This window comes from Exiguobacterium sp. S22-S28, from assembly GCF_043359615.1.
Lineage (GTDB): Bacteria > Bacillota > Bacilli > Exiguobacteriales > Exiguobacteriaceae > Exiguobacterium_A.
In genome coordinates this window covers 112,596-204,976 of record NZ_JBHFFC010000031.1, presented here as the reverse complement: position 1 = coordinate 204,976, position 92,381 = coordinate 112,596, and the positions used below count along the sequence as shown (strand labels likewise).

Genomic DNA, 92,381 nt, shown 5'->3' with positions numbered 1-92,381 from the left:
TTTGTGTAAAATCATCCGCGTTGACGGAAGAAACGTGTTTTCTTCAAGGCAATTCCAACGGGAATCGCGACAAGAATGCCGACGGCGTTTTGGATGAGGTTACCCGGAATTGAACCAACTGGAGCTGTCCAACTGCTGAAAGCAATTCCTTCATGGACAAAGTACACAGCGAGCATAACGGGAACCGATAAAAGCATCCCGAGCAGATTAAATTTGACGTTGTTTCCGTTTCGTCCGCCCGACCATGCAATCCAACCGACGATTAAACCTTGAAGACCGCGTGCGACAAATGTTCCAGGGAACCAAATCATGAAGCCGGTCAGGATATCGTAGAGTCCCATTCCAACTGCGCCGGCAATCATTGCTGTCCGGGGTCCGAAGAGAATCGCAATCAGGAATAACATGGCTGTTCCGAGATGGACAAATCCGCCGTTAGGAGCAATCGGTAATTGGATTTTAACGAGCAGAGTTGTGATTAAAACAAGTGCAATCGACATTGAAGTAATGACGAGTTGCCGGGTACGAGTGCTTGAATACGGTGCTGCTTTTTGCATGTGTCAGACCTTCTTTATGATAGATTTTGAATACTCTCAATCTATCAGATAACTGGTCTAGCTAAAAGTGTCAATTTCGAACAATTTATAGAGGTCAGTTTGAACTTCTCACTCCAATGATGAAAGCACACCGTCAAAAGATGATTTTCCGTGACTTCTACGGGAAAAAGCGCGTTTACGCGCTGTCAGAGGCAGGCGAGACCCGGCTTTAAGACCTGCTGGTCGCAAAAGCCGCGGCTTGCGCCTCGCCCGAGAAAAGCACGGAAAGAAACATCTTTTGTGACACATACCTCTTTTCTAATCAAAAAAACGCCTTGCCGAAGCAAAGCGTTTCGATAATCAGTTACGAATCATGTAATCGAAGGCACCGAGTGCTGCTGTAGCACCTGATCCCATCGAGATGATGATCTGTTTGTAAGCACTGTCCGTACAGTCACCGGCTGCAAAGACACCCGGGATGTTCGTTGCGCCATGACGATCGACAAGGATTTCACCGAACTTGTTGCGTTCGATCGTTTCGCCGAGCCAGTCTGTGTTTGGCACAAGACCAATCTGGACGAAAACACCTTCGAGCTCGACATGGTGTTCAGCACCTGTTTCGCGTTCGACATACGTGATGCCGTTCACTTTATCCGTACCTGTGATTTCCTTCGTCTGGGCGTTGGCAACGACCGTGACGTTCGGAAGACTGGCCAGACGGTCTTGTAAGACCGCGTCTGCCTTCAGTTCCGGTGCAAATTCAAGCACCGTCACGTGTTTGACAAGACCAGCAAGATCGATGGCGGCTTCGACACCGGAATTCCCGCCGCCGATGACAGCGACACGTTTTCCTTCGAAGAGTGGACCGTCACAGTGGGGACAGTAAGCGACCCCTTTGTTCTTGAACTCGAGTTCGCCCGGCACACCGATGTTGCGCCAGCGTGCTCCTGTTGAAAGGATCAAACTCTTCGTTTTCAAGACCGCACCGTTCTCAAGCTCCAGCTCAACAAGGTCTTTTTTCTCAAGACGCGTTGCCCGTTGGAGGTTCATGACATCGATGCCGTACTCTTTGACGTGTTCTTCAAGACTCGCCACGAGTTTCGGACCTTCCGTATACTTCATGCTGATGAAGTTCTCGATGCTCATCGTATCCATGACTTGACCGCCAAACCGTTCAGCGACGATCCCGGTCCGGATGCCTTTACGTGCGGCATAAATTGCAGCACTGGCACCGGCAGGACCTCCACCGACGACAAGAACGTCGTACGGGTCTTTATCGGCGAAGTCTGATGCGTCGACACCTGTGCCGAGTTTCGCAAGAATTTCTTCGAGCGACATCCGACCGTTTCCGAACGCTTCGCCGTTGACGAAGACCGTTGGGACAGCCATGATTTCTTTCGCTTCAACTTCTTCTTTGAACGCACCGCCGTCAATCATCGTGTGGCTGATGTTTGGGTTCAGGACACTCATGACGTTTAAGGCTTGGACGACATCCGGACAGTTGTGGCAACTGAGACTGATGTAAGACTCAAAATGATACGTTTCTTTGATGCCTTTAATCTGATCGATCAGTGATGCATCAACTTTGGGTGCACGACCGCTGACTTGGAGTAACGCCAAGACGAGGGACGTGAACTCGTGACCGAGTGGAATCCCGGCAAACGTGATCCCGCTCTCTTCACCGACACGATTGACGCTGAAGCTTGGTGTCCGAGCCAGTGACGCCTGCTCGATGCTGATTCGTGGTGACATGCTCGCGATTTCTTCGACGAGCTCGCTCATCTCAAGAGAAACGGAGTCTGTCCCGGCGCTGACCGCGAGGACAAGATCTCCTTCCAATAACTCCAGGTATTGAGCGAGTTGTGCTTTAATATCTGCTGCTAAAGCCATCTCAAATCCGCTCCTTAAATTTTTCCGACGAGGTCGAGGCTCGGTGTGAGTGTTGCAGAACCTTCTTCCCATTTCGCTGGGCAAACTTCGCCTGGGTTGTTGCGTACGTATTGTGCTGCTTTGATTTTGTTAACGAGTGTGCTTGCGTCGCGACCGATTCCGCCTGCGTTGATCTCAACCGTTTGGATGACACCGTCTGGATCGATGATGAACGTTCCGCGGTCTGCAAGTCCGTCTTGTTCGTTCAAGACTTCGAAGTTGCGTGAGATGACGTGTGACGGATCACCAATCATGACGTACTCGATTTTACCGATTGTTTCTGAAGTTTCGTGCCAAGCTTTATGTGTAAAGTGCGTATCTGTTGAAACCGAGTAAACTTCAACGTCAAGCGCTTTGAGTGTTGCGTATTGGTTTTGAAGATCTTCGAGCTCAGTCGGGCAAACGAATGTAAAGTCTGCTGGGTAGAAACAAACGACACTCCATTTTCCACGAAGGTTAGCATCTGTAAGATCGACGAACTCTCCGTTATGGAATGCTGATGCACTGAATGGTTTTACTTCACTTCCGATTAAAGACATGATAAAAATCCTCCTGTTGGGTTCTATTTAAGAATCTGTTCTAGTACTAAGAAAAAACTGTATCTATCACACTAGAATAATTCTAATCTAATACTAATTTCATATAACCGCTTTGTTTTGTCAAGAGATAACCTGCAATTTCCTATCCTGATAAACAAAGTGTGAACAAAAAAAGAACTCCCATTTCCTTAAATGAAACAGGAAACAGGAGCTGTATAAGTTATTGCCACTCGGTGTGGAACGTGCCTTCGCGATCGGTCCGGGCATACGTATGTGCCCCGAAGTAATCGCGTTGTGCTTGCAGGATATTGGCATTGGAATCAGCGGTCCGGTAGCTGTCGTAATACGTCAGCGAAGTGCTGAGACATGGAGCAGCGAGTCCTGCCAGAGAACCTTCTGCGACGACTTGGCGCAGTGACGTTTGATAGTCCTGAACCTTCTCGGCGAAGTACGGTGCGAGCATCAAGTTCGCAAGCGATTCGTCCTTCGCGAAAGCCTCACTGATGACGTTCAGGAACTCGGCCCGGATGATGCAGCCGCCGCGGAAAATCAACGCGATTTCTTCGAGGCGTAAGTTCCAGTCATACAATTCGGAAGACGTCCGGTACTGGGTGAAACCTTGCGCATAAGCTGCAATTTTCCCCATGTAGAGGGCTTGGCGTATCCGCTCGATCCAGACGTCTTTGTCGAGTGTTTCGCGAACTTCCGGTCCAGTGAGGACGGTAGCTGCTGCGACACGTTCTTCTTTGACAGCCGAGAGATAACGGGCAAAGAGCGCTTCCGTAATGATTGAAGAAGCAATTCCGTTATCAATCGATTGCATGCTCGTCCATTTGCCGGTACCTTTCTGACCGGCTTGGTCCAAGATGACATCGATCAATGGAAGACCGGTTTCGTCATCTTTTTTCCGAAGAATATCGGCTGTGATTTCAATCAGGTAACTCTTCAGTTCGCCTTCATTCCAAGACGAGAAAACATCAGCGATTTCTTCGACATCGAGTCCAAGACGGAACCGGAGGAAACTGTACGCTTCCGCAATCAATTGCATGTCGGCATATTCGATGCCGTTGTGGACCATTTTGACAAAATGACCGGCCCCTTTTGGTCCGATGTAGACGCAACACGGCTCACCGTTCACTTTGGCGGCAATCTTCGTCAAAATTGGTGCAACTTGTGCGTAGGCTTCTTTTGTTCCGCCCGGCATGATGGCAGGACCGGTCCGGGCACCGACTTCACCGCCGGAGACACCGACGCCGATGTACTCGATGCCGTGTTGTTGCAATTGATCAAAACGACGTTCGGTATCGAGGAAGTGGGAATTCCCGCCGTCCATGATGATGTCGCCCGTCTCGAGATGCGGGACGAGTGATTCGATGACTGAATCGATCGCACTGCCTGCCGTGACCATCACGAAAATCTTCCGCGGGCGTTCAAGGGATTGGACAAAATCCGCGACGTCATAGTAGGGATGGATCGATAATCCCTCGTTATGGGCCATCAGATCATCCGTTAAATCACGTGTGTAGTTGTAGACAGCGACGTTTTCTTGATGGCTCGCCATGTTAAGGGCAATGTTGCGCCCCATGACGCCAAGCCCGATGACTCCGACTGAATGTAGCATATAGACCGACTCCTTTTTTTAGACGACGAGACTGAGCAAGAGAATGAAGCCAAGTCCAAAGACGGAAATAAGCGTCTCAAGCACCGTCCACGTCGCAAATGTTTCTGTCATGGTTAATCCAAAGTATTCTTTAAACATCCAGAATCCGGCATCGTTGACGTGCAAAGCAATTAAGCTTTAACTCTACGAGAATGAGACAATTTAAAACGATGAGTCATAAAATATGTGATTCCCTAAAAACGTTAAATTAAATTTCTTTTTGAATCAAACCCCGTTGATACGTAGCGATGCGCCGGTAATCGGTTTCCAGAACACGCGCCAAGCTGATGAAGATCGGTAATAACTGACGGTATTCGTGCATCGCCTCTTCGTTTGGCACGTGACGGTGTGTATCTCCGATCATGTCTGCGACCACCTCAAATGAATCGACTTCCCCCGTCGCATACAATCCGAGAATACAGGCTCCAAGACAGGAACTTTCAAAACTTTCCGGAATGACGACTTCTGATTCGAAGATATCTGCCATCATCTGACGCCATACTTCAGAACGGGCGAACCCCCCGGTTGCCTGAATCCGTGTGACCGGACCATCCATACATTCGATGAGCGCAAGGAAAACGGTGTACAAGTTGTAGATGACACCTTCCAATGCTGCCCGAATCATGTGTTCTTTTTTATGCGATAACGTCAAGCCGAAGAACGAACCGCTGACATCCGGATTCCAGAGCGGTGCCCGTTCGCCCGACAGATACGGGTGAAATAGTAAGCCGTCCGAACCCGGGCGGACCCGCTCGGCGATTTTCGTCAAGACAGCATACGGATCAATCCCGAGTCGTTTCGCCGTTTCGACTTCCGACGATGCAAGCTCATCCCGGATCCAGCGTAAGACCATCCCTCCGTTATTGACCGGACCACCGATGACCCAATGGTTTTCGGTTAAGGCATAACAGAAGATCCGGCCTTTTTCGTCAGTTTGCGGTCGGTCGATGATCGTCCGGATGGCACCACTCGTTCCAATCGTAATCGCGATTTCTCCTTTGCGGATTGCATTGACGCCGAGGTTTGACAGCACGCCGTCACTGGCTCCGATCAGGAATGGTGTAGAAGGATCCAATCCAATTTGTTTGGCGTATTCCGGTGCGAGGTTCGTAAACGAAGTCGTCGTTGAAACCGGGCGCGACAGTTTGGATGCATCGATGCCGGCGACGTGCAGGGCTTCTGCATCCCAGTCGAGTTCATGGATATTGAACAAGCCGGTCGCTGACGCCAGTGAATGATCGATGGCATACTCACCGAACAGGCGTTGGAAAACAAATTCTTTGATGCCGATGTATTTTTTTGTGTGGGCGGCAATGTCGGGATGTTCTTCGACGAGCCAACAAATCTTGCTGAGCGGCGACATCGGATGAACCGGTGTTCCCGTCCGGTGATAGATCGAATAGCCGTATTGTTCCTTGATCCGGTTCGACCAGACTTCACTCCGGCTGTCCGCCCATGTGATGCAGGCAGTCAGCGGTTGATCGTGTTCGTCCATCGCAATCAAGCTGTGCATCGCGCTGCTGAAGGCAACGAACTTCGGCTGCTGCGTTGGATGTTGTTTCGTCATCAACCGGATGCTTTCGAGGACGGCATGAAAAATCTCTTCCGGATCCTGTTCCGCCGTCGAACGGTTTGGTGTATAGAGCGGATAGCCGATGTTCGTTTGTCCGACGACTTCCCCTGTCGTCGTGAAGAGCACCGCTTTTGTACTGGTCGTGCCGATATCAATCCCTAACATGTATTCAGTCATGTGGCTCGACTCCCTTCGTCATCAGTTGTTGTGACTTCCTTGAACTACCTCCACCTACGCTTCACTTAGAGGCGAAGGATTCCTGAGTGATCCGACCTACCGGTCGAAACCTGATCAGGCTAACCCCGTCGTCCCGACGGTTGAGGAAGCTAAGATATGTTCGGCTTCTTGTTTAAGATTCAGTCCTGCGTTCACATCCCGGTCGTGATGGATCCCGCAACTCGGACATGTCCATTCACGCAAGCTGAGGTGTTTCACGTCTTTGTGTTGATATCCGCAACTCGAGCAGAGTTGGCTCGAAGCGAAGGTCTTGCCGACCTTCACGACGATCTTCCTGTACCAGTCAGCCTTGTATTCCAGCATACGGAAGAACTCCGACCAGCTGACGTCCGAGATGGCTTTACTCAACTTGCGGTTCTTCTGCATGTTCTTCACCTGCAAAGTCTCGATGCCGATAACGTCGTGGTTTTTGACGATCTCAGTCGATACCTTGTGCAGGAAGTCGGTACGCTTGTTGGCAATCTTTTCGTGGATACGGGCAATCTTCCGCTTCTGCTTCTGATAGTTCCTCGCCTCGGAAAGCGTGACTTTCTTGTTCAAAGCAATGCGTTGACGGCGGAAGAGCTTGCGCTGCTCGTGCGCCAGTTTCTTCTCGAGGGTACGGAAGTAACGGTCGTTTTGGTAGACCGTGCCGTCCGACAGGATGGCGAAGTTCTTGAGTCCGACGTCGACGCCGACAGATGAACCGGTCTTCGGCAATTCGTTGATCTCCTGCTCGACGAGCAGGGAAACGAAATATTTGCCTGAAGCGTTACGTCGGATCGTGGCGTTCAAGATCCGGCCTGTAATTTGTCTCGAATGGGCGAAACGAACCCATTTCAGCTTCGGAAGTTTGAGCTTTTTGCATCCAATCGAGACTTCAGGAAGCTGGTTTTTGCCTTGGATGTTGGTTTTGTACGACTGGACGGGATTCCGCTTGGACTTGAAATGAGGGCGTTCGTTCTGCTTCTTGAAGAAGCGGTCAAACGCATCAGCAAGATGTTTGACGCTGATCTGAACAGAGGTGCTATCCACTTCCTTCAACCAGTCGAACTCCTGCTTCAACAAAGGAATTTCTTTGGAACAAGAACCGTAGGACAGTCCTTTTCCAGTGGTCTTGTACATTTCATCCCACTTCGCCAAGAAGTGGTTGAAGATGAAGCGCGAACATCCAATCGTCTTCGCGATCAGGATTTCCTGCTCTTTTGTGGGGTAGATTCTGAATTTGTAGGCCTTGTGCTTCAACACCATTTTTCACCTCCTTCAAAGGGATATACCCGAAAGGCAGGCTAGCGATTCATCTCCCACTTTCACTTCGTTTAGAAGTGGGCGTGTTCTCGCCTAATTTTGATAAATCCTCGACTTCCTGCACATCATCAAAATTCTGATGCAGCGAGGCAATCATTCGTTTGCGGTCACCGGTTTCGATGGCTTCGATGTAGAGGGCGTGGTTCGCGAGGATCCGGTCGAAGTCCTCGATGTCCTCGTCGATACGTTGGCGCATCGACAATAAGATGAAACTTTCCATGACGGGTTTTAGATTTTGCCACATCATACTGACGTAACCATGGTCAATCGAGCGGATGATCGTTTCGTGGAATAAGACGTCTTGATAAGAAAACTCGTCCGCATCCTTATACTTAATGGCGATTTTCATCATTTCGAGCACCTTGCTCAGTTCACGGACCAGATCTTGCCGCTCCATCCGCACGAGACGCTCGAAGACAAACGTTTCGATTAACAGGCGGACATCGTAGATTTCTTGAATGTCTCGCTTCGACAGACCGACGACGACAGCTCCCATCCGCTCCAACCGGATGATTCGTTCTGATGCCAAGACTTTCAAGGCATCCCGGACCGGGGAACGGCTGACGGAAAAGTCGGCGGCCAATTTATTTTCAGACAAGACTGTCCCGCTTTCGATTTTGCCGGAAATGATCCGCATCCTGAGCTCATAGGCGACGCGATCACCGGCAGATGCTTTTGATAACCACTTAATCGGGTATAAAAGATCAGACATAAAAACACCTACTTTGTTTGAATGGTATACTTGTATACAAGTAGTATAAACGACGTAAACCAAAATGCAAGCGCTTTAATTAAATTGTCATCTTTGTCCAATTCGGTCTGATCTGTATGATAGGCTAGACAAAGAACATGTACTAATGGAAGAAGAAATCAGAGAACCGGGGGAATGAAAATGAAAATTTTAGTCGTTGGAGCAGGGGCAGTCGGTGGTTACTTTGGGGGACGTTTGGCGGAAAAAGGGGAAGATGTCACGTTTTTAGTCCGTACACGCCGCATGCAGGAGTTGGAACAATCCGGACTAAAGATCAGCAGTCCGCACGGTGATTTCGAGTTGATCCCACGTTTAGTTGAAGCTGGAACAGATGAGACGTTTGATCTGATTCTGCTTTCGACGAAAGCCTACCATCTGGATCAAGTCATGCAGGATATCGAACCGTTTGTCGCGGAACATACATACATTCTGCCGTTGTTAAATGGAATGGCACATCTGGAACGGTTAACTGAAACATTTGGGGAACATCGCGTGCTCGGTGGACTATGCTTTATCGAGTCGACATTGGATGAACAGGGACGGATTCTTCAAACCAGTCCTTCGCATCATCTGTTGTTTGGTCCATTGACGGGGGAACGGACGCAACGCCTGGAGGAACTCGAACGACACTTGACCGGGACAAAAGCACCAATCAAGTATTCAGAAACCATCATCCGTGACATGTGGAACAAGTATTTGTTCATTACAACATTTTCCGGTGTGACCTCGCTTTTCCGTTCGGCGATCGGTCCGATTCGAGAGCAGGAACAGGGGATGCACCAAATCCGGCAATTAGCTGCTGAAGCCAAGCTGGCGATGGAGCAACAGGGGGCGGTATTTAGTGAAGACATTGAGCAGATTCAAGAAAAACAGATCATGCAGATGAGTGAGACGATGAAATCTTCGCTTCAACGGGATATGGAAAAAGGAAACGATGTAGAGTCCGAGCATCTCTTTGGAATGCTTCTGACGGCATCAGAGACACAGCATTATCCGTTACTGCGGTCTGTCTATACCAACTTACAGATTTATCGCTCGAACAGAATTTGATTTATTTACTAGAAAGCAGTAAAAAAACATCCGGTATATTCTGAATTGTGTTGACAATTCAGAAACAGGTTGGTACTGTTATGAAAAATTACATTCTTATCTAGAGAGGTGGAGGGACTGGCCCTTTGAAGCCTCAGCAACAGGTCGAAAGATACTGTGCTAATTCCTGCGGGTGTTGTACCCGATCGATAAGCTTCTTTTTATTGTCGACCGACGCACCCATATATGTGGGTGCGTTTTTTATTTTACCGAGAGAAAGAGGAGTGTGGAAGAGCAGATGAAAGAGGAGACGTTTCGACGAAAAATGGAATCCCGGCATATCGTCATGCTGTCACTAGGCGGTGTCATCGGGACAGGATTGTTTTTAAGTACGGGTTATACACTCGAGCAGGCCGGTCGGATCGGAACGATTTTATCGTACTTGGTCGGAGCACTGGCAGTCTATCTCGTGATGCTGTGTCTAGGGGAATTAGCGGTACATATGCCGGAAACCGGCGCCTTTCATAGTTATGCGACGAAGTACATCGGATCCGGAACCGGTTATACGGTGGCGTGGCTCTACTGGTTGACGTGGACGGTCGCTCTCGGGTCGGAATTCACGGCAGCCGGCCTGTTGATGCAACGCTGGTTCCCGGACGTTCCGGTTTGGCTGTTCAGTGCCTTATTCGTTGTCATGATTTTAGGCATCAATGTCTTGACGGTTCGGTTATTCGCTGAAGTCGAGTTTTGGTTTTCTGCCGTCAAGGTTCTGACGATTTTAGTATTCATTATCTTAGGGGCAGCGGCGATCGTCGGATTTTTACCGCTCGCGGACGGATCACCGGCGCCGTTGCTCGCTCCTTTGACAGAAGACGGATTGTTTCCGAATGGTGCCTTCGCTATCTTGATGACGATGCTTGCCGTCAACTTCGCTTACTCCGGGACGGAACTGATTGGAATCGCAGCAGGCGAAGCCGTTGATCCGAAGCGAACGGTGCCTCTAGCAATTCGAACGACTGTCTTCCGGCTCGTCTTATTTTTTGTCGGAACAATCATCGTTCTCGCGATTCTGTTACCGAATGATTCAAAAGGTGTCCTCGAAAGTCCGTTTGTTGCCGTGTTTGAGCGAATCGGTCTGCCGTTTGCCGCGGACATCATGAACTTCGTCATTTTGACAGCCATTCTGTCGGCTGCGAATTCCGGATTGTACGCCGCGTCGCGGATGCTCTGGTCCTTATCCGATCAACGGATGATTACACCGTTCTTTTCCAAATTGAATGCGAGTGGTGTACCGACACGTGCTGTATTCTTTAGCATGCTCGGTGGTCTGCTCGCCTTGTTTTCCAGTGTTTACGCACCGGGTTCGGTCTACATTGCCCTGGTCTCGATTTCCGGTCTTGCCGTCGTCGTCGTCTGGATGAGTATCAGCGCGTCACAGTTCATGTTCCGAAGACGGTATCTGCAGGAGGGGAATGATCTCAGCGATTTAGTGTACCGGACGCCGTGGTATCCGCTTGTCCCAATCGTGTCCTTTTTAATGTGTCTTGCCTCTTTGATCGGGATCGCCTTTGATCCGACGCAACGGGTCGCTCTTTATTTTGGTGTCCCTTTTATCGTGGTCTGTTACATCGTGCATCATCTAATGAAAACATCATGGAAACGGAGTGTGGAAGATGTCAAAGAACAACAATCCAGTTGAACAATTGTTAAAGGAAAAGCCCTATCTTTTATTGGATGGAGCACTGGCAACAGAACTTGAGCGCCACGGGAGCAATCTCGATGATCCGCTTTGGTCGGCGCGGGTACTGATCGAAGAACCGGAGCAGATTCATCGTGTGCACGCCGATTATTTTAAAATCGGAGCGGACTGTGCGATCACGTCGAGTTATCAAGCAAGTATCGCCGGCTTCAAGAGCCGGGGAATTAAAGAAGAGGAAGCGATTGAATTGATGCAACAAACCGTTCATCTCGCACAACAAGCACGGCAAGAAACAGGGGAAAAAGCGCGTCACGCACTCATCGCAGGATCGATTGGACCGTACGGCGCTTACCTGTCCGACGGCTCGGAATACGTTGGTCATTACGGAGTGGACGACGCCCGACTCGAAGCCTTCCATCGTCCGCGGCTCGAAGCTTTGATTGCAGCCGGAGCCGATCTGCTGGCGTTTGAGACAATCCCTTCTTTACAGGAAGCAAAAGTACTGTTTCGGCTGTTGGAAGAATTTCCGGAACAATCGGCTTGGCTTGCCTTTTCCTTACGTGACGCATCACATATTAGTGAAGGAACGCCGCTAAGTGAATGTGTCGAGGTACTCGGGAATCATCCACAACTGGCGGCAATTGGCGCCAATTGTTTTCCGGCATCAATTGCAACAGCATTTATTACAGGATTGAAGCAATTGACGGATGTACCGATCATCGTCTATCCAAATTCCGGTGAACATTACGATCCGGTCAGTAAGACCTGGTCCGGTGAAGCCGTCTGTACCGCATTTGAAGACATTGCTCCGGAATGGTATGAAGCGGGTGCCCGATTGATCGGCGGGTGTTGCCGCACGACGCCAGAACAGATTGAACGAATTCAACAGAAGGTGACGATCGGTTAACCGGTAATCCTGTCTGACGACACTTTCAGCGAAAAAAAACAGAGGACGGATGTAACATTCGTCCTCTGAATCGTGCTGTTATTTCATATTTTCAGGAACTTAACGTTCCCGTAGTGCTTGGTTGAACTGTTTCAGCAACCGTCCAAATGATTCAGCATCCGTGTCCGGCCAGTCGGTTAACAGTCGTTCGATGCTCGTTAAACGGGCCGTCCGGTAAATCTCGAGTTCCTGCTGACCGTAATCTGTGATGTTGTAAAAGAAGGCCCGGCCATCTGTCGGGTCTTTTATTTTTTCGACCAGTTTTTTTTGATCGAGGGCAGCCGCTTGCCGACTGACAGTCGATACGTCGAGCTGCAATTCACGTGCGAGCGTCTTGACACCGACTTGACCGGAATCCGACAGTTGGCGCAACAGCAAGTAGGACGCGCGGTCCAAATTCCGGTTATCGGCCGTCGCCGTCGTCAAACGACGAATCAAAATCGCCAGTTCGAGTTCAATCGTTTCCAGGGATTGATTAGACATCTTATCACCTCTTCATATCAGCCTTTATTGCCCTCATCATTACGCACGAGACGACCGCTGTCAATACAAGAGCAGGGTTCTTGACATGGTTATAGTTGTATTATACAATCATAAATGTTATTTAATTGTATCGTGCAACTTATTGTTTTGAACTTATCTCATTACAGCGTCTGATAAAGGAGAATTCCGATGAAAGCTTATCAATCGATGAAAGAAACCGTCATTACTGTCAATGAACAGGATACGATCCGGACGGTAGTTGAACGCTTTATTACGTCCGGCATCAGTGGTGTCCCGGTCGTCAACGACAAGCAGGAAGTCGTCGGCTACATCAGTGACGGAGATATCATGCGGGCCATCGGCAAACATAAAGACATCATCGTCGATACGTTTTTGTATGTTGATGTCATTAAAGGTGATGATGAAAATTACGAAGAGCGGGTCCGCCACATTTTGACGCGTCCTGTCATGGACATGGCACGTCGAAAAGTCGTGACTGCAACGACAGAAACCGAGATGGAAGAAATTGCGGCGACGCTCGGCGCAAAACGGATTAAAAAATTACCGATTCTAAAAGACGACAAGCTCGTCGGAATCATCAGTCGCGGTGATGTCATCCGTCACTCATTTAAACAGTTTATTTAAGAAAGAAGGATTCATATGGCTCTTGCTGAAAAAACAACGACACTTGCGCCTGAAACGGTCTTGGCGGAAAGTAAACACGGTTTACTGCATCAGCCGATTGCGGTTTGGGCGGTATTTTTTGCCAGTATCACGGCATTTATGGGAATGGGACTCGTTAATCCGGTCTTACCGACGATTGCCGAAAATCTCGAAGCATCAAAAAGTGAAGTCACGCTCTTATTTACAAGTTATAACGCCGTCATGGCGTTTGCGATGCTGATTACCGGTGCGATTTCGTCGCGGATCGGTCAAAAAGGGACATTGATGCTCGGGATTGCGGTCATTGCAACCGTTGCTGGTTTTGCGTCACAGGCTGACAGCATCTGGACACTGGTCGCGTTACGCGGCGGCTGGGGACTCGGAAACGCCTTGTTCGTCGCAACAGCACTCGCAGCGATTGTTTCCCTGTCATCCGGCGGAACGGCGAAAGCGATCATCTTATATGAAGCAGCAGTCGGTCTCGGGATTTCAATCGGTCCGTTACTCGGCGGAACGCTCGGTTCAATCACATGGCGTGCGCCTTTCATGGGCGTTGCCACCATCATGGTCATCGCGTTCCTCGTGTTATTATTCCTGATGCCGAAACCGGTCGCAACGGCGACGCCTGCAAAAAAGATTTCGTTGATTGCACCTTTTCAGGCGATGAAACACCGGTCATTATTGACACTTGGAATCGTCGCGGCCTTATATAACGTCGGATTCTTTACCATCATGGCGTATGCACCATTCGTCATGAAACTACCGGCAAAAGGACTGGGCTTCGTCTTCCTTGGCTGGGGAATGTTGCTTGCTCTGACATCCGTTTTAACAGCACCAAAATTAAAACAATGGCTTGGAACAATTAAAGCAATGGTACTGATGTTGCTCTTGTTCGCTGTCCTGTTGTTATTAATGGGGATCTTTACCGAAACACCAGCTGTCGTCATCGTCTGTGTCATTCTTGCCGGGGCGGTTCTCGGGAATAACAACACGTTGATTACGACAGCAGTCATGGATGCAGCACCGGTCGAACGTTCGACGGCATCCGCTGCATACAGTTTCTTACGTTTTCTCGGGGCAGCCATCGCACCATTTATGGCCGGTAAATTGGCTGAAATCTTTAACGCGAATCTGCCGTTTTATGTCGGTAGCGCGTTCGTCTTACTGTCTGTCGTCATTATCGGGGTCAATCTCAAACACATTCGTCACATCGACACAACAGACAGTGGACATTAATTTAAACAGCAAACGTCCCTTCTTTCGCAAAACCAGCGAAGGAAGGGACGTTTTTAAGTGTTCAAGACCGTGGATACGTCGTTTCCAGAAAAGCGACGGAGTGAACAACCAGCTCCCGTAAGACAAGCAGGTCGACATCTGCTAGTTTATTGATATAGATACAGCTTTTTCCGGTCTTGTGTTTGCCGAGACGTGCGAGGAATTGCTCACGCTCCGGACCTGTTGCGAAATAGAGGCTGATGTTCGCTTTGCGGGGCGAGAATCCGACAAGAAATGAGTCGCCTTCATGTCCGGAAGAATACCGATAGTGATAGTGACCGAATCCAATCATCGTGTCACCCCACATAACAGCCGGATAACCCGTCATCTCTTCAAAAATCTGCCGCAATTGTTCACAGTCCGTCCGTTTTGATACTGGCGTGATCGTACTCAAAAAGTCATCGACGCTTTGATTCGTCGGTAACGTCTTTTGCTGATCGCTCATAAGAAAACCCCTTTCGTGAGTGGACGACAGTCATTTCGATTCGTTACAAAACCATTCCCTGTCTAACGGGTATTCATTCAAAAAGAGGTGATTTAGTTGAACCATGTGATTTCTTTTACAGGATATGACAAGACGATTGACTGGCACATCGTCGAAGTGAATCAAGCGTTGGCTACATTACAAATCGACGTTTGGCATCAGGATAAAAGAATTCATCAGATGACGTTATCGTTTGAAGAATATGACCAATTTGCCCTTGAATTTCGGATTGTTCATGAACAGTTTCCGGGAATCGTTTCCTTTGAAAACGCTGGTTTTATATTTGAATTGATATACGACCGGCTTGGCCATGTTCGAATCGAATGGCATCACACTGACAAATCCAAACATACACTACAGTCTGATCAAAGCTATGTTGGGCAAGCCCTTGCCTTGATTGGCGTATACACTTAAAAATCCTCCATTCGTCGTGTAAGAGACGAATGGAGGATTTCTTTAGGTATATGAATGGAGAGCTAAACGCGTGCACAACTCGATTGTTTCTTCATATTCCGATAAAGGAATGGACTCATCGATTTGATGCGCCAGCCGGAAATCGTGGAAAGAAGCAACGGCAATCGGGAAGCTTCGGGCGGCCTGACTGAACATGGCGCCGTCTGTCCCACCAGGAATCGCGACGCGTCGTGTCGGCTGACGGCGAATGGATTCCATCGTTGTTGCGACGACATTCAAGAACGGGTCCTCGGAATCGGTTTCACAGGACGGAATCTCTTTGATGACGGTGACTTTCATCGAAAAACTGTCGTCCTGTTCACGCAGACGTTGATTGATTTCTTCCAGTGCAGCTAAGACCTGCTCTCGTCCGAATCCCGGAATCGTCCGGATGTCCATATAAAATGCAGCTTGGCTCGGAATGACGTTTGGACCTTCGCCGCCCGTAATGGACGTGATGGAAGCGACGACCGGACCGAGCTCCGGATGACTGTGAGTGGTGATCGTAAACCGGTCGGATTTGATTTCTCGAATCACACGATACAGATCATCGATGGCATTTTGACCGAGTTGGGGCGAAGAGCTGTGAGCGCTTTTACCCGTACACGATACTTCCACGCCGACGACTCCTTTTTGCGCATAGCCGAGAAAACCGCTTGTCGGTTCCGTAATCAACAGAGCGTCCAAATCATCAGCATCACCACGTTCTGTTAAATGACGGGCCCCGGTCATCCCGTTTTCTTCGTCGGATGTGATCAACAATTTCAGATGGTTTGGTAAGTCATCCCGTTGATTTAATTCCAGCATCATGCTGACCATCGCCATGACACCGGATTTCATATCGGACGCACCGCGTCCGTAGATGCGTCCTTGCTCGATTTCGCCGCCGAACGGATCCTTTGTCCACTCGCTGAGTTGAACAGGCACGGTATCCAGATGACCCGAGAAGCCAATCGTTTTCGGGTGAACGGCCGAAACGCCGGCTTGGATCGTTGCGACGAGACAAATCCGTTTAGGTGACACCTCGATCCATTCCGTCTCGATTCCGTTCGATGTCAGTAAATCATAGACGTACGCGGCGACGTTCTCTTCCCCGTCGAGTGGATTGGTACTTGGAATTTGTAAACAACGTTGTAAATAAGTAATCGATTCTGTAAGCATAGATTCTCCCCCTTTGTTTTACTTTTCCCGTTCAAAAGTAGTTCAGTGAGGTAAACTAATAGCCAAAACATTTAAGCGCCTCGAATTTCTTAGGCTCAAACCGTTCAAAAATGAACAAAAAAGCACGGCTCCACAAGTAGGAACCGTGCTGAAAACCCCGTCGCTTATTCCGCGTCTGTTTTCCATTTATCATCGATTAACATTTCACCCGGCCACGTATAGGCCATGATGCCGCCGTCAGCCGTGATGTCTTCACCCGTAACGTATGAACTGTCATCTGAAGCGAGGAACAAGGCAACTGTTGCCATCTCACGCGGTTTACCGAGGCGACCGAGTGGTGTGATCCAAGCATTGGCATCACGGAACTGCTTCCCTTGATCTTCTTCTTTTCCGCCGACGAGTGTATCGATGAGCGGCGTTTCGATTGTTCCCGGCGAAAGCGAGTTGACGCGGATGCCTTCCCGGGCATAGTCGATTGCCATCGCGCGTGTGAAGTTGGCGATGCCGCCTTTCGCCGCGTTATATCCGGAACGATTCAAGTCGGCTGCACGTCCTGACATCGATGACGTGTTGATGATCGATCCGCCGTTTTTCAACATCAATGGAATGACAAACTTACTCGTCAAGAAAGTCCCCCGTAAATCGACGGCGATGATTTGGTCAAACAGTTCGATCGGATATTCATGGACTTTCCCGCCTTGCTGATCAATCCCGGCATTGTTGAACAGGACATCAACTGTCCCGTATGTAGACGCTAAATGGTCGGCGAGCTGTTTTACGCTATCGACTTGTGAGACGTCGACATGAACCGCTTCTGCTTTTCCGCCTGCCTGCTCAATCTGTTTGACCGTTGCTTGTGCTTTTTCCAGATCAACATCCGCACAGACGACGGTCGCTCCCTGTTCGGCAAAGACGAGTGCCGTTGCCTGACCGATTCCTGTCGCCGATCCGGTAATGACGGCTACTTTATCCTCAAGTCGTTTCATAAAAAAATCTCCTCCTGAAAAGTAATGTCCGATTTTGTGCTTTACCTTATGAAACATTCCCTCCGCGAATCGAGCTAAACCCATCGAAGTGTCTAACGTTTTGGAGGAACGGGAACATCAAAAAACAGGAAAGCGCAAAACGAAAGGAATGAGAACGCTGACATCAGAGCAACGGGAACATGCAAAAAAATTATTGGCGGAAGCCGTGCAGCACCAAATGGAGTTGGAACGTGGACCGATGCGAAACGAATTGATTGAGGGAACGACACCCGTCTTATGGTTTGGTGACGTCTCGAAGAAAAGCTGGTTGACGGTCGCGACGAATCCGTCAGCCGGACAATTTTTGAATAAGGAAGGAACGATGCGTTTTGATTCGACGGGTCCATTCTTTTTGATTGAATCGGATATGTCTTTAGAGACCTATCTAACGGAGCAAAACGTTGAACAAACGATCGACAAGTTTAATCACTATTTTCAACAACCGGATGTTTATAAGACATGGTTCGGAAAGGAACAGGGTGGAAAACTGGAAGGGTTCTTAAATGGATTTGGGGCGTCCTTTTATGATGACGCTCTTCTTCCGGTCATCCATACGGATTTTTTTCCGTTCCCGACCAGACGCTACATGGGGACGATCGCGATGCGGCAGGATCTCGAACAGACGGACTTTGGACAAACTTTTTTGAAAAAGCTGCTGCCGTTGTTTTCCCTGCATGGCATCATTTTGCTCGGACGTGAGCATACGGACCGTTTCCGGAAACTGGATCCAAGCATCACGTGGCAAGAACCCGTCGCGTTGATCGATTATCCGAATGCCGTCGTCGAATTTGGTTATTCCGCTGCATTCGGGATTCCGGTCATCGGACTTCACTTTAAACCAAGCGAACAGTTCCTTGGTCTCGGCAGTCGTCCTGACGACAAGGGCCGGAGTCACGGAACATACGGTTCGACAAAAGGACTGCGTGATATCGGACGACAGGTGCGGCAAAAACTTGAGGCACTCGATGAATTGGAGGATTGACAGTCGTTTTTGTATCCGTAATAATGGAAATGAATTAGCACTCTGTCTTATAGAGTGCTAAAAAATACATGGGGGTATCGAAAATGGAAACGAAACAATTTAAAGCAGAATCCAAGCGATTGCTCGAAATGATGATTCATTCCATCTACACACACAAGGAAATCTTTTTACGTGAGTTGATTTCGAACGCCAGTGACGCAATGGATAAGATTTACTACAAAGCGTTGACGGACGAGACGATTACGTTCGACAAGGATGCTTACAAGATTACGATTCAGCCGAACCCTGAAACACGTCAACTGATTTTACGCGATACAGGAATCGGAATGACAAAAGAAGAGCTCGAAGAAAACCTCGGAACGATTGCCAAAAGCGGATCGCTCGCCTTTAAGGCAGAAAATGAATCGCAAGACGGTCATGATATCATCGGGCAGTTCGGCGTCGGTTTTTATTCCGCCTTCATGGTCGCCGACACCGTGACGGTCGTCACGAAACCGTTTGGCAGTGACGTCGCCTACAAATGGGAGTCGCACGGGGTCGACGGGTATACGATCGAAGAGGTCGAAAAAGAGACCGTCGGAACAGACATCACACTTCATATCAAAGCCAACGAAGACGAAGAGAACTACGATGAATACCTGGAACCGCACCGTCTGCGGAGTATCGTCAAGAAATACTCGGACTTCATCCGTTATCCGATCGAGATGGAGGAAACGGAACAACGTCCGGTCGACGGATTAGATGAAACAGAGACGGTCACGGTCATGAAAACGGTCAACAGCATGGTTCCGATCTGGCGGAAAAACAAACGGGAGCTGACGGATGAAGACTACCGTAATTTCTATCAAGAAAAACGTTACGGATTTGATGCGCCGATCAAACACATTCACATCAGTGCCGATGGAGCCGTCCGTTATCAATCGATTTTGTTCATTCCAGAACAGCCTTCCTTTGATTATTATTCAAAAGAGTTCGAGAAGGGGCTTGAACTGTATGCGAATGGCGTCTTGATCATGGAAAAGTGCAGTGATCTGTTGCCGGATCATTTCAGCTTCGTCAAAGGGATGGTCGATTCGGAAGACTTGTCGCTCAACATCTCGCGTGAAATGTTGCAGCACGATCGCCAGTTGAAGTTGATCGCCAAAAACATTCAAAGCAAAATCAAGACACAACTTGAAGCGTTGCTTCGGGACGACCGGGAAAAATACGAGACGTTTTATCAAGCCTTTGGCCGTCAATTGAAGTTCGGCATCTACAATGATTACGGCATGCAAAAGGATACGGTCAAAGACCTCGTCCTATTCCATTCGGCAAAAGAGAAAAAACTGGTGACGCTTGCAGAATACGTCGCCGCGATGCCGGAAGAGCAGAAGTACATCTATTATGCGTCAGGGGAGAGTACGGACCGGTTGGATAAATTGCCGCAGTCGGAGCTCGTCAAAGACAAAGGATTCGATATCCTTTACTTCACGGAAGAGATTGATGAGTTTGCGATTCAGATGCTGCTCAATTACGACGGAAAAGAATTCAAGTCTGTCACGAGCAGCGATCTCGGCATCGAACAGACGGATCAAGCCGAAACGACGGAGACACAAGTCGAGATGTTTAACGCGATGCAGGACGTACTTGCGGGACAGGTGAAAGAGGTCAAAGCTTCAACACGCTTGAAGTCACATCCGGTCTGCTTCGCGACGGATGGTGCGGTTTCAATCGAAATGGAGAAAATCCTCAAATCGATGCCGAACAACCAAGATGTCGCAGCCGTGAAAATCCTCGAATTGAACACGTCACACGATGTGTTCCAAGCGATCGAGACGGCCTATGCCGAAGACCGTCCAAAATTCGAACGGTATACTAAACTGATGTATCAACAAGCGTTATTGATCGAAGGATTACCGATTGAAGATCCGGTCGCCTTTGCGAATGAAGTTTGCGCGTTGATGGTCTGATAATTATACGCACTTGATAATCAATACAAGCCGGTCCTGATGAACTCATCGGGACCGGCTTGTTAGTTAAAATAATTGTATGACGTTTCACAGATTTCTACTTATTGTGCACTAAAATAATCCTGTAACTGCTTCTTTAGATAGTCTTTATTTTCTTCGAATTGTTTTTTTCGATGACCATTTGCGCCGGAAGGGTGAGGAAAACCAAATAAAACCGTGTGTTTTTGAATTCTTCCTTGATACAGCAATGTCTCGACCGTCGACTCGACGACCCGCCCAAATGGAACGAGCAGGACGGGTTGCGGCAACTGACTTAACTCGGCAACAAAATGTTCATAGGCATAGTGTTGCAATAACGGATTCCGCTCAATTTTTGGTTGGTGTCCTGTATAATTTTTACCGCGGTAAAAAACAGGATGTCTTAACAGCGAAGTTGTGTGCAACAGTTCTTGATGGGTATGAAACAGAGTCGCAGTGGAGGAAATTCCGAGTAATCGGTTTAGCTCCAGTTCATCCAACATCGTCGTCAGATTTCGTCGCATCGGTCCGGCGAAACTGGCGCTGTATTTGACAATTTTTGAAGTCTCTTCAATACTTGCACCGTTACGAAATGCGTTTCCGGCTTCTTCATAGGCAATCCGCATTTGTTCGAATCCGGGTGTAATACCGAGGAAGACAATTTTTGCGGAACGATTGATGTACTCGCCGATTGGTGAGTAGTATACCGATAAATCTTGATCCTGTTGCAACAGGAAACTGTCCACACATACATCTTGACGGGTCAGCGATCGATCCGCCGGTAAAGCACGGATCGCCTGTTCAAAAATAGACAACGAATTCAGCATGATAGATCCTCTCTCTTTCCGTATTGGACCTATAATAACAAATAATGGTATTACATACAATTCAACCCTAAGTAAATATAGTGTGGGGTCCTGAGCATATAAAAAAACCTTACTTCCATATCGGAAGCAAGGTACTGATCGCGTGTATAAAATCATGAATTCCGTTCTTTAACAGAGGCTACCTCATAAATAAAGATTTCGCTTCCGAGCATCGGTGATTCTTCTTGTTTGTCTTCAGTTTGTGCCGGGCGTTTGTGGGAGGCTTTAAAATCATCGCTGTTTCGCCAAGCTTCGAAATCCGTCATCTCTTCCCAATACATGTTGACGTTCATTTCATCATGTTCTTCAAGCCCCTGAGTCAATAAAACCTCGACCCGAACAAAACCTTTCATCGAGTCAAGTCCGCTTGGACGGGTAAAGCGTGGTGCCATTGCGGCAGCCATTCCTTTTTTGACTTTAATCCGATTCGTTACGACGATCATGTATATTTCCCCCTTACGGAATAAAATGCGTACATTCATAGTATAGTACGATGAAACAAACAATGCTTGAAAGAAGGAATCCTAGATGAATGAAAAAGAGTACGAAGAACGATTGCGAATCGAGACAATTGATATCCAACATCTCTACAACGCCTTTAGTCACTACAACCGCTATGAACCGACTCCTTATGCAGCGCTTGAGGAGCTGTGTGCCGTTTATCCGTTTGATCAGACCGATACGGTAGTGGATTTTGGATGCGGCAAAGGACGACTGAATTTTTATCTGCACGATCGGTTTGATTGCTCCGTCATCGGTGTCGAGATGAACGGTCAATATTATCAGGATGCGCTCACGAATCAGATGGCGTATACGAAAAAAATGAAGAGGCGGCGTGGAAGCATCCGTTTTGAGCAGACCTATGCAGAAGCGTACCCGATTCCCGATGATGTCACGAAATGTTATTTCTTTAATCCGTTTTCTGTGCAAATCTTCATGAAGGTCGTGGACAATATCTTAGCCTCAATCGAACGCCGTCCGAGACCGGTGGATTTAATTCTGTATTATCCGGCAGACGAGTATCGGTATTTTTTAGAGCATCAGACGGTATTCGAGCAAGTCGACGAAGTTCGGTTAAAAGAATTGTTCGACAAAAACCATGACGAACGGTTTGTCATTTATCGGACTGATTTGTCCCAAGAAGTGCCAAAACGGGTATAAGGTACTAACGACGATCTCCAAAAGAAGTGAGGCGATTGGGATGATTCACTTGGACCACGTGACGAAGGAATTTGCCCCGAAACGAGGATTGTTTGACGTCAGTTTTACGGTGGAACCAGGGATGGTGTTTGGTTTCATCGGACCGAACGGTGCCGGGAAATCAACCGCTATCCGGCAATTGATGGGATTGATTCGAGCCGATTCCGGGCGTGCGACAATCGGCGGATTTGATTGTTGGGATCAATCGGAAGAGGTCAAACGTCTGGTCGGTTATTTACCGGGAGAAATCAATCTGCCGGGTGACTTCACCGGAGAACAGGTGTTGCAGTTGATGCAAAAACTGCATCACAGTTCGCCGCAGCGACAGCAGGAGTTGCTCAATCGGTTTCCGTTTGAGACGAAAACCAAGATTCGGAAGATGTCGAAAGGGATGAAACAAAAACTGGCTTTGGTCGGCTGTTTCATGAAGGATGCACCGGTCTACCTGCTCGACGAGCCGACGAGCGGGCTCGATCCGTTGATGCAGGAACATTTTTTAGACTTGATCGACATCGAACGGCAACGCGGAAAAGCGATTTTGATGAGCTCACACCATTTTCCGGAGATGGAAAAATCGTGTGACCGAGCCGCCCTGATCAAAGAAGGACGGATCATCGTGGAAGCGGACATTCATGAGCTGGTCCGTTCGAGTCGGAAACAATATACGATCGAATTTGGACTCGAGGCAGAGGCGGAACAATTTGCGCTGCAGATCGGCAGTCAACGACTTCAGAAGCAGGTCTCGTTTGTCACGGGTCACGAACTGACTTTAAATCAGATCATTCACCTGTTAACAGCGTACGATGTCCGGATGATTCAATCGTCAGCGGATGACTTGGAACATGTCTTCTTACATTATTACGGTGAGGAGGAATCATCATGATGACCATCATTTGGTCGTTGTTGAAACACAACGTAAAACCGATCATGGCGTATGCGATTGGTACCAGTCTGTATTTATTGATGCTTGCGGCACTCTACCCCTCGATGATGAAGACCGGATTGCTCGAAGCGAAACTTCAAGCGTTGCCACCGGAAGTCTTAAAAGCTTTTCAATACGACAAGGTGACCGGTTTTGATAATGTGCTTGATTTACTTGGCGGTAATTATTACGGACTGATCTTTCAAATCATCGCGTCCCTGTTCTTGTTATCGCTTGCCGCCCGTCTGCTGGCACGACCGATTGATAATGGCGAATTGATTTTATACTTGGCTGCGCCGATTACCCGGCATCAATATACGGCGGCCACAATGATCGTGATGATGCTCGCCAGTACATGCATGGTAGTATGCAATACGCTCGTCTTGCTGCTCGCAGACTGGTTTGTTTCCGGGGTGTCGATTGATGTGCTGACCTTGATTCGTTTTCAAGTGAACGCACTTTTGTTACTGTATGCCATTGGTGGATTCACGCTGTTTATTGCCACCTTGTTTGATGATGAACGGCGTGCTTTTTCGATTGCCGGCAGTGTCCTTGTACTGTCGGTCGTCTTGACGATCGGATCCGGTCTGAGTGAAAAAGTGGAATGGATGCGTTACGGCTCGATTTTCAGCTTGTTCAACACCCAACAATTATTAGAAGGAACTGATCAGTTTTTGATTCACCTTCTGATCCTTGCGAGTATCAGTCTGATCTTCCATGTCGGAGCATTTTTGAGTTTTCGGAAACGAAGTTTGTCGATTTGACACAACTGGACCGTAAAATAAGCCAAAGAAGACGCGGAAATTTACAGAAAGTGAACATTTAGGATTTGAACGTTGCGTAAGCGGCTGATTTTTACTAAGATAAAGGAATGTTATAGTTCTGGAAAAAGAAATGAGGTCTCACTAATGAATAAACCATCCATTTATGGATTAACACTTGAGCAGATGACGGAATGGTTATCGCATCAAGGTCACAAACCGTTCCGAGCAAAACAAGTTTGGGATTGGCTCTATCGTAAACGTGTCACTACTTTCGCAGAAATGACGAATGTCAACAAGGATTGCCTTGAGTTGTTAGATCAGAGTTTTGCGATTAATTCGATGACAGAAGCCGTGAAACAAGAATCAGCAGACGGAACAATCAAGTTCCTCTTCAAATTGTATGACGGCAGCTTGATTGAAACTGTTTTAATGCGTCACAAGTACGGACTTTCGGTCTGTGTCACGACGCAAGTCGGTTGTAACATCGGCTGTAGTTTCTGCGCGAGTGGTTTGATCAAGAAGAGCCGCGATCTCTCTGCTGGAGAAATCGTCGAGCAAATCATGAATGTTCAGCATCACCTCGATGCAGTCGGAAAAGAAGAACGTGTCAGCCACGTCGTCGTCATGGGTATCGGTGAGCCGTTTGATAACTTCGACAACATGGTCGATTTCTTGAACGTCATCAAGGATCACAATGGTCTTGCGATCGGTGCGCGTCACATTACAGTTTCGACAAGTGGACTCGCAGATAAAATCTACAAATTCGCAGATCTAAAACTTCAAGTCAACTTGGCGATTTCATTACACGCGCCAAACAACGAACTCCGCACACAAATCATGAAAATCAACCGTGCGATTCCGCTCGAGAAATTGATGCCTGCCATCGATTACTACGTTAAGACGACGAACCGGAAAATCACGATTGAGTACATTCTCTTACGTGGTGTCAACGACCAAAAGGCCCAAGCGATCGAGCTTGCGAAATTGTTCGAAGACAAACGCCATTTGACGTACGTCAACTTGATTCCATACAACCCGGTTGATGAGCACGGTCAATACCAACGGAGTACGTCGGAAGACATTTCCACGTTCTACGATACGTTGAAAAAGAACGGTCTCAACTGTGGTGTGCGTCTTGAGCACGGTACGGATATCGACGCGGCATGTGGTCAGTTACGCAGTAAGCAAATCAAAAAAGATACAGTTTCAGCAAAATAAGCAAGTCGAGCTTCCCGCCAACAGGTGGGAAGCTCTTTTGACGTCCTGTCGAAAGTAGCGCATAATGAGAGGTCACGTCTGATTCACTAATCACGCTTAAAAATAAACTACAAAATAAATGAGGTATTCTTATGTCTAAAAAACCATTTACGGATTTTCAACTCAGTGCACCGATTCTAGAAGCGATTGAACAACTTGGTTACCATACGCCGACGGATGTCCAACAAGCGGTCATTCCGGTCGCCTTGTCAGAAAAAGATATCATCGTCAAGTCCCGCACCGGCAGCGGAAAGACGGCATCTTTCGGGATTCCGCTCTGTGAGCTCGTCGAGTGGGAAGAAAACAAACCGCAAGCCCTGATCTTGACGCCGACACGCGAACTTGCACTGCAAGTCACGGAAGATGTCATGAACATCGGACGGTACAAGCGGATCAAAGCGACAGCCGTCTTCGGAAAACAGCCATTCCGCGGACAAGTCGCGGAACTGAAACAAAAGACGCATATCGTTGTCGGGACACCGGGTCGTGTCCTCGATCACTTGGAGCGGGGCACGTTATCGCTTGAAAAGGTCAAATACCTTGTCCTTGACGAAGCGGACGAGATGCTCAACATGGGCTTTCTTGATCAAGTCGATACGATTCTCAAACAGTTGCCCAAACAACGGACGACGATGTTGTTCTCAGCAACATTCCCGCAAGACATCCATCAGTTAAGTGACCGGTACATGCAGTCACCGAAAGAAGTTGAAATTACGACGAAGGCAACGGAAATCGCCGAAATCGAACACAGTTATATCACAGTAACCGATAAAACGAAGTTCGCGATTCTGAAAGACGTCACGGTCGTCGAAAATCCAGATCGCTGCATGATTTTCTGCCGGACGAAAGAACACGTCGATTTCGTCGCCCAAGGGTTGGCCTCGATGGATTATCCGGTCGAAAAAATTCACGGTGGCATGGAACAGGATGAGCGTCTCGCCGTCATGAAAGCATTCCGGGCAGGCGAGTTCCGCTATCTCGTCGCGACGGATGTTGCAGCACGGGGAATCGATATTGAAAACATTACGCACGTCATCCAGTACGATATGCCGGTCGAAAAAGAGAGTTATGTCCACAGGACGGGTCGGACAGGGCGCGCCGGAGCACTCGGAAAAGCGATCAGCTTAGTAACGGAGTCTGACATGCGTCGTCTGCGTGAAGTCGAACAGTACCGCGGTGAGACGATTGAAAAACGTCAGGCACCGACTGAGCGGGAATTGATTCGGACGGCGGATGCGTTTGAAGAGAAAATCACGACGGCAGACGTGAGGGCATCGAAAACGGAGCAACTTAACGCGGATATCATGAAGCTGTATTTTAATGGCGGGAAGAAAAAGAAACTGCGTGCCGTTGATTTTGTCGGAACGATTGCGAAAATCGAAGGCATGACCGCTCAAGACATCGGGATCATCACGATCCAGGATACGGTCACGTACGTGGAAATCCTGAACGGAAAAGGTCCACTCGTCTTGCGGGCAATGAAGACGACAAAAGTCAAAGGCAAACAGCTGAAAGTGTATGAAGCGTTTAAAAAATAAAGTGCACTGCACGTTCAACCAGCCGTCTCGAGAGAACCTATCTCTTAGGACGGCTGTTTTTGTGTCAGGTGTTGTCCGAGATGGAGTCCGCTCGCAGCGGCTTGCGATAACGAATGCGTCACACCGGAACAATCGCCGATGGCATACAGTCCCGGGATGTCCGTTTCAAAGGTGACAGACGTCGACAGCATCGGAGCATAAAATTTTCCGTCCATGCCGTACAGCAGTGTGTCGTTTGAGAGCGGCGCATCGAGCAGCTGCTCAAGTCGTTCCAGGAATTCCAACAAGACCGTGATGTCCGTGCCTGGGACTTCCTCGATCAAATTCCCCGCTGTCGCTGCAAGTGTCGGGCGTACTTTGTTTTCGGCGAGAGCACCTGACTGCGTCGAACGACCGGCCCGCAAATCCCCGAGTCGTTGCACGACAATCCGGTCCGTCCCTTGATTGATCTGTCCGATGACGGAAGCGGCATAGTGATTCGCTTCTTCGAGTGTCGCAAAGTAGCGCGGTAAAAACAGCGTGAAGTTTAAGTTGGTCGTACCGGAATCCTGTTCCCGGAAGTTTTGCCCGTCCGGCATGATAAGACCTTCCTGATGTTTGCGGATAATCCGTCCTTTCGGATTCATGCAGTATGTAACGGCGGTTCCTGCTGCTGACGCATAGGCCAATTTTGTTTCGAACGTATCCTGTAAAAATGTCCGGAAGGCCGTTTCTTCCATCTCGATCCGGATGCCGAGGTCGAGACGGGTTTTGCTTTGAGCCAGACCTAATGCCCGAAGTTGTTCCTGCATCCATGCAGTACCGGAGCGTCCAGTCGCGAAAACGACGCGTTGACTCGAAAATGTTTCGTGTTCAGTCGTAAGCAGAAATCCGTCCGCTTGCTGTTCGATTGTCGCAACAGACGTCTCAAAACGAAAGATGACGTGTTCGTGAAGTACGGCTTCGAGCCGTCTTAAAATCCGTTCCGATAGTGCGGTCCCTAAATGCCGGACTGTCGTTTCGATTGTTTCAAGACCGACAACTTTTGCCCGATCAGCTAGAACGGGATTGGACGTGGAGTACGACGCGACTTCATCTGCTCCGTAGCGGCAAAGGAGTGCATCGACTTGTTGCATCAGGCGGAGTGTCGTCTCTGCTCCAAGCTTCTCGGCGAGCTCGCCTCCAAATCCGGCTGAATAGTTGTATTTCCCTTCTGATTTACCAAGTCCGCCAAAGCCGAGATAGGATTCCCGTTTCGTCCGTTGCGCAAGTGGTTTTCCGGCATCGATCAACAGGACCGTCTGACCCTGTTCCATCAGTTCATGGGCTAAAAAGATTCCGGCGATGCCGGCACCGATAATCGTGACATCATACATCGTTTGACCAGCTCCTTTTGGTCAGTATACAAAAAAACCGGATTCCTGTTGAGGAATCCGATTGGTTGTTTGTGATTATTTCCAGTCTGTGATGTCGTTGATCGGCAGACGAACCGATGGGTAACCAGCGTCAACTGCTTTTCCGATGGAAAGGAGCATGACAGGAAGGTAACGGTCTTTATCCATACCGAAGGCTTCAGCGATTTGATCTTTTTCGTAGCCGCCGATTGGGTTTGTATCATAACCGTGCGCACGTGCCACAAGCATCAATTGCATTGAGACGAGACCTGAATCGATCAAGATGCTGTCGCGAAGTGTCTCTGTATCTTCCGGGCTGTAGAAGCCTTTGATGGCAGGGACTTGGCGGTCACGGACTTCTTGCGGCATCAAGCCTTTTTCAACAGCCATATCATAGATTGTATCGATGCTGTCGACTGCATTCATATCACCGAAGACAGCGATGACAGCAGATGATGTCTCGACTTGCACTTGGTTGAATTTAGCGAGTGGTGCAAGTGTCGCTTTCCCTTCAGCACTGTCGATGACGAGGAAACGCCAAGGCTGCATGTTGACTGAAGATGGAGCAAGTGTTGCTTCTTCAAGAATTTGTGTCATTTCTTCTTTAGAAATTTTGACGTTCGTGTCGTAGTTACGAATCGAGCGACGTCCTTTAACGATTTCCATAAAGTCTGTAGTTGTTTGAGTTGTCATAGTAATAATCTCCCTTTTTGTTTGTTCTCTGTTTTTGGTTAGTACGGGTACTGCTTATTTCCAGTCTGCGATATCGTTGATCGGCAGACGAACGGATGGACATCCAGTGTCGACGGCTTTCCCGATGGACAGAAGCATGACCGGTACGTAACGGTCTTTCTCCATGCCGAAGGCTTCTGCGATTTGATCTTTTTCGTAGCCACCGATTGGGTTTGTATCATAACCATGCGCACGGGCGACAAGCATCAATTGCATTGAGACGAGACCTGAATCGATCAAAATGCTGTCTTTGAGAGCACTTGCCGGAACGCTTTCGTACATGCCTTGAATCGCAGGTACTTGACGATCGCGGACTTCTTGCGGCATGAGTCCTTGTGCGACTGCTGTATCATAAATATTTTCAAGTTGATCGATTGCATTCATGTCACCGAAGACAGCGATGACAGCAGATGATGTCTCGACTTGAACTTGGTTGAATTTAGCGAGTGGAGCGAGTGTCGCTTTCCCTTCAGCGCTGTCGATGACGAGGAAACGCCATGGTTGCATGTTGACTGAAGAGGGAGCAAGTGTTGCTTCTTCAAGAATTTGTGTCATCTCTTCTTTAGAAATCTTGACGTTTGTGTCGTAGTTACGGATCGAGCGGCGTCCTTTAACGATTTCCATGAAATCAGTTGTAGTTTGTGTAGTCATCTGACATTCTCCTTTTTAATTAACCGTTGTTTTAGGTAAAGTGAGGGCATTCGTTTCAATTCGTTGCATCATTTGAGCCAACTGATGTTGTTCGTCTACCGTAAATCCTTCAAGCAGTTGCTCGAGGAATTCATCTTTTTGCTCACGTAGTCGTGTAATGCGGGTGGCACCTTCTTGCGTCAATGAAACGAGAATGACGCGGTTATCTGTTGCTGAACGGACACGTTCAATCATCCCGTTCGTTTCGAGATGCTTCAAGTGGCGTGTCACGGCAGCATTATCGACGTTGACGCGTTGTTGCAATTCTTTTTGGCTGATTGTCGTATCCACCTCGAGTTGGGCTAATAAGTCCATCCGGGTTTGGCTGAAACCGTCCGTACAAAGATCAAATTTTTGAGCGATTGTCTTATTGACGGAGACGAGCGCATAAATCAATCGTCCTTTTTCAGTACAAGAAATACTCAAGTCATCACATCCTTCCCTTCGTTCGAAAAATCCTTGACGTATCAAAGATTGATATGTAAACGAATATAACGTGTCTGTTTTCATGCTGCAACTAATATGCTTCATCCACAAAAAAAGATACCATTTCGCATGAAAAGGTATCGAGTCAAACGACTTAACTAATTTTCTGTTGTTTCCGAGGAATCGTTCCGGCATCGATCGCAGCAATCATCCGGCGGAAATGACCCAACCAAAACTGCAGGAACGGACCAATCAAGAAAATCGATAAAATCGTTCCGAAGAACACCGGTCCGCCGAGCAGCCAACCGATTCCGCAGGCGGTGATTTCCATGAAGGTCCGCATCATCCGGATCGACGTACCGAATCGTTCCGCCAGTGTCAGTGTGAGGCCGTCCCGTGGTCCGGCACCGTAACCGACGGCGACATAGAGTCCGGCGCCCATTCCGATGATGAAGATCCCGGCAATCAGCCACAGCGTGTTTTGCCAAACGGAAGCAAACGAGGGCAGAAGACCTGAACCAAGGACGAGGTTCATGAACACCCCAACAAAGATCGCATTGACGAGTGTACCGACTTGCGGTGTGATCCGGTCGAGCAAATACTTGACGAACACAAGCAACAATCCGACGAGGAGAATGATCGTCCCGACGGAAAACGGCGTTTTGTTTTGAAGACCCAAATGAAGGACGTCCCATGTCGAGACGCCAAGCTGTGCCGTGATCATTATCGATGAACCGACGGCGAGTAAAAACAGACCAAATAAGAACAATGTCCATTTCAGGACGGAGCGTAACAGCCAGGACGTTTGAATTGTTTGTCTCATTTACGGAAGACACCTCGTTTCAGAGTAAAATTGATTCATTAACTGTACCATGTTTGATGGAGAAAATTGAAGTGAATCCGATATTTTCCATCTTGAGATGGAGGGAATCACTTCTCTTGATGCGTATACTAATGAAAAGGAGGTCACCTCATGCAAAAAATCCGCCATTTCATCCGTTTTACATATCTCGAAGCCATCTGTTGTGTCTTTCCGGTTGCGATTTTCTTAGCGCTTGCGGTATCCCGTTATCTTCCGTCGGAACCGATTGCGCGCTATGATTTGCTTTTAGCATGGTGTCTTTTTGTTCAAATCGTGCTGCTTGTAGTACGGTACGAAACAAAAGAAGAGTTCAAATTGATTTTAATCTTTCATGCGATTGGTTTGGGACTAGAGTTGTTTAAAGTCCAGGTCGGTTCCTGGAGTTATCCGGAAGAAGCATGGAGCAAGGTGTTTGGTGTGCCGCTTTATGCCGGTTTCATGTATGCGAGTGTCGCAAGCTACATCTGCCAGGCCTTTCGCCGGTTTGATCTTCGGATCACCGAATTTCCCCGTCCGCTTCTCGCCTCCTTGATCGGGCTGTTAGTCTACTTAAACTTTTTTACCCATCACTGGTTATTTGATTTCCGTTGGCTGTTAATGGGACTTGTTGCCGTTGTTTTCTTAAGATCCTGGGTCTATTACCGGTTGGATGAGACCGTCTACCGGATGCCGTTGGTTTTGTCATTTGGTCTAATCGCCTGGTTCATCTGGCTCGCTGAAAATATCGTGACGTTTTTTAAGGGATGGGTCTATCCGAATCAAGAAGAAGGCTGGGAACTGGTCGACTTCGGAAAACTGTCGTCTTGGTTTTTGCTTGTGATCATCACAATCTTAATTGTGGCTGTCGAAAAATACCGGTTGGGCGACCCGTCAATCGAAATTAAAACCTAACCCTAAACAAAAAAATACCTGGTTATTTTTAGACCAACCTACACGAAATCCCCTTGCTATAGTTGAAAAAAAGCAAAGGGGTTGTTTGAGATGATGCAACAAATCATGGAACGGGCGAAAGAATTGGTCGCCGGTAAATTACAGATCGTTGAAACGGCGGAAGATTGGGAGTTGCTGCTCGAGGAAATCCGGGGAATCGATGAGTGGGTCCAACTGTCGCGCTATTATACACCACGCGTACATCCGCAAGAGATGATTCAACAGACGAAAGAAGAGCAACCGATGTCACCCGGTCCGCTGACGGAAATGCCAAAATCGGACGAACCGATTGTCGAACAACGGTATGCGTACACATTTGTCCGGGAATTAAAAGGCGGATCGTTGCAGGAATGGCCGAACAGCCATATCTCGGAAAAGGAAATCCGTCAATGGAATCTCGAGCACGGCATGGAAGTCCGCGTCCAGATTATTCATCAAGACCAACGGCGGACGTCACTGGAAGTGCTCGCCGTCGTCGCAACCGATCAAATGAAGACGCTGGAGCAACGAATCGTCTTTGAAAAATGTATCGTCAAAAATCATGGCATTATCGAGTCGACGGTCAACGGTCCGTTGAAGGATGAAACGGGAAAACCGTTTTACTACGCAACTCCGGTCGAAGATATGCGATTCTTTCAATTGAAGGAAGGACAACTCGTCGACTTGGTGATGTGGAAAGGTCATCCGGAAACACTGACGATTGCCTGGAAGTATGCCTTCCAATATGAAGAACCGATCGTTCAACCGTTCGATCCGTCAACAGAATCGAAACCAACAGACGCGACGGCAGAAATGGACGTGACATCCGTATCAAAAAAATCGACCGGACGATATGCCAAGCAGATGAAGCGAAAACCGACTGTGAAAAAGGTCCGGCAACCACGCCGGATTCGTGAAAAGAAACAACAACCGATGACACCGCTCGTCACGACGTCGCTGCCGGGACAACCCATCGATTACGTCGACAAGGAGCCGCTTGAGTTTGCAGCGTTTAAAGGAATGCGGCTCGTCATCGTCGGAAACGAACAGCAGGCACCGGTCTACCGGACATTTTTTGCTGAGACCGGAATCGAGCTGATTCATTTAGCGGGAGATGCCCAGTCGGCGAAGAAAATTGCCAGCCTCGCGCAAAAGACGGATGCCATCGTCGTAATTACGAGTCGTGTTTCCCATGCGGCGTCAGCCCATGTCATCGCACAAGCCAAAAAACATGCCATCCCATTTGCGATGGAACGCCTCGATGGTCGTCGTTCGCTCTATACGGCCTGCCAACGTCAGCTCGAAAAAGCACGCCTGCACAAGTTAAAAACAGGAAAATCTTAAAAATAACTGAAACTCCTTGCCGCATAAACCGTAAATAGGAGTAGCACTTATTTTAAGGAGGATCTTTATGATTAAAGAATTAAAACTATCGGCACGTGAGTCACTTAACGGTCGCTGGGTCTTAATGGCACTCATGTTTTTACTGTTTCTCATCATTCAAGGGATTCCCACTACGTTTTCTTCTGCTCCGAACGAAGACTTTCAGTTCATCGATGTGATTGGATTTGTGTTGAACATCCTGTTCCTGCCGCTTGCCATCGGTTGGGCATGGCTTGCGCTGTCTGTCGCCCGTAAAGAAGAGGCAAAAATCGTCGATTTATTCGAGCCGTATAAGTTTTTCTTGAAAGCAGTCGGTCTGTCGCTTGTTCAAGGTATTCTTCTTGGATTGTGGTTCTTACTGTTGATCGTTCCAGGGATCATCAAGTCATTTTCGTATATGCTGACCTATTACATTTTACGTGACGAACCGTCGATCGGTATTTTAGATGCGATTACGCGATCACGCCAAATGATGGATGGTCACAAGATGGAAGCCTTTATGCTTGTCCTCTCCTTCATTGGTTGGTTCCTGCTTGGTTTGATTACGATCGGAATTGCCTTCCTCTGGGTTGGACCTTACTTCAGCGTCACCCTCGCCAAGTTTTATGACCGCATCCGCGGTGAAGAAGCACCTGTCGAAGAGTCGACGTTTGTTGCCCCATATTAAGAAAATGAGGATGAGAGCCCAGCTCTCGTCCTTTTTTGATACTGTTTTTAATTCCGATTGGAAAACAAGGTTTAGTGGTTGCTTTACTCTACTAAAAAGTGTACGATAATTCCAATAATTCTTATCAAGAGAAGTCGAGGGAATGGCCCGAAGACACTTCAGCAACCCCGCATCATGCGCGGAAGGTGCTACTTCCTAAAGGGATCAACCCCTTTACAGATAAGAGCAGACATGATGAATCCGTCGCTCTTTTCGATTTTCGAGAAGAGCGATTTTTTTAATAAGGGGGACATAGCAAATGGAGTATGGATTTTGGTTACCGATTTTTGGAGGGTGGTTACGAAACGTCGAGGACGAACAGATGCCGGCGACGTTCGATTATGCCAAACAGGTGGCGCAAATAGCAGAACAAATCGGGTTTTCGACGACGCTGATTGCAGAATTAAACTTAAATGACATCAAAGGGCTGGAAGCGCCAAGTCTTGAAGCCTGGACGACAGCAGCGGCGATTGCTGCGACGACAGAACGGCTGGAAATCATGACAGCTGTCCGTCCGGGGTTCCATAATCCGGCGACGACGGCGAAGATGGCAGCAAACATCGACCAACTCAGCAACGGACGTTTTACGCTGAACGTTGTCTCTGCCTGGTGGGAAGAAGAAGCGCGGCAATACAACGGGATCTTCACGGCGCATGACGAACGGTATGCGCGGACGGAAGAGTTTGTCACGATCATGAAAGGATTATGGGCAGACGCCTCACCGTACAGCTTCGACGGGAACTACTATACGCTTGAGAAGACACAACTGCATCCGAAGCCGGTTCAACGACCGGGCATCAAGTTGTACGCAGGCGGGGAAAGTGAAGCCGGCAAACAAACCATCGTCAATCATTGTGATGCCTATGTCATGCACGGCGGAACGGTAGAAGAAGTATCCGTCAAGATTGAGGATATGAAGGCGCGTCGACAAGCGACCGGACAACCGCCGCTTGAAAGTTTTGGACTGGCTGCGTATATCATCTGCCGCGATACGGAAGAAGAGGCCGTTCAAGAGTGGCAACGGATCACGGACGTCAAGGAAGACGGTGCCGGGTACGTCGGGTACGACGATTTCGTCAGCAAATCGCAACTCGAACAGCAGGTAAAACGGAACGATTATTCAGTCTCCAACCGCGGACTCCGTCCTGATTTGATCGGCACACCGGAACAGATTGCCGAACGGATTCTTGCGTTTGAGCAGGTGGGTGTCTCCTTATTATTACTTCAATTCTCACCACAACTTGAAGAGATGGAACGCTTCGCGCGCGACGTCATGCCGCTTGTCGAAGAAAAACGAAAGGTAGGTCAAACCAAATGACAAAAATTCATATCTTACACGAAAACCAAGAATGGACGGACCATTTAATTAAACGACTCGAGGAACTGGAGTTGCCGTATGAACAGTGGCATCTCGATGAAGGACAGGTCCCGCTTGATGAAATCCCGCCAGAAGGCGTCTTCTACAGCCGGATGAGTGCGTCTTCGCATACGCGCGGGCACCGCTACGCGCCGGAACTGACGGAAGGGGTGCTCGCATGGCTCGAGGAACACGACCGGACGGTCTTCAACGGAACACGTGCGTTGCGACTGGAAGTCAGTAAAATCAATCAATATACGGCTCTTCGAAAAGCCGGTATCCGTGTTCCGAAAACGACGGCTGCCGTCGGACGTGATCAGATTGTTGAAGCGGCGAAAAACATCGGGGTGTCGTCGTTCATCACGAAACACAACCGTGCCGGAAAAGGACTTGGTGTCCAGTTGTTCCATTCGATTGAAGCACTTGAAACGTATCTCGATGGTCCGACCTTTGATGAGCCGGTCGACGGCATCACCCTGATTCAAGAGTATATCCAAGCGCCTGAACCGTATATCACGCGTTGTGAATTCGTCGGCGGAAAATTCGTTTACGCCGTACAAGTTGATACATCAGAAGGCTTTGAACTGTGCCCGGCGGATGCGTGTGTGATCGATGACTTGTTCTGCCCGGTCGGGGAAGAAGCACCACAAACTCCGATGAAGTTTAAAGTCGTTGATGGATTCGATGATCCAATCATCCAGCAATACGAAGCCTTCCTGCAAGCGAATCAGATTGCTGTCGCCGGGATTGAATTCATCAAGGATGCGGACGGGACGATCTATACGTATGATGTCAACACGAATACGAACTACAACTCGGATGCGGAAGCGGCGGCCGGTAAGTTCGGAATGCTGGAGCTCGCGAAGTTCCTTGGGAATGCGTTGGAGCGTCAAACGGTAAAATAAATTATGATTGCCGATTAAAATAAGCCAAATACCCTGTCTGTGTGTAGTCTGAAGTTAGAACTGCACACATCAGGGTATTTTTTAGTAAAGGGAGGTGTTCCGATGGTGACATGGCACGAAGAAAAAGTCCTCGACGTTCCAATCGAGCAGGCTTGGCATTTATTTGACCACGATCGGTTGCAACGGTTAATTCCGGGTGTCGTCCAGCACGAAGTGATTGAACGCAAACCGGGTGTCGTCGGTTCGACGTATCGGCAAACGTACATGCAGGGGAACCGGTTAGAAACGTACATCGTGACAGATCTTGCGTATACAAGCGAACCGGACTTTAAGCAAAACGCGATTGGCTTTACGCTTGCGAAAATCTTTCAGCTCGAGATGACGTTTACACTGAAACGGCTCGACGAAACGAGCTGTCAGCTGATTTATACCGGCAAAAACGAAGGTGCCAACTTTGTCGGACGGAGCCTGTTGTCACTCGGAGGCGAACGGGAGACGGAAAAAATCGTGCAAGGGTTACTCCGTCGTGTGGAAGAAGAGGCGAGTCAACTGCGTGCGTGATTTAAAAGCGGTGTGAAAGCAATCATGTGCCTACAGAGTATGAGTCCTGAAAACAGAAATAGAGAGGTGGACTTCAAAGTCCACCTCTCTATTTCGTCTGAAGCTGATTTTTTGAATCGGCCTCTTGTGTTGTCTCAACGATGAGAATATGATTTTTGACCTGCCGGCAGATTGGACAGGTAACCGACACCGCCTGTTTTTTGGATACCGATGCCTTCTTGCATCGCTTGCTCCAATTTTTTTGAATCGACGGCTGTGATTTGTTTACCGTCCAATCCTTCACCCGGATGCTGATAGTTACTGAGCAAGTAACTGTAACCACCGACGTGATCGAGCGATCGGAGTCCTGTCGCTTCAGCACCGACCGGGACGGAAAGAATCCGTGAGAGTGTTTTCGTCTTCAGGTTATAGGCCCAGACGAAATTGTTAGTGTGGAGCGAGCTGTCTTCACCGATGAACAGTGTTTTTGATGTGGCCGAGTATGCGAGATTATCCGGATTGGCGACGAGGTTCGGATTTGCTGTATTGCCGTACGCATCCGGTGTTGCTAAATCTTCACCGATGACGAGTGCCTGCATGTTAGTCGGGACATAACGACTGTCGATACCTTTGGCACGACCGAGATCGATTTCAAAAGTGGCACCGGATTCCCGTTTTTCAAGCTGGATGTCGTCTTGGACGGCACCTTCTTGTTTTTCTGTACTGCCGGAGACATAAGACAGGGCGATGTACGCTTTCTTATCCTCTTCATTGACCGTGATGCCTTCCATCTTGTTGAACTCAGACGTGGCACCGAGCATCGCACCATAACGGCGGGATTCGAGGAAGGCCGCTTCCTTCTCTTTGCCTGATTTAAGCTTCAGATACTCGACCTTTTTGCTGGCAGCTGTCTTAACCGCTTTAAATCCAGGCGTGGGTGCCTCAGCTGTCTCAAAGATGTCACTAAACTTCGTTCCTTTGTCGATTATACGTTTGACCTCTTTGTCGGATGCATGCCCGAGCTTGATCCATTCAAGATCCCCGGCTCCACCGTCCGTTGCTTGGGTCTGTTTGAATTTTGCGGCATAGAGCGTCCCTTTTGAGAAGTCCTTCTTTTTATCCGCGACATACATGAACATCATCGTATTGTTCCCGTCATCACCAAAGATGGCTGTCTTCTGATCCGGGAGGATTTGCATCATTTCGTGTGAGAAGCGTCCGGTACTGTAATGTTTGACGACCGATGACTTCCCTTTACGGTCCACCGAGATTTCCGGTGTGAAGCCGTAGAAATAAGGATTGGCTTTTGTTTTCGTTCCGAAGTAACGTTCGGCGAACGCGTTGACTTCTTTGGAGGCAGAGGAAGTCGGATCCGACTCAAAAGCACGGGCGTCCGGTTCGTATTCTTCCGAACCGAGGTGTGTGCCCCATGGTGTCGTTGAGCCGTTGCATGGTGTCCACAGACCGTTGACGTTCTTGAAGTCGATTTTACTTGCCTTCTTGACGGCGAGTTTTCCTGTTTTTTTATCTTGAACAACTTCTGTCAAAGTCATCGAGGCAGGAAGTCCCTTGACCTCATTCCCGGCGTTATCAATCGAATCATATTCGAAGTGTGAGACCATGTACTTTTTGCCATGGACTTCGAGCAGACTGTTGGAGTCGGGTGCGTCAGAGACGAATGCTTCCGGTTTATCCGGTACACTCCGATCGATGATTGGATCGCCGTTGACGTCAATCGGTGTTCCGGCAGCGATCATATCGCCTTTATTCTCGACAATCTTATCTTGTGATAAGAACAATTGGTTGTAGTCGAGCGGTTTGATTTCCGTCTTGCCGTTTTGATAAGTCACTTTAACTTTGGCTTCCGTATATGTTTTGACCATTTGATTAATGGTGTTTGGTGCATCCATCGATAGAAATTCAACTTTTTTGATGTCACGCGTTGCGTGCGCATCAGCAGATGTCGGAATCAGACTAGACGACAGAACAGCTGCAGATAAACCGACGATCAGTGTACGTTTCATGATGATTTCCCCCAAGTTGTTTGTTATCTTGCTACTTTCTCATTTAATCAGTTGATTATGAAGAGGATGTAAACATAACAGGACAGTTTCATTTCACTTGGTTAATCTTTTATTTACAAAAGAAGAGAAGGCGTGTTTTTCAAAGCTGCCAAGACTTTGGAGACTTGTACGTCGTCCTTCCTTTCAGTAAGAGGATGCCAGTCAATTTCGGACAGCACTTGTTGATTGATTGGTCGTTCGGGATCGTACCCGATTAAAGGAATTGTTGTATCAACGCGTTCGACGAGAAAGCAGACTTCCTTTCCGGATGAGTCGATTTTCGTATACAACGGTCGAATGACACGGACTTTGAGATTGGCTTCTTCTCTGACTTCCCGAACGACGGATTGTTCGAAGGTTTCATTCGCCTCGAGACCCCCTCCGGGTAACGTCCAGAAACTTCGATCGTTTGTCTCTAGACGAACCATCAGAATCCGACCGTTCTCGATTAAGGCTGCACAGGCGCGGTGACGCAAAGGTTTTCCTCCTCTGATGGGCATGATATCTTCAGTCTACAAAAAAGAGACCTCATCCGCTAGGACAGGTCTCTTGTTCACTGATTAGTTCGTTGCATATAACGTTGATAATTGTTCTTGGACAGAGTCATTGTTGAGGTATTCATCATACGTCGTTTCTTTGTCGACGATACCGTTTGGCGTCAATTCGATGATCCGGTTTGCGATTGTTTCAACAAACTGATGGTCATGCGAGCTGAAGAGCATTGCCCCTTTATAAGCGATCAAGCCATCGTTGAGGGCTGTGATCGATTCAAGATCCAAGTGATTCGTCGGGTCGTCGAGAACAAGAACGTTTGAGCCGCTGAGCATCGCTTTTGATAACATACAACGGACTTTCTCTCCCCCAGATAAAACAGACGCTTTTTTCATGACTTCTTCACCTGAGAAGAGCATGCGACCGAGGAAACCACGGAGGAACGTGTCGCTTTCATCGGCTGGTGAATACTGACGTAACCAGTCGAGGATTGTTTTATCCGATCCTTCGAAGAATGCCGAGTTATCTTTTGGCAAGTACGATTGTGACGTCGTGACGCCCCATTTGAAAGTCCCACTGTCCGCTTCGATTTCACCCATGAGGATTTTAAAGAGTGTTGTGATGGCAATGTCATTTTGGCTGATAAAGACGACTTTATCCGTTTTGTTTAATGAGAAACGAACATTATCCAGTACTTTGACGCCATCGATTGTCTTCGAGATGCCATCAACAATCAACAGGTCGTTTCCGATTTCACGTTCCGGTGTGAAGCCGACGAACGGATAACGGCGTGAAGACGGACGGATGTCGTCGAGTGTGATCTTATCCAACAACTTCTTCCGTGATGTCGCTTGTTTCGCTTTTGAGGCGTTCGAGCTGAAACGGGCGATAAAGGCTTGAAGTTCTTTGATTTTTTCTTCTTTTTTCTTGTTTTGGTCGCCTGCCATACGTGAAGCGAGCTGACTTGACTCATACCAGAAATCATAGTTTCCGATGTAGAGTTGGATTTTTCCGTAGTCGAGATCGGCCATGTGCGTACACACGTTGTTGAGGAAGTGACGGTCGTGGGAAATGACGATGACCGTATTCTCAAATCCGATTAAGAACTCTTCGAGCCATTTGACGGCTTTCAAGTCAAGACCATTGGTCGGCTCATCGAGTAACAGGATATCCGGCTTACCGAACAAAGCTTGTGCAAGCAAGACTTTGACTTTCTCGCCACCAGTCAACTCAGCCATTGTTTTCGTATGCAGGTTTTCTTTGATTCCGAGACCTTGTAAAAGCATTGCCGCTTCCGACTCTGCTTCCCACCCGTTCATTTCAGCGAATTCACCTTCGAGTTCAGCAGCACGCATGCCGTCTTCATCCGAGAAGTTTTCTTTCATATAAATAGCATCTTTTTCTTTCATGACTTCATACAGACGTTTATGTCCCATCATGACAGTTTCAATGACTTGGAACTCTTCATATTCGTAGTGATTCTGGCGCAGGACACCAAGGCGTTCGCCCGGTGTGATGATGACGTCTCCTTGCTGCGCTTCGATATCGCCGGCAAGAATTTTAAGGAACGTTGATTTACCGGCACCGTTTGCACCGATGAGACCGTAGCAGTTGCCTGGTGTGAACTTGATGTTGACGTCTTCGAATAATTTGCGGTCCGCAAAGCGGAGACCGACGTTTTGTACTGTAATCATATAGAGATGAACCCTCGTTTCTAGTGTGTGATGTGCTGTTACGAGTGTACCACAAAATGATACGCTTCGTTTCAAGGACAAAGTTCTTTACATCTTAGACCGGATTGCGAAAATTAGCAACCATGCTTTTAATCAAAATGAAACATTTTCCAGTCTGAAGCGTAAGATGAAGTAAGGAGTTCACAAAGGAGGAGGACGGCATGGCAGCACTTTTCACATTATTATTTTTTGCACTCATCGTTTTGCTGGCCATTGAACTGTACAAGTACATCCAAGACAAAATTGATAAAGGGGATTCTAAATGAGAGAAATTAAACCGAAAAAACGTATACGACCATCGATGATCATCGCGGGGGTGCTCGTCGTCGCTCTGCTTGCAATGACGCCATTCATCGTCGAACAAATCGAACCAGGTCAAGTCGGTGTCGTGTATAAACCATCGAGTGGTGTTCAAGATGAGACGTTGTCACAAGGCTGGCATATCGTGTCACCGATCACGCGCGTAACCGAATATCCGATTCGGACACAAACGAAGTCACTTGATAATATGACACTGGCGACAAAAGACGGGAAAAACATCGTCGTCGACTTCACGTACAGTTTTTCTGTTTCGCCTGATCGAGTAACAGAAGTCTTTAATAAATTTGGTCCGATTGAAATTGATGAGATTGCTGCGGGTTATTTAAAGCAACGTCTCTATGATGCCTCGCGTGAGCAAATTTCAAAAGTCACGGTCCTTGAGCTGTTCGGAGAACAGTCCGGAAATGTCTCGACAAGCATTCAGACACAGTTCGCGGAAGATGTGAAAAAGATCGGGTTCATCATCGAAGATGTCGCACTCGGTGCGCCGAAACCAGATGCGAAGACGCAGGAAGCCATCGATGCGCGGGTCAAAGCCTCACAGGAACTTGATAAAAAGAAGACCGATCTTGCGATTGCAAAGGCAGAAGCAGAACGGTTGCGGGTAGAAGCGAAGGGGGCAGCTGATGCTCGACTCATTGAAGCGCAAGGGCTCGCCAAGGCTCAAAAAGAATTACAAAAAACATTAACAGAAGAAATGATTCAGTACGAAGCCGTCAAGAAATGGGACGGAAAATCACCGCTCGTCAGTGGTTCAGGGAGCATGGTCCAATTGCCGATTCAGGATCAACCAACAACAGAAGAAAAATAAGCGAACGATGCGCCTTTCGACAGAAAGGCGTATTTTTCTTGCTACAAATTTAAAAACAAACTGTAATTCTGAAAAAGTAAAATAAAGTGAAAAACAAGCAATAGACACTTAAAATCATATTTCAAGAAAAAAATCTATAAAGTACATTTTTCAAATACCCATTAATTGGTTTATTTGCCTGTTCAAAAGGAAATTAACGATAATATAACTAGGTCTAACGAAATAGGTCAAATGGGAGGGGAAGAGATGCATGCATAAAAATTGTTCTCCGAATCTCATTGTAATCATAATTTTTCTTTGTTCCCTGTTCTTACCGGTCGACTCAAGCCGGGCGGTCACGAATCAGACGGAAGTGGAAGAACCGTTAACGATTGAAATTTGTAAAAAATTATTAGAAGAACTGGAGAGAGAGGCTGAATCGCCGGATGATTCTATACGTTTAGAAAAAAAGAAAACATGTGAAATACTGCTTGAACAAACAAATACGCAGGATCAAGAAGAAGAAGCGACAGTTCCAGACACGGAATCAACGGAAGAAACGAATGAAGAAGTAGTAACCACACTACCTGATCGAGAGAAGGACGAGCCTGTACAGCCTTCCACACCTGAGAGCAACTCCCCGACGACCCCAGAACCATCCACATCCGATAGCGAGACGACTCCTGAATTATCCACACCCGAGAATGAAAGCCCGATGACCCCAGAACCACCCACACCTGAGAGCGATATTCCATCATCCAAGGAAGATATTCCAAAGAATTCTGACTCGGATGAGCCTGATTTACCTGAACCTCCTGCTTCTGAGAATGAAGAATTTCCGATTGCTGAACCTTCGTCGTCAGAAAATCAATTGAACGAAGAGAAGAATCAACTTCCCTCAAAAGACACGGAATCGTCGCTGGAAGAACTACCAGTCCCGGAAGCACCTAAAAAAGAGAAACCAACACAGCAACCAGTTGTTTCGCCTCGTCTTGCTGGTGTCGCTTTACTAGGAAACTCGAGTTTAAGTGCTACGTACAATGCAACGACGAAGACGATTGAACTCATTAACACTGTTTCGAGTCTCTTGAATATCAATCTATCCAGTGGCTATATTATCTTTCGACTACCACCTGAGGTGATGCAAAGCATCGAGACGAATTCTCTTCAACTCCAGTATCGATATAGCGGATTACTAGGAATCGGAACAAGAACGATTGATGTTGTAGCCGTGATTGATCGGACAAACAATCAAATCTACGCCGATGTTACTTCCTTACTAAAGCTGTCTGTATTAAGTAGTGATCGTTTCACGTTATCGTTTAAAGTCGGAAAATTACCGGTTGGTCTTGATAAAACATATACCTTCAAGAGTGCCTTGGTCGATGGTTTGATTGATTTAAATGTATTAAGTAGTAACACGGCAACAGCGACACTTGGCATAGGGCCAACGTTTAGCATGATCGTGCCACCGACGCTTGATTTTGGCAGTCGCGAGTTGACGGGACGGGAAACCATCATCTCTCGACTCGCACCGATGACAATTTCAATTGCACACGAAAACGCAAACGGATATAACTGGCGATTACAAGCCAGTCTAACGCGCCCGATGACCAGTATGGAAGGGGATATTCTTAAAGATGTTTTGTATTTCAAGACATCCACTCAAAAACAGCTATTGCAAGCAACAGAGATTGAAGTCGCAACCGGACAGATGACAGCGAACCAAAATCAATCACCACTCGTCTATGCCAAAGAGGAAGGAATCATTCTCGATCTGACAGGAAAACAGGCTACACCTTCAACGTACAGTGCAGATATTCAGTGGAGTTTGATTAATGCGCCTTAAAAAGAGGGGGAAACTGAGATGAGAAAAAAATTGGCTGTGACATCGGTATTGATGAGTGTTGCTTTGCTGCTTGGAACAACTTCCGTATTTGCGGCTACGACGTCGACTGGAAACTCGCAGGCGACGATTACCTTTACTACCGATAAAGCTCCTGTCATCGTTGACCCGGATGACCCGACAAAGCCGTATGATCCGATCAAAGACGGAGCAATTACCCCAACCAATCAAACGGGTCCTCTCACTCTAGACTATGCACCAAATTTCAATTTCGGTTCTCATGAAGCGCTTGCGACCAATTCAGCAGTGTATCAAGCGCTGAATAAAAAACCATTCCTGCAAGTGACCGATCGACGCGCGTTGCGTTCCAAGTGGGATATGAAAGTGAAACTTGGTAAATTCATAAACTCAGAAACCTCAAATGAATCATTGAGCGGAGCGAAGCTGTCAATTAGTTCGGGAATCGTTAAATCTGCGATTGGCTTGACGGATGGTTCAGCTCCAACGACACAAAACGTTCAGTTAACAGCAGGTGCAGCAAGTGGAACGACGATTTTATCCTCAGCTGCCGGGACGTTTTCGACATGGGTAGTTTACTGGCCGGGAGATTTAGTTGGACAAGCACCGAATACCTATATCTCGTTGGATGTCCCGATCAATACACAAGTTAAAGGAACGCATACGGCTACCCTCGAATGGACCATTTCTGATGTCGTGAATTGATATGGAATAAGGGGTGAAAGTGATGAAGAAGTGGGGACTTAGTGGTCTTTTTGTCGTATTGTATCTTGTATTCGGTATAGGAAGTCCATCTTTCGTCAAAGCAGATGCGCCTGTCAATTTTTCGATTGAAGCGATACCAAACGAATTTCAAGTCGACTCGGGTGTCACGTACTTTGATTTACGGATGGCGGCCAATCAAAAAACGGATGTCCGGGTTCGGATCTACAATCATGGTTCGGACGATCAAACGTTTTTAACATCCATTCGCAACGCGACGACGAATGGGAATGGATTAATCGTCTATGAGCAGAAAAAACCGCTTGCGCTTGCTCCTGTTTCCTTAACAGAAATGATTCGACCAGCTACGAAATCGATCTTCATCAAAGGCGGCGAATCGAAGGTTGTTTCTTTGCCCCTGCAAATTCCAAATGAACTGACCGGAACCGTTCTTGCAGGAATCCGAGTCGAAAAAAAATTCGACGAAAACGAAACAAAAGAAGATACAATCGGGATTCAAAACCGACATGCCTATATCATCGGATTGAAGGTCCGTTCCGAGATTAAAGACGTCTCTCCTGAATTGACGTATGAAGGAATTCAAACCAAATCCTACCTGACACGCCCGAACATTTTGGTGAAGCTTGCGAACCAAGCCGCAACGATTACGAAACCGATGAAATTTGAAGCGGTCATTTCGAAAAATAAAAAGGTTATCGTTCGAAAAGAAATGGACGTTCGCTTTGCACCATCGACCTACATGACGGTGCCGATTGAGACGATGGGGATTTTAAAAGCCGGCACGTACCAAGTGGTGATTCGCGTCGAGGGGAAAGAACGGACGTGGATATGGAACGATGAATTTACGGTGACGGAAAAACAAGTAAAACAAATGGAAGAGGAGATTCCAAAAATCGAAAAGAATTCAAACTCCTTGATTGGAGAATGGTCAAAAGAATTAATGATTGCCTCGACCTTGATTATTTTTCTCCTGCTCGGATACATCTATCGTTTAAAGAAGCAACAGCATTCTTGATGAAAAAAGCAGATTCTCGAGGCGAGAATCTGCTTTTCTTGAGCAATCTTATTTAGACGACTGAGCGAATCGTTCGGCAATCGCAACCACAACTTCTGTTGCTTTGACCATATTGTCGACGGAAATGAATTCAAACTTTCCGTGGTAGTTTTCGCCGCCCGTAAAGATGTTTGGTGTCGGAAGTCCCATGTAAGAGAGCTGAGAGCCGTCCGTCCCGCCACGAATCGGTTTGATGATTGGTGTGATACCACGTGACTCCATCGCCGCATGGGCGATATCAACGATTTCCATGTGTGGCTCGATTTTTTCACGCATGTTGTAGTATTGATCGTTCAGTTTGATTTCAACGCTTCCTGCGCCATATTTCTTGTTCCATTCTTCGACCAAAGCCGTCAGGAAGTGTTTCCGGGCTTCGAATTTTGCGCGGTCAAAATCACGGATGATGTACTGGACCGTCGTTTTTTCGACCGATCCTTCAAACGAGATTAGATGATAGAACCCTTCGAAACCATCCGTAAATTCAGGAGCTTCGTCACCCGGTAACCGGTTTTGGAAAGCCATCGCGTGTTTTTGTGAATTGACCATCTTGTCTTTCGCCGTCCCTGGATGGACGTTCGTGCCATGGAAAACGATTTCTGCCGCAGCGGCGTTAAAGCTTTCATATTCGAGTTCGCCGAGTGGACCACCGTCGACTGTATAAGCAAACTTTGCATCAAAGGCCGCGACATCAAAATGGTGGGGACCACGACCGATTTCTTCATCCGGTGTAAACGCGACCCGGATCCGACCATGTTTGATTTCCGGATGGATGATAAGGTGGTGCATCGCTGTCATGATCTCGGCGATGCCAGCTTTATTATCTGCTCCAAGCAAAGTCGTCCCGTCTGTCGTCATCAGTGTATGTCCGACATAGTTTTTCAGCGCCGGAAAATCCTTTGGTGACAGGATGACAGGGAGCGTCGCGTTGAGAACCAAGTCTTCGCCATCATACTCTTCGACGATTTGCGGATTAACGTTTGTTCCCGTAAAGTCAGTCGCCGTATCGAGATGGGCTAAAAATCCAATCGTTGGAACGTCGGTATCCGTGTTTGAAGGGAGAGTCGCCATGACATATCCATTGGCATCAACGGTCACGTCACTCATCCCAATTTCCTTCAGTTCGTCCACGAGAAGTCGAGCAAGCGTCCATTGTCCTTCGGTTGTCGGGACGGTTGTACTGGCGTAGTTCGACTGGGTATCGATTTTTGCATATGTAGTCAAACGACGAATCAAATCATGTTTCACGAAAAAAACGTCCTTTCTGAGTTAAGGTAACTTCATCATATCACGAAGCGAGAATGTTAGAGTATTCTGAATCATGGTGAACTACTCACCACTTATTTGCTTCGCAAATTGAAGTGGGAGCTTCTTGGGAAGATCGTACTTTTACGAGCTACGGTTATTGACCAAGCTCATCGGGTGGTTCCCACCCTGAAGGGTTTTCAGTCTGCTAACAGCAACAAGTTGATACTCGCATTAATATCTCTGTCATGATGAGCGCCGCAAGTACACGTCCAGTCGCGTACATCGATCGTTTTCTTCTCGCCTTTTACTCCACAAGAAGAACAGATTTGAGTAGAGGCGTACCATTGATCCGCTTTGATAAGTGTTCGCCCATAGAATGTGCATTTGTATCCTAACTGTCGGACGAACTCATACCAACTGACATCTCCAATCGATTTGGCGATTTTATGGTTCTTCATCATGTTCTTCAACTTGAGCGTCTCGACGACGATGACTTGGTTATCGTCAACCATCCGTTTCGACAGCTTATGAAGAAAATCTTGACGTTGATTTGCAATCTTTTCATGCTTCTTAGCAAGGATCATCCTCGCCTTCTCTCGGTTCTTACTCCCGATTTTCTTGCGGGACAAGGCGCGTTGCGCCTTCTTGATCTTCTCTTCGGACTTTCGAAGAAAACGAGGATTGTCAACTTTCTCAGAAACCCACTCATCATTTGTCATGATGGCGAAGTGCTCCAAACCAAGGTCGATTCCTACTTTATTCTTGGCTGGAACCCATTGCTCTTCGGCTTGATCGACAAGGATAGAGATGAAGAATTTCCGGGTCTTCGTCATCGAGACCGTCGCGGACTTGATCACACCATCAAACGGACGATGTTGTTTCAACTTCACGAAACCGATCTTAGGAAGTTTCACCTTACGATCTTCGATGCGGATGCTTCCCTTCAGATTGTTGGTCGTGTAAGAGGCTCGGTCGTTATGCTTTGATTTGAATTTCGGAAATCCGACAGACTGATCCCGAAAAAAGTTTTGGTACGCCCTGTTCAAGTCCATCTGAGCGTTCGCAAGAGAAAGACTGTCGACTTCTTTGAGGAAAGGGAATTCAGGCTTGTACTTCGCTGGGGTTGGGAGCTTTTGCTTTGCGCCAGAGTTGAGCTTCGAGTCTTCATACAGTCGAATCCGCTCTTCGAGCATCTTATTGTAGACGAAACGGACACAACCGAACGTCTTCATGAAATATTCTTGTTGGGGTTTCGTCGGATAGAGTCGAAACTTATACGCCTTCAGCAAAGTGATCACTCCTTCCCTTGTTTTTCGATATAGTGTCTGATGACGTCGCTTGTCGCACCTCCGGTCGTCACTAGACAATAACTTCGAGACCAAAACATTTCTTTCCATAGTTGTTTCTTGACATGCGGAAAGTCTCGTTTGATCAGTCGGCTGCTTGCGCTCTTGTAAGCGTTCAGAAACTTTGACATCTCCGTGTTCGGGTGTGCTTTGAACAGCACATGGAGATGATCGCCGTCATGATTCCACTCATTCAGCGTGATATGATACGACGCGCCGATTCGTTCGAAGGTCTGTCTCGCGAACTCCGAGATGGCGTCATCGATCACTTTTCGTCTGTATTTCACGACGAGGACAAGATGATAATTCAGAAGAAAGACTGAATGTTTATTTGTATCCATTTTCATTGATATATCAGTCCTTTTGATGAGTTATACTGATTGTATCAAATAATTGTATTCTTACCAAGACGAGCGATTCATCTCCCACCTACGCTGGGCTTCGCCCCGGTACGCTTAGAGGTGGGAGATGAATCGCTAAATTTAGTTAAACTGATGATGAAAAAAAAGGGGGATTTAAAATGAAAGCATTTGTCGTCGAACAATACGGGAAGGACGCTGCGCTAACAGAAAAAGACGTCACACTCGATCAAACAGGGAACTACGATTTAAAGATCAAAGTCGAAGGGACGAGCTTAAATCCACTGGACACAAAGATGTTTTTTGGTCATGTGGCAGCAGCTCCGTCAACTGGAATTCTCCAGGGAGATGTTACGGGGACAATCATTGAAATTGGGGAGAGTGTGACGTCTTTTTCTGTCGGCGATCACGTCATTGCCTTTGGCGGTGGACTGGGAAACCGATCTGGAGCACTGGCGGAGCAAATGCTGGTTCCGGAACAGATGGCGGTCCACAGACCGAAAAATCTTGATGTTGCGACTGCAGGGTGTTTGCCGGTCATCAGTCTGACAGCGATGGAAGTATTGAAGGAACGGGCAGCCGTTCAGCCGGGCATGCGATTGTATGTAGCTGGTGGCACAGGTGGTGTCGGACATCTTGTCGGACAACTCGCCAAACACTATGGGTGTGACGTGACGGCAAGTGCGGCAAATGATGAAAAAGCAACGTGGCTGGACGAGCATGGGATTCGTCCACACCGTTACCGGGAAGAATCAGCCGAACAACTTTTAAAACGTCTTGGTCATGACGGATTTGATGTCATCATCGATACGGTCGGAGGAGATCATTTGCAAGAGTCCTTCATCCTCGCAAAAGAACGTGGCAAAATCATCTCTATCGCAACGCGGACGACACAGGATTTGACGCCGATGCACAGTAAGGCATTGACGCTCGAAGCTGTGTTTGTTGCCCTTCCATTACTGAAAGGGAAAGAGGAAGAGATGTTACGTCAAAAAAAGCATTTGGCAGAAGTCGTGCAACTCGTAGCGGATGGAGTCATTGATCTCGTGATCGAAGAGCACGTGTCACGTGAGATTGATGCTTTAAATGCTGCGTATCACCTCTTTGATCAACGGTCACATTTTGGAAAAGTGAGTATCACTACGTGAGTGTTTATTTTTCCTAAGAGTAATGATTCGCTATTCATTATACTTTTCCTTTTAATCCCAAAAAAATTCTGCTGATGGTTTTTTCATCAGCAGAATCGTTGGATTATTGATTATTTACGGCGAACTAAAACCGATTTTAATGTGACTTCTTTCAAAGAAGGGTGTTCTGGAAAATCAGGTAACGGTGTACTTTCCCAAATGATGTCGTACGTTTGGCGAAGTTTTTTGAAGGCTTGATCGACCATCTTCATAAACCGGACTTGATCAAACAGCGGACAATCCGTCGTCACGAGCAACAATCCGCCACGATGCGTCATATGAATCGTCTGTTGAATCAATGCCGTCAAATCGACTTCGGCCCGGAAATGACGTGCCTGTGTTTTGACGAGCGCCGGTGGATGAACGATGACAAAGTCAAACCGTGTTTTTTTGTCTGCTTGATCGATGTAATCAAAGGCATCCTGCACAAGGATCGTTTGTGTCGCCGGATCCAGTTGATGCAGCTCGAGTTGTTCGATTGTCTTATTACGGCTCCGGGTCGAGAAATCGACACTCGTTGTTTCAGTTGCACCGCCGAGCAATGCCGATGCTGTCAACGTACCGGTATCCGAAAAGAGATTCAGGACACGTCGGTCTGTGGCATGTTCTTTGACGATCGAACGGAGTTCGCGTTGTTGGATATCGAGTCCGGTGCGCATGCCGGCATCCAGATGGTACAACAACGGTAGACCGTTTTCTTGCAGGACTTCCGGGAAGTCACCACGTTCACCGGCTAAGAAATCATCCCCTTTAACAGGTTGACCATCTATTTGGAAAGCCCGTTTTTCGTAAATACTCTTAAAATGAATGAGTGACTCGAGAGCCGAGACGATATCCTGCTTAAAGGAATAGATGCCTTCGTTCTCAAACGTGATTAAGTAATGATGATCAAAACAATCGATCGTCAGTCCACCGATGCCGTCGCCGGAACCGTTGAAGACCCGGAACGTATCAATCAAATCATTTTCAAAAAAATCATTTCGACGATCGAGGGCAACCTCGATTTTTTCTTTGAAAAAAGTTTCGTCGATGTCTTGCAGTTCATCGGTTGAAAGTAACCAGCCAAGACCTTTTTCCTGCTTGCCAAAGTAACCGGTCGCAAGGTATTCTTTATCTTCTGTTGTCAGCCGGAGCAAGGCACCGGCTTCTTTTAGATGATTGCTCTTTTGAAACAGTTCTTTGTACAGAAGCGGTTGTCCGTTTGTAATTTGTTCGATGGCCGTCGTTTTAACGACGACCGGATAAATTTCACGTGGCACATAAGTTCCTCATTTCTAGTTGTGGATAAGTAGTAAAAGTATAGCATATGGAAAGTTATCCACATGTGGATAATTTGAATAAAAAAAGATTGACCCAAATAGCTGCTAGTGTGTGGATAACTTTTGTAAAAAAAGAATCGCTTCTTTTCCATGCGCTTTCCTCAGGCGAGACATAAGCCAGAATTCTCGATTCCATGGAATCGAGAATCGGGTCTTATTTGTCTCTGACAGCGCAGATTCCTGCGCTTTTTCCTGTAGGAGTCGCATGAAAGAAGTGATCCTTTTTTACGAGTCGTAGTTTAGGATAGACATAAATGATTGATTAAAGAGAGGATGAACAGCATGTCAAAAAAGACGATTTCCGTTGTAGGTGCAGTAGTGACTAATTCAAAAAACGAAATTCTGTGTGCTCTTCGAAGCCCTGTCATGTCATTACCGAACCTTTGGGAGTTTCCGGGTGGGAAAATTGAACCGGGTGAACGTCCTGAAGAGTCTCTTTACCGCGAAATTCAGGAAGAATTAAATTGTACGATTCAAGTAGGCGATCACATTGAAACGACACGGTACGAATATGAAAAAGTGATTGTTGAGTTATCGACTTTTCAATCAACGATTGTATCGGGTGCACCGGAAGCACTGGAACATGCCGAATTACGCTGGGTACCCGTCAAACAGTTAAATTCTTTGAACTGGGCGCCGGCTGATGTACCAGCTGTTGAAAAAATCATGAAAGCTTTTTCCACGAAATAAATTCTTCGCTAGTTAAAGGTTCTTTTAAAATCCATTCAACATTAATCGGTTTAGATCCGTGACTGTGTTTATGAATCAGTTCACCGAAGTACGTAAACGGTAAGGACCGGCCTTGTTCTTTTTCAGCCTTGCGTATAAACAGATGAATCTTGATTCCGCGTTCTTCGTGGTGGCGGTACAGCTCCCCTGCTTTTCCGTGAGCTGTAGCAATACTTTGGGATTGCCAATGGAAATGATCTTTATCAATAAAGTAGTCTTGATAATTCAACTGATCTTCAATCGATTCATTTTTGTGTAAATTAACGAATAATACATAATCATTTCCGGCCTGAGCGACACCTTCACGCCATGAACCTTCCTGGCTTGGAGATTGTAATAATCGCTGGATGACAGACCGACTGTATGTCATTCTCGAAATCAGCGATTGACGGCTAGTCAACCAGTGTTCACCTCCGGAAAGTTGCTCAAATGAGTGGAGACCAGCTTGAATCAGCTCCTGCAAATAGTCGACTAACTCTGGTGACAAGGCTAAAATCCGGGTCATCTCTTCCGATAATGTATATTCACCAGCGGCAGATTCCACGAGCAAAATAATCCGATCATGTTTTAAAGAAGTAGACCAGCGATTGAATAAATGCTGAATCAAAGGCAAACGATGTGTTAAGGCTTCCGGTAAAACGGCAAAGCGGCTTACTGTCGCTCGAATGACATCATCAGCGGAAATGGTTTGCTGGTTGAACAGCAATTGAACCATCAACAAGCTGAATGGTTCACGGATCGGGAACCAACTTTCGAGATGTTGAAGCACACGTCGTGTATCCGGATTAAGCAACAAAGCGACTTCTTCATCGGTTGCTACTTTTTCCAGTTGTTTTAATCGCAGGACACTTTTCCACTGTTGAATAATGGTTTCAATGGCGGGAGCATCCGGATGCGTGACCAAATCATTTAATGACGGTGTGTCGCCGATCATGGTCATAAGACGCTGGTAACTTTCACGCAACTGTTTACTGGCCGAGAACTCAATTTTTTTCATTTGTTCAATGATAAATGTTTCTGTCACACGATCTAAAATCGCTAAAGATCCTTCAGGCAAAATCGGAAAATGATTTTGAACAGCATTCGCTACATGATACCGGTCGATCGAATGGAAAGATTGCTGACCGGATAACACAAGCGGTGCGACAAAAGCTCGTTGACTGTTACCGATGAAATCTAAAATCGTGACGTATTCTTTGGATTCATGTTTCCGCAAGCCGCGACCGAGTTGCTGAATAAAGATGGTTGGAGATTCTGTTGGACGTAAAAACAGCATGACATTAATTTTGGGAATATCGACACCTTCATTAAAGAGATCGACTGTAAAGATAAACGATAACGGATCCCGATCATCTTCCAGCCGTTGAATGGCTTGTTCCCGTTCTAATTCCGTTTGTTTACTTGTGATGGCCAATGACTCGATTTGGTGCCGGTTAAACTCGGCAGCCATGTATTCCGCATGATCAATATTGACACAAAAGCCGAGACCGACCTGATTTTTACCGCTGTGACCAAATTTGGTCATCATCTCGAGAATATATTCCGTCCGAGAAGAACGTTCGAGTGCTTCCACTAAATCTTTTTCAATGTATAATCCATTTTTTTGCGGAATGGCTTCGTAATCAATGGCTTCATCATCTTGAATACCAAAGTAATGGAACGGCGTTAATAAGTCTTGGGCCAGAGCATCATATAATCGAATTTCGTACGCAACGTTGTGGTCGACCAACTTAAAGATGTTTAATCCATCCATTCGTTCCGGCGTTGCCGTAATCCCGAGTAAAAATTGTGGTGTGAAATAGTTGAGAATTTTTTGATAAGACTCGGACGCTGCATGGTGGAACTCATCAATAATGATGTAATCAAAGGTATTGGGATCAAATTGTTCCAAATGGGTTTCTTTTGAAAAGGTTTGAATGGTCGCAAACGTAAATTGTTTATCGAGATCTTTTTGATTCGCCTGATAGCGACCAAACGTAGCATGAGTATCCGTAAAGATTTTCTTAAATGTTTCTTCAGCTTGAGACAAAAGTTTTCCGCGATGGGCGACAAACAGAACACGTTTAGCTACAAACTGTTTGACGTCGAAAGCAGCCAAATATGTTTTTCCTGTTCCGGTCGCTGCAATGACCATGGCTTTTGTTTGGTGCTTTAATCGCAAGCGGTGTAATTGTTCCAAAGCCGGAAGCTGCATTTCATTTGGCTGAATCACTTCGTATTCAACAGACGGTTCTGCAACGCGATCATTCACAACAAACTGTCTGATCTTCGGAGAATCTAGATGGTGTTGCTCATATTGATCTAAAATAGCAGAGGTGCAGGGAATTGCTTCGTCACTGTTCCAGAGATTATTAAATAGTATTTGTGCCTGAGAAACTAAAGAGGTGAGAGGAGAATGGGGAATTCGCACATTCCATTCTAATCCATTTGTTAAAGCAGACTTTGATAAATTGGACGAACCGATGATCGCACTGTGTAAATCAGTTTCCCGTGTAAATAAATATGCTTTTGGATGGAACGCTTGATTTTTTTTGATTGGTTCATAAATTTTAATCTCGATATTTTTAAACTGCATCAGGGTGCGTAATGCCTTGGCTTCTGTAATGTTCATATAAAATGAAGTCAAAATACGAATCGGCTTATGGATACGTTCTGCTTCTTGAAGCGAAGGGACCAGAGCTTGAATTCCAGAATGGCGGGTAAAACTAACCATCCAGTCTGCAGATTGAGCTGTCGATAATTCATCAATCAAGTGATGCAACAGTTTTTCTTGATTTTCTTGACCCGGTGCAATTAAGTCCCAAGCTCTCAGTGATCGTTCATATTGTACAGGCAGAGCCGCAGACGAAGTTAATTCCCGGTGTAGGGGAGCGGCTAAAAGCGGTTCCTTTAATGCAGAGAGCCAATGATTTGTTGTTTCAATCATTTCTCCTGTCAGTTGATTTTGTTGAAACTCCACAATGGATTTATAGAAGAGTTCATTTAAATGTGTGAGTAATTCGGCTGTGTAATCGGCTGGCTGAACCGGTGAACTCTTTCCGGATGGTGAAGCTGCGGTATTTTGACTGCGTAACTTTTCTTGAAACAATGACATCTGATGACCTCCAATAAATTCCAAACTAAGTTCAGTATACGAAGGAACGGAAAATCGTGCAGCAAGAATCGAATTAAACTACAAAAAACTTCATTTCCAATTAGGAAATGAAGTCAAAGGTATCATACTGCGTAAACATGGAAGATTAACCTGCCAACTCCACGACCGCTTCTAACGAAACGTTCACATTACCAGCCAGTGCCCGGGTAATCATACACGAGCCTTCCGCTTTTTCGGCAAGACGGCGTGCTTTTGTCAGGTTCGCTTTTGTTGTGTCCTCCGGAAGAATCAATGTCGGTCGATGAATGATGGCGTCATAGGTGAAGACTCCGTTCGTGACGTCGACGATTCCTTCCGATTCCATCGTCAGGGACACTTTCGGAATGTTGTTGCGTTCGAGCATCGCGGCCAGCGTAATGATGTAACACGTTGCTGCCGCCCCCAGCAACATTTCATCCGGATTGGTTCCGACACCGGGACCGTCCATCGCGTCCGGAATCGAAATCTTCGTTTTTAACTCGCCGGTCTCGATCTGTCCGACGTCATTCCGATTGCCGGGCCAGTCTGCTGTAAGGTGAAAATGGTGTTTCATATGAATCGCCTCCTGTTTCTTTATCATACGAGCCTGCCCAAAGATTTTCGCTTAATTTGCTCAAACAAAACCACGCCAAGTCAAAATGGCGTGGTTTTTATTGGGTCAGCTAAAGATGTGATCGATTTGACGAATTTCCTCTTCCGTCAATTCCACATCGAGTGTCCGGATTGTATCTGTGACTTGCTCAGCCCGTTTCGCACCTGGAATGATGGCATCAATGCCGTCTTGTGCCAAATACCAGGCGAGGACGATATGGGCCACTTCGGCATCTTTCGCTTCCGCAATCGGGCGTAATAAGTCGACTTTCGCCAAGTTGTCTTTGAATACATCCTCTTGGAACAACGGATCATTTTTCCGAAGGTCATCAAATTTCGTTTCGGCATCGTATTTTCCGGCAAGCAGACCGGCTGCGAGCGGGAAGTACGGGACAAACGAAATGCCGTGTTCCCGGATGTACGGAAGAATCTCTTTTTCAGCGTCACGCTTAAAGAGATTGTACTCTCCTTGATAGACGTCGATATGACCATCTTTGTTCGCTTCTTTTAATTGTTCGAGTGAGAAGTTCGAGACGCCGATCGCCCGGATTTTCCCTTCGGCTTTCAACTCGGCAAGTGCGGCGACCGCTTCGTCTTTTGGCGTCTGCTCGTCCGGGAAATGAATATAATAGAGATCGATATAGTCTGTTCGCAGACGTTTTAAGCTGTCCTCGACCGATTGTTTTAAAAATTCAGGTGAGTTGTTCATGACGACATCCCCATCGACCAGTTGATGCGCCCCTTTTGTCGCGAGAATGACCTCTTCACGCTCCACCGTTTCACTCCAGACTTCTCCGACCAGTTCTTCTGAACGTTCCGGTCCGTAAATGTAGGCGGTATCCAAAAAGTTGATTCCGTTCATCAAGGCGACGCGGACCAGATCCCGACCTGCCTGTTCGTCGAGGTTCGGGTAGAGGTTATGTCCTCCAACCGCATTGGTCCCAAGACCGATTGGGTTGACCGTTAAATTAGATTTTCCGAGTTTGACTGATTTGTTCATCATTGACTCCTCCTTAGACGATATCGAGTGGTTCTTTTTTTGTAGGTGCCGGGAACGCTTCGTCGAGTGCAGCCAATTCTTCTTCGGTTAAATCGACCAAAGCGGCTTTCCCGTTTTCCTCCACATGCTGCGCTTGTCCGGCTTTTGGAATCGCGATGACGTCACCGCTTCGGATGGCCCAGGCAAGCAGGATTTGTGCCGGTTTGACGCCGTGTTCTTCGGCGAGGCGTTCGACAGTCGGATGGTCCAGCAACTGATCCCGTAAACTGCCGCCTTCAGCAAGCGGACAATACGCCATCACCGGTATCCCGTGTTGTTTGAGAAGCGGCATCAGCTCGTACTCAATCCCGCGTGAACCGAGATGGTACAGCACTTGATTGACGGCGCATTGATCGCCTTGATCGAGCGCGAGAAGTTCTTTCATATCTTTGACATCAAAGTTCGAGACGCCCCAACGGCGAATTTTCCCTTCGGCTTTCAACTGTTCCAGTCCATCGATTGTTTCCTGTAGCGGAATACTGCCGCGCCAGTGCAACAAATAAAGATCGAGATAGTCGGTGCCGAGATTTTCGAGTGTCCGCTCGCAGGCGGTGCGTAACTTTTCACCACCGGCATTATGCGGGTAGACTTTCGAGACGAGAAACACTTCGTCGCGTCGCTCTTTGAGCACCTCACGAATCAGCTGTTCGGATGCACCTTCCCCGTACATTTCCGCGGTATCGATCAGTTCCATCCCGCTGTCGAGGCCGACCTGCAACGCTTCGATTTCAGCTTGACGCTTCGTTTGATCTTCACCCATGCGCCATGTTCCTTGACCGAGTGCGCGTACGTGAGTCTGATCTGGAAGCGTGACAGTTTGTTGCTTCAGTGCCGCAAGTATGACGGTCCGTTCTGTCTCATTCATCTTTCTTCCTCCTTTAAAAAACACAATAGTAGGGTTTACCACGGATGTGCCAGAAAAAAACGTCTGCTTTCCAGTGGACGGAAAGCAGACGTGACTACCAGTGTTCAAATAATGGTCCTTGTTTTCCGTAAACGGGATCCGTTTGCGGACGTTCGACTTGGGCAATTCGTTTTAGGTTTGCCGGGCGTTCGCACGGATCACCCGTTAAGGTGTCGTAATCCTGACCGTTTGGATACGCTCCGATGACTTTAAATTGTCGGCTGGTATGCAGTGCCTTATGTCCGGTACCGGCAGGAAGAACGACGACATCACCGGCCGTCAAAGTAAAGGTTTTTCCGAGCGGTCCACCAAGTTGGATGCTGGCATGTCCTTCAAGGATACCGATGACTTCGTGGGCGACGCTGTGATAATGATGGAAATCAAAAATACCGTCGACCCAGCTGTTTTGCCAATTGTGCGAATGAAAGGTATCTTCGATGGAAGACGGATCGTCAAAGACATGACGATAAATCAGAACGGGTAAATCTGGGTTGTTTGGAATCTCGCCATCATCCTCGAAATAGAAAATCTCGACCGTCATTTGAATGGACTCCTCTCTGATGTCAAAATGATACATTTTTTTACCCGAAATATAACTTCTTTAATCGTATAAGCATCTTAATGGAGAATCGAAAGGGAAGGTGCTACGATACTTGAGTTAATGAAATTTTAGAGGAGGCTTTCCAATGATCGCCATTGAAGCAAAATTAGAAGTACAAGCTGCAAAACGCCAAGAATTTTTAGAAGCTACTAAAACATTGATCGAAGGATCACGCATGGAAGCAGGCAATATCAGTTATGATCTCTTTCAAAGCATCGAAGACGAAAATGTCTTCATGATGATCGAAAAATGGGAAGATCAAGCAGCGATCGAGTCGCACAATACAAGTGCTCATTTCGGTCAGTTCGTGGCATTTGCTCAAACAGCGCTTGCGAAACCGTTAGATGTTCAATCGTTCAACGCATAATCAGAGAACGTCGTAAAACCTGACAATCGTCAGGTTTTTTTGTGGTTTCTAAAAAGAAAAACCAGTAAATAATATATTACAAAAAGATTAAATGACAAAATAGTCTGTTATTTTTTCCATAAATAGGGCATTATCTCTTAAGAGAGTTAAAATATTAATAGTAGATCAGGAGGCAAACGAATGAACGAACAGAAACCACAGACAGATGCTTCTGCCCGGTCTTTCTTCAAGATGCCTCATACGTATGCTATCATCATGGGAATTTTATTGATTGCAGTCATCTTGACGTATACATTACCGGCCGGACAGTTCGATCGGGAAAAACAGGACGGACAAACCGTCGTCATTGACGGTACGTATCGTGCGGTCGAGTCGGCTCCAGTCAACTTGTTTGGTTTGTTTGAAGCGATCCCGAAAGGAATGGAGGCAGGCGCTGCCATTATCTTCTACATCTTTTTAGTCGGCGGTGTATTCGGGATCATCCGACAAACCGGGGCAATCGAGTCTGGCATCAATCAATTGATTAACCGATTTGGTCAAAAAGGACATATTATGATTCCGATGACGATGTTCGTTTTCTCGGTTGCCGGTGCAACGATCGGAATGGCAGAAGAAACGATCATCTTCGTACCGATTGGCATCATGCTGGCACGGGCACTTGGATATGATGCCATGACGGGTGCCGCTATCGTCAGTCTCGGAGCAGCAGTTGGCTTTGCCGGCGGGATGTTGAATCCCTTTACGGTAGGAGTCGCACAATCGATTGCGGAAGTGCCATTGTTCAGTGGACTCGGTTACCGAACTGCAGTCTATCTTGTCTTTTTGGTCGTCACAATTTTTTATGTTATGAATTATGCACAGAAAGTCAAAAAAAATCCGGAGCAGAGTCTTGTTCACGATCTGGAGAAGCATCGAAAACAAGAAACGACGGCAACCTTCTCGCGTTTCTCGAAAAAGCATTTGTTTGTACTGGTCGTATTGATTGGCGGTATCACACTGAACGTCATCGGCATCTTCGAATGGGGTTGGTATTTGACGGAGCTGACGGCATCATTCCTGATCATTGGTCTCCTTGCCGGTATTGTGACAATGGGCGTCAATCGAACGTTTGAGAGTTTGATTGATGGAGCGAAGGCAGTCACATTCGGTGCCTTGATTGTTGGGTTCGCACGGGCAATTGTCGTCATCTTGGAAGACGGCCGAGTCATCGATACCGTAATTTATGGCTTGTCGAATGCCGTCGGACAGTTACCGACATCACTTGCCGTGATCGGTATGTATATTGTCCAACTGATTACGAACTTCTTTATTCCATCCGGAAGCGGACAGGCTGCGACGACGATGCCGATCATGGCACCACTCGCCGACTTGCTTGGGATTGAGCGTCAAGTCGCGGTCCTGGCCTTTCAATACGGAGATGGATTGACGAATATGATTTTTCCGACAAGTGCGCACTTAATGGCATTCTTGGCGATTGCCGGCATTCCATACGAAAAATGGTTACGGTTCGTTTGGAAACTGTTTGCGATTTGGATTGTTCTTGCGTGCGGCGCATTGCTTCTCGCGGTGGTACTTGGAATTCAATAATCATCAAAAACCTTTCGTTCCAAGTGAGCGAAAGGTTTTTGACATGCAGGAAACGGGAATGCTTACGACGAACGAATACATATGACAATCGAGGGGGATTTTTGACAGATGACCTATTCAATCGTTGGGTATTGTGAAAAAGAACAAGCTTGGGGTGTAGCGGTTCAATCTAAATTTTTGGCAGTCGGCAGTGCAGTTCCATTTGCGAAAGCCGGTGTTGGTGCCATCGCGACACAATCATTTGCGAATACAGCTTATGGACCAGACGGACTGCGGATGATTACGGAAGGCAAGTCAGCGGATGAAGTGTTAAAACGCCTGACGGAAGCAGACGAAGGTCGGGCGGATCGTCAAGTCGGAATCGTGGATGCCTCTGGTAAAAGTGCGACATTCACAGGAGAAGGTTGCAATGATTGGGCAGGCGGGATTGCCGGTAAACACTTTGCAGCACAGGGAAATATTCTGGTCGACGGGAACACAGTCAAAGAAATGGCTCGCGTGTTTGAGACGACTGAAGGTCCACTAGCAGAGCGTTTACTGCGCGCACTGGCTGCCGGTCAAGCAGCAGGCGGCGATTCACGGGGGATGCAGTCCGCGGCACTGTTGGTCGTTAAAGAAGGCGGAGGGTACGGTGGCTTTAATGATCGGTACATTGATTTGCGTGTTGATGATCACACGAGTCCGATTCAAGAACTGGAACGGATCTATCAGTTGCACACACTTTATTTACAACCAAGTAAGCCGGAAGAAATCAAGCCGATTGATGATGCACTCGAATCGGAATTGATGGATAAGTTACTCGAACTCGGATACCGCGGTTCGTTTGCAGAAGCCTTCCGAACCTATCTGCATACTGAAAATTTTGAAATGCGGGAACAAACGGATCGTTCGATTGATACCCGGGTCTTGGCGTATCTTCGGGCACAATAATATAAATAAGGCTGACTCGACATGCGTCGAATCAGCCTTATTTTGTGTTCGGAATCATCCGGAAACCAGTTATGTCGAATGCGTGCGGACCGGTACTTTATAGCCGGTCGCGATAAACCGTTCGAGTTCAGGTTCGGACTTGGCATTCAGACCGACCGTCCCATCGCCTTTGATGGCGACATTTGCCAACCGGATGTGTTCGATGCTTGGACCAATCGTAATGCCGTGTTTGGCAGAGTCCTCGATCCGGACGTCGATCAATCGGACATCCTCGGCCCGGTTGTCGCCCCCGAATATTTGAATATCCGTTTTGGCGCGTCGGAAACCACTCATCTTGACTTGGCTCAACGTCACGTTACGTGCTTTGTATTGAATCCCGATCACCGGCTGTTCTTGGTAATCATAATAGGGATCACCGAGCACTGTGAAGTCATGAATGACGACGTTCCGATAGGCGGAGACGATCAGGGCACGCGGCTTCGAATTTTGATACAGCGGCGTATACTGCGGTGTCTGGGCAATCAGACGTGCCGCGACGACATTGTAGGCGGTTTGCGATGTCGGATCGGTTGCTTGATGATGTCCGATATGCCGGAAGTTAAACGAACGGTGATCATCAACGGATAAGTGACCGACGATTTTAACGGTCGATGCGGCGGAAGACGTTGCGTGCGCTTTGATTTCAAGTCCGCCGAAACAACGTGTCGTCGCATTGTTGAACAACCAGACATCACGGGAACCGTCATCGATTTCAATCCCGTTTGAATTCGAAAAACCTGAAGCATGCGCCCGTCCGCTCGGATCACGCATAAAACAGTTTGAGATGAACAGATGATCGCTGTGATGGGTCGTGATGCCGTCGTCCCCAAAACCGGATCCCGTCAGTCCGTCGAACCAGATGAACGAACTGCTGAGGTTGGCGCGTGCACCGTCCCCGTTGTAGTTGTAATAGGGGGTTGAGATATCAAAGCAGTGCAGACCCGGATTGACGGCGTCGACGTCAAACACCCAACCGTACGTCACATGGGCATAGGTCAAACAACTGGAATGATTGCCCCACGTACTGCTCTTTTTCGCTTCCCCGATCCGTTCGATGTTCCAATCCAGTGTCATCCGTTCGACGAGCAGATGATGGTTACCGAGTAAGTAGTTTTGATTCGTGATCAACCGACGTCCTTTGGGAGCCGCATCGTGGAGCTTAATGATCGTCTGTCCTTTGCCGTCTCCAGTCAAAATCGTATAACTCGGCAGACGGATGCCGCGGACGAGATACGTGCCGGCCGGGACATGGACTTGGCGGTGTCCGTCAGCGAGTGCTTCCTTAAAGGCGAGTGTATCGTCCGTCACACCGTCCCCGACCGCTCCGTAAGCCCGGACATCAACCTTTTCAACCTGGCTGATCAATTGTTCAAATTCATACGTCAGCCGACCGAACCAACTTGGTCGGATTTCGTCCTGTTCACTGACAAAAGCCTTCGTCAACGGCAGAATATGTTTATCCCGATCCGTCAAAAAGAGCGGCGAAATCAAAGACCGGAGATAACGGCTCGGATGAGGTGTTCGACGCGGTGCAACGAACGGACTGTCTTTCATCAGTTGCTCCGCCCGAAGAACGGCCTCCCCGTTCGACTTCGTTTCGGTATATTCCGCAATCAATTGACCATTTTGATACGGATCATGTGTTTCATCTAATCTCAGCATCTGGAAACCCCTCTCTAAAAATCACTCTTTTCCTTTTCCCGTCCCCTTCCGGATTCAAGCCCCTTTCTGACAAAAACAAAAAATTCCGATAATTAGGGTTAAACTCGTATATAATGGATAAAAATGACATTAGTGAGGTGGGAATATGCGATTTCGAAGTCGCTTGTTGATTTTGATGGGTGTGGTCCTATTGGGGCTCGGCATCATCAAACCGTTAGCTGAGACAGGATATAGCGCTTTACAAAACATCGAAGTGTTTCCGGGAGGCGGTCAGCAGAAATGTGTAAGAGGCTGTGAATCCGAACCATTAACGTTTTGGTGGTCGAACTTGTTTAAGAAAAAAGAACTGCCGACTGGAAAAGTCGGATATGGGTATAAAACAGATGAAAAAGGAAAGGGTGGAAAGCCAAGGAAAGAAAAAATCATTTTACTAGGATTTCATCCGTTTGCAAAAGGTGAAGATGAAGAAGGCGAGAGCGGCTTTCCGTATCTGCTGGTCGCAACCGGTCTCGCCGGTTTAGTATTACTGTTTCTGATTGGACGCCGTTTCCGGAAACGAAAGAAATGGGACAGTACTGAAGACGAGTTAGTACCACGTTCGGTTCGAATAAAAAAACGCCTGGGAGAAACGAATCCAGAAGACGAACTGCCGCCATTACCGGTCGAGCAGGTCCGGCAACAAGTCGTCTTGTTTAACCGTCATCTCCCGCAAAAACTGAAACGACGGGAGACCGAGTCGTTCCGGGAATGGTTTGCCCGGATCGGTTTTCAGCCGTCACCTGAATTGCAACAGCTGTATGAGACGGTCCGCTATGATCCGAATCAATCGTCTGATGTGACAAAAAGGGTACTGACCGATATCGAGCAAGACTTTTCCGCGTATCTCGGTCAATTAAAATGAAACTTTTCAGACCGGCAAGGCGTACAGGTTAGAAGAATGATATCAAGAAACGGGGGACTGAAGAGATGTACTTAGCAGATGCCGTGAAACTGAAAAGTATCTTACGGAAGCAGCTCGAACAGCTGGTCGAGGAAGTGGACCGGATTGCATTTGTTGATCTTGAAAAAGGGGAGGCCCTGCCGACCGGTCAAGAGCGGACGCTACTGGATGTCGAATCGGCGATGGATGAAGTTCGCCGGGATATGCGGACACTGGATCGGTTAGTCTACGCTGCGAACTTGTCGACGACAATTGAGACGACAGAAGGTGAAGTACCTCTCGTCGAAGCGATTGAACTGGCAACCCAACTCCGGGCAAAAGCCACACAGTTCCAAGAACTCGCCGCCCGTCCAAAACGCGAATTCCAATATGGATTTGAAGGAACGACCGTCATTCGGCATGCTTTGTATGATCCGGATGCCTACCGGATTAAAGCGCAGGAAATGGAGCGGGCAGCACATCGGATTTCAAATGCGATCAATGCCGCCAATTACCGGACGGAAATTGATTTTGACGGTACACGTTACATGTGAGACTCTGGTCAGGTGAGACTCCTGATCAGGGACGGCGCTTCTGACACAAAACCTCTTCCAATAGGGAATTTCAACGGCCACGGCACACCCATGACCACTGACCGATGACGTTCTGACCTGTCACCAGTGACTACCTGCGGAAAAACGTTTCTTTTCGTCAGACGCCAAAAACCGTGAGTGCTTCGGCATTCACGGTTTTTTTGTATGAACAAAACGTGCATAAAAGGTATGCCGATGACTGTGTTCGGGTATAGCTTACTGGAAGTGATTCATGAAGGAGGACTTGGATATGAAAGAGACATTTAAAGCCTTTGTCGTTCGCGAACAGGGCGAAACGTTTACAGGAACACTTGAACAGAAGCAGATTGTCGATTTGCCGGAAGGAGATGTCTTGATTCGTGTTGACTATTCCTGTGTCAATTACAAAGATGCGTTATCGATCACGGGAAACCGGGGTGTGACGAAAGAATATCCGCATACACCGGGTGTCGATGCAGCAGGTCACGTCGTCCGCTCAACCGATGCACGGTTTCAAGAAGGAACAGCAGTCGTCGTCAATGGATTTGATTTTGGGATGAACACGTCAGGCGGCTTTCAGGAATACATACGTGTCCCCGGGGACTGGATCACATCGTTACCGGACGGACTCACGACGTTTGAAGCGATGGCATACGGCACGGCCGGTTTGACCGCCGCGCAATCAGTGGATGAACTGTTGCAACGGGTGAAGCCGGATGATGGTCCGGTGCTCGTCACAGGCGCGACGGGTGGAGTCGGCAGTGTTGCTGTCGCACTTCTTCTGAAGCTCGGATTCACCGTTCATGCCGTTACGGGAAAAGAAGCGGAAGCGGATCGTTTGAAACAAGCAGGCGTGACAGAAGTATTATCCCGACAATCGTTTTTGGACGAAACGACGCGTCCCTTGAAGAAGGGAAGTTATGCCGGCATCATCGATACGGTTGGTGGACCGTTGCTTGCGTCCGTTATTCGATATGTCCAATACGGCGGATTAGTCACGACATGCGGCAACGTCGGCGGGGCAGAGATGACGCTGACGGTCTACCCGTTCATCCTGCGCGGCGTTCGCTTGATTGGAATCGATGCCGTCCAAGTACCGGTTTCGGAGCGGACCCGTCTCTGGGAGCACCTCGCGGATGACTGGCGATTACCGGTCCAGGAATGGGTCGAAACGAAAAGTTTACACGATCTTCCGGACGTCGTAGCGTCCCTGCTCGACGGAACCCATCAAGGCAGAACTGTCATCGAAATTTAACCACTGCCATGATCCGATTCGATGGTATAGTGGTTAAAAAGTGTCTAGGTCAATTCAGGAGGAACAATAGATGAGTCAAAATGAACAGCAAAATGAACAAGAACGGTTATCCCGCAAAGAACGCCGAAAACAAAAGCGCAACCGTCGGAGTATCGCGCTGGGTGGCGTTCTGGCAACCGTTTTGATTGTCGGCGGCTGGGGATATATGGTGTCAACGAATGATGCCAGTCAAGCGACATCGACAGTAGAGTCACCTAAGTCAGTGAACAGTGAAAAAGAGAAGGAAACCAAAGAGACTAAAGAGACTAAAAAATCCGCCTCAACCGATCAAAAGAAAAAAGAGCCGAAAGCAAAGAAAAAGACCGACAAACCGGAAGTCAGTCAACCGGCTTGGATCACGCGTCCTTTTGCTGATGTGTATCAAGATGCCAATCGGAGTCGTGTCATCTATAAAGCGGATTTAGGGGATGTCTACGAAATTTTGGATGCAAAGAACGGAATGGTGCATATAAAATTAAGTGATACTGTCGAAGGATATGTTCCGGAAACTGATGTCCGGATGGACGTTTCATCATCGGTCAAGGACAAAACACTGCTTGAGACGTTACAACAAGCAGTTGCGAATCAACCAATCGAGAAACCGGAACAATATCTCGGTCAATCGCTTGAGAAATTTGAAGCGAAGTACGGCAAGCTGGGGAATACTCAGAAAGACGCCGTCAATACGTATCACTTCTCAAACGCAGGTTACCTGCTTGTCGTATCCGACGGGATCATCGAAGCGATCGACTGGACGAATGCTTCAGCTTCCGGCTTGTCCGTCTTAGGAAAACCGGTTGTTGAAACAGCTTACGGTACATGGTATCAAGGTGAGAAGTTACAATTAAAAGCTTTTCCGGACAACGGATCAACACGACTCCGTCTCGCACGTGATCCAGGGAAGTAAGAAATCATGGTCTGTCTCTGACAGGCCATTTTTTAATGCAAAAAACCTCCCGAGTCATGGACTCAGGAGGTCGAAAATCCTTGGGAGGAAGTTTTCTTAGTAGACGCCGACAGCATCAAATGATTTGGCAGCGGCTGTTGCTTCTGCACTTGTTGCACCGTAAAGATCTTTTGCTGACTGAATGACTGCCGTACGAAGTGAGCTGAAGTTCGAGTTCGGAGTCAAGTAGACGTTAAGCGCACGGTAGTAGATCGCACCAAGTTTTGGTACGCCGATTCCTGTAACGGATACATTGTAGAATGTACCGCCGTTTGCGAGGAGGTACGCCGATTTATTGATGATACCAGAGTTGATGTGGACACCACCGTTATCTTGCGTTCCTGTGTAGCGTTTTGAGTAGTGATCCGGATCGCCGTAAGCAGCAGGGTTTGACATTGAACGGAGTGCGTCGCCGCTGACACCTGGTGTATAGATGTCTTCCCCTACGAGCCAGTCGAAGTTTGATCCGACAGAGTACTCGGCAACTGTTCCCATGATATCGGAAACCGCTTCGTTGATGGCACCAGACTCATTTTGATACACGAGTCCAGCTGTGTACTCTGTGACAGCGTGCGTCAATTCGTGCGCCACGACGTCAAGTGCACCAGAGAGAGCGACGAAAGTTGTGCCGTCTCCATCACCGTAAACCATCTTCGTTCCATCCCAGAACGCGTTGTTGTAGTTCGTCGAGTAATGGACTGTCGAGTTCAGGCGTGCACCCGCATTGTCATAACTGTTGCGACCGTATGTGTTTTTGTAGAAGTCATACGTTTTTGCTGCATTGACGTGTGCGCTGACGGCAGCACGGTCATAAGTAGCGTTGAAGACATTATCGGCATCTGCCCAGAGTGTTCCTGGAAGTGATGTACGGTTTTTCGCGTCGTATGTGTAAACACCTTTTCCGCGCGTTGTGTCTTGGAGATAATATTTCCCAGCACTTAACGTCGTGTTAAACGTTTCGCTTGTTCCAAGTACTGTCGTACCTGTTGCGTGAGCGAGTTGGTCAAATTTGTTGATAACCTTACCTGAGTTCGCATCGATGAAGTATGTCCAGCGTGACGGCTCGCCACCTGCTAAGACAGTAGATGTGATTTTGTAAGCATAGACCGCGTCATTTTTGACTGGATAGATGACGAGTTCAGCTTTTGGAGCTACTTCGAATTCAGTTGCTTTGATGGCTTTTTTGTATAGTTTGAGTGCTTTCTTTTCAGAGATTGCAGCTTTTTTAGCGAGACCTGGTTTTCCTTTAACGTCAACGGCGTCGTTGACGACTGCTTTTAATGTACCGTCTTTCGCAACGTTACCGACGACGACACTACCGAAGACCGGGACGCCATCCACTTCTTGTTGGAGACGTACGATGTTAGAAGATCCATCTTTTTGGACATCTTGTACTGAGAAGTCACCTTTTTTATTGACGTACTCTTTGACGATTGATGCAGCAGGTTCTGATGAAGCTTTCGTCAGCTTACCAGATTGAAGACCTTCTGCTCCGACGACTGTAGGAACGACAAGTACACTTGCGACAAGCGATGTAGCGAGAAACTTTTTCAAAATAAATCGCCTCCTTGTTTGGGTTGAGTCTAACTATGCCAAAGAAAGAAGAAACCGAGAATAAGCCGTTCGCATTAATTAGAATTTTCAGATTATAGTACTTAATACCCGGACTGAATAGTTAAGTGACCTAAAAAAAGAGAAAAAGACATTAAAAAAACCGCTTCAGACAGCGGTTTTAAAGGATGCGTTGATAAAGATGATGTGTCTTGTCACGTGTCTCATCAATTTTAAAATCAAGCGGGTCAAGGGTGATTCCCTGTTTCTGAGCGAACCGTTGAATCTGTTCAAACGATTTCCAAATCTCAATATCGGGACCTTCATGTTTCCAGAACACATAACGGGCAGATGGAATATGATGTCCTTTCATGCCTTTTGGGACATGATCGAGTGAAGCAACCGGAAGACCGATACATTGTGTATGCTTCGTCCCGCGCTGTCCAAGGGATAAATCGAGCGGATAACTGCCCGGTTCAGCTGGAATTTCATGCGAACGGCGTGAAAACTCACGCCATAATTCCGGCATCAAGGTATGCAATTCATTTTCTTCACAGGTCAAACCAAGACCGATGACATACAGTTCATGACGATCGACAATTTTAGGATGCATGAGAAACTCCTTTCATGATACTCAAGAGGCTGAAATAACAGATGGTCTCTTCAAGTCGAGGAACAGTTGGGTAAAGGAAGCATCCCACTGTGTCCCGCTTCCCTCTTCCAAGATGGCGAGTGCTTTTTCGACAGGCATTCCTTTACGATAGGGACGGTCGGATGTCATGGCATCATACGCATCGGCAATCGCCATGATCCGGCCGAAGACGGGAATCGCTTCACCGGCTAATCCTTCTGGGTATCCTTTACCATCATAGCGTTCATGATGGTACTTTACCCCGGGAAGAATCGGTTGTAACTTCATTGGAAGATGAACTTGCGATAGAATGTGCACACCAATGACAGGATGTTGTTTGATTTTATCAAATTCCTCTTCCGTCAATCGTCCTTCCTTCAAGAGCACGTCATCCCGGATACCGATTTTTCCGATGTCATGTAGAAGGGCCGATTTACGTAACAGCTCGACTTGATCATCGGCTAATCCGGCAGCGCGGGCAATCTCAACCGAGTATTCCGCGACACGCAACGAATGTCCGGCTGTATAAGGATCACGGGCATCAAGCGTCGCGGCGAATAAGGTAAATAAGCTGTCGAGTAACTGCTCATTTTCCTGATCCCGTCCTTGGATGCCTTCGACCATCAAATTGAATCCGCCGATCAATTGAGAGAATTCATCGGAAAACGGATTGGCAATTGTATTCAACTGTCCGGATTTAATTTGGGCGACGCCGTCCTGCAGAGCCAAAATCGGCTTCTTGATATTTTCATATAGAAGTAAACTGCAAAATGTGGCAAGGCACAGGATGACGATCAGAATCAACGTCGACCAGCTCCAATAGGAACGTAAACTTTCATTTTCTGTCAATTGGACGGCAGAGGCGAGAACAAATAACAGGATTGGAAAAACACCAATGATCAAGGTGCTGATCAACATCTTTTGGCGGAGGCTGATGAAATCCTTTTTGGTCAGCATCAGCTCAGCGTAACCGCGCATGCGCGCTTGTGTCGTCAGTTCTGCTAACATCGCTTCCGTCACGCGGTACGTCAGGAAAAACTCAATCAAGGCATGTAAAATCGCGACAAGTACGGCCCCGAAACAAGCGAGACCAATCAGATAATACGGCATATCGAGCCATCCAAACCGAATCGCAAGAGCCGTCAACCCGGACGAGGGAATCGATAATCCAAGGAAGTGTGGACCAAGAATCCGTCTGATCGTCAACAAGGGGAAACGATGGGTTGTCCGAAAGGCAGTGGTCAGTTGTTCCTGACTCGGAAAGGAGGTTTGGAAAACTTGATAGAGCGGATGCATATGTTTTCGATAAATCGTATATTCAAAGCTGAACATGGTGATGACGGAAACCGTCATGATGGTCAATAAAACGACGCGTTCACGTATATCAAAAGTCAGTGTTTCGAAGATGAAGAGACAACCGACACCAAACACGGCGACGAATGAGCCAATTAGATAGTTTTTTAAAAGCTGTCGTTCGAATTTCTGTAGAGGTGACATGAAAGTCCTCCTTCAATGAGATATGGAATTGTATGTACCGAGCCTAGTAGATGGGCGAGAAACAGACTGTTTATTACCTCTATCGGCAGATTTCCGTAAACATGAACTAAATCCCAAAAATAGGTATAGTTACAAAGTACTAATTATTCAAAAACTAATTGATTAACCAACTAAAAGAACATATGATTTGAATATTCAGAAAAGTTATTTTAGTCGTGCTTTTCACTATTACATAGGGGGTCAGTTCACGTGGGAAAAAAGAAACAACTCAGCTTAGCGGTCTTATCCGGAATCACGGCTGCTGCATTTGTCGTTGGTCCAGTTTTACCTGGTGAGAAGGTAAAATCTGTGGAAGCTGCTGAAAAAGCAGCAGCCGGTGCACCGATGGACTTAAATACAGTCGATCAGGAACGCTTATTGAAAGTGCTTGAAAAACGTGGGGTCGTCTCAAAAGCAGCATCAGCAGAAGCAAAACAACAAGCCGTTCAGAAGTACTTGGACAAAAAGGCTAATGGAAAACCGACAGTTGATCATGAAGACCATGATCACGAATCAGGTAAAGAAGAAAAGTTCGATAAAAAAACAAAAGACTTTTTAACGAAACAAAAAGATCAACTGGCAAAACAACTCAAGAAAAACCATAACAACTACAAAAAAGGGAAAAAAGATGGATTTGTCAAAGTCGATAAAGCCAAGCAATCACCATACAATGGTGCTGTTCGCTCAGACAAAGTACTGGTTCTGTTAACAGAGTACAGCGACTTTAAGCATAACAATGTCGTACAGGAAGACGGCTATATGTATGCAGACAACTTCAATAAAGAGCATTATGAAAAATTGATGTTCGGCGATCAAGAGTTCAAACTCTTTAACGGAGAGAAAGTCAAAACGTTTAAACAATATTACGAAGAGCAATCAGGTGGAAGTTATACGGTTGACGGGAAAGTTTCTGATTGGTTGACGGTTCCGGGAACAGCTAAAGATTATGGTGCAGACAGTCCAAATGGTGGGAATGATAATCTTGGACCAAAAGGACCACGAGATCTTGTCAAAGACACGTTAAATGCAGCGGTCAAAGCCGGTATTAATTTAGCTGATTACGATACGTTTGATCAGTATGATATTGATGGAGACGGCAACTTCAACGAGCCGGATGGCATTGTGGATCACTTGATGATCATTCATGCAGGTACAGGTCAGGAAGCAGGCGGTGGTACGCTTGGTGACGATGCAATCTGGTCACACCGTTGGACACTCGGCGGAGTATACCCGGTTGAAAACACCACTTCAAACTCAACGAACTGGGGCGGAAAAATGGCGGCGTATGATTACACTGTCCAACCGGAAGACGGTGCAGTCGGAGTATTTGCACACGAATTTGGTCACGATTTAGGTCTTCCGGATGAGTACGATACACAGTATACGGGTCAAGGTGAACCAGTTGCTTCATGGTCCATCATGAGCGGCGGAAGTTGGAATGGTAACGTAGCTGGAACAGAACCGACGAGCTTCTCACCACAAAACAAAGAGTTCTTCCAAACGTTGATGGGTGGAAACTGGGCGAATATCGAAAACGTTGACTTTGATTCTCTCGGATCAGCAGGAACGGCTTCATACCTCGACCAAAGTGTCACAAAGTCAAAAAATCCGGGTATCATCAAAGTGAATCTTCCGAAAAAACCGGTCAAAGGAATCGCACCGGCCTTCGGGAAAAAATATTACTACAGTACAAAAGGAAATGATCTCCACACATCGATGACATCACCTGAATTTGATTTGACAGCTGCAAAAGCAGCAAAATTCGACTACAAAGCATACTTTGATGTTGAATTTAATTACGACTTCCTGGAAGTCACAGCTACAGCTGATGGCGTGTCAAAAGTCATTGATGTAATTGGTGATGAAGATACAGACGGCGATCAACGTGCAGAATCTTCAAAAGGTGCATGGGTCGACAAATCGTATGACCTCAGTGAATTTGCCGGCAAAAAAGTCACATTGACATTCGACTATACAGGAGATGCTGGTCTTGCCCTCGACGGATTCGCACTTGATAACGCGAAATTGACGGTCGACGGAAAAGTCGTCTTTGAAGACGATGCAGAAGGTACACCGAAATTTAAATTAGACGGATTCATTGCTTCGGACGGTTTCAGCTATGCGGATAACGCATACTACCTCGAATGGCGGAACTATGCAGGCTCAGACAAAGCGCTTGAGCATGCACGTGGCGTCAAATACAACACAGGTCTCGTCGTATGGTATGCCGATAGCAGCTTTACAGATAACTGGGTTGGTGTTCACCCGGGTGAAGGTTTCCTCGGTGTCGTCGATTCGCATCCTGAAGCCATCGTCGGAACGCTTAAAGGACAACCGGTCGTTGCAGGAAGCACACGTTACCAAGTGGCGGATGCTGCTTTCAGCTATGATAAAGCACCGGCTTGGGTCATCGATTCGCCGACTCGCGGTCTTTACGACTATAAAGGACTTGCAGGTGTCACGAAGTTTGACGATTCAAAATCGTACATCAATCAGTTGATCCCGGATGCAGGAAAACTGCTTCCGAACAACGGTCTTAAAATTCAAGTCATCGGTGAAGCGAAAGATAACTCTGCAGGAGCTGTCTGGATCCACCGTTAAGAAACAGAAGCAGGTTCGGATCATTCCGAATCTGTTTTTTTTACGTGAAAAGTGGAATCAAATGGAAATTCATTGGTCAGACAACTTGACTTTTAAAGCGCAATCATTCTATACTAACGGTAGCTTAATATTGTTATTGTCACTACTGATTCACATTGCGTCACGAACAATCTTTTCGTCGCTCCATGTATTTCGGGACAATAATGAATTTCTTTCATATGCCGTGCATATGTATTAAGTAATTTATTTTTGGAGGTTGTTCCCATGAACACAGGTAAAGTAAAATGGTTTAACGCAGAAAAAGGTTTCGGTTTCATCGAAGTTGAAGGCGGAGAAGACGTATTCGTACATTTCTCAGCAATCACTGGTGAAGGTTTCAAATCACTTGACGAAGGTCAAGAAGTTGAATTCGAAATCACTGAAGGCGCACGTGGAGCACAAGCTGCTAACGTCGTAAAACTTTAATCTTAACTATTCAATCGTCCTTTTTCGAAAGGGCGATTTTTTTAATGAGTAATTATCTTGAATTCAAGATAATTGTGCGATATACTGACGGTACAAATTAAAAACAACCAAAAGGACGTGACAAATATGGAATTACTCGGTATTCATCATGTGTCAATCTTAACTGGTATGGCAGAGCGGAATTATCAATTTTATACACAAGTTCTTGGGATGCGTCTCATCAAAAAAACCGTCAATCAGGACGACACGACATCGTATCACCTTTTTTACGGAGATGCTGAAGGCAATCCGGGAACGGATCTGACATTTTTTGATATCCCGCATCTAGGGACGGGGGTACCCGGTGCCTCGAGTATTTCTTCGACATCACTCCGTGTCAAAACGTCGGATTCACTCAAGTTTTGGGCAGAGCGTTTTACAGCACAAGGAATCGATCATGATGCCATCGTGGAACGGGCAGGACGGCAGACACTGGCTTTTCGTGATCAAGAAGGCACTCGGCTGATTCTCGTCGCAGAAGACGGGGAACAAGGTGTCGCAGGTGGTGTACCTTGGAAACACGAGGAGATTCCAGCGGAGCATGCCATCGTCGGATTAGGGGGCCGTAACATTGACTGTCAATGATCCGGCACCAACAGCACTCGTCTTGACAGAAGTGCTGGGCTTTAAAAAAGTCGGCAGTTATCCGTCGCTTGCCGGTGATTTTGCAGAGATCGAAGTCTACTCGACAGGACAAGGCGGGATCGGGGCAGAGGTGCATCTCGAAGCTCGTCCGGATCTCGACCGCGAACGTCTCGGTCGTGATGGTGTCCACCATGTCGCTTTCCGTGTTCCGAACAGCGCAGAATATGATTTATGGGTGGAACGACTCAACCAGTATCGTCTGCCGAATTCGGGTAAGGTCGACCGGCACTATTTCCAAGCGCTTTATTTCCGTGAACCGAACCACATCTTATTCGAGTTATCCACGGATAAACCTGGATTTGCGACAGATGAATCGGTCGAAACGCTCGGCGAGACATTGGCACTTCCACCATTCCTCGAGCCAAAGCGCCAAGAGATTGAAGCACGGCTCCGTCCGCTCGAAATCTGACAATCCTGTGACACAGGTCACAGACCGGCTGACGTCCCGTATACTAAAGGAAGTAAACAGGAAAAAGGAGTGACGGGATGTTAGGAACTACGTTAGGTCAATTTCGATTGATTGCCGTGTTAGAGGGGATTTCATTTTTGGTCTTGTTGTTGATTGCGATGCCGCTAAAATATATGGCGGGCATGCCGGAAGCCGTTTCAATCGTCGGTGCCCTGCACGGTGTCTTGTTCGTCATGTACGCATTATGGTTAGCTGTCGTTAAATTTAAATACCGTTGGTCGTTTGTAAAAGCAGGCATCGCTTTTATCGCTTCGTTCATTCCATTTGGTACATTTGTACTCGATCGAAAGTTAAAACAGGAAGCAATGAACGCGTAAATTGTGTATACTAGTAAAAGCACGGCTGTGGATAACTGTTTTTGTCGATTCGAAGCAGGTTATCCACAGCTTTTTTCTGTGGATAATTTTTAGGAGGATACTATGTCAACATTTGAAGCATTACACATTCAAGAACAATGGGTGAAAAAATTACAAAAACAAGGCATTAAACAACCGACACCGATTCAGGAACAGGCGATTCCGCATTTACTGGCGGGTCGTGACTTAATAGGAAAAGCACAAACCGGGACAGGGAAGACGCTTGCGTTCTTATTACCAATCCTCGAACAAATCGATTTAGAGAGCAAAACCGTTCAAGCGTTAATCGTCGCACCGACACGAGAACTCGCGCGTCAGATTGCAGACGAAACACACAAGTTGATCCGGAACATGGAAGACATCCGTGCACTTGCTGTGTACGGTGGACAAGATGTGTTCAAACAAATCCAACGTCTCGGCCGGATGCCGCAAATCATCATCGGGACACCAGGTCGGATTTTAGATCATGTCGGACGGGGAACACTTGATTTGAGTGAACTGAAGACGCTGGTCTTGGATGAAGCCGATCAAATGCTGCAAATCGGATTTTTACCGGAAATCGAAGATATCATCGCGGCAGCACCTGTTGATCGTCAATTCGTCATGTTATCGGCGACGATGCCACCGAAAGTCGAGCAACTCGCAAAAACGTATCTTCGTGATCCAATCGAAGTCCAAGTCGAAGCCGAAAAAGTAACGGTCGATGCCATCGAACAGTTCGTCGTCGAAACGACAGACCGCCGGAAACAAGCGACACTTCGGACGATGCTTGACGAGATGCGTCCTTATGCCGCCATCATCTTCTGTCGGACACAACGTCGTGTCAGCAAGCTGAACGAAGAGTTACAGATGCAAGGATATCCGACGGATGAATTGCACGGTGGTTTGACACAAGGAAAACGTGAAAAGGCAATGGCGAAGTTCTACCAAGGCAAAACACCGTTTTTGATCGCGACGGATGTTGCGTCACGTGGTCTTGACGTCACGGGTGTCACACACGTCTTCAACTACGATTTACCGGATGATGCCGAAAGTTACGTCCACCGGATTGGTCGGACGGGACGTGCCGGGAACGACGGCGTGGCGATCTCAATCGTCACACCAAGAGACGGTCGGAGTTTCCGCGACATGGAACGCGAGCTTGGGGTCGAAGTGACACCAATCGTCGTCGAGTTATCGGACGAGATGATTCGTGCGCAACATGACCAAAGCAAAGGAACAAAGGCTCCTGCAGAAGGTCGTGGCAATACACGCCGCTCGAACAACCGCCGTCCAGGACGTGCCCATCGTAAATAAGTGAATTTTAAATGCCCTCTTATCCACAGATAGGAGGGCATTTTTTGTCATATCTGATTATTTGGCGTAAACCATTTGTCCGCCGAGATGACCGGTATACGCGAGCAGACCGCTTCCGACGACGGCGACGAGCAGGCTCAACATGAGCATCGTTTTTTTGTTCGAACGGTAGCCAAGCAGCAAAAAGACAAACGCGATTCCAAAAGCGACAAGGCTGAATAACGCAAAGTGTTCATGATTCTCGATGGCAGCGTGCGTTACACTGCTGAGATTGGTTTCTGCATACTCTTCTGCGCCGTCACCGGATAAGTAAGCGGCGACACCAGACAGAAGACCTGCAAATAAAGTGATTAGGACAAATAATTTTAACTGCACCCATTTCAAACTGAATACCAACAGAACGGTCGCAAACAGTAACAGCGCGATTGGAGCGTGGACGAGTAATGGATGGAGCGGTACACCAGCTAACATATGAAAAACCTCCTCGATCAGTAATAAGAACATACTCTTACTGTAACGAGGTTATCTGACAGTTAGCTGACGGTCCATCAAGGAATTGGAAAAAGAATCGTGAAACGTGTTCCTGTTTGGGGTGTCGATTCAACGAAGATAGTAGCTTCGTGAGCATCGGCAATGGATTTTGCGATGGCGAGACCCAAACCGGTTCCGGTACCATGACGAGAGTGGTCGCCACGGTAAAACCGTTCGAATATTTTAGCTTGATTTTCGGGTGGAATGCCGATTCCTTGATCGGCAATGATCAATTGAACATGAGTTGACGTGTTCTGCAGTTGAACCTCAATATCAGAATCGCTGTAGGCCGCTGCATTTTCTAAAAAAATCGTCAACAAACGAATCAATTGGTTAGGGTCTCCCTTGATAAACAGATGAGGTGTGATAGTTAAAGACAATGTCCGATTGACTAACGTATGTTTAAAACGTTCAGAAGTCTGCGTAACGAGTGTACTCAAATCGACTGGACTCGTAGGTCCGGGTTGACCTTCTCGGGCCAACAACAGTAAATCAGAGACTAAATATTGCATCGAGGCCGTCTCTGCTTTCAAATCCGATAAGATTGCCTGTCCTTCCGTGCTGAGCGGTTCAGTTTCGAGTAACTCGATTCCACTGTATAAAATCGTCAGCGGAGTCCGTAGTTCATGGGAAGCATCTGACGTAAATCGGCGTTGCCGGTCAAATGCTTGTTGGACGGGGACGACGGAACGACCGGCCAAGATATAGCTGATTCCCATCAAGACGAGAGTCGAAAGAAGCGTGATACCGGCTAACATAGCAATCAACCGTTCCAACGTATCTTCTGTCGCGGAGATATCCTTCAAGAGAAGGGTGGATCCTTCCGGACTGGTCCGTTGATAAAGCAAAAAATGCTGACCGTCGGAAAAAATCTTTTCGGTCACTTTGTTTGAATCCAGGAATTTTCGGACAGGTTCTTTTGGCAGGTCGTCGGGCAGTCGTGTATAGCGTTCCGTCCCATCCGGATTAAAGAGTTGAAAATAAATCGGATCCCGGATCACACGATCTTCCCCGTGTTCGATACGCTCGAACAGATCACGATTCGAGACCGACTTTAATTGGTTCAACTCCGTTTGATCCAGCAACCGGGCGGTCGTAAAATAGACCCCGATTAAAATCAAAATCAACAATAATAAAAACGTGCCGCTAAACAATAACGTCAAGCGTTTCCGGATCGTCTCAAGCATGTGGATCACCGAGCCGGTAGCCGAAACCGCGGACGGTTTTGATCAAGGAAGGTGCACCTGCTGCATCCAGTTTTTTGCGGACAAGCCGAACAAGTGCATCGAGCGCATTGTCAGTAATATCGGCCCCGATGCCCCAGACGATTTCAATGATCAATTCCCGCCCCATGACCTGTTCCGGACGACGCAGCAACAAGGATAAAAACTCGAACTCACGGCGCGTTAAATCAAGGGGATGGTGGGCATAGGAAATCGTCTGCGTCGTGATATCCAGTTCCAGTTCTTGATAAGAAACGATCGAGATGAATGCTTTTTTCTGACGGCGGCTCAGGGCACGGAGCCTGGCTAACAGCTCGTTTGCCTGAAACGGTTTGACGAGATAATCATCGGCGCCGCTATCGAGTCCGTGGACCAAATCAATTTCCGTATCACGTGCCGTCAACATCAGGATACCGCCCTCGAAACGCTCCCCCCGCAACTCGGTTGCCACTTCAATGCCACTTTTATACGGCATCATCCAGTCGAGGACAAGCAAATCATAACGAAACGTCTGACACTGTTCGATGGCGGTTACCCCGTCATGGGCGACATCCACCTGGTAACCGGCGCGTTCAAGATGAAGGCGTAACATTTTAGCTAGACGTTCATCATCTTCTGCGATCAAGACACGCATCCTCATTCCCCCTGTCCCGTCGTTTTTCTTATTATCCCACAGTTGTCATCAGCTAGTTGTCAGTTTTTATCGATACAGTAAAGATAACAGGAAACGAGAGGAGCAGGGACAATGAAACCAAAACCATTTGCGAAGTGGATTGTTGGTCTGAGCAGCAGTGTCTTTTTAGGTCTTGCAATCGGTCAATTGAGTGTCGTTTCGAATGATCAGCCGACGAACCCCGTTAATACAGGTGATTCCTATTCCGATGAAACGACGATTCCAAGTCAGCCGTCGCAAGGTGATGACGATGAGTGGGGTGAGTCAGATGAGGATAGTTATGAGGAGGACGATGATGAAGGGTGGCAGAGCAACGAAACATCCGGCTTTGAACAGCCGAGCGGTGGAAGTGACGGACAGTCCAGTCATTCGAAATAGGAGGTGAATCGGAATGAATCGTCAGTTGTATGCGATGCATAACACCATTCGGTTCGTCACCGATCAACCGATCACAGAGGACGAATGGAAAACCATCCAACAATTTTTTCAATATGTCGACCGTCAATGGTCACGATTTGATCCGGCGAGTGAGGTCAGCCGACTAAATGGTCTGATGGTCGGAGAATCGCTCAGTGTCTCGTTACCGCTTGCACGCTTATTGCAACGTGCAATTCGTTACTTTGAACAGACGGAGCAGTATTTTTCGCCCTTTTTACTTGAACAGCAACAGGCAAATGGATACGACCGCTCGTTTCCATTCCAACGCGCCGTTGAATCATTCAGGATCGAAGCCCCACCCGAGAGCAGTCCGTTTGTGATTGAAGGATGCGACGTGACACGAGTGAGTCACGGCGCGATTGATTTAGGCGGCATCGGAAAAGGTGCGGCGGCGATGCTCGCGGCACAACGGTTACGAAAAAAACAACCGCGTGGTTTGATTGAGGCGGGAGGCGATGTCATCGTCTGGTCGGATACACAACCGTGGAAGGTTACAATCACCGATCCGCAGACGGAACAGGCAATTGCCGAAGTTCAGTTACGCCAAGGGGCGATTGCGACATCAAATCGGGTATATCGTTCGTGGAAGGTCGGAAAACGCACGAACCATCATTTGTTGAGCGGTAAGACGGGACGTCCGATTGAAAGCCGGTTCGTTCAAGTCACAGCATCAGCTCCGCAACTCTATGAGGCAGAGGTGATGACGAAGCTGGCTTTTCAGATGACGGAAGCCGAGCGACAGGACAAATTGTTCAAATGGTTTCCAAACGGACGATTGTTGTTAATGGATGAATCCGGAAAAATGGTGGCGGAAGAGAAAGGAGGGCAAGCAATATGGACTGGATGAAATGGTTGTTTTCAACATGGACAATGATTCGTTTGAGTGGAATGACCGGACATTTCTTTTTGACACTATCGGTTTTAGCCGGTTTACTCGGTTCATTCCCGACATTGAAAAAACAAAAAGCCCGTCTGCATCATATTCATCTGTACAGTGGTTGGGCGGGATTATTAGCGATTGTGCTTCATGCGACATTGATCATCGTTGATACGTATGCACCTATGAGTTTACTTGAAATTTTGATTCCGGGGACTGCATCATATGAGCCACTTTGGAATGCCTTTGGAACAATCAGTCTTTATCTGTTTGGTTTTGTCTTAGTGACTTCTGATTTCTTGAAAGAGTTTCTCGGAAAAACGTTATGGAAATTAACGCACTGGCTTGTCCTCCCGGCTTGGCTTTTGATGACCCTTCACGGCATCTTCATCGGGACGGATACGGGCACACTCTTTACGACCATTTGGTACGCGTGTTCGACACTGACCTTGTTCACGCTCGTGTTGTACCGGATGCAGTTACGACCAAACGTCAAAACACAGACAAAACAGGAATCCTCCGTATCAGGGTGAGGATTCCTGTTTTTTTTAGCGTTGTTGCAACCACGTTGTCCAAGACTGAAAGGCTTCTTCCCGGTTGTCGATGTAGTTGTGATCGCTGTCGACGATGATTTCTTCAAACGTACTAGCATCTTGTAAGAGATCATGATGCAGGGATTTAATGGAGGTCTCGTCGCGCTCGGATGTGACAAGCAGTGCGGACCGAGTGCGCAGTTGCTCTTTTAGCGCCAGTAGATTCCATTCGGCATGATGCTCGGTCAACTCTTTCAGCAACGTGTCCCCATCGGTATGCGACAGGAAGGTCGCACCGCGGCTGAGGACACCGCGCAAGGCTTCCTCATGTTCCGGATACTCGAGTACCAGCTGTCCGATCAAACCAAAATTAAAGGGTGAGATGCCGATGTAATGGGCAATCATCGGGACATTTGCAAAGGCATGAAGTCCGGCAAAACCGCCCATGCTGTGACCGACGATTGAAATCTGGTCGGCTGAGATATCGTGTGCTTGTGTAAACACAGGGGAAACGACGTGTTTCATGATCGCCGTTGCATCTTCGAGCGTATGACGAAAACGGAAGGCACCGGGGCTGCCGATCGTGCCGCGATACGAAGTGACGAGGACATGAAAACCAAGTTCCTGCAGTCGAACGGCCCAGTCCATGTTCAATTGTTTCCCAGGGAATCCGTGAAATAAGACAATCAAAGGAGCGGGGCGCGTTAAGGCTGGGGAATATAGGCGACAAAACAAGGACTCGTCTCCACCGCTAGGGAGTTCAATTAAAGATAGGTTTGCTTTTTTCGTGATGGTTTCCATGACATCCACTCCTTCTGAAAAGTTTCTTCTGTCATTTAGTGTGATACAAATCGACGAACAAGGCAATCGTTAAGTCTATGAATTAAAAAAAGAATGAAAAAACGACGGTTGTCTGATTCGATGAGACACCGAAATCAAACCCCGTCGTATGTTTCCAGCGAAACTTAGAAGACCTTCGTCGTCCACGATTCACAATTCCATAAATCCGTCGCGACAGCTTCATAAAATTCCGGTTCATGTGAAATCAACAGAACCGTTCCTTTATACTCCTGCAAGGCGCGTTTAAGTTCTTCTTTTGCTTCGACATCCAAGTGGTTTGTCGGCTCATCGAGAACCAGAATGTTCGATTCCGTGTTCATCAATTTACAAAGGCGGACCTTCGCTTTTTCGCCACCACTGAGGACTTCGATTTTCGATTCGATGTGTTTTGTCATCAGTCCACATTTCGCGAGCATTGCTCGGACCTGCTGCTGCGTCAAGGACGGGAATGTGCCCCAAATTTCCTCGATACACGTATTCGAATTCTTTTCCTTGATCTCCTGTTCGAAATAGCCGATATGGAGATTTTCGCCGCGTTCGACCGTACCGGAAACAGATGGAATCTCACCAAGCAAACTCTTCAACAGAGTGGACTTTCCGATTCCGTTTGCTCCGTGTAAGGCGATTTTTTGACCACGTTCGATCATCAAATCAAGCGGGCGCGAAAGGGGTTCGTCATATCCGATGACAAGTCCCTTCGCCTCAAACATCAACTTACTTGGGGTCCGTGCCGTCTGGAAATGAAACTCCGGTTTCGGACGTTCTTGCGCGAGTTCGATGACATCCATCTTATCGAGTTTTTTCTGACGGGACATCGCCATGTTTCGTGTCGAGACACGTGCCTTGTTCCGGGCAACGAAGTCCTTCAGCTCGGAAATTTCCTGCTGTTGGCGTTTGAATGCCGACTCATGCTGCTTTTTCTTTGCCTCATGGACCGTCAAGAAGTTGTCGTAATCGCCGACATAACGGTTGAGCCCTTGATTCTCCATATGATAAATCAAATTGATGACACTATTTAAGAATGGAATGTCGTGTGAAATCAGAATGAAAGCATTCTCGTAGTCATTGAGATATCGTTTCAACCATTCGATGTGTTGGACATCGAGATAGTTGGTCGGCTCATCCAGCAACAGGATATCTGGTTTTTCAAGCAACAGTTTTGCGAGCAGGATCTTTGTCCGTTGTCCGCCACTGAGCTCTTGCACGTCACGATCGAGACCAATTTCATCGAGACCTAACCCACGCGCAATTTCTTCGACTTTCGCATCAATCGTATAAAAGTCATTGTTCGTTAAGATGTCTTGTAAGACACCCACTTCTTCTAACATTTTTTCGAGTTCGTCTGGTTCAACTTCGCCCATTTTCGTATAAAGGTCATTGATTTCCTGCTCGATGTCGAACAAGTACTGGAATGCTCCTTTTAAGGCATCACGGATCGTGAGCCCCTTCGAAAGAACGGCGTGCTGATCCAGATAGCCGACGCGGACATGTTTCGCCCATTCGACTTTTCCTTCATCCGGTTCAAGCTGTGAAGTGATGATATTCATGAACGTCGATTTTCCCTCGCCGTTAGCTCCAACGAGACCGATGTGTTCCCCTTTTAACAAGCGGAACGAGACATCTTCGAAAATCGCACGATCGCCAAAACCGTGGCTTAAGTTTGATACCGTTAAAATACTCATAACTACTCCCTTATTTCACGAATTCAATTAGACGCCTGTCCGTTTTTTCTGGTTGTTCGTTTTTTTCGTTTTTTGACTTGTCATTTGTTTTGTTTCTGTTCCGCGCAAACCGGTCGGACGTTTTGTTTGTGATTGTTTTTTTGCTTTTAACTGTTCAATCATTGCTTCTTGAAGCGATAATTTTTTTGGTTGTTCGCTCATGTGTGTTCACCTCGATTAATTCGTTCTTATCCTCTAGTATGCCAAAAAAAACGTCTCTTGAAAACGAACTATGCTTATTTCTTTCATTAAATGATTTCTTCACCGAGATAAATGACGTAACAATTCCGGTCTAAATCGATCTCACAGCTGTCCCGTTCGAATACGCCGTGATCAGGAACGTTCAGTTTATCTTTGATTAAAAAACGCATCGCCTGAATATGATTCGGAACGGTGACGGTCTTGATAACAGGATGCGGACCACCCTCTTGAAAGCGTCTGAACTCCAAATGAATCTGGTGCGGAGGATAGACACGGTCGCTCGGCTCGCGGGGCGAAGCTTCGACATGATCAACGATCAACTGATCGTATTCCCCGTCCATTTCATTGGAACGTAATTCGTACAAATGACCTTCGATAATATGAAATTCACATAACTGATGGGCAATGATTTCATCCGGCTCAATGGCGAAACGACTGTATTGATAAATCGATTTAAATTCATTTTGATCCTCGACGTAATAAGCAAGTGACATCTGATTTCCTCCTCAAGTCTTCTTAGTTCTTTTACTGCGTGGAGCAAAAAAAGTTCCGATACGATAGAGAAACTTTTTCGGTGGAAAAAGCGTATACTTAGAATAACAAATGATTGCGAAAGGGGTATGAGATGTGAGTTGGATGAAACAAGCATCACTCGCGGCTACGTTATTGATTGGAACGACGCTTAGTGGGTGCGGATCTGATAATGCGAAAGCGGAGCGTCCGGATGATCCGGATTGTGACGATTACGAATATGATAACGATGAAGGTGTTTGGTATTGTGATGATGCCAACTCCACCCATTCTGGTTTCTTCTACTGGGGCGGAAGTTACTTTGCTTCGCGTGCGTTGATGCACAGCGCGATGCGGACGAAAGGATATACACCTAAATCAAAAGACGTCAAAAGTTACAATGCCAAGACGAAAGGTTTTGGAACAGGTTCTTCATCCGGTTTCTTCGGCGGATGAAGACGCGACAGGAACTGTACGGAAACATCGAATCATTTTGGGATGTACTGGATGGTGAGGTTTATGCTTTAGCAGAAGCGATGCCGGTTTCTCAAAAGACGATCAGTGAATTGCGGACAGCTGCGCGGGAGGCTTATCTGATTTTTGAAAAGGTCATTCCGATTCTTTGGGCGATGGATGATGCCGCTTTGATGGAGCTTGGTTTTCCGAAATCCGCGTTGCCGTTTCTCCGTCTGCAGACGATGCGACCGTTATCGATTATCAGCCGATTTGATTTCATCGTGACAAAAGAAAAAATTTCAGTGATGGAATGGAATGCGGATACACCGACATTTATAAAAGAAGCCTTTGAAGTGAATGATCAAATTGCTGCACAAGTAGGACTTGCACCCATCAATGAAGGACAGGCCGGACAGCTGGCTGCAAGTGTGCGCCGTGCCGTCAAGGCGGCGCAACACCGGACGTGTCCCGTCCCGCATATCGTCTTTACGTCACATGGAGACAACATCGAAGATCGATGGACGACTGAATATTTGCAACAGTTTGTTGAAGGTGCTACATATTGTCCACTTGACGAACTGGAAATCCGGGCGGAAGATGGTTTGTATGACCAAGACGGAAAACGCATCGATATTCTTTACCGCCAGACGTTTCCGATTGAAATGGCATTGCTCGATCGCGATGAAGAGGGGAAAGAACTCGGAGTTTTATTGCTTCAACTTGTAGAATTAGGATTACTTGAAATTATCAATCCACCATCAGCCTTTTTAATGCAGGCAAAGTCGATTTTGGCCTTAATCTGGTTGCTTCATGAAACCAAACATGAATATCTGACGGCAGAAGAACACGCCAGCATTGCCCGTTATTTTTTACCTACCTATTTAAATCCGTCGTCCTTTTTAGAACGACATCAAGCGTTTGTCGAAAAACCGATTTTTGGACGGGAAGGCGACACCGTGACCATCCATCAGGGGGATGGAAAAGTCATGTATAGCAATGAACAACGGTCATTTGCCGGGCAATCGGCTGTTTATCAACAGTATCAATCATTGCCAACACGGCGTTTGCAGGATGGAACGGACGTTTCGTATATGTTCGGAGTATTTGTTCTTGGAGGACAACCAAGTGCTGTCGGTGTTCGTGCCGGTGAACGGATTACCGGAAACCGGTCATACTTTTTACCAATCGGACAACAGAACCATTAAAAGGAGGATGAATCATGAAGGCAGCTATTTTAGGAGCGACGGGATTGGTCGGACAGGAGTTAGTCGACCAATTACTGGCGCACGAAGACTATCAAGAAGTACATGTGCTCGTCCGTCGTCCGATGAATCGGTTTCATCCTAAACTGGAAGAGTGGGTGATTGATTTTGATCGGGTGACGGAAATCGAACTGCCGGAAGTGGACCATGTTTACTGTGCACTTGGCACAACGATCAAACAAGCCGGATCACAAGAAGCCTTCCGGCAGGTGGACTATACGTATCCGATCGAAGTCGGTCGTGAACTCATGGACTTAGGAGCTACACGATTTGCATTGATCTCTGCCCTCGGTGCCCATCCGAATGCCAAGACGTTTTATAACCGTGTCAAAGGTGATACGGAAAACGGTTTGCGTGTACTCGGATACGATGCCTTACTTATTTTCCGACCATCGCTATTGCTTGGGGAACGGGATGAGTTCCGGTTTGGCGAGCAGACGGCAGCGCGTGTCTCGACCGTACTCCGTCCATTACTAAAACGCAGTACGTTTGCTCCGATTGAAGCGGAGAAAGTGGCACAGGCGATGATTCGGCACACGTTACATGCACCACCAGGAGTGACCATCATTGAATCAAAAGAGATGCAGACATGAGCGAGCGGAATTTCCGTATCGCTCTTTTTTTTCGTAACAGAATTAATATTTGACTCCTCAAATGATTTACGGTTGAATGATATAGTGCTGTCTCATAAACAAAAAAAGAAGTGAGACAATTCAGGCAAAACAGTGTATTTTCATTCAATCGCTTCGGTCGCGCTTATCGTTTGGGGAAAGCGGGAAAAAGATTGAGTGATATATACGTATTGAAGGTAGACGAAAGGAGCCGATCCTATGGCAGAGTTTGATCGCGATCAGGTCTACAAGACTGTTCCGCAAAAAGGATTCTTCGGAAATCCAAAAGGGTTGTTCACCCTGTTCTTTACTGAATTTTGGGAACGTTTTTCCTACTATGGAATGCGTGCCATCCTCATCTATTATATGTACTACTCTGTAAAAGATGGTGGTCTTGGAATCGACGAGAAAATGGCGTCTTCCATAATGGCGATCTACGGATCATTAGTTTACATGTCTGGCGTCATCGGCGGATGGATAGCCGACCGTTTGCTCGGAACATCGCGGACCGTATTTTACGGCGGTGTATTGATTATGACCGGACATATTGTTCTGTCTTTACCAGCAGGGGCTACAGCACTGTTCTTCTCAATGGGTTTAATCGTAATTGGGACAGGATTACTGAAACCAAACGTTTCAAATATTGTAGGTGACCTGTACAGTAAAACAGATAATCGACGTGATGCCGGTTTTAGTATTTTTTACACAGGAATCAATGCAGGGGCATTCTTATCTCCAATTATCGTAGACGGAGTACGTTTGCAGGCAGGTTTCCACGCTGGATTTGCTGTTGCGGCAGTAGGTATGTTTTTAGGATTAGTTGTTTTTGTATTGACGAAGAAAAAAAATCTCGGACAAGCTGGTCAGTACGTATTAAATCCGATGTCAAAAGAAGAGAGAGTACGTTTTTATAAAGTAGCTTCTTTCTCCTTGGTTGGTATTGTAGTTCTTGGCTGGATTGCTTCAACAATCGGTTGGTTGACGATCAATACGTTTTCGTTTGTTGTGACGATTCTTGGAGTCATCATTCCGATCTTTTATTTCTATTTCATGTTGCGTAGTCCTAAAATTACCTCTGATGAAAAATCAAGATTGTATGCATACATTCCATTGTTTTTGGCAGCTGTTATTTTTTGGGCCATTCAAGAACAGGGAACGTATGTATTATCTAAATTTGCCGATCAACGTACAGAGTTAAGTTTCTTAGGATATGAATTTAGTCCGGCACTTTTCCAATCAGTCAATCCGCTGTTTATTATTGCATTGGCACCAGTCTTTGCAAGTATATGGATTAAGCTTGGGGATCGTCAGCCGACAACGCTTCAAAAGTTTTCGTTTGGTTTAGTATTTGCCGGCTTATCCTTCATCGTCATGATGGTTCCGGGTCTATTGTTCGGAACGGAAGGGTTGGTCAGTCCCCTTTGGTTAGTATTTAGTTTTCTGTTAGTCGTGATTGGTGAACTTCTCCTTTCTCCGGTCGGCTTATCTGCGACGACGAAACTTGCTCCATCTGCATTTTCGGCACAGACCATGAGTTTATGGTTCATGACAAATGCTACCGGACAGGCTGTGAATGCCCAAATCGTTAAGTTTTATGATCGTGATACGGAAGTAATGTATTTTGGTATCACAGGCTTAGTTGCCGTCTTCTTCGGATTGTTACTACTTGTTTTTTCGAAAAAGCTTCAAGTGCTTATGAAAGGAATACGTTGATCCTATACGGATAAAGTATGGAAAACCGTCTGTTTTCAAGGCTTCTTGTCTTATGAGACCCGATCGAACAAATAAAAAAATAGCGCTGTACAACGCCTACTACGACAGACAGTTGAAACAATCAAACTGTCTGTCGTAGTAGGCCTTTTTATTTTTTTGTGATGGATATGTTACTTCAAAAACAGATCAAAAAAACAACTCCATAATCGTACTGGAGTTGTCTTATAGGATTTCTGTGTGAACTGTTATTTCGTAATACTGATTTAACCTTCTACATCATCTTTTTTCTTGGTTTTAATTGTTTTTGTCTGAGAAGATACTTGCCTCTTGATTGGTCCACTTAATCGTTTGTTCGAATATGACGCAGTGATTCGGCCAGTAATGCAACGAGTGTTCCAAGTACAAGACCGTTCGACATTAAGGTCGTAACGAGCGGTGGCAGATCGGCTGTCGCTCCTTTAGGCAATAACAAGGCACCGATTCCAACGAGTACCGGTAATCCGACCGTGATCATCGCTGTCTGCCTGTTCAGTTCGCGTGAGGCTTCCGTAACACCAATGATGGCCATCCCGGCAACGATCGGCGCCACCATTGCGTACCCGACAGCAACGGGAATTTTGGCAATCAGTCCGACGAACGGCGTGACGATACTGAGGAATAAACAAATAATGTTGGCGACTGCAAAGGCTTTACGATCTGTGTTATCGGTCGAAGCGATGAAACCGGCTGTCCCGGAAATCGCAACCGGACCAACTGTTCCGAACATCCCGGCAAAAATCTGACCGATTCCTGCCGTAACGCCGGCTGTCGCGACTTGTCCTTTGATCTTCTCACCGCGTTTGGCACTGATAATCCGCTCGATGACCTTGATATTCGCAAGAACATTGGTCATCAGCAACAGCGAGATAATCAGAGCAGTCGGGAGTAAACTCCAGTCCAGATGTATGCCGCCAAACGGCATCAGATCAGGGAAAGTGAAGAACGGTCCATCAAACGTCGGCATTTCGGCGCGTCCGATCAGGGCAAACATGCTCCAACCAACAAGGAGCGTGATTAACAAGGCATATTGACGCAATCGATCACTGCGTTCAAGATACAGCGAAATGATGACAGTCAAAACAGAAATGACGGCAGGAAGCACTTGAATTTTACCGTCTTCAATATTCAGCAACCCTTTCATGACGGAACCAGACAATTGAGCCGATAACAGTAACATATAAACACCAATGACTTGTGGTGTGAACAGCGGAACGAGTCGACGCAGGACACCGGTCAGGGTAAGAATGATACAGATGATCCCACTGAGAATCAGTAAGAATCCAAGCGACTGCAGTGTCGTGGAATAGCTGCCGTACAAAGTGACTCCGATCGACGAGTAGAGGGCGAATACACCCCACCAGATTCCGGCAGGTCCTTCCATGATCGGCAGACGGTGACCAAATAAAACTTGAATAAGACTTAAAATCGCAAAAACGAATAAACAACGTGAGAGGAAAGCGAGGGTATCCGCACTTGATAATTCAAATGAGGCAGCAATCGCGAGTGGCGGGGCAATGTTTGTACAAATGATAAATAAAAACCACTGAATCGTAGAAACAACAGTACGTGGCAAAACAAATGATTCCCCTTTCGAATAACAATACTTTTTTCATCTTAAACCAAATATTGAAAAAGAGATAGGTAAGCTTACATTAACTGAAAATTCAAAACATAATTTTCATATGTGATTAAGCACACTGTAAGGGGTAGTAAACATACAGGAGGGATGAAAATGAAAAAATGGTTGAAGCGTATCAGTATGGGCGTCTTTATTTTACTTGGAGTTCTCATCGCAGCTTTTATGATTTGGGCTCAGTTCGATTATGGTCCAACCGATGAAGCGAAAAAATATGAAGGAGAATCCGTTGGACAGGGATATCAGTTCGGAGATCCGAAGAGCGAAACCGGCTTTATTTTTTATCAAGGTGCCAAAGTAGACCCTGCTGCGTACAGTTATATCGGGCAACAACTCGCGGAGAAGGGGCATTTCGTCATGATTCCGAAATTACCGTTTAACATCGCTTTACTCAACGCCAATGAGGGATTATCAATCATAGATGATCATCCGGATGTCAAACGGTGGTACCTGATCGGTCACTCACTGGGAGGGAGCGCAGCATCGACGATTTTAGGCGATAGTTCAAAAATCAAAGGAATCATTTTCCTCGCCTCCTATCCGATCGACGCCATTGATACGCCTTCATTGACAGTGTACGGTGGTCGTGACGGCGTTCTGCCAGTAAAGGATATTGAAGCGAGTAAAGCGAATGTTCGGTCTGACGCGACATTCCATCTGATTAAGGACGGAAATCATGCTAACTTCGGGATGTACGGAAAACAGAAGGGCGACAATTCAAGTCCGTTGAGCGCAAAAGAACAACAGGATGAAACGTTGACGGTCATTGAGGCGTTTCTGAAGGCTCAGTAAAAAAGTGAAGCAATACAAACAAGGGTGGCAGATTATAATTCTGCCACCCTTGTTGGGTGATGTGGGAAAGTTGCTTGTGTCACGGCAGGGTTAATTTAATCGTCGTGACACTTCGTCAAGCGTCGGCAAGGCAGCCATGGCACCTTTGACGGATGCCGCCAATCCTCCGGAAATCGCGGCGAACCGACCGATGTCCCGTAATTCTTCTTCACCCCAGTCAAACGAAAACGAGCGGATGGCACACTGATGCAGAAGTCCTGACATGAATGCGTCTCCGGCTCCTGTCGTATCGATGGCATCGACGGAAATTGCCTTGATTTCTGCCATGGAGCGGTCCGAGTAAAGAAGAGAACCTTCAGCCCCGCGTGTCACAGCGAGCAAGCGAATCGGATATTCGGCCAACAGTTCGGCCGCTCCTTCGTCGAGATTCGTTTGTCCCGTCAAAAAGGTCAGCTCTTCTTCGGCCAGCTTAACGATCTGCGCATCCGGTAAAACAGAACGAATCGTTGAACGGGCCGCCTCTAAATCAGACCATAAGGATTCGCGTAAGTTCGGATCATAGGAAATCGGCACAGCATGTTCTTTCGCAATCTCGATGGCGCGACGCGTCGCCTCGACCGAGTCCCCGGAAATCAATGAAATCGATCCGATATGCAACAGATCGGCATCTGCGAGTGAGGTGGGAATGTCTTTTTCATGAAAACTCATATCGGCGCGGTAACTGTTGATGAATTCAAACGACCGTTCACCATCGGCCGAGTTCGTGACGAGAACAAGACCGGTTTTATGCTCGGAATCCAAGACGATATGATCTGTTTTAACGCCATAATGATGCAACGTATCTTTAAGGAAATGGCCCATCGAATCATCACCGACAGAACCTAAAAAGTAACTGTCTGCACCGAGTCGCGCTAAACCAACCGCAACGTTTGCCGGGGCACCGCCCGGATTTTTTTGAAAAGTCAGGTTGTCTGTATCCAGTGGAATCAGATCAATTAACGCTTCCCCAAGACTATAAATTCTCATACGATTTGCTCCTTTCAAAATCAGGACGAATTCGTTCAACGTGAAGGGCCATATAGCCGACTTCCGAAATCGGGACCGTCGTCTGTAATTCCTGTTCGAGCCAAGCCGCCATGTTTTCGGCACAACGGAAGGCGTCGGTATAACGCGTTTGGACGGCAGACAAGATCACATCGTCCATATCGTGTAACGTTTGTCCCTGTTCAATCCGGGCCAAAACCAGTTTCATATGAGTGAAGAATCGATAATAAGTCATTGATGTTGTTTCAATCGTCTGTCCAAAAAAGGCTTCGATTTGTTCACGTAATTCATTTAATAAAGTAGCCGTTTGCAGGGCTGTGACCATATTCGGATGCTGCTGACGGGCATTGTACAAGTGGAGTGCGATGTTCGCAGCCTCCTCTTTCGGTAAAGAAACAGCCAATTTCTTTTCGATGTGGGCTACGGACCATTCTCCGATCTGATACTCTGCGGTATAGAGCAATCGGATTTCTTCCGCCAATCGATTGTGAACGACCAATTCTTCCCGGGCGAGCCGGACGGCGTGGGCGAGGTGATCAGTCAGACTGACGTGAATGTAGTCATGAAAAGGTGTTTTCAGTTCTCCTTCTGCGTAGGAAATGATCTGCTCCGACAAGTCGATGATATCAAGTGGTGTCGTCGTCAAGATTTCCTTGAACTGTTCTGCATTTTCAAAAGACGGAATAAACATTTTTTCGATTTTGGACGGATCAACGGGATCCTTCTTTTTTTTACCGAAAGCAATGCCTGGTCCCATGATGATTCGTTCTTGACCGT

The 92,381-nt window shown here is 47.1% G+C and carries 88 protein-coding genes, 2 pseudogenes and 2 riboswitches (1 of these 92 only partly in view); of the genes and pseudogenes, 45 read left to right on the top strand and 45 right to left on the bottom strand.

Features of this window, described 5'->3' with window-relative positions; genetic code table 11:
• Window positions 1-11: 11 nt before the first annotated feature.
• From ACHA8N_RS15485 to ACHA8N_RS15450, 8 genes and pseudogenes are all read right to left on the bottom strand, one after another.
• Window positions 12-554, bottom strand: coding sequence for an ECF transporter S component (locus ACHA8N_RS15485; protein ID WP_393966246.1), 543 nt, complete (start codon window positions 552-554; stop codon window positions 12-14).
• A gap of 339 nt (window positions 555-893) precedes the next feature.
• Window positions 894-2,423 (bottom strand): alkyl hydroperoxide reductase subunit F, encoded by a 1,530-nt coding sequence (gene ahpF, locus ACHA8N_RS15480; protein ID WP_026831627.1) that lies wholly within the window; start codon window positions 2,421-2,423, stop codon window positions 894-896.
• A 14-nt stretch (window positions 2,424-2,437) separates the two neighbouring features.
• Window positions 2,438-3,001, bottom strand: a complete 564-nt coding sequence (gene ahpC / locus ACHA8N_RS15475; protein ID WP_012371860.1) for an alkyl hydroperoxide reductase subunit C — start codon at window positions 2,999-3,001, stop codon at window positions 2,438-2,440.
• A gap of 220 nt (window positions 3,002-3,221) precedes the next feature.
• Window positions 3,222-4,622, bottom strand: a complete 1,401-nt coding sequence (gnd, locus tag ACHA8N_RS15470) for a decarboxylating NADP(+)-dependent phosphogluconate dehydrogenase (RefSeq protein WP_393966245.1) — start codon at window positions 4,620-4,622, stop codon at window positions 3,222-3,224.
• A gap of 18 nt (window positions 4,623-4,640) precedes the next feature.
• Window positions 4,641-4,799: pseudogene (locus ACHA8N_RS15465) on the bottom strand (GntT/GntP/DsdX family permease); the annotation flags it as partial.
• Window positions 4,800-4,869: 70 nt separating this feature from the next.
• Window positions 4,870-6,411, bottom strand: a complete 1,542-nt coding sequence (gntK, locus tag ACHA8N_RS15460; protein WP_393966244.1) for a gluconokinase — start codon at window positions 6,409-6,411, stop codon at window positions 4,870-4,872.
• Window positions 6,412-6,525: 114 nt separating this feature from the next.
• Window positions 6,526-7,698: an IS200/IS605 family element RNA-guided endonuclease TnpB gene (gene tnpB / locus ACHA8N_RS15455; RefSeq protein WP_393966249.1), complete on the bottom strand. Its 1,173-nt coding sequence runs from the start codon at window positions 7,696-7,698 to the stop codon at window positions 6,526-6,528.
• 49 nt (window positions 7,699-7,747) lie between these two features.
• Window positions 7,748-8,470 carry a GntR family transcriptional regulator gene (locus ACHA8N_RS15450; protein ID WP_393966243.1) on the bottom strand — a complete coding sequence of 241 codons (723 nt, stop codon included), beginning with the start codon at window positions 8,468-8,470 and terminating at the stop codon, window positions 7,748-7,750.
• A 180-nt stretch (window positions 8,471-8,650) separates the two neighbouring features.
• Between ACHA8N_RS15450 and ACHA8N_RS15445 the strand changes: the two genes are divergently transcribed.
• From ACHA8N_RS15445 to mmuM, 3 genes are all read left to right on the top strand, one after another.
• Window positions 8,651-9,559 carry a ketopantoate reductase family protein gene (locus ACHA8N_RS15445; protein ID WP_393966242.1) on the top strand — a complete coding sequence of 303 codons (909 nt, stop codon included), beginning with the start codon at window positions 8,651-8,653 and terminating at the stop codon, window positions 9,557-9,559.
• A gap of 93 nt (window positions 9,560-9,652) precedes the next feature.
• A riboswitch (SAM riboswitch) is annotated at window positions 9,653-9,754 on the top strand.
• 82 nt (window positions 9,755-9,836) lie between these two features.
• Entirely contained in the window at window positions 9,837-11,237 is a 1,401-nt protein-coding gene (locus ACHA8N_RS15440; RefSeq protein WP_393966241.1) for an amino acid permease, read from the top strand.
• Window positions 11,212-12,144 carry a homocysteine S-methyltransferase gene (mmuM, locus tag ACHA8N_RS15435; protein WP_393966240.1) on the top strand — a complete coding sequence of 311 codons (933 nt, stop codon included), beginning with the start codon at window positions 11,212-11,214 and terminating at the stop codon, window positions 12,142-12,144. Before ACHA8N_RS15440 ends, mmuM begins: the two co-directional genes overlap by 26 nt.
• Before the next feature lie 99 nt (window positions 12,145-12,243).
• Here mmuM and ACHA8N_RS15430 read toward each other — a convergent pair whose 3' ends face one another.
• Window positions 12,244-12,666: a MarR family winged helix-turn-helix transcriptional regulator gene (locus ACHA8N_RS15430; protein ID WP_393966239.1), complete on the bottom strand. Its 423-nt coding sequence runs from the start codon at window positions 12,664-12,666 to the stop codon at window positions 12,244-12,246.
• 189 nt (window positions 12,667-12,855) lie between these two features.
• Here ACHA8N_RS15430 and ACHA8N_RS15425 point away from each other — a divergent pair, with 189 nt between their 5' ends.
• Together ACHA8N_RS15425 and ACHA8N_RS15420 are read left to right on the top strand one after the other, a co-directional pair.
• A complete protein-coding gene (locus ACHA8N_RS15425; protein WP_147512161.1) occupies window positions 12,856-13,311 on the top strand; it encodes a CBS domain-containing protein in 456 nt (151 codons plus the stop codon).
• Between the two features lie 15 nt (window positions 13,312-13,326).
• Entirely contained in the window at window positions 13,327-14,565 is a 1,239-nt protein-coding gene (locus tag ACHA8N_RS15420; protein WP_147512160.1) for an MFS transporter, read from the top strand.
• A gap of 61 nt (window positions 14,566-14,626) precedes the next feature.
• Here ACHA8N_RS15420 and ACHA8N_RS15415 read toward each other — a convergent pair whose 3' ends face one another.
• Window positions 14,627-15,049 (bottom strand): DUF1801 domain-containing protein, encoded by a 423-nt coding sequence (locus ACHA8N_RS15415; protein ID WP_393966238.1) that lies wholly within the window; start codon window positions 15,047-15,049, stop codon window positions 14,627-14,629.
• Window positions 15,050-15,154: 105 nt separating this feature from the next.
• Here ACHA8N_RS15415 and ACHA8N_RS15410 point away from each other — a divergent pair, with 105 nt between their 5' ends.
• Entirely contained in the window at window positions 15,155-15,502 is a 348-nt protein-coding gene (locus tag ACHA8N_RS15410; protein ID WP_393966237.1) for a hypothetical protein, read from the top strand.
• A 42-nt stretch (window positions 15,503-15,544) separates the two neighbouring features.
• Here ACHA8N_RS15410 and ACHA8N_RS15405 read toward each other — a convergent pair whose 3' ends face one another.
• Both ACHA8N_RS15405 and ACHA8N_RS15400 read right to left on the bottom strand, forming a co-directional pair.
• Window positions 15,545-16,702 carry an ArgE/DapE family deacylase gene (locus ACHA8N_RS15405; RefSeq protein ID WP_393966236.1) on the bottom strand — a complete coding sequence of 386 codons (1,158 nt, stop codon included), beginning with the start codon at window positions 16,700-16,702 and terminating at the stop codon, window positions 15,545-15,547.
• A 164-nt stretch (window positions 16,703-16,866) separates the two neighbouring features.
• Entirely contained in the window at window positions 16,867-17,688 is an 822-nt protein-coding gene (locus tag ACHA8N_RS15400) for an SDR family oxidoreductase (protein WP_147512156.1), read from the bottom strand.
• 88 nt (window positions 17,689-17,776) lie between these two features.
• Here ACHA8N_RS15400 and ACHA8N_RS15395 point away from each other — a divergent pair, with 88 nt between their 5' ends.
• A complete protein-coding gene (locus ACHA8N_RS15395; RefSeq protein WP_393966235.1) occupies window positions 17,777-18,709 on the top strand; it encodes a hypothetical protein in 933 nt (310 codons plus the stop codon).
• A gap of 83 nt (window positions 18,710-18,792) precedes the next feature.
• Window positions 18,793-20,658 carry a molecular chaperone HtpG gene (gene htpG, locus ACHA8N_RS15390; protein WP_393966234.1) on the top strand — a complete coding sequence of 622 codons (1,866 nt, stop codon included), beginning with the start codon at window positions 18,793-18,795 and terminating at the stop codon, window positions 20,656-20,658.
• A gap of 101 nt (window positions 20,659-20,759) precedes the next feature.
• Here the strand turns inward: htpG and ACHA8N_RS15385 are convergent, their stop codons facing one another.
• A complete protein-coding gene (locus ACHA8N_RS15385; protein ID WP_393966233.1) occupies window positions 20,760-21,503 on the bottom strand; it encodes a uracil-DNA glycosylase family protein in 744 nt (247 codons plus the stop codon).
• Between the two features lie 152 nt (window positions 21,504-21,655).
• A complete protein-coding gene (locus ACHA8N_RS15380) occupies window positions 21,656-21,985 on the bottom strand; it encodes a heme oxygenase (protein ID WP_147512152.1) in 330 nt (109 codons plus the stop codon).
• Window positions 21,986-22,070: 85 nt separating this feature from the next.
• On the opposite strand from ACHA8N_RS15380, the gene ACHA8N_RS15375 reads away from it, so the two are divergent.
• From ACHA8N_RS15375 to ACHA8N_RS15355, 5 genes are all read left to right on the top strand, one after another.
• Window positions 22,071-22,703: a methyltransferase gene (locus tag ACHA8N_RS15375; RefSeq protein ID WP_026831653.1), complete on the top strand. Its 633-nt coding sequence runs from the start codon at window positions 22,071-22,073 to the stop codon at window positions 22,701-22,703.
• Window positions 22,704-22,743: 40 nt separating this feature from the next.
• Window positions 22,744-23,625 (top strand): ABC transporter ATP-binding protein, encoded by an 882-nt coding sequence (locus tag ACHA8N_RS15370; RefSeq protein WP_393966232.1) that lies wholly within the window; start codon window positions 22,744-22,746, stop codon window positions 23,623-23,625.
• Window positions 23,622-24,428 (top strand): ABC transporter permease subunit, encoded by an 807-nt coding sequence (locus ACHA8N_RS15365; RefSeq protein ID WP_393966231.1) that lies wholly within the window; start codon window positions 23,622-23,624, stop codon window positions 24,426-24,428. The genes ACHA8N_RS15370 and ACHA8N_RS15365 overlap by 4 nt, the downstream gene beginning before the upstream one ends.
• Before the next feature lie 144 nt (window positions 24,429-24,572).
• Window positions 24,573-25,646, top strand: coding sequence for a dual-specificity RNA methyltransferase RlmN (rlmN, locus tag ACHA8N_RS15360; RefSeq protein ID WP_026831656.1), 1,074 nt, complete (start codon window positions 24,573-24,575; stop codon window positions 25,644-25,646).
• A gap of 131 nt (window positions 25,647-25,777) precedes the next feature.
• Window positions 25,778-27,223, top strand: a complete 1,446-nt coding sequence (locus tag ACHA8N_RS15355) for a DEAD/DEAH box helicase (protein ID WP_147512148.1) — start codon at window positions 25,778-25,780, stop codon at window positions 27,221-27,223.
• A gap of 44 nt (window positions 27,224-27,267) precedes the next feature.
• Here ACHA8N_RS15355 and ACHA8N_RS15350 read toward each other — a convergent pair whose 3' ends face one another.
• The 5 genes from ACHA8N_RS15350 to ACHA8N_RS15330 all read right to left on the bottom strand — a co-directional run bounded on the left by ACHA8N_RS15350 (window position 27,268) and on the right by ACHA8N_RS15330 (window position 31,267).
• Entirely contained in the window at window positions 27,268-28,578 is a 1,311-nt protein-coding gene (locus ACHA8N_RS15350) for an NAD(P)/FAD-dependent oxidoreductase (protein WP_393966230.1), read from the bottom strand.
• 75 nt (window positions 28,579-28,653) lie between these two features.
• Complete coding sequence (locus tag ACHA8N_RS15345) at window positions 28,654-29,289, bottom strand: nitroreductase family protein (RefSeq protein WP_028105400.1); 636 nt, start codon at window positions 29,287-29,289, stop codon at window positions 28,654-28,656.
• Between the two features lie 54 nt (window positions 29,290-29,343).
• On the bottom strand, window positions 29,344-29,979 hold the full coding sequence (locus tag ACHA8N_RS15340) for a nitroreductase family protein (protein WP_393966229.1): 636 nt from the start codon (window positions 29,977-29,979) through the stop codon (window positions 29,344-29,346).
• A gap of 15 nt (window positions 29,980-29,994) precedes the next feature.
• Complete coding sequence (locus ACHA8N_RS15335; protein WP_393966228.1) at window positions 29,995-30,444, bottom strand: MarR family winged helix-turn-helix transcriptional regulator; 450 nt, start codon at window positions 30,442-30,444, stop codon at window positions 29,995-29,997.
• 154 nt (window positions 30,445-30,598) lie between these two features.
• A complete protein-coding gene (locus ACHA8N_RS15330; RefSeq protein WP_147512145.1) occupies window positions 30,599-31,267 on the bottom strand; it encodes a YczE/YyaS/YitT family protein in 669 nt (222 codons plus the stop codon).
• Window positions 31,268-31,417: 150 nt separating this feature from the next.
• On the opposite strand from ACHA8N_RS15330, the gene ACHA8N_RS15325 reads away from it, so the two are divergent.
• From ACHA8N_RS15325 to ACHA8N_RS15300, 6 genes are all read left to right on the top strand, one after another.
• Window positions 31,418-32,197 carry a DUF817 domain-containing protein gene (locus ACHA8N_RS15325; RefSeq protein WP_393966227.1) on the top strand — a complete coding sequence of 260 codons (780 nt, stop codon included), beginning with the start codon at window positions 31,418-31,420 and terminating at the stop codon, window positions 32,195-32,197.
• Between the two features lie 90 nt (window positions 32,198-32,287).
• The gene (locus tag ACHA8N_RS15320) at window positions 32,288-33,559 is read left to right on the top strand and encodes a DUF2325 domain-containing protein (protein WP_393966226.1); all 1,272 of its coding nucleotides are present in this window, start codon (window positions 32,288-32,290) and stop codon (window positions 33,557-33,559) included.
• A gap of 67 nt (window positions 33,560-33,626) precedes the next feature.
• Window positions 33,627-34,265 (top strand): DUF975 family protein, encoded by a 639-nt coding sequence (locus ACHA8N_RS15315; RefSeq protein ID WP_393966225.1) that lies wholly within the window; start codon window positions 33,627-33,629, stop codon window positions 34,263-34,265.
• A gap of 118 nt (window positions 34,266-34,383) precedes the next feature.
• Window positions 34,384-34,491, top strand: a riboswitch (SAM riboswitch).
• Window positions 34,492-34,563: 72 nt separating this feature from the next.
• Complete coding sequence (locus ACHA8N_RS15310) at window positions 34,564-35,622, top strand: LLM class flavin-dependent oxidoreductase (protein ID WP_393966224.1); 1,059 nt, start codon at window positions 34,564-34,566, stop codon at window positions 35,620-35,622.
• The gene (locus tag ACHA8N_RS15305) at window positions 35,619-36,566 is read left to right on the top strand and encodes an ATP-grasp domain-containing protein (RefSeq protein WP_147512140.1); all 948 of its coding nucleotides are present in this window, start codon (window positions 35,619-35,621) and stop codon (window positions 36,564-36,566) included. The genes ACHA8N_RS15310 and ACHA8N_RS15305 overlap by 4 nt, the downstream gene beginning before the upstream one ends.
• Before the next feature lie 102 nt (window positions 36,567-36,668).
• Window positions 36,669-37,127, top strand: coding sequence for an SRPBCC family protein (locus ACHA8N_RS15300; protein WP_393966223.1), 459 nt, complete (start codon window positions 36,669-36,671; stop codon window positions 37,125-37,127).
• 134 nt (window positions 37,128-37,261) lie between these two features.
• Here ACHA8N_RS15300 and ACHA8N_RS15295 read toward each other — a convergent pair whose 3' ends face one another.
• From ACHA8N_RS15295 to ACHA8N_RS15285, 3 genes are all read right to left on the bottom strand, one after another.
• On the bottom strand, window positions 37,262-39,130 hold the full coding sequence (locus tag ACHA8N_RS15295) for a PhoX family protein (protein WP_393966222.1): 1,869 nt from the start codon (window positions 39,128-39,130) through the stop codon (window positions 37,262-37,264).
• Between the two features lie 113 nt (window positions 39,131-39,243).
• On the bottom strand, window positions 39,244-39,645 hold the full coding sequence (locus ACHA8N_RS15290; protein WP_167498383.1) for an NUDIX domain-containing protein: 402 nt from the start codon (window positions 39,643-39,645) through the stop codon (window positions 39,244-39,246).
• 84 nt (window positions 39,646-39,729) lie between these two features.
• Window positions 39,730-41,355 (bottom strand): ABC-F family ATP-binding cassette domain-containing protein, encoded by a 1,626-nt coding sequence (locus ACHA8N_RS15285; RefSeq protein ID WP_147512136.1) that lies wholly within the window; start codon window positions 41,353-41,355, stop codon window positions 39,730-39,732.
• Window positions 41,356-41,656: 301 nt separating this feature from the next.
• On the opposite strand from ACHA8N_RS15285, the gene ACHA8N_RS15280 reads away from it, so the two are divergent.
• From ACHA8N_RS15280 to ACHA8N_RS15265, 4 genes are all read left to right on the top strand, one after another.
• Entirely contained in the window at window positions 41,657-42,526 is an 870-nt protein-coding gene (locus ACHA8N_RS15280) for a prohibitin family protein (protein ID WP_147512135.1), read from the top strand.
• A 250-nt stretch (window positions 42,527-42,776) separates the two neighbouring features.
• Window positions 42,777-44,354, top strand: coding sequence for a hypothetical protein (locus ACHA8N_RS15275; RefSeq protein WP_393966221.1), 1,578 nt, complete (start codon window positions 42,777-42,779; stop codon window positions 44,352-44,354).
• Between the two features lie 18 nt (window positions 44,355-44,372).
• Window positions 44,373-45,074, top strand: a complete 702-nt coding sequence (locus tag ACHA8N_RS15270; RefSeq protein ID WP_393966220.1) for a WxL domain-containing protein — start codon at window positions 44,373-44,375, stop codon at window positions 45,072-45,074.
• A gap of 22 nt (window positions 45,075-45,096) precedes the next feature.
• A complete protein-coding gene (locus tag ACHA8N_RS15265; RefSeq protein WP_393966219.1) occupies window positions 45,097-46,107 on the top strand; it encodes a WxLIP family cell surface protein in 1,011 nt (336 codons plus the stop codon).
• Window positions 46,108-46,155: 48 nt separating this feature from the next.
• Here the strand turns inward: ACHA8N_RS15265 and pepT are convergent, their stop codons facing one another.
• The 3 genes from pepT to tnpA all read right to left on the bottom strand — a co-directional run bounded on the left by pepT (window position 46,156) and on the right by tnpA (window position 49,084).
• Window positions 46,156-47,391 (bottom strand): peptidase T, encoded by a 1,236-nt coding sequence (pepT, locus tag ACHA8N_RS15260; protein WP_393966218.1) that lies wholly within the window; start codon window positions 47,389-47,391, stop codon window positions 46,156-46,158.
• A 197-nt stretch (window positions 47,392-47,588) separates the two neighbouring features.
• Window positions 47,589-48,680, bottom strand: coding sequence for an IS200/IS605 family element RNA-guided endonuclease TnpB (gene tnpB, locus ACHA8N_RS15255; RefSeq protein WP_393966217.1), 1,092 nt, complete (start codon window positions 48,678-48,680; stop codon window positions 47,589-47,591).
• A 5-nt stretch (window positions 48,681-48,685) separates the two neighbouring features.
• Window positions 48,686-49,084 (bottom strand): IS200/IS605 family transposase, encoded by a 399-nt coding sequence (gene tnpA, locus ACHA8N_RS15250; RefSeq protein ID WP_393966216.1) that lies wholly within the window; start codon window positions 49,082-49,084, stop codon window positions 48,686-48,688.
• 173 nt (window positions 49,085-49,257) lie between these two features.
• Between tnpA and ACHA8N_RS15245 the strand changes: the two genes are divergently transcribed.
• Window positions 49,258-50,244 carry a zinc-binding dehydrogenase gene (locus ACHA8N_RS15245; RefSeq protein WP_393966215.1) on the top strand — a complete coding sequence of 329 codons (987 nt, stop codon included), beginning with the start codon at window positions 49,258-49,260 and terminating at the stop codon, window positions 50,242-50,244.
• A 110-nt stretch (window positions 50,245-50,354) separates the two neighbouring features.
• Here ACHA8N_RS15245 and ACHA8N_RS15240 read toward each other — a convergent pair whose 3' ends face one another.
• Window positions 50,355-51,542, bottom strand: a complete 1,188-nt coding sequence (locus ACHA8N_RS15240) for a class I SAM-dependent rRNA methyltransferase (RefSeq protein WP_393966214.1) — start codon at window positions 51,540-51,542, stop codon at window positions 50,355-50,357.
• 342 nt (window positions 51,543-51,884) lie between these two features.
• On the opposite strand from ACHA8N_RS15240, the gene ACHA8N_RS15235 reads away from it, so the two are divergent.
• Complete coding sequence (locus ACHA8N_RS15235; RefSeq protein ID WP_147512127.1) at window positions 51,885-52,292, top strand: (deoxy)nucleoside triphosphate pyrophosphohydrolase; 408 nt, start codon at window positions 51,885-51,887, stop codon at window positions 52,290-52,292.
• Here the strand turns inward: ACHA8N_RS15235 and ACHA8N_RS15230 are convergent.
• The 5 genes from ACHA8N_RS15230 to ACHA8N_RS15210 all read right to left on the bottom strand — a co-directional run bounded on the left by ACHA8N_RS15230 (window position 52,267) and on the right by ACHA8N_RS15210 (window position 58,539).
• Window positions 52,267-55,425 carry a DUF3427 domain-containing protein gene (locus ACHA8N_RS15230; protein ID WP_393966213.1) on the bottom strand — a complete coding sequence of 1,053 codons (3,159 nt, stop codon included), beginning with the start codon at window positions 55,423-55,425 and terminating at the stop codon, window positions 52,267-52,269. The genes ACHA8N_RS15235 and ACHA8N_RS15230 overlap by 26 nt on opposite strands.
• Before the next feature lie 145 nt (window positions 55,426-55,570).
• Window positions 55,571-56,017 carry an OsmC family protein gene (locus ACHA8N_RS15225; protein ID WP_393966212.1) on the bottom strand — a complete coding sequence of 149 codons (447 nt, stop codon included), beginning with the start codon at window positions 56,015-56,017 and terminating at the stop codon, window positions 55,571-55,573.
• A 105-nt stretch (window positions 56,018-56,122) separates the two neighbouring features.
• On the bottom strand, window positions 56,123-57,055 hold the full coding sequence (locus ACHA8N_RS15220; RefSeq protein WP_214721505.1) for an aldo/keto reductase: 933 nt from the start codon (window positions 57,053-57,055) through the stop codon (window positions 56,123-56,125).
• 13 nt (window positions 57,056-57,068) lie between these two features.
• Entirely contained in the window at window positions 57,069-57,959 is an 891-nt protein-coding gene (locus ACHA8N_RS15215) for an aldo/keto reductase (RefSeq protein ID WP_393966211.1), read from the bottom strand.
• Between the two features lie 94 nt (window positions 57,960-58,053).
• Window positions 58,054-58,539 carry a cupin domain-containing protein gene (locus ACHA8N_RS15210; protein WP_393966210.1) on the bottom strand — a complete coding sequence of 162 codons (486 nt, stop codon included), beginning with the start codon at window positions 58,537-58,539 and terminating at the stop codon, window positions 58,054-58,056.
• Window positions 58,540-58,684: 145 nt separating this feature from the next.
• Between ACHA8N_RS15210 and ACHA8N_RS15205 the strand changes: the two genes are divergently transcribed.
• The 3 genes from ACHA8N_RS15205 (at window position 58,685) to ACHA8N_RS15195 (ending at window position 61,483) form a co-directional block, all read left to right on the top strand.
• Entirely contained in the window at window positions 58,685-58,966 is a 282-nt protein-coding gene (locus ACHA8N_RS15205; RefSeq protein WP_393966209.1) for a putative quinol monooxygenase, read from the top strand.
• Between the two features lie 180 nt (window positions 58,967-59,146).
• Window positions 59,147-60,553, top strand: a complete 1,407-nt coding sequence (locus tag ACHA8N_RS15200) for a YfcC family protein (RefSeq protein WP_393966208.1) — start codon at window positions 59,147-59,149, stop codon at window positions 60,551-60,553.
• Between the two features lie 108 nt (window positions 60,554-60,661).
• A complete protein-coding gene (locus tag ACHA8N_RS15195) occupies window positions 60,662-61,483 on the top strand; it encodes a DUF1028 domain-containing protein (protein ID WP_147512122.1) in 822 nt (273 codons plus the stop codon).
• A gap of 69 nt (window positions 61,484-61,552) precedes the next feature.
• On the opposite strand, the gene ACHA8N_RS15190 is transcribed toward ACHA8N_RS15195, so the two are convergent.
• On the bottom strand, window positions 61,553-63,184 hold the full coding sequence (locus tag ACHA8N_RS15190; RefSeq protein ID WP_393966207.1) for a glycosyl hydrolase family 28-related protein: 1,632 nt from the start codon (window positions 63,182-63,184) through the stop codon (window positions 61,553-61,555).
• Window positions 63,185-63,329: 145 nt separating this feature from the next.
• Here ACHA8N_RS15190 and ACHA8N_RS15185 point away from each other — a divergent pair, with 145 nt between their 5' ends.
• The 4 genes from ACHA8N_RS15185 to ACHA8N_RS15170 all read left to right on the top strand — a co-directional run bounded on the left by ACHA8N_RS15185 (window position 63,330) and on the right by ACHA8N_RS15170 (window position 66,876).
• The gene (locus ACHA8N_RS15185; RefSeq protein ID WP_393966206.1) at window positions 63,330-64,085 is read left to right on the top strand and encodes a hypothetical protein; all 756 of its coding nucleotides are present in this window, start codon (window positions 63,330-63,332) and stop codon (window positions 64,083-64,085) included.
• Window positions 64,086-64,150: 65 nt separating this feature from the next.
• Window positions 64,151-64,657: a hypothetical protein gene (locus ACHA8N_RS15180; protein ID WP_147512119.1), complete on the top strand. Its 507-nt coding sequence runs from the start codon at window positions 64,151-64,153 to the stop codon at window positions 64,655-64,657.
• Between the two features lie 289 nt (window positions 64,658-64,946).
• Window positions 64,947-65,930: a YhdH/YhfP family quinone oxidoreductase gene (locus ACHA8N_RS15175; protein ID WP_393966205.1), complete on the top strand. Its 984-nt coding sequence runs from the start codon at window positions 64,947-64,949 to the stop codon at window positions 65,928-65,930.
• Window positions 65,931-66,000: 70 nt separating this feature from the next.
• The gene (locus ACHA8N_RS15170; protein WP_393966204.1) at window positions 66,001-66,876 is read left to right on the top strand and encodes an SH3 domain-containing protein; all 876 of its coding nucleotides are present in this window, start codon (window positions 66,001-66,003) and stop codon (window positions 66,874-66,876) included.
• 96 nt (window positions 66,877-66,972) lie between these two features.
• On the opposite strand, the gene ACHA8N_RS15165 is transcribed toward ACHA8N_RS15170, so the two are convergent.
• The 3 genes from ACHA8N_RS15165 to ACHA8N_RS15155 form a co-directional block, all read right to left on the bottom strand.
• Window positions 66,973-68,469, bottom strand: a complete 1,497-nt coding sequence (locus ACHA8N_RS15165; RefSeq protein WP_393966203.1) for a M4 family metallopeptidase — start codon at window positions 68,467-68,469, stop codon at window positions 66,973-66,975.
• Between the two features lie 178 nt (window positions 68,470-68,647).
• Window positions 68,648-69,079 carry a GyrI-like domain-containing protein gene (locus tag ACHA8N_RS15160; protein ID WP_393966202.1) on the bottom strand — a complete coding sequence of 144 codons (432 nt, stop codon included), beginning with the start codon at window positions 69,077-69,079 and terminating at the stop codon, window positions 68,648-68,650.
• 21 nt (window positions 69,080-69,100) lie between these two features.
• Window positions 69,101-70,594, bottom strand: a complete 1,494-nt coding sequence (locus ACHA8N_RS15155; RefSeq protein ID WP_393966201.1) for an HD-GYP domain-containing protein — start codon at window positions 70,592-70,594, stop codon at window positions 69,101-69,103.
• Window positions 70,595-70,843: 249 nt separating this feature from the next.
• On the opposite strand from ACHA8N_RS15155, the gene ACHA8N_RS15150 reads away from it, so the two are divergent.
• The 5 genes and pseudogenes from ACHA8N_RS15150 to ACHA8N_RS15130 all read left to right on the top strand — a co-directional run bounded on the left by ACHA8N_RS15150 (window position 70,844) and on the right by ACHA8N_RS15130 (window position 76,504).
• Entirely contained in the window at window positions 70,844-73,234 is a 2,391-nt protein-coding gene (locus tag ACHA8N_RS15150; RefSeq protein WP_393966200.1) for an immune inhibitor A domain-containing protein, read from the top strand.
• 264 nt (window positions 73,235-73,498) lie between these two features.
• Complete coding sequence (locus ACHA8N_RS15145; protein WP_012371797.1) at window positions 73,499-73,699, top strand: cold-shock protein; 201 nt, start codon at window positions 73,499-73,501, stop codon at window positions 73,697-73,699.
• 126 nt (window positions 73,700-73,825) lie between these two features.
• A pseudogene (locus ACHA8N_RS15140) lies at window positions 73,826-74,792 on the top strand (ring-cleaving dioxygenase).
• 77 nt (window positions 74,793-74,869) lie between these two features.
• Complete coding sequence (locus ACHA8N_RS15135; RefSeq protein WP_147512111.1) at window positions 74,870-75,169, top strand: DUF3817 domain-containing protein; 300 nt, start codon at window positions 74,870-74,872, stop codon at window positions 75,167-75,169.
• A gap of 102 nt (window positions 75,170-75,271) precedes the next feature.
• Entirely contained in the window at window positions 75,272-76,504 is a 1,233-nt protein-coding gene (locus ACHA8N_RS15130; RefSeq protein ID WP_147512110.1) for a DEAD/DEAH box helicase, read from the top strand.
• A 57-nt stretch (window positions 76,505-76,561) separates the two neighbouring features.
• Here ACHA8N_RS15130 and ACHA8N_RS15125 read toward each other — a convergent pair whose 3' ends face one another.
• From ACHA8N_RS15125 to ACHA8N_RS15115, 3 genes are all read right to left on the bottom strand, one after another.
• On the bottom strand, window positions 76,562-76,975 hold the full coding sequence (locus tag ACHA8N_RS15125; protein WP_147512109.1) for a DUF2231 domain-containing protein: 414 nt from the start codon (window positions 76,973-76,975) through the stop codon (window positions 76,562-76,564).
• 77 nt (window positions 76,976-77,052) lie between these two features.
• Window positions 77,053-78,222, bottom strand: a complete 1,170-nt coding sequence (locus tag ACHA8N_RS15120; RefSeq protein ID WP_393966199.1) for a sensor histidine kinase — start codon at window positions 78,220-78,222, stop codon at window positions 77,053-77,055.
• A complete protein-coding gene (locus ACHA8N_RS15115; protein ID WP_147512107.1) occupies window positions 78,215-78,892 on the bottom strand; it encodes a response regulator transcription factor in 678 nt (225 codons plus the stop codon). The genes ACHA8N_RS15120 and ACHA8N_RS15115 overlap by 8 nt, the downstream gene beginning before the upstream one ends.
• A gap of 111 nt (window positions 78,893-79,003) precedes the next feature.
• Here ACHA8N_RS15115 and ACHA8N_RS15110 point away from each other — a divergent pair, with 111 nt between their 5' ends.
• The 3 genes from ACHA8N_RS15110 to ACHA8N_RS15100 are packed head-to-tail and all read left to right on the top strand — an operon-like array spanning window position 79,004 to window position 80,779.
• On the top strand, window positions 79,004-79,309 hold the full coding sequence (locus ACHA8N_RS15110; RefSeq protein ID WP_393966198.1) for a hypothetical protein: 306 nt from the start codon (window positions 79,004-79,006) through the stop codon (window positions 79,307-79,309).
• Between the two features lie 13 nt (window positions 79,310-79,322).
• Window positions 79,323-80,216, top strand: coding sequence for an FAD:protein FMN transferase (locus tag ACHA8N_RS15105; RefSeq protein ID WP_393966197.1), 894 nt, complete (start codon window positions 79,323-79,325; stop codon window positions 80,214-80,216).
• A complete protein-coding gene (locus ACHA8N_RS15100) occupies window positions 80,204-80,779 on the top strand; it encodes a hypothetical protein (RefSeq protein ID WP_393966196.1) in 576 nt (191 codons plus the stop codon). Before ACHA8N_RS15105 ends, ACHA8N_RS15100 begins: the two co-directional genes overlap by 13 nt.
• Window positions 80,780-80,794: 15 nt before the next feature.
• On the opposite strand, the gene ACHA8N_RS15095 is transcribed toward ACHA8N_RS15100, so the two are convergent.
• The 4 genes from ACHA8N_RS15095 to ACHA8N_RS15080 all read right to left on the bottom strand — a co-directional run bounded on the left by ACHA8N_RS15095 (window position 80,795) and on the right by ACHA8N_RS15080 (window position 84,035).
• The gene (locus ACHA8N_RS15095) at window positions 80,795-81,580 is read right to left on the bottom strand and encodes an alpha/beta hydrolase family protein (RefSeq protein ID WP_393966195.1); all 786 of its coding nucleotides are present in this window, start codon (window positions 81,578-81,580) and stop codon (window positions 80,795-80,797) included.
• A gap of 164 nt (window positions 81,581-81,744) precedes the next feature.
• On the bottom strand, window positions 81,745-83,301 hold the full coding sequence (locus tag ACHA8N_RS15090) for an ABC-F family ATP-binding cassette domain-containing protein (protein ID WP_012371786.1): 1,557 nt from the start codon (window positions 83,299-83,301) through the stop codon (window positions 81,745-81,747).
• Window positions 83,302-83,328: 27 nt separating this feature from the next.
• Complete coding sequence (locus ACHA8N_RS15085) at window positions 83,329-83,502, bottom strand: hypothetical protein (protein ID WP_012371785.1); 174 nt, start codon at window positions 83,500-83,502, stop codon at window positions 83,329-83,331.
• An 86-nt stretch (window positions 83,503-83,588) separates the two neighbouring features.
• Window positions 83,589-84,035 carry a hypothetical protein gene (locus tag ACHA8N_RS15080; RefSeq protein ID WP_147512102.1) on the bottom strand — a complete coding sequence of 149 codons (447 nt, stop codon included), beginning with the start codon at window positions 84,033-84,035 and terminating at the stop codon, window positions 83,589-83,591.
• A gap of 142 nt (window positions 84,036-84,177) precedes the next feature.
• On the opposite strand from ACHA8N_RS15080, the gene ACHA8N_RS15075 reads away from it, so the two are divergent.
• From ACHA8N_RS15075 to ACHA8N_RS15060, 4 genes are all read left to right on the top strand, one after another.
• Window positions 84,178-84,507: a hypothetical protein gene (locus ACHA8N_RS15075; protein ID WP_147512214.1), complete on the top strand. Its 330-nt coding sequence runs from the start codon at window positions 84,178-84,180 to the stop codon at window positions 84,505-84,507.
• Window positions 84,504-85,712: a glutathionylspermidine synthase family protein gene (locus tag ACHA8N_RS15070; protein ID WP_393966194.1), complete on the top strand. Its 1,209-nt coding sequence runs from the start codon at window positions 84,504-84,506 to the stop codon at window positions 85,710-85,712. The genes ACHA8N_RS15075 and ACHA8N_RS15070 overlap by 4 nt, the downstream gene beginning before the upstream one ends.
• A gap of 14 nt (window positions 85,713-85,726) precedes the next feature.
• Window positions 85,727-86,362: an NAD(P)H-binding protein gene (locus tag ACHA8N_RS15065; protein WP_393966193.1), complete on the top strand. Its 636-nt coding sequence runs from the start codon at window positions 85,727-85,729 to the stop codon at window positions 86,360-86,362.
• 237 nt (window positions 86,363-86,599) lie between these two features.
• Window positions 86,600-88,093 (top strand): peptide MFS transporter, encoded by a 1,494-nt coding sequence (locus ACHA8N_RS15060; RefSeq protein ID WP_147512099.1) that lies wholly within the window; start codon window positions 86,600-86,602, stop codon window positions 88,091-88,093.
• Between the two features lie 340 nt (window positions 88,094-88,433).
• Here the strand turns inward: ACHA8N_RS15060 and ACHA8N_RS15055 are convergent, their stop codons facing one another.
• Complete coding sequence (locus ACHA8N_RS15055; RefSeq protein ID WP_393966192.1) at window positions 88,434-89,705, bottom strand: purine/pyrimidine permease; 1,272 nt, start codon at window positions 89,703-89,705, stop codon at window positions 88,434-88,436.
• A gap of 159 nt (window positions 89,706-89,864) precedes the next feature.
• Between ACHA8N_RS15055 and ACHA8N_RS15050 the strand changes: the two genes are divergently transcribed.
• Complete coding sequence (locus ACHA8N_RS15050) at window positions 89,865-90,560, top strand: alpha/beta hydrolase (RefSeq protein WP_147512097.1); 696 nt, start codon at window positions 89,865-89,867, stop codon at window positions 90,558-90,560.
• 90 nt (window positions 90,561-90,650) lie between these two features.
• Here ACHA8N_RS15050 and ACHA8N_RS15045 read toward each other — a convergent pair whose 3' ends face one another.
• Both ACHA8N_RS15045 and ACHA8N_RS15040 read right to left on the bottom strand, forming a co-directional pair.
• Window positions 90,651-91,586, bottom strand: coding sequence for a carbohydrate kinase family protein (locus ACHA8N_RS15045; RefSeq protein WP_393966191.1), 936 nt, complete (start codon window positions 91,584-91,586; stop codon window positions 90,651-90,653).
• A protein-coding gene (locus ACHA8N_RS15040) for a PRD domain-containing protein (protein WP_393966248.1) crosses the window boundary here: on the bottom strand, window positions 91,573-92,381 show its 3' portion. Its footprint extends 43 nt past the window's final position; 809 of the gene's 852 nt are visible here — the last part of the coding sequence; its start codon lies off the right edge, out of view; it ends in the stop codon at window positions 91,573-91,575. The genes ACHA8N_RS15045 and ACHA8N_RS15040 overlap by 14 nt, the downstream gene beginning before the upstream one ends.

What these genes read in the sequence shown, in the direction of transcription:
- ACHA8N_RS15345 (WP_028105400.1), bottom strand. Translation starts at nt 29,289, where the DNA reads ATGACAACTCAAACAACTACAGACTTTATGGAAATCGTTAAAGGACGT.
- ACHA8N_RS15285 (WP_147512136.1), bottom strand. Translation starts at nt 41,355, where the DNA reads ATGATTACAGTACAAAACGTCGGTCTCCGCTTTGCGGACCGCAAATTA.
- ACHA8N_RS15205 (WP_393966209.1), top strand. Translation starts at nt 58,685, where the DNA reads ATGATCGCCATTGAAGCAAAATTAGAAGTACAAGCTGCAAAACGCCAA.
- ACHA8N_RS15210 (WP_393966210.1), bottom strand. Translation starts at nt 58,539, where the DNA reads ATGACGGTCGAGATTTTCTATTTCGAGGATGATGGCGAGATTCCAAAC.
- tnpA (WP_393966216.1), bottom strand. Translation starts at nt 49,084, where the DNA reads ATGAAAATGGATACAAATAAACATTCAGTCTTTCTTCTGAATTATCAT.
- ACHA8N_RS15100 (WP_393966196.1), top strand. Translation starts at nt 80,204, where the DNA reads ATGGACTGGATGAAATGGTTGTTTTCAACATGGACAATGATTCGTTTG.
- ACHA8N_RS15090 (WP_012371786.1), bottom strand. Translation starts at nt 83,301, where the DNA reads ATGAGTATTTTAACGGTATCAAACTTAAGCCACGGTTTTGGCGATCGT.
- ACHA8N_RS15145 (WP_012371797.1), top strand. Translation starts at nt 73,499, where the DNA reads ATGAACACAGGTAAAGTAAAATGGTTTAACGCAGAAAAAGGTTTCGGT.
- ACHA8N_RS15485 (WP_393966246.1), bottom strand. Translation starts at nt 554, where the DNA reads ATGCAAAAAGCAGCACCGTATTCAAGCACTCGTACCCGGCAACTCGTC.
- ACHA8N_RS15270 (WP_393966220.1), top strand. Translation starts at nt 44,373, where the DNA reads ATGAGAAAAAAATTGGCTGTGACATCGGTATTGATGAGTGTTGCTTTG.
- ACHA8N_RS15045 (WP_393966191.1), bottom strand. Translation starts at nt 91,586, where the DNA reads ATGAGAATTTATAGTCTTGGGGAAGCGTTAATTGATCTGATTCCACTG.
- ACHA8N_RS15115 (WP_147512107.1), bottom strand. Translation starts at nt 78,892, where the DNA reads ATGCGTGTCTTGATCGCAGAAGATGATGAACGTCTAGCTAAAATGTTA.
- gntK (WP_393966244.1), bottom strand. Translation starts at nt 6,411, where the DNA reads ATGACTGAATACATGTTAGGGATTGATATCGGCACGACCAGTACAAAA.
- ACHA8N_RS15450 (WP_393966243.1), bottom strand. Translation starts at nt 8,470, where the DNA reads ATGTCTGATCTTTTATACCCGATTAAGTGGTTATCAAAAGCATCTGCC.
- ahpF (WP_026831627.1), bottom strand. Translation starts at nt 2,423, where the DNA reads ATGGCTTTAGCAGCAGATATTAAAGCACAACTCGCTCAATACCTGGAG.
- ACHA8N_RS15415 (WP_393966238.1), bottom strand. Translation starts at nt 15,049, where the DNA reads ATGAGCGATCAGCAAAAGACGTTACCGACGAATCAAAGCGTCGATGAC.
- ACHA8N_RS15375 (WP_026831653.1), top strand. Translation starts at nt 22,071, where the DNA reads ATGAATGAAAAAGAGTACGAAGAACGATTGCGAATCGAGACAATTGAT.
- ACHA8N_RS15195 (WP_147512122.1), top strand. Translation starts at nt 60,662, where the DNA reads ATGACCTATTCAATCGTTGGGTATTGTGAAAAAGAACAAGCTTGGGGT.
- ACHA8N_RS15310 (WP_393966224.1), top strand. Translation starts at nt 34,564, where the DNA reads ATGGAGTATGGATTTTGGTTACCGATTTTTGGAGGGTGGTTACGAAAC.
- gnd (WP_393966245.1), bottom strand. Translation starts at nt 4,622, where the DNA reads ATGCTACATTCAGTCGGAGTCATCGGGCTTGGCGTCATGGGGCGCAAC.
- ACHA8N_RS15295 (WP_393966222.1), bottom strand. Translation starts at nt 39,130, where the DNA reads ATGAAACGTACACTGATCGTCGGTTTATCTGCAGCTGTTCTGTCGTCT.
- ACHA8N_RS15085 (WP_012371785.1), bottom strand. Translation starts at nt 83,502, where the DNA reads ATGAGCGAACAACCAAAAAAATTATCGCTTCAAGAAGCAATGATTGAA.
- ahpC (WP_012371860.1), bottom strand. Translation starts at nt 3,001, where the DNA reads ATGTCTTTAATCGGAAGTGAAGTAAAACCATTCAGTGCATCAGCATTC.
- ACHA8N_RS15070 (WP_393966194.1), top strand. Translation starts at nt 84,504, where the DNA reads ATGAAGACGCGACAGGAACTGTACGGAAACATCGAATCATTTTGGGAT.
- ACHA8N_RS15235 (WP_147512127.1), top strand. Translation starts at nt 51,885, where the DNA reads ATGTCAAAAAAGACGATTTCCGTTGTAGGTGCAGTAGTGACTAATTCA.
- ACHA8N_RS15420 (WP_147512160.1), top strand. Translation starts at nt 13,327, where the DNA reads ATGGCTCTTGCTGAAAAAACAACGACACTTGCGCCTGAAACGGTCTTG.
- ACHA8N_RS15370 (WP_393966232.1), top strand. Translation starts at nt 22,744, where the DNA reads ATGATTCACTTGGACCACGTGACGAAGGAATTTGCCCCGAAACGAGGA.
- ACHA8N_RS15320 (WP_393966226.1), top strand. Translation starts at nt 32,288, where the DNA reads ATGATGCAACAAATCATGGAACGGGCGAAAGAATTGGTCGCCGGTAAA.
- ACHA8N_RS15130 (WP_147512110.1), top strand. Translation starts at nt 75,272, where the DNA reads ATGTCAACATTTGAAGCATTACACATTCAAGAACAATGGGTGAAAAAA.
- ACHA8N_RS15120 (WP_393966199.1), bottom strand. Translation starts at nt 78,222, where the DNA reads ATGCTTGAGACGATCCGGAAACGCTTGACGTTATTGTTTAGCGGCACG.
- ACHA8N_RS15050 (WP_147512097.1), top strand. Translation starts at nt 89,865, where the DNA reads ATGAAAAAATGGTTGAAGCGTATCAGTATGGGCGTCTTTATTTTACTT.
- ACHA8N_RS15160 (WP_393966202.1), bottom strand. Translation starts at nt 69,079, where the DNA reads ATGCATCCTAAAATTGTCGATCGTCATGAACTGTATGTCATCGGTCTT.
- ACHA8N_RS15185 (WP_393966206.1), top strand. Translation starts at nt 63,330, where the DNA reads ATGCGATTTCGAAGTCGCTTGTTGATTTTGATGGGTGTGGTCCTATTG.
- ACHA8N_RS15215 (WP_393966211.1), bottom strand. Translation starts at nt 57,959, where the DNA reads ATGAATGAGACAGAACGGACCGTCATACTTGCGGCACTGAAGCAACAA.
- ACHA8N_RS15445 (WP_393966242.1), top strand. Translation starts at nt 8,651, where the DNA reads ATGAAAATTTTAGTCGTTGGAGCAGGGGCAGTCGGTGGTTACTTTGGG.
- ACHA8N_RS15225 (WP_393966212.1), bottom strand. Translation starts at nt 56,017, where the DNA reads ATGAAACACCATTTTCACCTTACAGCAGACTGGCCCGGCAATCGGAAT.
- ACHA8N_RS15075 (WP_147512214.1), top strand. Translation starts at nt 84,178, where the DNA reads ATGAAACAAGCATCACTCGCGGCTACGTTATTGATTGGAACGACGCTT.
- mmuM (WP_393966240.1), top strand. Translation starts at nt 11,212, where the DNA reads ATGTCAAAGAACAACAATCCAGTTGAACAATTGTTAAAGGAAAAGCCC.
- htpG (WP_393966234.1), top strand. Translation starts at nt 18,793, where the DNA reads ATGGAAACGAAACAATTTAAAGCAGAATCCAAGCGATTGCTCGAAATG.
- ACHA8N_RS15325 (WP_393966227.1), top strand. Translation starts at nt 31,418, where the DNA reads ATGCAAAAAATCCGCCATTTCATCCGTTTTACATATCTCGAAGCCATC.
- ACHA8N_RS15155 (WP_393966201.1), bottom strand. Translation starts at nt 70,594, where the DNA reads ATGTCACCTCTACAGAAATTCGAACGACAGCTTTTAAAAAACTATCTA.
- ACHA8N_RS15175 (WP_393966205.1), top strand. Translation starts at nt 64,947, where the DNA reads ATGAAAGAGACATTTAAAGCCTTTGTCGTTCGCGAACAGGGCGAAACG.
- ACHA8N_RS15440 (WP_393966241.1), top strand. Translation starts at nt 9,837, where the DNA reads ATGAAAGAGGAGACGTTTCGACGAAAAATGGAATCCCGGCATATCGTC.
- rlmN (WP_026831656.1), top strand. Translation starts at nt 24,573, where the DNA reads ATGAATAAACCATCCATTTATGGATTAACACTTGAGCAGATGACGGAA.
- ACHA8N_RS15315 (WP_393966225.1), top strand. Translation starts at nt 33,627, where the DNA reads ATGATTAAAGAATTAAAACTATCGGCACGTGAGTCACTTAACGGTCGC.
- ACHA8N_RS15330 (WP_147512145.1), bottom strand. Translation starts at nt 31,267, where the DNA reads ATGAGACAAACAATTCAAACGTCCTGGCTGTTACGCTCCGTCCTGAAA.
- ACHA8N_RS15170 (WP_393966204.1), top strand. Translation starts at nt 66,001, where the DNA reads ATGAGTCAAAATGAACAGCAAAATGAACAAGAACGGTTATCCCGCAAA.
- ACHA8N_RS15125 (WP_147512109.1), bottom strand. Translation starts at nt 76,975, where the DNA reads ATGTTAGCTGGTGTACCGCTCCATCCATTACTCGTCCACGCTCCAATC.
- ACHA8N_RS15200 (WP_393966208.1), top strand. Translation starts at nt 59,147, where the DNA reads ATGAACGAACAGAAACCACAGACAGATGCTTCTGCCCGGTCTTTCTTC.
- ACHA8N_RS15190 (WP_393966207.1), bottom strand. Translation starts at nt 63,184, where the DNA reads ATGCTGAGATTAGATGAAACACATGATCCGTATCAAAATGGTCAATTG.
- ACHA8N_RS15300 (WP_393966223.1), top strand. Translation starts at nt 36,669, where the DNA reads ATGGTGACATGGCACGAAGAAAAAGTCCTCGACGTTCCAATCGAGCAG.
- ACHA8N_RS15180 (WP_147512119.1), top strand. Translation starts at nt 64,151, where the DNA reads ATGTACTTAGCAGATGCCGTGAAACTGAAAAGTATCTTACGGAAGCAG.
- ACHA8N_RS15220 (WP_214721505.1), bottom strand. Translation starts at nt 57,055, where the DNA reads ATGAACAAATCAGTCAAACTCGGAAAATCTAATTTAACGGTCAACCCA.
- ACHA8N_RS15340 (WP_393966229.1), bottom strand. Translation starts at nt 29,979, where the DNA reads ATGACTACACAAACTACAACTGATTTCATGGAAATCGTTAAAGGACGC.
- ACHA8N_RS15060 (WP_147512099.1), top strand. Translation starts at nt 86,600, where the DNA reads ATGGCAGAGTTTGATCGCGATCAGGTCTACAAGACTGTTCCGCAAAAA.
- ACHA8N_RS15405 (WP_393966236.1), bottom strand. Translation starts at nt 16,702, where the DNA reads ATGCTTACAGAATCGATTACTTATTTACAACGTTGTTTACAAATTCCA.
- ACHA8N_RS15355 (WP_147512148.1), top strand. Translation starts at nt 25,778, where the DNA reads ATGTCTAAAAAACCATTTACGGATTTTCAACTCAGTGCACCGATTCTA.
- ACHA8N_RS15265 (WP_393966219.1), top strand. Translation starts at nt 45,097, where the DNA reads ATGAAGAAGTGGGGACTTAGTGGTCTTTTTGTCGTATTGTATCTTGTA.
- ACHA8N_RS15385 (WP_393966233.1), bottom strand. Translation starts at nt 21,503, where the DNA reads ATGCTGAATTCGTTGTCTATTTTTGAACAGGCGATCCGTGCTTTACCG.
- ACHA8N_RS15135 (WP_147512111.1), top strand. Translation starts at nt 74,870, where the DNA reads ATGTTAGGAACTACGTTAGGTCAATTTCGATTGATTGCCGTGTTAGAG.
- ACHA8N_RS15095 (WP_393966195.1), bottom strand. Translation starts at nt 81,580, where the DNA reads ATGGAAACCATCACGAAAAAAGCAAACCTATCTTTAATTGAACTCCCT.
- ACHA8N_RS15105 (WP_393966197.1), top strand. Translation starts at nt 79,323, where the DNA reads ATGAATCGTCAGTTGTATGCGATGCATAACACCATTCGGTTCGTCACC.
- ACHA8N_RS15425 (WP_147512161.1), top strand. Translation starts at nt 12,856, where the DNA reads ATGAAAGCTTATCAATCGATGAAAGAAACCGTCATTACTGTCAATGAA.
- ACHA8N_RS15065 (WP_393966193.1), top strand. Translation starts at nt 85,727, where the DNA reads ATGAAGGCAGCTATTTTAGGAGCGACGGGATTGGTCGGACAGGAGTTA.
- ACHA8N_RS15365 (WP_393966231.1), top strand. Translation starts at nt 23,622, where the DNA reads ATGATGACCATCATTTGGTCGTTGTTGAAACACAACGTAAAACCGATC.
- ACHA8N_RS15275 (WP_393966221.1), top strand. Translation starts at nt 42,777, where the DNA reads ATGCATAAAAATTGTTCTCCGAATCTCATTGTAATCATAATTTTTCTT.
- ACHA8N_RS15245 (WP_393966215.1), top strand. Translation starts at nt 49,258, where the DNA reads ATGAAAGCATTTGTCGTCGAACAATACGGGAAGGACGCTGCGCTAACA.
- ACHA8N_RS15400 (WP_147512156.1), bottom strand. Translation starts at nt 17,688, where the DNA reads ATGAAACGACTTGAGGATAAAGTAGCCGTCATTACCGGATCGGCGACA.
- ACHA8N_RS15305 (WP_147512140.1), top strand. Translation starts at nt 35,619, where the DNA reads ATGACAAAAATTCATATCTTACACGAAAACCAAGAATGGACGGACCAT.
- ACHA8N_RS15080 (WP_147512102.1), bottom strand. Translation starts at nt 84,035, where the DNA reads ATGTCACTTGCTTATTACGTCGAGGATCAAAATGAATTTAAATCGATT.
- ACHA8N_RS15280 (WP_147512135.1), top strand. Translation starts at nt 41,657, where the DNA reads ATGAGAGAAATTAAACCGAAAAAACGTATACGACCATCGATGATCATC.
- ACHA8N_RS15350 (WP_393966230.1), bottom strand. Translation starts at nt 28,578, where the DNA reads ATGTATGATGTCACGATTATCGGTGCCGGCATCGCCGGAATCTTTTTA.
- ACHA8N_RS15430 (WP_393966239.1), bottom strand. Translation starts at nt 12,666, where the DNA reads ATGTCTAATCAATCCCTGGAAACGATTGAACTCGAACTGGCGATTTTG.
- ACHA8N_RS15110 (WP_393966198.1), top strand. Translation starts at nt 79,004, where the DNA reads ATGAAACCAAAACCATTTGCGAAGTGGATTGTTGGTCTGAGCAGCAGT.
- ACHA8N_RS15380 (WP_147512152.1), bottom strand. Translation starts at nt 21,985, where the DNA reads ATGATCGTCGTAACGAATCGGATTAAAGTCAAAAAAGGAATGGCTGCC.
- ACHA8N_RS15230 (WP_393966213.1), bottom strand. Translation starts at nt 55,425, where the DNA reads ATGTCATTGTTTCAAGAAAAGTTACGCAGTCAAAATACCGCAGCTTCA.